Annotated in this window: 101 protein-coding genes and 2 tRNA genes; 58 read left to right on the top strand and 45 right to left on the bottom strand. The window is 68.0% G+C overall.

Annotated elements, in window-relative coordinates:
- Positions 1-261: 261 nt before the first annotated feature.
- From rplR to MKK75_RS05945, 8 genes are all read right to left on the bottom strand, one after another.
- Positions 262-624 (bottom strand): 50S ribosomal protein L18, encoded by a 363-nt coding sequence (rplR, locus tag MKK75_RS05980; protein ID WP_010686176.1) that lies wholly within the window; start codon positions 622-624, stop codon positions 262-264.
- Positions 625-634: 10 nt separating this feature from the next.
- On the bottom strand, positions 635-1,168 hold the full coding sequence (rplF, locus tag MKK75_RS05975) for a 50S ribosomal protein L6 (RefSeq protein WP_244041698.1): 534 nt from the start codon (positions 1,166-1,168) through the stop codon (positions 635-637).
- Positions 1,169-1,190: 22 nt separating this feature from the next.
- Positions 1,191-1,586, bottom strand: coding sequence for a 30S ribosomal protein S8 (gene rpsH / locus MKK75_RS05970; RefSeq protein WP_244003962.1), 396 nt, complete (start codon positions 1,584-1,586; stop codon positions 1,191-1,193).
- A gap of 10 nt (positions 1,587-1,596) precedes the next feature.
- The gene (rpsN, locus tag MKK75_RS05965) at positions 1,597-1,902 is read right to left on the bottom strand and encodes a 30S ribosomal protein S14 (RefSeq protein WP_091789232.1); all 306 of its coding nucleotides are present in this window, start codon (positions 1,900-1,902) and stop codon (positions 1,597-1,599) included.
- A gap of 40 nt (positions 1,903-1,942) precedes the next feature.
- Positions 1,943-2,509, bottom strand: a complete 567-nt coding sequence (gene rplE / locus MKK75_RS05960; RefSeq protein ID WP_244041697.1) for a 50S ribosomal protein L5 — start codon at positions 2,507-2,509, stop codon at positions 1,943-1,945.
- Positions 2,502-2,816 carry a 50S ribosomal protein L24 gene (rplX, locus tag MKK75_RS05955; RefSeq protein ID WP_244041696.1) on the bottom strand — a complete coding sequence of 105 codons (315 nt, stop codon included), beginning with the start codon at positions 2,814-2,816 and terminating at the stop codon, positions 2,502-2,504. The genes rplE and rplX overlap by 8 nt, the downstream gene beginning before the upstream one ends.
- Positions 2,816-3,184, bottom strand: coding sequence for a 50S ribosomal protein L14 (gene rplN / locus MKK75_RS05950; RefSeq protein WP_007557579.1), 369 nt, complete (start codon positions 3,182-3,184; stop codon positions 2,816-2,818). The genes rplX and rplN overlap by 1 nt, the downstream gene beginning before the upstream one ends.
- A 504-nt stretch (positions 3,185-3,688) precedes the next feature.
- Positions 3,689-4,066 carry a hypothetical protein gene (locus MKK75_RS05945; RefSeq protein WP_244041695.1) on the bottom strand — a complete coding sequence of 126 codons (378 nt, stop codon included), beginning with the start codon at positions 4,064-4,066 and terminating at the stop codon, positions 3,689-3,691.
- A 781-nt stretch (positions 4,067-4,847) separates the two neighbouring features.
- On the opposite strand from MKK75_RS05945, the gene rpsL reads away from it, so the two are divergent.
- From rpsL to greA, 22 genes are all read left to right on the top strand, one after another.
- A complete protein-coding gene (gene rpsL / locus MKK75_RS05940) occupies positions 4,848-5,219 on the top strand; it encodes a 30S ribosomal protein S12 (RefSeq protein WP_007557568.1) in 372 nt (123 codons plus the stop codon).
- 134 nt (positions 5,220-5,353) lie between these two features.
- Positions 5,354-5,824 (top strand): 30S ribosomal protein S7, encoded by a 471-nt coding sequence (gene rpsG, locus MKK75_RS05935; RefSeq protein WP_012319183.1) that lies wholly within the window; start codon positions 5,354-5,356, stop codon positions 5,822-5,824.
- Between the two features lie 30 nt (positions 5,825-5,854).
- Positions 5,855-7,930 carry an elongation factor G gene (gene fusA, locus MKK75_RS05930; protein ID WP_244041694.1) on the top strand — a complete coding sequence of 692 codons (2,076 nt, stop codon included), beginning with the start codon at positions 5,855-5,857 and terminating at the stop codon, positions 7,928-7,930.
- Positions 7,931-7,987: 57 nt separating this feature from the next.
- Positions 7,988-9,178 carry an elongation factor Tu gene (tuf, locus tag MKK75_RS05925; protein ID WP_244041693.1) on the top strand — a complete coding sequence of 397 codons (1,191 nt, stop codon included), beginning with the start codon at positions 7,988-7,990 and terminating at the stop codon, positions 9,176-9,178.
- Between the two features lie 168 nt (positions 9,179-9,346).
- Positions 9,347-10,237: a hypothetical protein gene (locus MKK75_RS05920; RefSeq protein ID WP_244041692.1), complete on the top strand. Its 891-nt coding sequence runs from the start codon at positions 9,347-9,349 to the stop codon at positions 10,235-10,237.
- Positions 10,238-10,448: 211 nt separating this feature from the next.
- Positions 10,449-10,525, top strand: a tRNA-Trp gene (locus MKK75_RS05915).
- Between the two features lie 180 nt (positions 10,526-10,705).
- Positions 10,706-11,002 carry a preprotein translocase subunit SecE gene (gene secE / locus MKK75_RS05910; RefSeq protein ID WP_244041691.1) on the top strand — a complete coding sequence of 99 codons (297 nt, stop codon included), beginning with the start codon at positions 10,706-10,708 and terminating at the stop codon, positions 11,000-11,002.
- Between the two features lie 55 nt (positions 11,003-11,057).
- On the top strand, positions 11,058-11,591 hold the full coding sequence (nusG, locus tag MKK75_RS05905; RefSeq protein ID WP_244041703.1) for a transcription termination/antitermination protein NusG: 534 nt from the start codon (positions 11,058-11,060) through the stop codon (positions 11,589-11,591).
- 221 nt (positions 11,592-11,812) lie between these two features.
- A complete protein-coding gene (gene rplK / locus MKK75_RS05900) occupies positions 11,813-12,262 on the top strand; it encodes a 50S ribosomal protein L11 (protein ID WP_043385646.1) in 450 nt (149 codons plus the stop codon).
- 11 nt (positions 12,263-12,273) lie between these two features.
- Positions 12,274-12,972, top strand: coding sequence for a 50S ribosomal protein L1 (rplA, locus tag MKK75_RS05895; protein ID WP_043348287.1), 699 nt, complete (start codon positions 12,274-12,276; stop codon positions 12,970-12,972).
- 72 nt (positions 12,973-13,044) lie between these two features.
- Complete coding sequence (locus tag MKK75_RS05890) at positions 13,045-13,335, top strand: GIY-YIG nuclease family protein (RefSeq protein ID WP_244041690.1); 291 nt, start codon at positions 13,045-13,047, stop codon at positions 13,333-13,335.
- A 241-nt stretch (positions 13,336-13,576) separates the two neighbouring features.
- Positions 13,577-15,232 carry a B12-binding domain-containing radical SAM protein gene (locus MKK75_RS05885; protein WP_244041689.1) on the top strand — a complete coding sequence of 552 codons (1,656 nt, stop codon included), beginning with the start codon at positions 13,577-13,579 and terminating at the stop codon, positions 15,230-15,232.
- Between the two features lie 35 nt (positions 15,233-15,267).
- Positions 15,268-15,537 carry a type II toxin-antitoxin system ParD family antitoxin gene (locus MKK75_RS05880; RefSeq protein ID WP_244041688.1) on the top strand — a complete coding sequence of 90 codons (270 nt, stop codon included), beginning with the start codon at positions 15,268-15,270 and terminating at the stop codon, positions 15,535-15,537.
- Entirely contained in the window at positions 15,527-15,829 is a 303-nt protein-coding gene (locus tag MKK75_RS05875) for a type II toxin-antitoxin system RelE/ParE family toxin (protein WP_244041687.1), read from the top strand. Before MKK75_RS05880 ends, MKK75_RS05875 begins: the two co-directional genes overlap by 11 nt.
- A gap of 519 nt (positions 15,830-16,348) precedes the next feature.
- Entirely contained in the window at positions 16,349-16,867 is a 519-nt protein-coding gene (gene rplJ, locus MKK75_RS05870; protein WP_244041686.1) for a 50S ribosomal protein L10, read from the top strand.
- A 49-nt stretch (positions 16,868-16,916) separates the two neighbouring features.
- Entirely contained in the window at positions 16,917-17,294 is a 378-nt protein-coding gene (gene rplL / locus MKK75_RS05865; protein ID WP_244041685.1) for a 50S ribosomal protein L7/L12, read from the top strand.
- Between the two features lie 246 nt (positions 17,295-17,540).
- Positions 17,541-21,665 (top strand): DNA-directed RNA polymerase subunit beta, encoded by a 4,125-nt coding sequence (gene rpoB / locus MKK75_RS05860; RefSeq protein ID WP_244041684.1) that lies wholly within the window; start codon positions 17,541-17,543, stop codon positions 21,663-21,665.
- A gap of 170 nt (positions 21,666-21,835) precedes the next feature.
- The gene (rpoC, locus tag MKK75_RS05855) at positions 21,836-26,047 is read left to right on the top strand and encodes a DNA-directed RNA polymerase subunit beta' (protein ID WP_244041683.1); all 4,212 of its coding nucleotides are present in this window, start codon (positions 21,836-21,838) and stop codon (positions 26,045-26,047) included.
- 413 nt (positions 26,048-26,460) lie between these two features.
- Positions 26,461-27,558 carry a cell wall hydrolase gene (locus MKK75_RS05850; protein WP_244041702.1) on the top strand — a complete coding sequence of 366 codons (1,098 nt, stop codon included), beginning with the start codon at positions 26,461-26,463 and terminating at the stop codon, positions 27,556-27,558.
- A 212-nt stretch (positions 27,559-27,770) separates the two neighbouring features.
- Positions 27,771-28,364 (top strand): hypothetical protein, encoded by a 594-nt coding sequence (locus MKK75_RS05845; RefSeq protein WP_244041682.1) that lies wholly within the window; start codon positions 27,771-27,773, stop codon positions 28,362-28,364.
- 67 nt (positions 28,365-28,431) lie between these two features.
- Positions 28,432-29,418 carry an MDR family oxidoreductase gene (locus tag MKK75_RS05840; protein ID WP_244041681.1) on the top strand — a complete coding sequence of 329 codons (987 nt, stop codon included), beginning with the start codon at positions 28,432-28,434 and terminating at the stop codon, positions 29,416-29,418.
- 47 nt (positions 29,419-29,465) lie between these two features.
- Positions 29,466-29,939 (top strand): transcription elongation factor GreA, encoded by a 474-nt coding sequence (gene greA, locus MKK75_RS05835; protein ID WP_244041680.1) that lies wholly within the window; start codon positions 29,466-29,468, stop codon positions 29,937-29,939.
- 6 nt (positions 29,940-29,945) lie between these two features.
- Here greA and MKK75_RS05830 read toward each other — a convergent pair whose 3' ends face one another.
- The gene (locus tag MKK75_RS05830) at positions 29,946-30,818 is read right to left on the bottom strand and encodes a LysR family transcriptional regulator (protein WP_244041679.1); all 873 of its coding nucleotides are present in this window, start codon (positions 30,816-30,818) and stop codon (positions 29,946-29,948) included.
- A gap of 137 nt (positions 30,819-30,955) precedes the next feature.
- Here MKK75_RS05830 and wrbA point away from each other — a divergent pair, with 137 nt between their 5' ends.
- The gene (gene wrbA, locus MKK75_RS05825) at positions 30,956-31,552 is read left to right on the top strand and encodes an NAD(P)H:quinone oxidoreductase (RefSeq protein WP_244041678.1); all 597 of its coding nucleotides are present in this window, start codon (positions 30,956-30,958) and stop codon (positions 31,550-31,552) included.
- Between the two features lie 142 nt (positions 31,553-31,694).
- On the opposite strand, the gene MKK75_RS05820 is transcribed toward wrbA, so the two are convergent.
- Positions 31,695-32,693 (bottom strand): L-threonylcarbamoyladenylate synthase, encoded by a 999-nt coding sequence (locus tag MKK75_RS05820; protein ID WP_244041677.1) that lies wholly within the window; start codon positions 32,691-32,693, stop codon positions 31,695-31,697.
- Positions 32,694-32,818: 125 nt separating this feature from the next.
- Here MKK75_RS05820 and MKK75_RS05815 point away from each other — a divergent pair, with 125 nt between their 5' ends.
- The 4 genes from MKK75_RS05815 (at position 32,819) to MKK75_RS05800 (ending at position 38,103) form a co-directional block, all read left to right on the top strand.
- Complete coding sequence (locus MKK75_RS05815) at positions 32,819-34,558, top strand: acyl-CoA dehydrogenase (protein WP_244041676.1); 1,740 nt, start codon at positions 32,819-32,821, stop codon at positions 34,556-34,558.
- Positions 34,559-34,568: 10 nt separating this feature from the next.
- Positions 34,569-35,333 carry an enoyl-CoA hydratase-related protein gene (locus MKK75_RS05810; protein WP_244041675.1) on the top strand — a complete coding sequence of 255 codons (765 nt, stop codon included), beginning with the start codon at positions 34,569-34,571 and terminating at the stop codon, positions 35,331-35,333.
- Positions 35,330-36,172: an SDR family NAD(P)-dependent oxidoreductase gene (locus tag MKK75_RS05805; RefSeq protein ID WP_244041674.1), complete on the top strand. Its 843-nt coding sequence runs from the start codon at positions 35,330-35,332 to the stop codon at positions 36,170-36,172. Before MKK75_RS05810 ends, MKK75_RS05805 begins: the two co-directional genes overlap by 4 nt.
- Positions 36,173-36,414: 242 nt before the next feature.
- The gene (locus MKK75_RS05800) at positions 36,415-38,103 is read left to right on the top strand and encodes a B12-binding domain-containing radical SAM protein (protein WP_244041673.1); all 1,689 of its coding nucleotides are present in this window, start codon (positions 36,415-36,417) and stop codon (positions 38,101-38,103) included.
- A gap of 299 nt (positions 38,104-38,402) precedes the next feature.
- On the opposite strand, the gene MKK75_RS05795 is transcribed toward MKK75_RS05800, so the two are convergent.
- The 5 genes from MKK75_RS05795 to MKK75_RS05775 form a co-directional block, all read right to left on the bottom strand.
- Positions 38,403-40,088, bottom strand: coding sequence for a methyl-accepting chemotaxis protein (locus MKK75_RS05795; protein WP_244041672.1), 1,686 nt, complete (start codon positions 40,086-40,088; stop codon positions 38,403-38,405).
- Between the two features lie 97 nt (positions 40,089-40,185).
- Complete coding sequence (locus MKK75_RS05790; protein ID WP_244041671.1) at positions 40,186-41,190, bottom strand: magnesium transporter CorA family protein; 1,005 nt, start codon at positions 41,188-41,190, stop codon at positions 40,186-40,188.
- 485 nt (positions 41,191-41,675) lie between these two features.
- Positions 41,676-41,948 (bottom strand): hypothetical protein, encoded by a 273-nt coding sequence (locus tag MKK75_RS05785; protein WP_244041670.1) that lies wholly within the window; start codon positions 41,946-41,948, stop codon positions 41,676-41,678.
- Between the two features lie 54 nt (positions 41,949-42,002).
- Positions 42,003-43,238 (bottom strand): class I SAM-dependent RNA methyltransferase, encoded by a 1,236-nt coding sequence (locus MKK75_RS05780; RefSeq protein ID WP_244041669.1) that lies wholly within the window; start codon positions 43,236-43,238, stop codon positions 42,003-42,005.
- Positions 43,235-43,999 (bottom strand): TlyA family RNA methyltransferase, encoded by a 765-nt coding sequence (locus MKK75_RS05775; protein WP_244041668.1) that lies wholly within the window; start codon positions 43,997-43,999, stop codon positions 43,235-43,237. Before MKK75_RS05775 ends, MKK75_RS05780 begins: the two co-directional genes overlap by 4 nt.
- A gap of 109 nt (positions 44,000-44,108) precedes the next feature.
- Here MKK75_RS05775 and MKK75_RS05770 point away from each other — a divergent pair, with 109 nt between their 5' ends.
- Entirely contained in the window at positions 44,109-44,648 is a 540-nt protein-coding gene (locus MKK75_RS05770; RefSeq protein WP_244041667.1) for a superoxide dismutase family protein, read from the top strand.
- On the opposite strand, the gene MKK75_RS05765 is transcribed toward MKK75_RS05770, so the two are convergent.
- From MKK75_RS05765 to MKK75_RS05740, 6 genes are all read right to left on the bottom strand, one after another.
- A complete protein-coding gene (locus MKK75_RS05765; RefSeq protein WP_244041666.1) occupies positions 44,641-45,093 on the bottom strand; it encodes an acyl-CoA thioesterase in 453 nt (150 codons plus the stop codon). The two genes, MKK75_RS05770 and MKK75_RS05765, sit on opposite strands and share 8 nt — an antisense overlap.
- Positions 45,094-45,119: 26 nt before the next feature.
- Complete coding sequence (locus MKK75_RS05760; protein ID WP_244041665.1) at positions 45,120-45,257, bottom strand: hypothetical protein; 138 nt, start codon at positions 45,255-45,257, stop codon at positions 45,120-45,122.
- A gap of 146 nt (positions 45,258-45,403) precedes the next feature.
- Complete coding sequence (locus MKK75_RS05755) at positions 45,404-45,673, bottom strand: hypothetical protein (RefSeq protein WP_244041664.1); 270 nt, start codon at positions 45,671-45,673, stop codon at positions 45,404-45,406.
- Positions 45,674-45,837: 164 nt separating this feature from the next.
- Positions 45,838-46,023 carry a YegP family protein gene (locus MKK75_RS05750; RefSeq protein ID WP_243969910.1) on the bottom strand — a complete coding sequence of 62 codons (186 nt, stop codon included), beginning with the start codon at positions 46,021-46,023 and terminating at the stop codon, positions 45,838-45,840.
- A gap of 116 nt (positions 46,024-46,139) precedes the next feature.
- The gene (locus MKK75_RS05745) at positions 46,140-46,613 is read right to left on the bottom strand and encodes an SRPBCC family protein (RefSeq protein WP_244041663.1); all 474 of its coding nucleotides are present in this window, start codon (positions 46,611-46,613) and stop codon (positions 46,140-46,142) included.
- Between the two features lie 177 nt (positions 46,614-46,790).
- Positions 46,791-48,338 carry a DEAD/DEAH box helicase gene (locus tag MKK75_RS05740; RefSeq protein WP_244041662.1) on the bottom strand — a complete coding sequence of 516 codons (1,548 nt, stop codon included), beginning with the start codon at positions 48,336-48,338 and terminating at the stop codon, positions 46,791-46,793.
- 478 nt (positions 48,339-48,816) lie between these two features.
- Here MKK75_RS05740 and MKK75_RS05735 point away from each other — a divergent pair, with 478 nt between their 5' ends.
- A complete protein-coding gene (locus tag MKK75_RS05735; protein WP_244041661.1) occupies positions 48,817-49,380 on the top strand; it encodes a ComEA family DNA-binding protein in 564 nt (187 codons plus the stop codon).
- Positions 49,381-49,479: 99 nt separating this feature from the next.
- Positions 49,480-49,752, top strand: coding sequence for a hypothetical protein (locus MKK75_RS05730; protein ID WP_244041660.1), 273 nt, complete (start codon positions 49,480-49,482; stop codon positions 49,750-49,752).
- 369 nt (positions 49,753-50,121) lie between these two features.
- Here MKK75_RS05730 and MKK75_RS05725 read toward each other — a convergent pair whose 3' ends face one another.
- From MKK75_RS05725 to MKK75_RS05715, 3 genes are read right to left on the bottom strand one after another with little or no spacing between them, the layout of a single operon-like run.
- On the bottom strand, positions 50,122-51,093 hold the full coding sequence (locus MKK75_RS05725) for a metallophosphoesterase family protein (RefSeq protein WP_244041659.1): 972 nt from the start codon (positions 51,091-51,093) through the stop codon (positions 50,122-50,124).
- A gap of 4 nt (positions 51,094-51,097) precedes the next feature.
- On the bottom strand, positions 51,098-51,889 hold the full coding sequence (locus tag MKK75_RS05720; RefSeq protein WP_244041658.1) for a hypothetical protein: 792 nt from the start codon (positions 51,887-51,889) through the stop codon (positions 51,098-51,100).
- A complete protein-coding gene (locus MKK75_RS05715; protein WP_244041657.1) occupies positions 51,886-52,578 on the bottom strand; it encodes a hypothetical protein in 693 nt (230 codons plus the stop codon). The genes MKK75_RS05720 and MKK75_RS05715 overlap by 4 nt, the downstream gene beginning before the upstream one ends.
- Before the next feature lie 380 nt (positions 52,579-52,958).
- On the opposite strand from MKK75_RS05715, the gene MKK75_RS05710 reads away from it, so the two are divergent.
- The 7 genes from MKK75_RS05710 to MKK75_RS05680 all read left to right on the top strand — a co-directional run bounded on the left by MKK75_RS05710 (position 52,959) and on the right by MKK75_RS05680 (position 58,880).
- Entirely contained in the window at positions 52,959-53,795 is an 837-nt protein-coding gene (locus tag MKK75_RS05710; RefSeq protein WP_244041656.1) for a hypothetical protein, read from the top strand.
- A gap of 61 nt (positions 53,796-53,856) precedes the next feature.
- Positions 53,857-54,843 (top strand): site-specific integrase, encoded by a 987-nt coding sequence (locus MKK75_RS05705; RefSeq protein ID WP_244041655.1) that lies wholly within the window; start codon positions 53,857-53,859, stop codon positions 54,841-54,843.
- A 272-nt stretch (positions 54,844-55,115) separates the two neighbouring features.
- Positions 55,116-55,571, top strand: coding sequence for a hypothetical protein (locus MKK75_RS05700; RefSeq protein ID WP_244041654.1), 456 nt, complete (start codon positions 55,116-55,118; stop codon positions 55,569-55,571).
- 77 nt (positions 55,572-55,648) lie between these two features.
- On the top strand, positions 55,649-56,266 hold the full coding sequence (locus MKK75_RS05695) for a hypothetical protein (RefSeq protein ID WP_244041653.1): 618 nt from the start codon (positions 55,649-55,651) through the stop codon (positions 56,264-56,266).
- Between the two features lie 114 nt (positions 56,267-56,380).
- Positions 56,381-56,770, top strand: a complete 390-nt coding sequence (locus MKK75_RS05690) for a terminase small subunit (RefSeq protein WP_244041652.1) — start codon at positions 56,381-56,383, stop codon at positions 56,768-56,770.
- A gap of 852 nt (positions 56,771-57,622) precedes the next feature.
- Positions 57,623-57,928 (top strand): helix-turn-helix transcriptional regulator, encoded by a 306-nt coding sequence (locus tag MKK75_RS05685; protein WP_244041651.1) that lies wholly within the window; start codon positions 57,623-57,625, stop codon positions 57,926-57,928.
- 139 nt (positions 57,929-58,067) lie between these two features.
- Positions 58,068-58,880 carry a reverse transcriptase family protein gene (locus MKK75_RS05680; protein ID WP_244041650.1) on the top strand — a complete coding sequence of 271 codons (813 nt, stop codon included), beginning with the start codon at positions 58,068-58,070 and terminating at the stop codon, positions 58,878-58,880.
- A gap of 66 nt (positions 58,881-58,946) precedes the next feature.
- Here MKK75_RS05680 and MKK75_RS05675 read toward each other — a convergent pair whose 3' ends face one another.
- The 6 genes from MKK75_RS05675 to MKK75_RS05650 form a co-directional block, all read right to left on the bottom strand.
- Positions 58,947-59,312, bottom strand: coding sequence for a hypothetical protein (locus MKK75_RS05675; protein WP_244041649.1), 366 nt, complete (start codon positions 59,310-59,312; stop codon positions 58,947-58,949).
- A gap of 32 nt (positions 59,313-59,344) precedes the next feature.
- Complete coding sequence (locus MKK75_RS05670; protein WP_244041648.1) at positions 59,345-59,923, bottom strand: hypothetical protein; 579 nt, start codon at positions 59,921-59,923, stop codon at positions 59,345-59,347.
- Positions 59,920-61,047, bottom strand: a complete 1,128-nt coding sequence (locus tag MKK75_RS05665; RefSeq protein ID WP_244041647.1) for a helix-turn-helix domain-containing protein — start codon at positions 61,045-61,047, stop codon at positions 59,920-59,922. Before MKK75_RS05665 ends, MKK75_RS05670 begins: the two co-directional genes overlap by 4 nt.
- Positions 61,044-61,286 (bottom strand): hypothetical protein, encoded by a 243-nt coding sequence (locus tag MKK75_RS05660; protein ID WP_244041646.1) that lies wholly within the window; start codon positions 61,284-61,286, stop codon positions 61,044-61,046. The genes MKK75_RS05665 and MKK75_RS05660 overlap by 4 nt, the downstream gene beginning before the upstream one ends.
- Before the next feature lie 273 nt (positions 61,287-61,559).
- Entirely contained in the window at positions 61,560-62,246 is a 687-nt protein-coding gene (locus MKK75_RS05655; RefSeq protein WP_244041645.1) for an MT-A70 family methyltransferase, read from the bottom strand.
- A gap of 242 nt (positions 62,247-62,488) precedes the next feature.
- A complete protein-coding gene (locus tag MKK75_RS05650) occupies positions 62,489-62,953 on the bottom strand; it encodes a hypothetical protein (RefSeq protein WP_244041644.1) in 465 nt (154 codons plus the stop codon).
- 53 nt (positions 62,954-63,006) lie between these two features.
- Here MKK75_RS05650 and MKK75_RS05645 point away from each other — a divergent pair, with 53 nt between their 5' ends.
- Positions 63,007-63,225, top strand: a complete 219-nt coding sequence (locus MKK75_RS05645) for a hypothetical protein (RefSeq protein WP_244041643.1) — start codon at positions 63,007-63,009, stop codon at positions 63,223-63,225.
- Positions 63,226-63,233: 8 nt separating this feature from the next.
- Here MKK75_RS05645 and MKK75_RS36315 read toward each other — a convergent pair whose 3' ends face one another.
- Positions 63,234-63,485 carry a carph-isopro domain-containing protein gene (locus tag MKK75_RS36315; protein WP_409567530.1) on the bottom strand — a complete coding sequence of 84 codons (252 nt, stop codon included), beginning with the start codon at positions 63,483-63,485 and terminating at the stop codon, positions 63,234-63,236.
- Between the two features lie 81 nt (positions 63,486-63,566).
- Here MKK75_RS36315 and MKK75_RS05640 point away from each other — a divergent pair, with 81 nt between their 5' ends.
- The 4 genes from MKK75_RS05640 (at position 63,567) to MKK75_RS05625 (ending at position 66,370) form a co-directional block, all read left to right on the top strand.
- The gene (locus MKK75_RS05640) at positions 63,567-64,268 is read left to right on the top strand and encodes a helix-turn-helix domain-containing protein (protein ID WP_244041642.1); all 702 of its coding nucleotides are present in this window, start codon (positions 63,567-63,569) and stop codon (positions 64,266-64,268) included.
- Positions 64,269-64,341: 73 nt separating this feature from the next.
- Entirely contained in the window at positions 64,342-65,079 is a 738-nt protein-coding gene (locus MKK75_RS05635; protein WP_244041641.1) for a hypothetical protein, read from the top strand.
- A gap of 3 nt (positions 65,080-65,082) precedes the next feature.
- The gene (locus tag MKK75_RS05630) at positions 65,083-65,364 is read left to right on the top strand and encodes a hypothetical protein (protein WP_244041640.1); all 282 of its coding nucleotides are present in this window, start codon (positions 65,083-65,085) and stop codon (positions 65,362-65,364) included.
- Complete coding sequence (locus MKK75_RS05625; protein WP_244041639.1) at positions 65,336-66,370, top strand: tyrosine-type recombinase/integrase; 1,035 nt, start codon at positions 65,336-65,338, stop codon at positions 66,368-66,370. The genes MKK75_RS05630 and MKK75_RS05625 overlap by 29 nt, the downstream gene beginning before the upstream one ends.
- A gap of 377 nt (positions 66,371-66,747) precedes the next feature.
- On the opposite strand, the gene MKK75_RS05620 is transcribed toward MKK75_RS05625, so the two are convergent.
- Positions 66,748-66,832, bottom strand: a tRNA-Leu gene (locus tag MKK75_RS05620).
- 324 nt (positions 66,833-67,156) lie between these two features.
- Positions 67,157-67,462: a FliM/FliN family flagellar motor switch protein gene (locus tag MKK75_RS05615; protein ID WP_244041701.1), complete on the bottom strand. Its 306-nt coding sequence runs from the start codon at positions 67,460-67,462 to the stop codon at positions 67,157-67,159.
- Positions 67,463-67,551: 89 nt separating this feature from the next.
- On the opposite strand from MKK75_RS05615, the gene lipB reads away from it, so the two are divergent.
- On the top strand, positions 67,552-68,283 hold the full coding sequence (gene lipB / locus MKK75_RS05610) for a lipoyl(octanoyl) transferase LipB (RefSeq protein WP_244041638.1): 732 nt from the start codon (positions 67,552-67,554) through the stop codon (positions 68,281-68,283).
- Between the two features lie 178 nt (positions 68,284-68,461).
- Here lipB and MKK75_RS05605 read toward each other — a convergent pair whose 3' ends face one another.
- Entirely contained in the window at positions 68,462-70,609 is a 2,148-nt protein-coding gene (locus MKK75_RS05605; RefSeq protein ID WP_244041637.1) for a carbohydrate porin, read from the bottom strand.
- A 365-nt stretch (positions 70,610-70,974) separates the two neighbouring features.
- Here MKK75_RS05605 and MKK75_RS05600 point away from each other — a divergent pair, with 365 nt between their 5' ends.
- The 4 genes from MKK75_RS05600 to MKK75_RS05585 are packed head-to-tail and all read left to right on the top strand — an operon-like array spanning position 70,975 to position 74,200.
- Positions 70,975-71,538, top strand: coding sequence for an iron transporter (locus MKK75_RS05600; protein WP_244041636.1), 564 nt, complete (start codon positions 70,975-70,977; stop codon positions 71,536-71,538).
- 16 nt (positions 71,539-71,554) lie between these two features.
- Entirely contained in the window at positions 71,555-71,896 is a 342-nt protein-coding gene (locus MKK75_RS05595; protein ID WP_244041635.1) for a cupredoxin domain-containing protein, read from the top strand.
- Positions 71,893-73,326 (top strand): 4Fe-4S binding protein, encoded by a 1,434-nt coding sequence (locus MKK75_RS05590; protein WP_244041634.1) that lies wholly within the window; start codon positions 71,893-71,895, stop codon positions 73,324-73,326. The genes MKK75_RS05595 and MKK75_RS05590 overlap by 4 nt, the downstream gene beginning before the upstream one ends.
- A gap of 49 nt (positions 73,327-73,375) precedes the next feature.
- Entirely contained in the window at positions 73,376-74,200 is an 825-nt protein-coding gene (locus tag MKK75_RS05585; protein ID WP_244041633.1) for an FTR1 family protein, read from the top strand.
- A 130-nt stretch (positions 74,201-74,330) separates the two neighbouring features.
- On the opposite strand, the gene sseA is transcribed toward MKK75_RS05585, so the two are convergent.
- Positions 74,331-75,179, bottom strand: coding sequence for a 3-mercaptopyruvate sulfurtransferase (sseA, locus tag MKK75_RS05580; RefSeq protein ID WP_244041632.1), 849 nt, complete (start codon positions 75,177-75,179; stop codon positions 74,331-74,333).
- A gap of 381 nt (positions 75,180-75,560) precedes the next feature.
- On the opposite strand from sseA, the gene MKK75_RS05575 reads away from it, so the two are divergent.
- Positions 75,561-75,794 carry a GcrA family cell cycle regulator gene (locus MKK75_RS05575; RefSeq protein ID WP_244041631.1) on the top strand — a complete coding sequence of 78 codons (234 nt, stop codon included), beginning with the start codon at positions 75,561-75,563 and terminating at the stop codon, positions 75,792-75,794.
- 21 nt (positions 75,795-75,815) lie between these two features.
- On the opposite strand, the gene MKK75_RS05570 is transcribed toward MKK75_RS05575, so the two are convergent.
- The 7 genes from MKK75_RS05570 to cpaB all read right to left on the bottom strand — a co-directional run bounded on the left by MKK75_RS05570 (position 75,816) and on the right by cpaB (position 83,998).
- On the bottom strand, positions 75,816-76,793 hold the full coding sequence (locus tag MKK75_RS05570) for a type II secretion system F family protein (RefSeq protein WP_244041630.1): 978 nt from the start codon (positions 76,791-76,793) through the stop codon (positions 75,816-75,818).
- A 260-nt stretch (positions 76,794-77,053) separates the two neighbouring features.
- Entirely contained in the window at positions 77,054-78,058 is a 1,005-nt protein-coding gene (locus MKK75_RS05565; RefSeq protein ID WP_244041629.1) for a type II secretion system F family protein, read from the bottom strand.
- 4 nt (positions 78,059-78,062) lie between these two features.
- Positions 78,063-79,502, bottom strand: a complete 1,440-nt coding sequence (locus MKK75_RS05560; RefSeq protein ID WP_244041628.1) for a CpaF family protein — start codon at positions 79,500-79,502, stop codon at positions 78,063-78,065.
- Positions 79,503-79,532: 30 nt separating this feature from the next.
- On the bottom strand, positions 79,533-80,810 hold the full coding sequence (locus MKK75_RS05555; protein ID WP_244041627.1) for a CpaE family protein: 1,278 nt from the start codon (positions 80,808-80,810) through the stop codon (positions 79,533-79,535).
- Between the two features lie 67 nt (positions 80,811-80,877).
- Positions 80,878-81,636, bottom strand: a complete 759-nt coding sequence (locus tag MKK75_RS05550) for a CpaD family pilus assembly protein (protein ID WP_244041626.1) — start codon at positions 81,634-81,636, stop codon at positions 80,878-80,880.
- A gap of 20 nt (positions 81,637-81,656) precedes the next feature.
- The gene (locus tag MKK75_RS05545; protein WP_244041700.1) at positions 81,657-83,201 is read right to left on the bottom strand and encodes a type II and III secretion system protein family protein; all 1,545 of its coding nucleotides are present in this window, start codon (positions 83,199-83,201) and stop codon (positions 81,657-81,659) included.
- A gap of 5 nt (positions 83,202-83,206) precedes the next feature.
- On the bottom strand, positions 83,207-83,998 hold the full coding sequence (cpaB, locus tag MKK75_RS05540; RefSeq protein ID WP_244041625.1) for a Flp pilus assembly protein CpaB: 792 nt from the start codon (positions 83,996-83,998) through the stop codon (positions 83,207-83,209).
- A 321-nt stretch (positions 83,999-84,319) separates the two neighbouring features.
- Here cpaB and MKK75_RS05535 point away from each other — a divergent pair, with 321 nt between their 5' ends.
- The gene (locus tag MKK75_RS05535; protein ID WP_244041699.1) at positions 84,320-85,504 is read left to right on the top strand and encodes an ABC transporter substrate-binding protein; all 1,185 of its coding nucleotides are present in this window, start codon (positions 84,320-84,322) and stop codon (positions 85,502-85,504) included.
- 291 nt (positions 85,505-85,795) lie between these two features.
- On the opposite strand, the gene MKK75_RS05530 is transcribed toward MKK75_RS05535, so the two are convergent.
- The 3 genes from MKK75_RS05530 to MKK75_RS05520 form a co-directional block, all read right to left on the bottom strand.
- Positions 85,796-86,059 (bottom strand): type II toxin-antitoxin system RelB/DinJ family antitoxin, encoded by a 264-nt coding sequence (locus MKK75_RS05530; protein WP_244041624.1) that lies wholly within the window; start codon positions 86,057-86,059, stop codon positions 85,796-85,798.
- A gap of 82 nt (positions 86,060-86,141) precedes the next feature.
- On the bottom strand, positions 86,142-87,305 hold the full coding sequence (locus MKK75_RS05525; protein WP_244041623.1) for an iron-containing alcohol dehydrogenase: 1,164 nt from the start codon (positions 87,303-87,305) through the stop codon (positions 86,142-86,144).
- A gap of 51 nt (positions 87,306-87,356) precedes the next feature.
- Positions 87,357-88,301: a LysR family transcriptional regulator gene (locus MKK75_RS05520; RefSeq protein WP_244041622.1), complete on the bottom strand. Its 945-nt coding sequence runs from the start codon at positions 88,299-88,301 to the stop codon at positions 87,357-87,359.
- 111 nt (positions 88,302-88,412) lie between these two features.
- On the opposite strand from MKK75_RS05520, the gene MKK75_RS05515 reads away from it, so the two are divergent.
- From MKK75_RS05515 to MKK75_RS05475, 9 genes are all read left to right on the top strand, one after another.
- Positions 88,413-89,909, top strand: a complete 1,497-nt coding sequence (locus MKK75_RS05515) for a CoA-acylating methylmalonate-semialdehyde dehydrogenase (RefSeq protein WP_244041621.1) — start codon at positions 88,413-88,415, stop codon at positions 89,907-89,909.
- 196 nt (positions 89,910-90,105) lie between these two features.
- On the top strand, positions 90,106-91,251 hold the full coding sequence (locus tag MKK75_RS05510) for an isobutyryl-CoA dehydrogenase (protein ID WP_244041620.1): 1,146 nt from the start codon (positions 90,106-90,108) through the stop codon (positions 91,249-91,251).
- Positions 91,248-92,309: an enoyl-CoA hydratase/isomerase family protein gene (locus tag MKK75_RS05505; protein WP_244041619.1), complete on the top strand. Its 1,062-nt coding sequence runs from the start codon at positions 91,248-91,250 to the stop codon at positions 92,307-92,309. Before MKK75_RS05510 ends, MKK75_RS05505 begins: the two co-directional genes overlap by 4 nt.
- A 291-nt stretch (positions 92,310-92,600) precedes the next feature.
- The gene (gene mmsB / locus MKK75_RS05500) at positions 92,601-93,494 is read left to right on the top strand and encodes a 3-hydroxyisobutyrate dehydrogenase (RefSeq protein WP_244041618.1); all 894 of its coding nucleotides are present in this window, start codon (positions 92,601-92,603) and stop codon (positions 93,492-93,494) included.
- Complete coding sequence (locus MKK75_RS05495; RefSeq protein ID WP_244041617.1) at positions 93,491-94,270, top strand: enoyl-CoA hydratase; 780 nt, start codon at positions 93,491-93,493, stop codon at positions 94,268-94,270. The genes mmsB and MKK75_RS05495 overlap by 4 nt, the downstream gene beginning before the upstream one ends.
- Before the next feature lie 14 nt (positions 94,271-94,284).
- Positions 94,285-94,719: a hypothetical protein gene (locus tag MKK75_RS05490; protein WP_244041616.1), complete on the top strand. Its 435-nt coding sequence runs from the start codon at positions 94,285-94,287 to the stop codon at positions 94,717-94,719.
- 43 nt (positions 94,720-94,762) lie between these two features.
- Positions 94,763-96,496: an AMP-binding protein gene (locus MKK75_RS05485; RefSeq protein WP_244041615.1), complete on the top strand. Its 1,734-nt coding sequence runs from the start codon at positions 94,763-94,765 to the stop codon at positions 96,494-96,496.
- A 69-nt stretch (positions 96,497-96,565) separates the two neighbouring features.
- Positions 96,566-96,802, top strand: coding sequence for a hypothetical protein (locus MKK75_RS05480; RefSeq protein ID WP_244041614.1), 237 nt, complete (start codon positions 96,566-96,568; stop codon positions 96,800-96,802).
- 187 nt (positions 96,803-96,989) lie between these two features.
- A partial coding sequence (locus MKK75_RS05475) for a transglutaminase-like cysteine peptidase (RefSeq protein ID WP_244041613.1) occupies positions 96,990-97,258 on the top strand: 269 nt, incomplete at its 3' end.

The following is a 97,258-nucleotide window of genomic DNA, read 5'->3' as shown; positions in this document are numbered from 1 at the left end:
TTATCGGCACCCGCCGGACAAGGCGGGTGCCGCGGCCCCCACCTCACAGTTCACGCGCCATGTTTTTGCAACCTATCTGCCTGGCGCAGCTACGACGACCCGCTCGCTCGATCCCATCCCACCAGTCTCGGGCAAGCCCGGTCTGAGTGGGGAGGAGTTAGGGGTGGGGGTGGTGCAGGAGGCACCGTCGCGCTTGATCATGAACCACCCCCACCTCCGGTTCCTCCCCGCAAGGGTGAGGAGAGAGGCCCGTTGGAGGCCTTAGAACTCCAGGCCACCCTCGCGGGCGGCCTCGGCCACGGCCGCGACACGGCCGTGGTAGATGTAGCCGGAGCGGTCGAAGATCACCTTCGTGACGCCCGCGGCCTTGGCGCGCTCGGCCACCAGCTTGCCCACCGCCTTGGCGGCGGCGACGTCGGCGCCGGTCTTGAGTTCGCCCTTGAGTGCCTTGTCGATTGACGAGGCGGCGGCCAGCGTCTTGCCGGCGACGTCGTCGATGACCTGCACGTAGATCTGCTTCGATGAGCGGAACACCGAGAGCCGCGGACGGCCGTTGGCGGCCGCCCGCAGCGCGCGGCGGACGCGCGCCTTGCGGCGATCGAGGGCTTCGAGCTTGCGAGACATGATGCCCTCCTTACTTCTTCTTGCCTTCCTTGCGGAAGATGAACTCGCCCGCGTACTTCACGCCCTTGCCCTTGTAGGGCTCGGGTCCGCGGTATTCGCGGATCTCGGCGGCGACCTGACCGACCTGCTGGCGGTTGATCCCGGAGATCGTGATCTCGGTGGGCTTCGGGGTTGCGATCGTGATCCCGGCCGGGATCGCGTATTCGATGTCGTGGCTGTAGCCGAGCGACAGCTTGAGGGCCTTGCCGGCCATCGCGGCGCGATAGCCGACGCCGGTGATCTCGAGCTTCTTCTCGAAACCCTTCGACACGCCCTCGGCGATGTTGGCGATCTGCGCCCGCGACGTGCCCCACAGGGAGCGCGCCGGCTTGGACTGGTTGATCGGCTCCACCGCAACGGCGCCGTCCTTCATCGCCACGCTGACGAGCGCGGGGACCACGAAGGACAATTCGCCCTTCGAGCCCTTCATCTTGACCGTCTGGCCGGTGACGGTGGCGGTGACGCCGGCCGGCACGGGAACGGGCTTCTTGCCTACGCGAGACATGGGATAACCTCCTCCGTCCCGATCAGAACACGGTGCAGAGCACTTCACCGCCGACGTTGCGCTCGCGCGCCTCGTGGTCGGCCATGACGCCCTGCGGGGTGGAGACAATGGTGACGCCGAGGCCGTCGGCCACGTGCGGCAGCTCGCCGACCGACGAGTAGACCCGGCGGCCCGGCTTCGACACGCGCTTGATCTCGCGGATCACCGGGCGCCCGTCGTAGTACTTGAGCTCGATGGCGAACTCGGTGCGGCCGTTGCCGAGGTCGGTCGCCGCGTAGTCGCGGATGTAGCCCTCGGACTTCAGCACGTTCAGGACGCTGGCGCGCAGGCGCGAGCCCGGCGTCTGCACCACGTTGCGACGGCGCAGCTGACCGTTGCGGATGCGGGTGAGCATGTCGCCCACGGGATCGTTGACCATGGGGACCTCCTTACCAGCTCGACTTGACCAGGCCGGGGATCAGTCCCCGGTTGCCAAGCTCGCGCAACGCCACGCGCGAGATGCCCATCTTGCGGTAGTAGGCGCGCGGACGGCCAGTCATGCCGCAGCGGTTGCGGATGCGGGTGGCCGACGAGTTGCGCGGCAGTTCCGCGAGCTTGAGGCGCGCCTCGAAGCGCTCCTCCATCTCGAGACCATCGTTGTTGGCGATCTCCAAGAGCGCCTTCCGCTTGGCCGCGAAGCGCTTCACCAGCGCCTTGCGGGCCTCATTCTTCTCGACTGAGCTTTTCTTCGACATGTGGTCTATCTCCGGTGTCCGCGTCTGAAGCCCGAGGGCTTCACTGCCGGAACGGGAACTGGAAGGCGGCGAGCAGGGCCTTGGCCTCGGCATCGGTCTTGGCGGTGGTCGCCACGACGATGTCCATGCCCCAGGTCTGCTCAGCCTTGTCGTAGGAGATCTCCGGGAACACGAGGTGCTCCTTGAGACCGAGCGCGTAGTTGCCGCGCCCGTCGAACGAGCGCGGGTTCAGGCCGCGGAAGTCACGGACGCGCGGCAGCGCGATGGTGATCAACCGGTCCATGAACTCGTACATGCGCTGCTTGCGCAGGGTCACCTTGCAGCCAATCGGCATGCCCTCACGGACCTTGAAGGTCGCGATGGCCTTGCGGGCCTTGGTGATGACCGGCTTCTGGCCGGCGATCAGGGCGAGGTCGCCCGCCGCCACGGACGCCTTCTTCGAATCCGCGGTGGACTCGCCGACGCCCATGTTGATCACGATCTTCGTGATCTGCGGCACTTCCATCGGATTCTTGTAGCCGAACTCTTCGATCAGCTTCTGACGCACCACCTCGTCGTAGTGCTTGCGCATACGCGGGGTGTAGGCATTCTTGTCGGCCTCAGCCATCGATCTGATCCCCCGTGGTCTTGGCGAACCGGACCTTGCGCCCGTCTTCGAGGATGCGGAAACCCACGCGGGTCGGCTTGCCATTGGCATCCGCGACCGCGATGTTCGAGAGCTGGATGGCGGCCTCCTTGGAGATGATGCCGCCCTCCTGGTTCTGGGTCTGCTTCTGGTGCTTCTTGACCAGGTTGACGCCGCGCACGAAAGCCCGGCCTTCCTTCGGCAGGACCTGGATCACCTCGCCCGAGCGACCCGAGTCGCGGCCGGTGAGCACGACGACCGTGTCGCCCTTCTTGATCTTGGCAGCCATCACAGCACCTCCGGAGCCAGGGAGATGATCTTCATGTGGTTGCGGGCGCGGAGCTCGCGCGGCACCGGTCCGAAGATGCGGGTGCCGATCGGCTCCTTCTGATTGTTGATCAGGACCGCGGCGTTCTTGTCGAACCGGATCACCGACCCGTCGACGCGCTTCACGGCCTTCGCGGTGCGGACGACCACCGCCTTCATGACGTCGCCCTTCTTGACGCGACCGCGCGGGATCGCTTCCTTGACGGAGACGACGATCACGTCGCCCACGCCGGCATACTTGCGCTTCGACCCGCCGAGAACCTTGATGCACATAACGCGGCGTGCACCCGAGTTGTCGGCGACGTCCAGATTCGTCTGCATCTGGATCACGTGCGTGACTCCTTGTTTCAGGCGGGTTTCCGCACGCGGGCGGTATTGCCCGGCGGACGACGCCTGATGGGGATCTGAGGTCCCCGGCTCATGTGTTCGACCGCGCTGGCGATGTCGAAACGACACCGGCGCGGTCACCGCGTTCACAGGGTGCGAGCACCCATCGAAATTCTCGCGAAGGCCGGGCGGATACTACGGGTGGGCCGGGAAGGCAAGCCGAGCGGCCGGGATTTTAAGCGCCGGGCGGGGCATGCGGCGCCTCGGGGAGCCGCTGCGTGGCGAGTCCTGCGCTGGGTCCGAGTCGTGTTCCGATGACGCTGCATGCGCCCGGGGAAACGGATTTGCGTTTTATCCTTGAACGCGGCCCTCTTCCGGACAGGTGAAACGCGAGCAGACCCCGGTCCGGGACCTCGCACAAGAATCGGCCGCGCAGCGGCGCGTCAAAACGAGAAGAACCGGCGCGCCGCTCGGCGCACCGGTCCAGATTTTACACGAACGGCGCGATCAGGCGGGCTGGCCGGCCGATTCGAATAAGAACCCGTCGAGGCTCGGGATCGTCACCGACGCCCCGCAGGCGGGCTTCGACAGGCGCCAGGGCCGCTCGCCCTTGGCCCGGATCGCCTCCGAGGGGCGCAGGCGGCGCATCGTGCCGTCGTCCCGCACCTCCTCGATCGCCAGGAAGCCGTAGACCTGCAGCCGCGAGGCCGTGAGCTTGGTCGCGCGATCTTCGGCGGCCAGCACCATGCTGCCGGTGGCGTAGACAGCATCCAGCAGGGAGCGCTGCTCGCTGCGGCGGCGATCGCGCGCCTCCCGCTCGCCCGGAGCCTGGGCGGGGACGGGCCGCCGAAACGGAATGACGTTGCTGACCGCGACGCAACCCATACGCAACATCCTTGACGCGAACTTGGGGCGATCCCGCCGCCCGTTGATCACGACACTTCGATGGTTTGCTTTAAACTTCCGTAGACCGTGATCGGGCGTCCCTGCCCCGATCCGGCACGCCGGGCGCTCGCGGCCGCACAGCGGGCCGGTTCGGCGACGCATGGGATCTGGTGCACACGCGAGGGCGCCAGACGATCGATCGAAAGGTTCGCCGGGACGCCGAAGGCAATCGACGGGACGACTCGCCGTTCTTCGGGAGCGGCATGAATGAATGCCGGGCGGACAACGGAAGACCCCATGGAACGTCTTCCGGGTCGGTTTCGTGGCCGGTGCGATGATACGCGGAACCGTGTCGGCATCCCACCGCGGAACGCCTGGCCGGGTATTGGCGCGGGAGGCGATCGCAACGGATCGTCCGGCTCGCGGGGCGGTTCGTCGCGCGCCTTGACCGAACTTTAACCTCCGGTGCGGTGCAGATTTCTGCCGCATGCGCATTGACCTCTGAGGCAACCGCGTCTAGAAGCGCGCCACTTCGGATGGCCATCGGCTGCCGACGGCCCCCTCGGACCTGATCCGGACGCCGCCGCAAACGCCCCGCGCGCTCCGAGGAATCAAATCGCCTGACGCTGTAAGTCAGATCCGTAGGTACGAGCGCGTTCGTTTCGGGCGTGCTCCTCTGCCCACACCGCGCCGAGGGGCTCTGACCAGCCCTCCGGCGCATATTCGTATTGCGGATCGCTCTTCGCGATCCGGATTAGGTGACCGAGGAAGAGGGCACAGGATGCCGACGATCAATCAGCTGATCGCCCAGCCGAGGAAGATCCAGCGGAGCCGCAACAAGGTTCCGGCGCTCGATGCTTGCCCGCAGAAGCGTGGCGTCTGCACCCGCGTCTACACGACGACCCCGAAGAAGCCGAACTCGGCGCTTCGTAAGGTCGCCAAGGTTCGTCTGACCAACGGCTTCGAGGTGATCGGTTACATCCCGGGCGAGGGTCACAACCTTCAGGAGCACTCCGTGGTGATGATCCGCGGCGGCCGCGTGAAGGACCTTCCGGGTGTGCGCTACCACATCCTGCGCGGTGTGCTCGACACGCAGGGCGTGAAGAACCGCAAGCAGCGCCGGTCGAAGTACGGTGCCAAGCGTCCGAAGTAAGACCCGCGACCGGAACTTATCCGGTCGCATCGATCCGTTTCCACGGCCTCGTAAGGATGTCGCCGGCTTCATTAAGAGAGCCAAGGCGGCCTGCGCGAGGCGCTTAAGATCTTTTTGTTCGAAAGTCCCAAAAGATGTCCCGTCGCCACTCTGCCGAGAAGCGTGAGATCATCCCGGACCCGAAGTATGGGGACGTGGTGCTGACGAAGTTCATGAACTCCATCATGTACGAGGGCAAGAAGTCGACCGCCGAGCGCATCGTCTACGGCGCCTTCGACATCGTCGAGAACCGCGCCCGGGCCAACCCGATCGAGGTGTTCCGCGCCGCGCTCGACAACGTCGCCCCGATGATCGAGGTCCGCTCCCGCCGCGTCGGCGGCGCGACCTATCAGGTCCCGGTCGAGGTCCGCACCGAGCGCCGCCAGGCGCTGGCGATCCGCTGGCTGATCCAGGCAGCCCGCTCGCGCAACGATCGCACCATGGTCGAGCGCCTCTCCGCCGAGCTGCTCGACGCCGCCAACAACCGCGGCAACGCCGTGAAGAAGCGGGAAGACACGCACCGGATGGCGGAAGCCAACCGCGCCTTCTCGCACTACCGCTGGTAAGCGGTTCCGCCGTCTCTCAGGAGCAATCCGATGCCCCGCACGCACGCGATCGAGGACTACCGCAACTTCGGCATCATGGCCCACATCGATGCCGGAAAGACCACGACCACGGAGCGGATCCTCTACTACACCGGAAAGTCCCACAAGATCGGCGAAGTCCATGAGGGCGCCGCCACGATGGACTGGATGGAGCAGGAGCAGGAGCGCGGCATCACGATCACGTCCGCCGCGACGACGTGCTTCTGGCGCGAGAAGCGCCTGAACATCATCGACACCCCCGGCCACGTGGACTTCACCATCGAGGTGGAGCGCTCGCTGCGCGTGCTCGACGGTGCCGTGTGCGTGCTCGACGGCAACCAGGGCGTCGAGCCGCAGACCGAGACCGTGTGGCGTCAGGCCGACAAGTACGACGTGCCGCGCGTCGTGTTCGTCAACAAGATGGACAAGATCGGCGCCGACTTCTTCAAGTGCGTCGCCGACATCATCGACCGCGTCGCCGGCAAGCCGGTCTGCCTCCAGCTGCCGATCGGGGCCGAGTCCAACTTCCAGGGCGTGATCGACCTCATCAAGATGAAGGCGATCGTCTGGTCGGGTGAGGCGCTCGGCGCCAACTTCGACGAGGTCGAGATCCCGGCCGACCTGAAGGACCAGGCGGTCGAATACCGGACCAAGCTGGTCGAGGCCTGCGTCGAGCTCGATGACGAGGCCATGGGCGCCTACCTCGACGGCACCGAGCCGGACGAGGCGACCATGCGCAAGCTCGTGCGCAAGGCCGTCCAGCTGCGCGCCTTCCATCCGGTGCTGTGCGGCTCGGCGTTCAAGAACAAGGGCGTGCAGCCGCTCCTCGACGCCGTCGTGGACTACCTGCCCTCCCCGGCCGACCGCGGCGAGATCAAGGGCATCGACTTCAAGACCGAGGAAGAGACCGTCCGTCACCCGACGGATACGGACCCCTTCTCCATGCTCGCCTTCAAGATCATGGACGATCCCCACGTCGGCACGATCACCTTCTGCCGCGTGTATTCGGGCAAGGTCGATTCGGGCGCCAACGTGCTGAATTCCTCGCGCGACAAGAAGGAGCGCGTCGGCCGCATGCTGCTGATGCACGCCAACAACCGCGAGGACATCAAGGAGGCCTTCGCGGGTGACATCGTCGCCCTGGCCGGCCTCAAGGATACCCGCACGGGCGACACCCTCTGCGACCCGCAGAAGGCCGTGATCCTCGAGAAGATGGAATTCCCGGAGCCGGTGATCGAGATCGCCGTCGAGCCGAAGTCGAAGGCCGATCAGGAGAAGCTCGGCATCGCGCTGGCGAAGCTCGCCGCCGAGGACCCGTCCTTCCGCGTCTCCACCGACCAGGAATCGGGCCAGACCATCCTGAAGGGGATGGGCGAGCTCCACCTCGACATCAAGGTCGATATCCTGCGCCGCACCTACAAGGTCGACGCGAATATCGGCCAGCCGCAGGTGGCCTACCGCGAGAAGCTGACCCGCCGTCAGGAGATCGACTACACGCACAAGAAGCAGACCGGCGGTACCGGCCAGTTTGCCCGCGTCAAGTTCGTGGTCGAGCCGAACGAGCCGGGTGCCGGCTTCGCCTTCGAGTCGAAGATCGTCGGTGGCGCGGTGCCGAAGGAGTATATCCCGGGCGTCGAGAAGGGCCTGAACTCGGTCCTCGGCGCCGGCGTACTCGCCGGCTTCCCGGTGGTGGACGTGAAGGTCGAGCTGATCGACGGCGCCTACCACGACGTCGACTCCTCGGCGCTCGCCTTCGAGATCGCCTCCCGCGCCGCGTTCCGCGAGGCGCTGCAGAAGGGCGGCTCGGTCCTGCTCGAGCCGGTGATGAAGGTCGAGGTCGTGTCGCCGGAAGAGTATACCGGCTCGGTGATCGGCGACCTGAACAGCCGCCGCGGCCAGATCCAGGGCCAGGACATGCGCGGCAACGCCAACGTCATCAATGCGATGGTGCCGCTGGCCAACATGTTCGGCTACGTGAACCAGCTGCGCTCCTTTTCCCAGGGCCGCGCCAATTTCACGATGCAGTTCGATCACTACGAAGAGGTGCCGCGCGGCGAGGCCGACAAGGTCATCGCCAAGTACGCCTAAGGCTTACGCCTCAACATCTCTTCTTCCGCAACGCGTATTCGAATCTAGGAGGCTCTGATGGGCAAGGAAAAGTTCTCCCGCACCAAGCCGCACTGCAACATCGGGACGATTGGGCACGTGGATCATGGCAAGACGTCTCTGACGGCCGCGATCACGAAGGTGCTGGCCGAGACGGGCGGGGCGACGTTCACGGCCTACGACCAGATCGACAAGGCGCCGGAGGAGAAGGCGCGCGGGATCACGATCTCGACGGCGCACGTGGAGTACGAGACGGCCAACCGGCACTACGCGCACGTGGACTGCCCGGGCCACGCCGACTACGTGAAGAACATGATCACGGGCGCGGCGCAGATGGACGGCGCGATCCTGGTGGTGTCGGCGGCCGACGGCCCGATGCCGCAGACCCGCGAGCACATCCTGCTGGCGCGCCAGGTCGGCGTTCCGGCGCTGGTGGTGTTCCTCAACAAGGTCGACATGGTCGACGACGAGGAGCTCCTGGAGCTGGTCGAGCTGGAGGTGCGCGAGCTTCTGTCGAAGTACGACTTCCCCGGCGACGACATCCCGATCACCAAGGGCTCGGCGCTGATGGCGCTGGAGGACAAGGAGCCGAAGATCGGCAAGGAGGCGGTGCTGGCGCTGATGGCGACGGTGGACAGCTACATCCCGCAGCCGGAGCGGCCGATCGACATGCCGTTCCTGATGCCGATCGAGGACGTGTTCTCGATCTCGGGGCGCGGCACGGTGGTGACGGGCCGGGTCGAGCGCGGGATCGTGAAGGTGGGCGAGGAGGTTGAGATCGTCGGCATCCGGGCGACCACCAAGACGACGGTGACGGGCGTGGAGATGTTCCGCAAGCTGCTGGACCAGGGCCAGGCGGGCGACAACGTCGGCGTGCTGCTACGCGGCACGAAGCGCGAGGACGTGGAGCGCGGGCAGGTGGTGTGCAAGCCGGGTTCGGTGAAGCCGCACTCGAAGTTCAAGGCCGAGGCCTACATCCTGACGAAGGAGGAGGGCGGGCGGCACACGCCGTTCTTCACGAACTACCGGCCGCAGTTCTACTTCCGCACGACCGACGTGACCGGGATCTGCACGCTGCCGGAGGGCACCGAGATGGTGATGCCGGGCGACAACGTGACCATGGACGTGGCGCTGATCGTGCCGGTGGCCATGGAGGAGAAACTGCGCTTCGCCATCCGCGAGGGCGGCCGCACGGTGGGCGCCGGCGTCGTCGCCGCCATCAACGACTGAGCCTGTCGGTCCCGTCGCGTCGCTTCATGCGACGCGACGGACCATGGGCATCCCACCGTTTCCGCGGCCCTCATCGACACAGATTGATGTGACTTACGCCGGCCTTCGTCTTGACGGAGCGCCGGCGTTGCCTTGTCCTGTCTGCGCCTGGTCTTGGGGGAGACTCGGATGTCGATCGGATCCTTTTTCCGGACTTGGTGTTTCCTGGCCCTGATCTGCGTGAGCGCCGCGGTCCTGACCGGCGCGGCCTGGGGCGATGCGCTGACCGACGGGCGGTTCCGCGAGGAGGTGGCGGCGCTGATCCGGGGTATCCGGCCGGGGGTGAAGGTGCTGCTGGAGGCGGATCCGGCGCAGCTCAGCGTCGGTACGAAGACGATCGATCTGACCAACCTGTACCAGCGCGTCCATGGCCTCTCCGAAGCCGAACGCCGTCAGGAGGTGGAGGAGTTCCTCGCCGTCGCCTTCGCCAAGGCGGGCCCAGCGTCTGACACGGGCGACCTCGCGACGGTCCGGTCGCGCTTGCGCCCGCAGCTCGTGCCGGACGAGATCCTTCAGCAATACAAGATGCTCGCGCATCGTCGGTTCTCCGAGACGCTGCACGTGGTCTACGTGCTCGACGAGCCGAATCGCTATCAATACGTGACTCGCGATATGCTCGCGGGCTGGCGGGTCGATCCTGCAGAGGTGGAGACGGCGGCTATCGCAAACCTTGCGGCGACCTCACGGGACGCGCCGTTCCATTTGGTGGTCGGAGACGGGGCGCCCCTCTTCGCCATAGCCGATCCCGGCGACGACTTCGCCATCGCGCGGCTGCTCGTGCCGTCGTATCTCGACGAGATCCGGCACGCCCTCAAGACGGACAGCATCACGCTGGCCGGACCGACCCGCAACCTGCTCCTCGCTTGGCCGTCCGGCAGCTCTGCCCGGCGTGACTTGGCGGCGGAAGCCACGCGTTACCTGCGCGCCGGCCCATACGGCCGCAGCGACGAACTGTTCCGCTTCGACGGTCACCAAGTCCGGCCGCTGAACACGATGGAGCGGGCGGATCACGGCCGCTGATCTGCGGCGGGGGCGCCGTTCATCGTCGCCGCGAATGGCCGCCGGCCGATCGGCTGCAGCAACGCTGTATCGGATCCGAAGTCGCGGGGCCTTCGCGGAGTGCATCTCGATCCGGCTGGGATCGCGGGCGGCGATTTCCGGTGCTCCGACCCCGCTCAGGCCGCCGAACCTCTTGCAAGCCGGGCCGCGATGGGGCATTTGGCGGTGCGCTAGGAGTGTAGCTCAACTGGTCAGAGCGCCGGTCTCCAAAACCGGAGGTTGCGGGTTCGAGTCCCTCCACTCCTGCCAGACATCATGCCCGATCCCGCGCGGCGGCCCGGTCGACAAGCCGGCGGAGTTGCGTTAGAGCGGGCACAATCCGAGATCTGAAGCGACCGTCGGTGCGGGCCCATCCGGGTCCTCGGCGCCGTCATTCGCGTTCCCGGAGCGGTCTCCGCCCGGGGCCGGACACGCACAGACACTGGCGCCATGGCATCGAACGAAGCGACCAAGAAGGTGGATATGGTGCGCGGCGCGGCCCGTGGCCCCGCGAACCCGCCGCCGGCCCGGCCGGCGACCCCGGCCCGGGCGCCGCAGAAGCGCGCCACGCCGGGCGAGTTCTTCGCGCAGGTCCGCGACGAGGCCCGTAAGGTCACGTGGCCGAGCCGCAAGGAGACCACGATCACCACCATCATGGTGTTCGTGATGGTGGTGGCCGCGAGCCTGTTCTTCACGGTGGTGGATCAGGCCCTGCGGTTCGTGGTCGGCCTGATCCTGGGCCTCTGAGGCCGCATCACCGGACGAGGGAGACCTCGCGGACTAGTCGGAGTTGAACACAACCGTGTCGAAGCGCTGGTACATCGTCCACGCCTACTCGAACTTCGAGAACAAGGTCGCCCAGTCCATCAAGGACCAGGCGGCCCAGCGCGGGCTGACCGAGCTGTTCGACGAGGTGATGGTCCCGATCGAGAAGGTCGTGGAGGTGCGCCGCGGCCGGAAGGTCGATGCCGAGCGCAAGTTCTTCCCCGGCTACGTTCTGGTGAAGTGCGACCTGACCGACGAGGTCTACCACCTCATCAAGAACACCCCGAAGGTCACGGGCTTCCTGGGCGCCGACAAGTCGAAGCCGGTGCCGATCCCCGACTCCGAGGCCGAGCGGATCAAGGGCCAGGTCGCCGAGGGCGTCGACCGGCCGAAGCCCTCCGTCTCCTTCGAGATCGGCGAGACCGTCCGGGTCGCCGACGGCCCGTTCGCCAGCTTCAACGGCACCGTCGAGGAGATCGACGAGGCCCGCTCCCGCCTCAAGGTGGCCGTGTCGATCTTCGGCCGCGCCACCCCGGTGGAGCTCGAATACGCCCAGGTCGAGAAGGCCTGAGCGTCGAGCGAATAGGGAGTAGCGAATAGCGAGTAGGGCGGTCGAGCCCTGCGGGCCACCGGTGCCCCTATTCGCTATCCGCTACTCCCTATTCGCCAAACCCCCGCGGGAGATCCGCCCGGCCTCGCCTCCGGGATCGCCGGATCGCACCGCGACCTGCAACCGTCCGACCCGCCGCGCTTCAGGCCGCGTGGGGGCGGATTCTCATTGGGAGCAGTCCCATGGCGAAGAAGATCACGGGCTACGTGAAGCTTCAGGTCCCGGCCGGCGCGGCGAACCCGTCGCCGCCGATCGGCCCCGCGCTCGGTCAGCGCGGCCTCAATATCATGGAATTCTGCAAGGCCTTCAACGCGAAGACCGCGCAGATGGAGAAGGGCACCCCGATCCCGGTGATCATCACCGCGTATCAGGACCGCTCCTTCACCTTCGAGATGAAGCAGCCCCCGGTCACCTTCTTCCTGAAGAAGGCCGTCGGCCTGAAGATCGGCAAGAAGCCGGCCTCCGGCTCCAAGACCCCGGGCAAGGGCCCGACCGTCGGCAAGATCTCCGAGGCGCAGCTGCGCGAGATCGCCGAGAAGAAGATGCCCGACCTCAACTGCGACTCGATCGAGTCGGCCGTTGCCATGATCCGCGGCTCCGCCCGGGCCATGGGCCTTGAAGTCACGGCCTGAGGGAGGACGGCATGGCTAAGGAAGGCAAGCGCATCCGCGCCGCCCGCGAGGGCATCGAGGTCACCAAGCTCTATCCCCTCGACGAGGCGATCAAGCTGGTGAAGGAGCGGGCGACCGCGAAGTTCGACGAGACCGTCGAGGTCTCCATGAACCTCGGCGTCGATCCCCGCCACGCCGACCAGATGGTCCGCGGCGTCTGCAACCTGCCGAACGGCTCCGGCCGGACGGTCCGCGTGGCGGTCTTCGCCCGCGGCGCCAAGGCGGACGACGCCAAGGCGGCCGGTGCCGACATCGTCGGCGCCGAGGATCTCCTGGAGATCGTGCAGAGCGGCAAGATCGAGTTCGACCGCTGCATCGCGACCCCCGACATGATGCCGCTGGTCGGCCGTCTCGGTAAGGTGCTGGGCCCGCGCGGCCTGATGCCGAACCCGAAGGTCGGCACCGTCACCATGGACGTGAAGGGCGCCGTCGCCGGCGCCAAGGGCGGCTCGGTGGAGTTCCGCGTCGAGAAGGCCGGCATCGTCCATGCCGGCGTCGGCAAGGTCTCGTTCGACGCCGACAAGCTCGTCGAGAACATCAAGGCCTTCGCGGACGCCGTCGCCAAGGCGAAGCCCGCGGGCGCCAAGGGCACCTACGTCCAGCGCATCGCCGTCACCTCGACGATGGGCCCGGGTGTGAAGGTCGAGCCGAACACGGTTCTGACTGCCTGAGGCAAGGTAGAGCATCTACGCTGCGGAGCGCCCGGTCGGAAACGGCCGGGCGTTGTCCGTTGAGGGGCGCGGATGGAGCGGCTGTCCCACGTGTACATTCTGGCGAGCCGGCGGAACGGCACGCTGTACACCGGTTCGAGCACGGATTTGGCGCGGCGTGTTTGGGAACACCGTACCGGCGCCATGCCGGGGTTCACCCGGGATTACGGCGTGACCATGCTGGTCTGGTACGAAGCCTATCCGTGGATCATCGATGCGCGGGTGTGGGACTATGCGATCAAGCGCTGGCGGCGGGCTTGGAAGCTCGCGCTGATCGAGGAATTCAATCCCGCGTGGCGCGACCTGTATGACGATCTGGTCTGATGAGCCGCTTCGCGGCGAGTCTTGTGCTAGATCCCGGATCAGGTTCCGCTGTCGCTGCACCTGTCCGGGAAAGGGTGGTGCAGGATGAAACACCCACCCTTTCCCGGGCGCATGGAGCGCCAGCGGAATGCGACCCGGGACCCAGCACACGAGTCGCCGCGACAGAGGCGCCACTTTCCTCACGCCATTCTTAACGGTGAAGGGGGGCGCCAACGCGCATGGCTGTGCTAGATAGGCCGCCATGCGATGCACCCTGACGGTCTCCTCCAAGCGACGCATCCTGTGCGTCTTCCCCGCCTACACGCCGTCCTTCGGGACATTCTCCCACGCCTATCCGTTGATGGGCGGGGTGAAGGCGTTCATGCCGCCGCAGGGGCTGCTGCTGATCGCGGCCTACATGCCGGAGGCCTGGGAATGCCGGTTCATCGATGAGAATATCCGCCGCGCGGGCCCGGCCGACTTCGCCTGGGCCGACGCGGTGTTCGTCTCGGGGATGCACATCCAGGAGGCGCAGATCCACGACATCCGCGACCGTGCTTGCGCGGCTGGCAGGGTGACGGTGCTCGGCGGCCCCTCGGTCTCGGGCGCCCCGGAGAAGTACGGCGACTTCGACTACCTCCATATCGGCGAGATCGGCGACGCCACCGACCAGCTCATCGCGCGCCTCGACGCCGACCTGACCCCGCCGCCCGCCCAGGTGGTGCTGGAGACGAAGGACCGGCTCGCGCTCTCGGACTTCCCGGCCCCCGCCTACGAGGCGGCGCCGCTCAAGCGCTACCTGATCGGCTCGCTGCAATTCTCCTCGGGCTGCCCGTATCGCTGCGAGTTCTGCGACATCCCGCAGCTCTACGGCCGCCAGCCGCGCCTGAAGAGCCCCGAGCAGATGTGCGCCGAGCTCGACGCCATCATCAGCCAGCCCGGCCATCCGGCGGTGGTCTACTTCGTGGACGACAACTTCATTGCCAACCGCAAGGCGACCCGCGAGATGCTGCCGCACCTCGTGGAATGGCAGAAGAAGAACAACTACCCGCTGCAGTTCGCCTGCGAGGCGACGCTGAACATGGCCAAGCAGCCCGAGATCCTCGAGCTGATGCGGCAGGCGAACTTCATGACCGTGTTCGTCGGCATCGAGACCCCGGAGGCGGAGGCGCTTAAGGGCATCGACAAGACCCACAACGCCGCCGTGCCGATGTACGAGGCGATCGAGACCCTGAATTCCTACGGGCTGGAAGTCACCTCGGGCATCATCCTGGGGCTGGATTCCGACACCGACAAATCCGAGCAGAACCTGATCGACTTCATCGACCGCTCGGCGATCCCGGTCCTGACCATCAACCTGCTCCAGGCCCTGCCCAAGACTCCGCTCTGGGACCGGCTCACGCGCGAGGGCCGGCTCATCCACGATGCCAGCCTCGAATCGAACGTCCTGTTCAAGCGCCCGCACGATACCGTCGTGAGCAGCTGGCGGCGGGCTATCGCGCATGCCTACACGCCCGAAAACATCTTCGAGCGGTTCAAGCACCAGTGCGCGGTGACCTACCCGAACCGCATCACCACGCCGACGGCGGGCAAGCTGACCTTCACCAACCTGCGCCGGGGCCTGATCCTGGGCTTCAATATCATTACCCGGGTCGGGATTTTTTCCGACTATCGCAAGCCGTTCTGGAGTGCTGCGGGCTATGCCCTGAAGCGCGGGCAGATCGAGGCGGTGTTCAACATGGGCTTCGTGGCCCACCACCTGATCCGCTTCACCCGCGAGGCCCTGCGCGGCGAGCACAACGCGTCCTTCTACGCCGCCAAGGCCGCGGAGGCGAAGGAAGCCGAGAAGGCCGCCCGCGACCGGAGCTGGTGGGAGGCGGCGCGGCGCAAGCTGGTGCCGGAGCGCGAGGCAGCATAGCCTGGCAGTCTCGCTATCGGATGCGGAAGTTCGGTATGGCCGTGATCGACCTGACCCCCGACCTCGACCACTTCGTGCGAAGCCAAATCGAGGCCGGCCGCTTTCGGGATCCATCCGAGGTGATCGCCGCCGGATTGCGCCTCTTGGAGGAGGACCTCGCGACTCGGGCTGAGCATCGCGACCAGCTTCTGTCTTCGATCGTGGCTGCCTTCGATGATCCTCAACCCGGATTCAGCGTCGCTGTCGCATTCGATCGGCTGGAAGAGCGGCACGCACGTCGGGTGAGCAACGGCGGTGAGCCTTGAGGTCATTCTCCAGCCGGAGGCCCTGGCGGATCTCGAATCCATTTACGACTATATCGCCGCCGATAGCCCGGAACGGGCGATCGCCTTCATCCGTCGGATTCGGGGCCGTTGCGAGTCGCTCTCCCGACTTCCCAAGGCGGGGCGTGCCCGGGACGATCTCAGGCCCGGCTTGAGGCTCGTCGCCTTCGAGCGCTGCGTCGTCATCGCGTATGCCCTGCGCGAGACGCGTATCGATGTCCTGCGTATCCTCTATCGTGGACGCGACGTCGATGCGCTGCTCAGTCAGGCCTGAGTACCGTGGCGTGCGAGGGAGGCTCGGCGACCGCCTACAACCCCTTGCCTGCGGCGGAAAAGTCGCGCTTCGGCCCTTGGCAGGCGGCTTGCTAGGCTCTATACACCGCGCCTCACGCATTTCACCCTCACGGAAGGAGACGGCCGATCGGCCGGTTTCCGCTCGAAATGTCGCCCGGGCAACCGGGTGGCACTGGCCGGCAGGATCCAGAGGGCAACGAGCCCCGCGGAGCCTCGTCCGGCCATGTCCTGTCCGAGACTGCAGGTGCCGGTTCGCCGGCTTAATCTCCCAGCCTGCACAGACGGGGAAGACCGAATTCACTACGCCTCGCCTCGGCGCACGCCGCGGAGAGGATGTCGGTTTGAACCCACTCGCCCGAAGCGGCCCGGAAGGGTGCGCGCGGGGACAGGGCCGCGAAGCGTCGTTCGGACGTTCTCGGTCTTACGGCCGAGATCACGTCCGGGCGGCATGTGCAACCGGCGGACCCGAATTCGGGTTCCGCCAACCGGAGAGAGCCCAGTGGACCGGACAGCAAAAGCTGATCTCGTCTCGACGCTCAACGGCGTGTTCAATCAGAGCGCCGTCGTCGTCGTGGCCCACTACAAGGGCCTCACGGTCGCCGACATGCAGAAGCTGCGCACGCAGATGAAGCAGGCCGGCGCCACCGTGAAGGTCGCCAAGAACAGCCTCGCCGGCATCGCACTCGATGGCACGGACGTCGCCTCCATCAAGCCGCTCCTGAAGGGCCCGACCCTGCTCGCCTATTCCGGCGATCCGGTCGCAGCCGCCAAGGTCGCGGTCGATTTCGCCAAGGTGAACGAGAAGCTCGTGATCCTCGGCGGCGCGATGGGGAAGACCGCCCTGAACCCGGACGGCGTGAAGGCCCTCGCCTCGCTCCCGTCCCTCGACGAACTGCGCGCCAAGATCGTGGGCCTCGTGCAGGCGCCCGCGACCAAGATCGCTCAGGTCGTCAACGCGCCGGCGGCCAAGCTCGCCCGTGTGTTCGGAGCCTATGCCAAGAAGGACGAGGCCGCCTGAGGCCCTTCAAAAATCACCCGTTCGAACCGATATCTGAGAGGAATTGAAAATGGCTGATCTTGCCAAGCTCGTCGACGACCTGTCCTCGCTGACCGTTCTCGAGGCCGCCGACCTGGCCAAGATGCTCGAAGAGAAGTGGGGCGTCTCCGCCGCTGCTGCCGTCGCCGTGGCCGCCGGCCCGGCCGCCGGTGGCGCCGCCGCCGCCGTCGAGGAGCAGACCGAGTTCACGGTCATGCTCGCCGCCGCCGGCGACAAGAAGATCGAGGTCATCAAGGAGGTCCGCGCGATCACCGGGCTGGGCCTCAAGGAAGCCAAGGACCTCGTCGAGGGCGCGCCGAAGCCCGTCAAGGAGGCCGTGTCCAAGGACGAGGCCGAGAAGCTCAAGGCCCAGCTGGAGAAGGCTGGCGCCAAGGTCGAGCTCAAGTAAGCCGACGATGGGCCGGTCCCGGCCCATCACCCCACGGAGGCTCCCGGTGAGCCTGTCGTGACCGGAGCCCGCGGGTGCAACGCCCGCGGGCTTTAGGCCGCTTCGGCGGACGGTCCCGCGAGGGATTGGAAACGAGATTTACGTTCGGTGGCGCGGCCCGGCGGGGCGCGCGTCACGGCCCGGCGCGGGAGGTCCTTCCAGGGACGCTTCCCCGGGCGCGAGGCACGCGGGTAGGAGCGAGGTCACATGGCCAACACGCTGGTCGGTCGCAAGCGCATTCGGAAGTTCTTCGGCAAGATCAAGGAAGTTGCCGAGATGCCGAACCTCATCGAGGTTCAGAAGGCGTCCTACGACCAGTTCCTGATGGTCGACGAGCCCGAGGGCGGGCGCGGCGACGAGGGGCTGCAGAGCGTGTTCAAGTCGGTGTTCCCGATCTCCGACTTCGCCGCCACCGCCCTGCTCGAATTCGTGCGCTACACGTTCGAGGCCCCGAAGTACGATGTGGACGAGTGCCGCCAGCGCGGCATCACCTTCGCGGCCCCGCTGAAGGTCACGCTGCGCCTGATCGTGTTCGATGTCGATCCCGACACCCAGGCGAAGTCGGTCAAGGACATCAAGGAGCAGGACGTCTACATGGGCGACATGCCCCTGATGACGGAGAACGGCACCTTCATCGTCAACGGCACCGAGCGCGTCATCGTCTCGCAGATGCACCGCTCGCCGGGCGTGTTCTTCGACCACGACAAGGGCAAGACCCATTCCTCGGGCAAGCTCCTGTTCGCCGCCCGCATCATCCCGTACCGGGGCTCCTGGCTCGACGTCGAGTTCGACGCCAAGGACATCGTGCACGTCCGCATCGACCGGAAGCGCAAGCTGCCGGCGACGTCGCTGCTCTATGCCCTGGGCCTCGACGGCGAGGAGATCCTGTCGACCTTCTACAACCGCGTGGTCTACGACCGCGACGGCGCCGACTGGCGCGTGCCGTTCGATGCGGAGCGCATGAAGGGCATGAAGGCGACCGTCGACCTAATCGACGCCGATTCCGGCGAGGTCGTGCTGGAGGCCGGCAAGAAGCTCAACGCCCGCAACGCCCGCCAGATCACCGACAAGGGCACCAAGTTCCTCAAGGCGACCGACGAGGATCTCGTCGGGCAGTACATCGCCGAGGATCTGGTCAACGGCCAGACCGGCGAGATCTGGGCCGAGGCCGGCGAGGAGATTTCCGACAAGCTCCTGAAGAGCCTGGAAGATGCCGGCATCACCGAGCTGCCGGTGCTCGACATCGATCACGTCAATGTCGGCCCCTACATCCGCAACACGCTGGCGGTCGACAAGAACTCGGCCCGCGAGGGCGCGCTGTTCGATATCTACCGGGTGATGCGCCCGGGCGAGCCACCGACCCTCGACACCGCCGAGGCGATGTTCCACTCGCTGTTCTTCGATTCCGAGCGCTACGACCTCTCGGCGGTCGGCCGCGTGAAGATGAACATGCGCCTCGACCTCGACGCCGCCGACACGGTCCGCACCCTCCGCAAGGAGGACATGCTGGCTGTGGTGAAGGCGCTGGTCGAGCTGCGCGACGGCAAGGGCGAGGTCGACGACATCGACCACCTCGGCAACCGCCGCGTCCGGTCGGTGGGCGAGCTGATGGAGAACCAGTACCGCCTGGGCCTCCTGCGCATGGAGCGCGCCATCCGCGAGCGCATGAGCCAGGTCGATATCGACACGGTGATGCCGCAGGACCTGATCAACGCGAAGCCCGCGGCCGCGGCCGTGCGCGAGTTCTTCGGCTCGTCGCAGCTGTCGCAGTTCATGGACCAGACCAACCCGCTCTCCGAAGTGACGCACAAGCGCCGCCTCTCGGCCCTCGGCCCGGGCGGTCTGACCCGCGAGCGCGCCGGCTTCGAGGTGCGCGACGTGCACCCGACCCATTACGGCCGCATCTGCCCGATCGAGACGCCGGAAGGCCCGAATATCGGCCTGATCAACTCGCTCGCCACCTTCGCGCGGGTGAACAAGTACGGCTTCATCGAGACCCCGTTCCGCCGCGTCCGCGACGGCGTGGTCACCGACGAGGTCGCCTACCTCTCCGCCATGGAGGAGGCGAAGTACTACGTCGCCCAGGCGAACGCCCAGATGGACGAGGCCCGCAAGCTCACGGAGGACCTCGTGGTCTGCCGTCGGGCCGGCGAGGTCATCGTCGTCGGGCCTGAGCGCGTCGATCTCATGGACGTGTCGCCGAAGCAGCTCGTCTCGGTCGCCGCGGCGCTGATCCCGTTCCTCGAGAACGACGACGCCAACCGCGCGCTCATGGGCTCGAACATGCAGCGCCAGGCGGTGCCGCTCGTCCGCGCCGACGCCCCGTTCGTGGGCACCGGCATGGAGGCGGTGGTCGCGCGCGATTCCGGCGCCGCCATCGCGGCCCGCCGGGCCGGCATCATCGATCAGGTGGACGCCACCCGTATCGTCATCCGCGCCACCGAGGAGGCGGATGCGAACAAGCCCGGCGTCGACATCTACCGCCTCCAAAAATTCCAGCGCTCCAACCAGTCGACCTGCATCACGCAGAAGCCGCTGGTCCGCGTCGGCGAGTTCGTGAAGAAGGGCGAGATCATCGCCGACGGTCCCTCGACCGAGTTCGGCGAGCTGGCGCTCGGCCGGAACGTGCTCGTCGCGTTCATGCCGTGGAACGGCTACAACTTCGAGGACTCGATCCTGCTCTCCGAGCGGATCGTGAAGGATGACGTGTTCACCTCGATCCACATCGAGGAGTTCGAGGTGATGGCCCGCGACACCAAGCTCGGGCCGGAGGAGATCACCCGCGACATCCCGAACGTCTCCGAGGAGGCGCTCAAGAACCTCGACGAGGCCGGCATCGTCTACATCGGTGCCGAGGTGAATGCCGGCGACATCCTCGTGGGCAAGATCACCCCGAAGGGCGAGAGCCCGATGACGCCGGAGGAGAAGCTGCTCCGCGCCATCTTCGGCGAGAAGGCCTCGGACGTGCGTGACACCTCCCTGCGGGTGCCGCCGGGCGTCACCGGGACCATCGTGGAAGTCCGCGTGTTCAACCGCCACGGCGTCGACAAGGACGAGCGCGCCCAGGCGATCGAGCGCGAGGAGATCGAGCGGCTCGCCAAGGACCGCGACGACGAGCAGGCGATCCTTGACCGCAACACCTACGCCCGTCTGGCGGACGTGCTGATCGGTCAGGCGCCGGTGGCCGGCCCGAAGGGCTTCAAGAAGGACACCACGCTCACCCGCGAGCTGATCAACGACTACCCGCGCTCGCAATGGTGGCAGTTCGCCGTCATCGAGGACCGTCTCATGACCGAGATGGAGGCGATGCAGAAGCAGTACGACGAGTCGAAGAAGCGCCTGGAGCAGCGCTTCCTCGACAAGGTCGAGAAGCTGCAGCGCGGCGACGAATTGCCCCCCGGCGTCATGAAGATGGTCAAAGTCTTCGTGGCGGTGAAGCGCAAGATCCAGCCGGGCGACAAGATGGCCGGCCGTCACGGCAACAAGGGCGTCGTGTCACGGATCGTGCCGATCGAGGACATGCCGTTCCTGGAGGACGGGACGCATGCCGACATCGTGCTCAACCCGCTCGGCGTGCCCTCGCGCATGAATGTCGGCCAGATCCTGGAGACGCACCTGGGCTGGGCGGCTGCGGGCCTGGGTCGCAAGGTGTCGAAGGCGGTGGATGCCTATCTGAAGTCGCAGGACATCGCGCCGCTGCGGGAGGAGATGACGGCGATCTACTCCCCCGGTGAGCTCGACGGCCTGACGGACGAGGAGCTGGCCGAGGCCGGCAACAACGTCCGCCGCGGCGTGCCGATGGCCACTCCGGTGTTCAACGGCGCCAAGGAGGCCGACATCGAGCAGATGCTGGAGATGGCCGGGCTCGACCGCTCGGCGCAGTCGACGCTCTATGACGGGCGCACCGGCGAGCCCTTCGACCGCAAGGTGACGATGGGCTACATCTACATGCTGAAGCTCCACCACCTCGTGGACGACAAGATCCACGCGCGGTCGATTGGCCCGTACTCGCTCGTCACCCAGCAGCCGCTGGGCGGCAAGGCGCAGTTCGGCGGCCAGCGCTTCGGCGAGATGGAGGTCTGGGCGCTGGAGGCCTACGGCGCGGCCTACACGCTGCAGGAGATGCTCACGGTGAAGTCGGACGACGTGGCCGGCCGCACCAAGGTCTACGAGGCGATCGTCCGCGGCGACGACACGTTCGAGGCCGGCATCCCCGAGTCGTTCAACGTGCTCGTCAAGGAGATGCGCTCGCTCGGCCTCAACGTCGAGCTCACCTCCTCCAAGAAGGCGGCCAACGACCAGCTCGAACCGCCGGCGGACGCGGCCGAGTAAGAGAGCCGCGAACAACCTCCCGTGGCGGCCGAGCGCCGCCACGGTCGAGCACGGAGGGGCGGGGCCTCCGACGATGACGGCCAGCGGCGCCCGAGCAGGGCGCGGCGTCGGATGCATTCGGTACGCGGCGGCCCTGGCGCAGGGCTGTCGGCGTCAACAGGGAGCGGATCATGAACCAAGAGGTCATGAACCTTTTCAACCAGCAGGCCACGCCGGTCAGCTTCGATCAGATCAAGATCTCGATCTCGTCGCCGGAGAAGATCCTCTCCTGGTCGTACGGTGAGATCAAGAAGCCCGAGACCATCAACTATCGGACCTTCAAGCCGGAGCGCGACGGCCTGTTCTGCGCGCGCATCTTCGGGCCGATCAAGGATTACGAGTGCTTGTGCGGCAAGTACAAGCGCATGAAGTACAAGGGCGTCATCTGCGAGAAGTGCGGCGTCGAGGTCACATTGGCGCGCGTCCGGCGCGACCGCATGGGCCATATCGAGCTGGCCGCCCCGGTCGCGCATATCTGGTTCCTGAAGTCGCTGCCGAGCCGCATCGGCCTGCTGCTCGACATGGCGCTCAAGGACCTCGAGCGGATCCTGTACTTCGAGTCGTACTGCGTCATCGAGCCGGGCCTCACCCCCCTGAAGGAGCGTCAGCTCCTGACGGAGGAGGAGTACCTGCGCGCGCAGGAGGAGTACGGCGAGGACAGCTTCACCGCCATGATCGGCGCCGAGGCCATCCGGCGCATCCTGCAGGAGCTCGACCTCGACAAGATCGCCAACGATCTGCGCGAGGAGATCGCGGTCACCACCTCGGAGCTGAAGCCCAAGAAGCTCCTGAAGCGCCTCAAGATCATCGAGGCGTTCCAGCAGTCGGGCAACAAGCCCGAGTGGATGATCCTGACGGTCGTGCCGGTGATCCCGCCGGACCTGCGCCCGCTGGTCCCGCTGGATGGCGGCCGCTTCGCGACCTCCGACCTGAACGACCTGTACCGCCGCGTCATCAACCGCAACAACCGCCTGAAGCGGCTGATCGAGTTGCGCGCGCCCGACATCATCATCCGCAACGAGAAGCGGATGCTGCAGGAGGCGGTCGACGCCCTGTTCGACAACGGCCGCCGCGGCCGCGTCATCACGGGTGCCAACAAGCGCCCGCTGAAGTCGCTCGCCGACATGCTGAAGGGCAAGCAGGGCCGGTTCCGCCAGAACCTGCTCGGCAAGCGCGTCGACTACTCGGGCCGCTCGGTCATCGTGGTCGGTCCGGAGCTGAAGCTGCACCAGTGCGGCCTGCCCAAGAAGATGGCTTTGGAGCTGTTCAAGCCGTTCATCTACGCGCGCCTCGACGCCAAGGGTTTTTCCGCGACCGTCAAGCAGGCCAAGAAATTGGTCGAGAAGGAGAAGCCGGAGGTCTGGGATATCCTCGATGAGGTGATCCGCGAGCACCCGGTGATGCTGAACCGCGCGCCGACGCTGCACCGGTTGGGCATCCAGGCCTTCGAGCCGAAGCTGATCGAGGGCAAGGCGATCCAGCTCCACCCGCTGGTCTGCGCCGCGTTCAACGCCGACTTCGACGGCGATCAGATGGCCGTGCACGTCCCGCTGTCGCTGGAAGCGCAGCTGGAAGCGCGCGTCCTGATGATGTCGACCAACAACATCCTGCACCCGGCCAACGGTCAGCCGATCATCGTGCCGTCGCAGGATATCGTCCTCGGCCTCTACTACCTGTCGATCGTGGCCGAGGGCGCGCCGGGTGCGTTCAACGCGGGCGACACCAAGAACCCGATGCAGGGCGTCTACGGCAACATGGGCGAGCTGGAGCATGCTCTCGCCGCCAAGGCCGTGTCTCTGCACTCCAAGATCAAGTGGCGCTGGACCGGCATCGGCCCGGACAATGAGCCCCTGACCAAGACCTACGAGACCACCCCGGGCCGGGTGATCCTGTCCGGCGCCCTGCCGAAGCACGCCAAGGTGCCCTTCGACGTCGTCAACAAGCTGATGACCAAGAAGGAGATCTCGGCGATGATCGACACCGTCTACCGCCACTGCGGTCAGAAGGAGTCGGTGATCTTCTGCGACCGGATCATGGCGCTCGGCTTCAACCACGCGTTCAAGGCCGGCATCTCGTTCGGCAAGGACGACATGGTCGTGCCGGAGAACAAGTGGTCGATCGTCGACACCACCCGCGCGCTCGTGAAGGATTACGAGCAGCAGTACAACGACGGCCTGATCACCCAGGGCGAGAAGTACAACAAGGTGGTCGATGCCTGGGCCAAGTGCTCGGACAAGCTGGCCGCCGAGATGATGGGCCGGATCTCGGCCGTCCAGAAGGACGAGCACGGGGCCGACAAGCAGGTCAACTCGATCTACATGATGAGCCACTCGGGTGCCCGTGGCTCGCCTGCCCAGATGAAGCAGCTCGCGGCGATGCGCGGCCTCATGGCCAAGCCGTCGGGCGAGATCATCGAGACCCCGATCATCTCGAACTTCAAGGAAGGCCTGGACGTTCTGGAGTACTTCAACTCCACGCACGGTGCCCGTAAGGGCCTCGCCGACACCGCCCTGAAGACCGCCAACTCCGGCTACCTGACCCGCCGCCTCGTCGACGTGGCCCAGGACGCGGTGATCCGCGAGGTCGATTGCGGCACGACCAACGGCATCAAGATGCGCGCCATCGTGGATGCCGGCCAGGTCGTGGCAACGCTCGCCACCCGCATCCTCGGCCGCGCCACGGCGGAGGATCTCGTGGCCGCGGACGGCACGGTGATCGTCAAGACCGGCGAGACCATCGAGGAGCGTCACCTGCCGGCGATCAACGCCGCCGGCATCCAGGAGGTGAAGATCCGCTCGGTGCTGGTCTGCGCCACCAAGAGCGGCGTCTGCGCCACCTGCTACGGGCGCGACCTCGCCCGCGGCACGCCCGTCAATATGGGTGAGGCCGTCGGCGTTATCGCGGCGCAGTCGATCGGCGAGCCGGGCACGCAGCTCACGATGCGCACCTTCCACATCGGCGGTGCGGCCCAGATCGCCGACTCGTCCTTCATCGAGTCGAGCTTCGAGGGCACGATCAAGATCCGCAACCGCGCCGTCGCCAAGAACACGGACGGGGATCTGATCGCCACCGGGCGCAACGTGGCGGTGGTCATCGTCGGGTCGGACGGGGTCGAGCGGGCGGTCCACCGCCTGCAATACGGCGCCAAGCTCCGGGTTGACGAGGGTGACAAGATCAAGCGCGGGCAGCGGATCGCCGAGTGGGATCCCTACACCCGTCCGATCCTCACCGAGGTCGACGGCATCGTGGCCTACGAGGATCTGGTCGACGGCCAGTCCATGACCGAGACCACCGACGAGTCGACCGGCATCGCCAAGCGCGTCGTCGTCGACTGGCGCGGCTCGGCCCGGACCTCGGACCTGAAGCCCGCGATGGTCGTGGTCGACAAGGACGGCAAGGCGCTCAAGCTGCCCCGCGGCTCGGATGCCCGCTACTTCCTGCCGGTCGACGCCATCATCGGCTACGATCCCGGCGCGAAGGTGAAGGCCGGCGACATCCTGGCCCGCGTCTCGACCGACTCGGCCAAGACCCGCGACATCACCGGCGGTCTGCCGCGGGTGGCGGAGCTGTTCGAGGCCCGGCGCCCGAAGGATGCGGCGATCATCGCCGAGAAGTCGGGCACCATCGCGTTCGGCCGCGACTACAAGAACAAGCGTCGGCTCACGCTGACGCCGCATGACGGCTCGGAGGCGGTCGAGTACCTGATCCCGAAGGGCAAGCACATCCACCTGCAGGACGGGGACGTGGTCGAGCTCGGCGATTATATCGTCGACGGAAACCCGGCGCCGCACGACATCCTGGCGATCAAGGGCGTGGAGGAACTCGCGGCCTACCTCGTCAACGAGATCCAGGAGGTCTACCGGCTGCAGGGCGTGTCGATCAACGACAAGCACATCGAGGTGATCGTCCGTCAGATGCTGCAGAAGGTCGAGGTGACCGACGGCGGCGACTCGGACATCCTCTCGGGCGACCAGATCGACCGGACCGAGCTGACCGACTTCAACGAGAAGCTGCTCGCCGAGGGCAAGAAGCCGATCCAGGGCGTCCCGGTCCTGCTCGGCATCACCAAGGCGTCGCTGCAGACGAAGTCGTTCATCTCAGCGGCCTCGTTCCAGGAGACCACCCGCGTCCTCACCGAGGCGGCGGTCAACGGCAAGGTCGATACCCTGGAAGGCCTCAAGGAGAACGTCATCGTCGGCTCGCTCATCCCGGCGGGCACCGGCTCGATGGTGGCGGACATCCGCACCATCGCCCGCCGCCGCGACGCGATGATCCTGCAGCAGAAGCAGACCGAGAGCGGCGCGATGCCGGTCGAGGAGCTTCCGCCCGCCGCTGCCGAGTGAGGCAACCGGCATTCGTGAGATGACAGAGGGCGGCCTTCGGGCCGCCCTTTTCTTTGGGTGCGAGCCTTCCTCAACGGCGCCGTCTTCGTGAGCCAAGCGAAGCAATCCAGGGCGGCGCCACGCTTGCCGACGTCCGGCTGTCCTGGGTCACCCTGCTCTGCTCGCGATGACGGGGCGGGACGCGTCGACCGCAGCGTTCAAACGGAAACCGTATCGAGACAGGCGCAACCGATCGGCCTTAACGGCCGCTCAACCATACCGGGCGATAAATCTGAGGCGGCCCCGGAAACACCCTGGAAACGGGGATGCTGGGGCCGGTTCGGGTGCGTGAGTACGGGTCGGGCGTCGTGGGCACGAGACGAGGACGACGGGAATCGAGCCTGCGCTGGCTCTCGGCGGCGCTGACGCCCTGGATGGTCGGCCTCGGCCTCTTGGTGTCGTTCACCGCCGATGCCGGCACGGAGAACGCCCTCGGATCGAGCCGCCTCGGCCTGATCGACGCTGATACGGTTCCGCCCCTGCCGCCCGGCACCCTGCTGATCGGCTCCGCTCTGCGCCGCCTGGGCGACGAGCCGCCCCGGGCGGTATTCAAGACCGGCGCGCACGTCTTCCCCGTCGTGCAGCGCGCGGACAAGGGTAACCCGGCCCGCCCGCCCGCCGAGAGCTTCGCCCGCCGCGCCGTGAACCTCCGCGAGACCGGCGCCGCTCTGGTGTTCGGCGATGTCACCGGCAGCGTCACGGGCGTGCTCACGCAGGGCTCCGCCGTCTGGGACCCCCAATCCGAGCCTGAGGCCGCCTTCCAGCCCGTCCCCGATCTCGGTCTGACCACGGGCGCCGGCAGCGCCGCCTCCACGGGCGAGGGCACCGCCGATCTTACCGAGGACGGCGACCCCGCGCGCTTCGACGGCTCGACGCCGCCGGTACCCCGCGCCGTGGCTCTGTCGTCGACCACGCCGGCCCCGGCCGACGCGATCCCCATCGAGGTCGCGGCCGCAAGCCTTGCGCTGCCCGATTTCGCGATCCGCACCGAGCGTCCCGACAGCGCCCAGCCGGTCCCGGAGGATGCCCGCCGGCGCTACGCCGACCTGATCGATCCGGACTCCCTCGATAAGGAGCAGCGCTGCCTGTCCGAGGCGGTCTACTTCGAGGCCCGCAGCGAGCCTGAGGCCGGTCAGGCCGCCGTCGCCCAGGTCGTGCTGAACCGCGTGAAGAGCGGCCTGTATCCAAGCAGCGTCTGCGGCGTCGTCTACCAGAACCGGCACCACTACATGGGCTGCCAGTTCTCCTTCGCCTGCGAGGGCAAGTCGCTGCGCATCACCGATGCCGGCGCCTGGGAAACCGCCACCCGGATCGCCCGTTCGGTGATCGAGGGTCGGACCTACCTCGCCGAGGTCGGCGCCGCCACCCATTACCATGCCGACTACGTGCGGCCGGGCTGGGCCCGACGCCTGCGCAAGATGGACGTGATCGGCCGGCACATCTTCTACCAGCTCAAGGCCGGTCAGACCTGATCGTGTCTCGACCGGATTTTGTAAGAAATCCTGATGCGGAACCGTGCAATTCTACCTAGGTAGGCGACGCTTAAGCAGTCGAAACCAAGGGTTAATTTTACCTTCGTTTTCGATAAAGCTTGCGCGCAGGGCAACGAGTCTGGCCTCTGGTACGTCGAGACGGGTGCCGCCTTCGCGGTCCCATCCGCCGTATTGCGTACCAGAGGATTTCCATGACCGCGCCGGTCGCCAGCACCCTCGTTCTCGCCGCCCTCGGCGGCCTGCTCCTCGCCGCACCCGCCCAGGCCGGCGGCTGCTACGGCAGCGCCTGCTACCGCCACGTGGTCATGCCGCCGGTCTACGACACGGTGCAGGAGACCGTGCTGGTGCGCCCGTCGCGCACCGTCTACCGCACCGTGCCGCCGGTCTACGACACCGTGACGGAGAACGTGATGGTCTCGCCGGGCGGCCGGTTCTGGCAGACGAGCCGCGGCCCCGGCGGCGAGCTGATCGGCTGCTGGGTGACCACGCCGCCGCGCTTCGCCGTGCGCACCCGGACCGTGGTGGTCCGCCCCGCGCAGTCGATCCCCGAGACGATCCCGCCGGAATACGCCAGCGTGAGCCGCCGCGTCCGCGTGGCGCCCGCCCGGGCCGGCTGGGTTCCGGTCGGCGGCGGATATGGGGGCGGGTACGGCTACGCTCCCGCTTCCTATGGCGGCCCGCTGATCGGCTCGATTCCGGACGCCGTCGGCATGACCGGCGCCAGCTCGTCGGATCTCGGCGTCGCCCTCGGCTTCACCTACGGCAGCCAGTACGAAGGGTACTGACGCGCGCCCCGCGACCTTGATTCCGGGCGTCCCGGCGACACCTCTTCGCCGAACACGGGAGGGGACGATGGGGACGTTCAAGGCCTGGGTGGTCGAGAAGGGCGAGGCCGGCCAGAGCCTCGCATTCCGGGATTTCGACGAGGCCGACCTGATGGACGGCGACGTCACCGTCCGGGTGACGCACTCGACCCTCAACTACAAGGACGGCCTCGCGCTCACCGGCACATCCCCGGTGGTGCGCCGCTTCCCGATGATCCCAGGCATCGACTTCTCCGGGATCGTCGAGCGCTCGGATCATCCCGCGTACAAGCCGGGCGATGCCGTGGTGCTCACCGGCTGGGGCGTCGGCGAGACGCATCTCGGCGCCTACGCGCAGCGCGCCCGGGTGAAGGGCGACTGGCTGGTGCCGTTGCCCGACGGGCTCACCCCCGAACAGGCCATGGCGGTCGGCACCGCGGGCTACACCGCGATGCTGTGCTGCATGGCGCTCGACGCCCACGGGGTGAAGCCCGACCATGGCCCGGTGATCGTCACGGGCGCCTCGGGCGGCGTCGGCTCGGTGGCGGTGGCGCTGCTCGCGCGGGCCGGCTGGCACGTCATCGCCTCGACCGGGCGGGACGGCGAGAGCGCGTATCTGAAAAACCTCGGCGCCGCCGAGATCCTCGACCGGGCGGAACTGTCGAAGCCCGGCAAGCCGCTCGGCAAGGAGCGCTGGGCCGCCGGCGTCGATGCGGTCGGCTCGACCACACTCGCCAACGTGCTGGCACAGACCCGGGCCGACGGTGCCGTCGCGGCCTGCGGACTGGCGCAGGGCATGGATCTGCCGACCTCGGTCGCGCCGTTCATCCTGCGCGGCGTCGCGCTTCTGGGCATCAACAGCGTCACCACCCCGCAGCCGAAGCGTCGCGAGGCCTGGGCCCGGCTCGCCCGCGACCTCGATCTCGGCAAGCTCGCCGCGATGACCAGCAAGGTCCCCTTGGAGGAGGTAGGACGGCTCGGCGAGGAGATCCTCGCTGGAAGGGTCCGGGGGCGGATCGTGGTGGCGGTGGCGTAGCCGCGGGTTGCCGGAACCTGCGCCGCAGGCAGCGTGTTATCTCGCTCATGAGCGTCGCATTCGTCAAAGAGCCCGAGGGCGGGGAAGCGTTCGAGAACCTCCCCGACCGGCCGATCTCGCCCCATACCAACTTCGTCACCCCGGAGGGCCTGGCCCAGATCGAGGCCGAGGTTGCACGGCTGGAGAAGGAGGTCGCCTCGCTGGATCCGACCGACAAGGCGGAGGATTCCCGGATCGGGCGCGACCTGCGCTACTGGGCGGCGCGCAAGAACACGGCCCAACTCTTCGAGGCGAAGGGTGGCGACACCGTGCAGTTCGGCTCGACCGTTACGGTCCTGCGCGTCGACGAGTCCGGCAAGGAGACCCGCCAGACCTTCCACATCGTCGGCGAGGACGAGGCCGATCCGCACAAGGGATCGATCTCCTACGTGGCGCCGCTCGCTCGGGCGATCACCGGTAAGACGGTGGGCGACGTGGTCGAGGTGAACGGCCACGAGGTCGAGGTGGTGGAGATCCGCTGAGGCGGATCAGCTTCCTTCGAAGCGCGGCCGCAGGGGCAGGATCGCCTCGGCGATGTGCTCCATGAAGACCCGAACCCGGGCCGCGTGACGCAGGTCCGGATGCGTCAGCACCCAGAGATCGGCCCCGAGTTCCGGATGCGGCCCCGACAGGCGGCGCAGGGCGGGGTTGGCGTCGGCCGAGAAGCAGGGCAGGGGGCCGATCCCGATCCCTGCCGCGATCGCATCTTCGAGCCCCGTGACCGTGTTGATCCACAACCTGACGCGATCCACCGCCGTCTGCTCCGCCACGAACCGGGTGAATGAGCCGCCCGCGACGCTGGAATCGGGGCTGACCCAGGCTTCGCGGGCGAGATCGCCAAAATCCCGGTCGACCCGGCCGTAGAGGCCCCAGGCGACCGTGGCGAGGCGGCGTCCGACCAGGGTCTCGCTCGGGTCGCGGCTGGCCCGGATCGCCACGTCGGCGTCCCGGCGCGACAGGTTGAGCGCCGCCTCGGCCAGGATCAGCGCGATCCGGATTTCGGGATAGCGCACGGCGAAATCTGCCAGGATCGGCATCAGCAGGTCCGCCGCGAAGCTCGCTGGCGTCGTCACGCGCAGCTCTCCCGACGGGATATCGCCCCGCCCCGCCGCCGTGCGCTCGAACCGGGTGACCTCGGCCTCGATCCGGTTCGCCGCCTCGACCATGGCTTGGCCGCAGGCGGTCGGCACGTAGCCGGTCCGCAAGCGTTCGAATAGCCGCGCTTCGAGCTTCGTCTCGAGGGCGGTGAGCCTGCGGAACGCGGTCGAGTGATTGATCCCGAGCTGCGCCGCGGCCGCCGTCAGGCCGCCCCGCTCGGCGACCGCCTTCACGAAGCGGAACGTGTCCCAATCCAGCAACATGCCTGCCCCTTGCATAGGTGCAAGGTGTGTTTTGCGCCGCGGGGCATTTTTGCAAGACCCGAAACGCGCGATGGAGGTGACATCGCGCCGTCCGACGATTCGGGCGGCCGTCCGAAACGCGAACCGGAGATCCCGACATGGCCAAGGTTCTGGTGCTGTACTACTCGACCTACGGACACGTGGAGCAGATGGCCTACGCCGTCGCCGAGGGCGCCAGCGAGGCCGGGGCCGACGTGGTGGTGAAGCGCGTGCCGGAGCTGGTGCCCGAGGAGGTCGCCCGGCAGAACCACTTCAAGCTCGATCAGGCCGCACCCATCGCTACCGTCGATGAACTCGCCAATTACGACGCGATCATCTTCGGCACGCCGACCCGCTACGGCAACATGGCCGCGCAGATGAAGCAGTTCATCGACCAGACCGGCGGCCTGTGGATGAAGGGCGCGCTGGTCGGGAAGGTCGGATCGGTGTTCACCTCGACGGCCTCGCAGCACGGTGGCCAAGAGACGACGCTGACGAGTTTCCACACCGTCCTGTTCCACCACGGCATGGTGGTGGTCGGGCTGCCCTATAGCTTCCAGGGGCAGGGTGGCGTCGAGGCCGTGAAGGGCGGCACCCCGTACGGCGCCAGCACGATCGCGGACGGCAACGGTTCGCGCCAGCCGAGCGCGGTGGAGCTGGAGGGCGCCCGCTTCCAGGGCCGTCACGTCGCTGGGATCGCGGCCAAGCTGGCCTGAGGGTTTCGGCCAAGAAAAAAGGCTCGGATTGCTCCGAGCCTGAAAGGAAAAAGGCCATTGGGGGCTGAGAAGGCCTTCGTGACCAATAAACGGATGGCGGCGGGGTCTGTTCCGCCGCCGCCGAAAAAATTACGATCCCCCCTCACCGCGGGGCGGCGGCCCGGGCCAGCCGGTCGCGGATCGCCTCGCCGAGGCCTTCGGACGGGATCGGCGCCACCGCGATGGTGTCGGCCCCCGACGCGTCGAGCTCCCTCAAGGCGCCGAACAGGCGGGCGGCGGCCTCGCCGGCATCGCCCGCCGGGCTGAGGTTGAGCGCGGCACGGGCCTGTTCGAGTCCTTCGGGGCAGCCCGAGCCGAACAGCAGCACGGCCTCCCCCGGTTCGATGCGCACCGCGTCGAGGCGGACCCGCGCCCGGGGCGCGTAGTGCGAGGCGAGCATGCCGGGTCCTGCGGGCCGGTCGCTATCGGCCGCCTCCGGGGCGGCCGGATCGTGCCCGAGGACGGCGCGGAGCGCCGCCCGTGTGATCCCGCCCGGCCGCAATAGACGCGGCGGGCCGCCGAGGCAGGCCACCACGGTCGATTCGACGCCCACCGGCGTGTCGCCGCCGTCGAGAACGGCGGCGATCCGGCCCGCGAGATCGTCGAGGACGTGGCCAGCCCGCGTCGGGCTCACGCGGCCCGAGCGGTTGGCCGAGGGCGCGGCCACCGGCCGGCCGACCGCCACCAGCAGGGCCTGGGCGAGCGGATGCGCGGGCACCCGAAGGGCGACGCTCGGCAGACCGGCTCGGGCGAGGTCGCAGACGCGGGACTTCGGGCGGGCCGGCACGACCAGCGTCAGCGGCCCCGGCCAGAACGCCTCGGCGAGGCGCAGCGCCCACTCATCGAACGCGCCGTCGGCCAGGGCCGCGTCCGCGTCGGCCACGTGCGCGATGAGCGGGTTGAAGCGCGGCCGGTCCTTGGCGGCGAAGATCCGCGCCACGGCGGCGGGATCGGTCGCGTCCGCCCCGAGGCCGTAGACCGTCTCCGTCGGGAAGGCGACAAGCTCGCCCGCCCGCAGGAGCGCGGCGGCCTCGGCGAGGCCGTTTGCGTCGGGGGGCAGCCGGGGCGTCGCGGCCGGGACCGTTGACCCGGGATCGTTCATGCGGGAAGCCGTCTCAGAGACAAGGGCCGAGCGTGCGCCTACGCTCGGGCCGCCGTAGACCCGGGATGCGGGCGTGGTCAAACCCGGACCCGATCGAACGGGCGGGCCGCCGAGTGAGGATCGTCATGAGTTACCGCGCCCCGGTCCCCGAGATGCTGTTCACCCTCCGGCACGTGGCCGGGCTCGGCGCGTTCGATCCCGAGGATGCGGAGGCGATCCTCACCGAGGCCGGGCGAATCGCTGCCGGAGTGATCGCGCCGCTCAACCGGGTCGGCGACCGGCACGGCACCCCGTTCGCGGACGGGCAGGTCACCACGCCCCCGGGCTGGCGGGAGGCCTACCGCACCTTCACGGAGGGCGGCTGGAACGGGCTCTCGGCCGAGGCCGATCATGGCGGCCAGGGCCTGCCGAAGCTGATCGAGGCCGCCTGCACCGAGATGTGGAACGGCGCCAACCTCGCCTTCGGCCTGTGCCCGCTCCTGACCCAGGGCGGCATCGAGGCGCTGGCGGCCCACGGCTCCGAGGACCTCAAGGCGCGCTACCTCGAAAAACTGGTCTCGGGCGAATGGCCCGCCACCATGAACCTGACCGAGCCGCAGGCCGGCTCCGACCTCGCCCTGCTGCGGACCCGGGCGGTGCCGGCCGGCGACGGCACCTACGGGATCACAGGATCCAAGATCTACATCACCTATGGCGAGCACGACCTCGCCGAGAACATCGTCCACCTCGTCCTGGCCCGGCTACCCGATGCGCCGGCCGGCACGCGGGGCATCTCGCTGTTCCTGGTGCCGAAGGTGCTGCCGGACGGCAGCCGCAACGATCTGCGCTGCTCCGGCATCGAGCACAAGCTCGGCATCCACGCCTCGCCGACCTGTTCCATGGCGTTCGGCGACCAGGGCGGCGCCACAGGCTGGCTGATCGGTCAGGAGAACAAGGGGCTGGCCTGCATGTTCACGATGATGAATGCGGCCCGGCTCAATGTCGGCCTCCAGGGCGTCGGAATCGCCGAGGCCGCGACCCAGCGGGCGCTCGCCTACGCGCGGGAGCGCCGCCAGGGCCGGGCGCTCGGCGCCGCCGAGGCGACGAGCCCGATCGTCGCGCACCCGGACGTGCAGCGCATGCTGCTGACCATGAGGGCCTACACGGCCGCCGCCCGCGCGATCTGCTACCTCACCGCCGCCGCCCTCGACGCCGCGCAGGGGCCGGAGGGGCGGGACGCCCTCGACCGCGCCTCCCTGCTGACCCCGGTGGCCAAGGCCTTTTGCACCGATCTCGCCAACGAGGTGACCTCGCTCGGCGTGCAGGTCCATGGCGGCATGGGCTTCGTGGAGGAGACCGGGGCTGCGCAGCTCATGCGCGACGCCCGGATCCTCGGCATCTACGAGGGGACCAACGGCATCCAGGCCATCGACCTCACCGCCCGCAAGCTGCCGCTGAACGGCGGCGCCACCGTGCGCTCGCAGATCGCCTGGATGCGCCGGGCGGCCGAGGGCCTGCTCAAGGCGGGCGACCCGGCCTTCGGCCACATGGCGGCGCGGCTGCGGGACGGGATCGGCAGTCTCGACCGGGCGACGAGCCATCAGTTCGCGGCGCTGGCCTCCAACCGGCCGGAGGCGGCGCTCGCGGGTGCGACCCCGTATCTGCGCCTGTTCGGTCTGGTGCTCGGCGGCGCCGGCCTCGCCCGGAGCGCGCTCGCCGCGAGCGCGGCCCTGAAGGGCGGCGAGACCGACCCGGCCCATGCCGCGCGGATCGCGCTCGCCCGGTTCTATGCCGAGAATCTCCTGGTGGCCGCTTCCGGGCTGGAGCAGAGCGTGATCGCGGGTGGCGCCTTTACGGATGACGCTGCGCTGGCGCTGGCGGTTTGAGGAGGGGATCATGGCCGATACCGTCGCGATCGACGATCTTCAGGGCGGCGTCCGCCTGATCACCCTGAACCGCCCCGAGAAGAAGAACGCCCTCACCGGGTCGATGTACGACGCGATGCGCGAGGCACTGGCCGAGGCCGATACGTCCGAAAAAATCGGCGCCGTCGTGTTCGCCGGGCAGCCCGGCATGTTCAGCGCCGGCAACGACCTCGCCGACTTCATGGGTCATGCCGGCGACGGGTTCAGCAACTCGCCGGCGCTGGCCTTCATTCGCCAGCTGGCCCGCACACGGACCCCGATGGTGGCGGCGGTCGACGGGATCGCGGTGGGGATCGGCGCGACGCTCTGCCTGCATTGCGACCTCGTCTATGCCAGCCCGGCGGCGCGGCTGCGCATGCCGTTCGTGGAACTCGGCCTCGTGCCGGAGGCCGCGTCGAGCTACCTGCTACCCCTGCGGGTCGGGCGGGTCCGGGCGACCGAATTGCTGTTGCTGTCCCGGCCCTTGGAGGCCGACGAGGCGCAGGCGCTCGGCCTCGTCAACGCGGTCCTGCCGGCCGACATGCTGGTGGAGCAGGCGGTCGCGCAAGCCGCGCGCCTCGCCGCCCTGCCGCGCGGGGCGCTGGCGGCCTCGCGGGCGCTGATCCGGGGCGATCAGGCCCAGGTCGAGGCGGCTCTGGAGGCCGAGGCCAGGGCGTTCGACGTGCAGCTGCGCTCGCCGGAATCCCAGGAGCGGCTTTCCGCCTTCCTCAACCGCGCCAAGCCCGCCTCGGCGTGAGCGCGCCCGATCTGTCCCAGAAGATCTGCCTGGTCGCGGGCGCGTCGCGGGGCGTCGGGCGGGGGCTCGCCCGGGCGCTCGGCGAAGCCGGCGCCACCGTGATCGTCACCGCGCGCTCCAGCGAGACCGGCGCGCGCACCGAGATGCGCCCGGAATCGATCGAGGACACTGCCCGCCTGGTCGACGCGGCTGGGGGGCGGGGCCACCACTACCTCTGCGACCACCGCTCCGAGCGCGCCACCGACGCGATGATGCACTGGGTGCTCCGCCGCTTCGGGCGGATCGACGTCGCCGCCTGCAGCGTCTGGGGCGGCAACGAGGGCTACGACGGCGAGCGCTACCCGGACGGCGCCGGCTGGGGCACGCCGTTCTGGCGCCGCTCCGCCGAGCCCTATCTCGGCTTCCTCGAAGCCGGTCCTGTGCCGGCTTTGCTCCTCGCCCGCGCGGTCGCCCCCGCCATGGTGGCGGCGCGCTCAGGGCTGATCGCGCTAGTCTCCTTCGGGACGGAGGATTACCTCGGCGACATCTTCTATGATTCCGCCAAGGCCGCCACCAACCGGCTGGCGCTCGCCTTCGCCCGGGACCTGGCGCCGCACGGCGTCACGGCGGTCGGCCTCTCGCCGGGCTTCGTCGCCACCGAGCGGGCACGCGACCTCGGGCAGGACGGCCTCGCCACCGAGGGCCCGCTCTACGCCGGCCGGGCACTGGCCGCCCTGGCCGCCGATCCCGATGTCGCGGCCCGAACGGGCACGGTGCTGCATGCAGCCGACCTCGCGCGGATCTACGGTTTCACCGACGCTGACGGCACGCAGCCGGAGCGCTTCCGGGTCGGACCCTGATCAACCGCGGTGTGGCGGCTGTCGCCGAAATGGCGCAACCCCCGGATAAGGGACCGGAATTCCCCGCCGCGGTGCGACGAGGGGTTGATTCGCGGCGCCCGGACGGGCGTCCTGTCGGCCGCTGCGATCCGGATTGTTGCGGCAGCGAAAAACGGCCTCATTTCGCCCGCAAGTGAAGGTCGCTCCTGCGCCCGCTCCGACCCTTTCGGAGCGGACCGCCCGTAAGAACGAGGGAAACTGGCATGTCGGAAGCGAACACGGCCCCGCGCGTGCTCATGGTTTTCCCGAAGTTCTACGAGAACTCCATGTGGAACTTCAAAGAGGCCATGGAGATCCAGGGCGCCCGCGCCCCGGCGCCGCCCCTCGGCCTGATCACGCTCGCCGCGATGCTGCCGCCGGCCTGGCAGGTGACGCTGGTCAACCGCAACTGCGAGGAGCTGACGGACGCGCAGATCCGCGCGGCCGACCTCGTGATGACCGGCGGCATGCTGCCCCAGGAGCCGGACTGTCTCGTCGTGATCGACAAGTGCGTGGCTTTGGGTATTCCGGTCTGCGTCGGCGGCCCGGCCCCCACCTCGACGCCGGAAGTCTATGACAAGGCGGACTTCCTGGTGCTGGGCGAGGCCGAGGGCATCCTCGACACCTTCGTGGCGGCCTGGGAGGCGGGCGAACGCCGCGGTCGCTTCACGGCGGAAAAATTCAAGGCCGACGTCACCAAGAGCCCGATTCCGCGGTTCGACCTGCTGACCTTCAGCCACTACCTCTATATCGGCGTCCAGTTCTCCCGCGGCTGCCCGTTCACCTGCGAGTTCTGCGACATCATCGAGCTGTACGGCCGGTCGCCGCGGACCAAGACCGCGCCGCAGATGCTGGCCGAGCTCGACCGGCTCTACGGCCTGGGCTACCGCGGCCATGTCGACTTCGTCGACGACAACCTGATCGGCAACAAGAAGGCGATCAAGCTGTTCCTGCCGCACCTGATCCAATGGCAGGCGGATCACGGCTACCCGTTCAAGTTCTCGACCGAGGCCTCGCTGAACCTCGCGGACGACGAGGAACTGCTCGGGATGATGCGGGACGCGAACTTCTTCGCCCTGTTCACCGGGATCGAGACGCCCGACGAGGCGACCCTGATCCAGACTCAGAAGAAGCAGAACACCAAGCGCTCGATCGCCGACAGCGTCCACAAGCTCTACGAGAACGGGATGTTCGTCACCGCCGGCTTCATCGTCGGCTTCGACACCGAGCAGGACAGCATCTCCAAGGCGATGTCGCTGTGCATCAGCCAGACCGGCATCCCGATCGCGATGGTCGGCCTGCTGTTCGCGCTGCCGAACACCCAGCTCTCGCGCCGCCTGCGCAAGGAGGGCCGGCTCTACGAGAACTACGCGCACACCACCGCCGACCAGGGCGACCAGTGCACGCAGGGGCTCAACTTCGTGACCCTGCGCCCGCAGCGCGACGTGCTGGCCGATTATCGCGACGTCCTGCAGGAGGTCTACGACCCGGTGAACTTCTTCGACCGGGTGCGCGTCGTGGCCCGGCGGGTGAAGCGGCCGAAATTCGCGGCGCAAAAACTCAACTGGCGCCACATCGCCCACGATCTTTGGTCGCTCGCCCGGGTGTGCTGGCGGATGACCGTGCGGCGGCCGGAACTCGCCAAGCACTTCTGGAGCGTGTTCCTCGAGACCGCCCGCAACAACCCGGCGGCCCTGGAGGCGGTGGTCACCAACATGGTGATCTACCTGCACGTCTACCCGTTCTCGCGCTACGTCATCCGCGAGATCAACGGCCGGATCACCGAGCTCGATGCCGGCCGCTGGGTGCAGCCGCCGGTCCTCGCCCCGGAGGCCGAGACCGCCGGCAAGGCTGCGCCGGTGGGCAAGGTCGTGGCGAAGGCCGAAGTGAAGCACCTGGCCGCGGTGGCGTGACGGGCCTCGGCCCGCTTGATCCCGGGCGCGTTCGCGTCCGGGGAGGCCCCGCGGCTTTCTCTCATCCGGTGCGGGCTCCGATGTTCACGTATCTCCGGCCGAGGCGTGCTCTCCTCCCGGACGGTTTGTTGGGACTGGCACCGCGCTCCGGTACGCGCCCTCCCTGCCCCTCTACGGGGGAGAAGCGATGAGCGGCTCCGCTCCGCCCCCGTAGAGGGGGAGGGCGGGCGCGGATCCGCACGGCCGGCCTGATCGGCTCCGGGTTCGTGCTGATGACGCTGTCGAGCCCGGGCTGAGCGTCAGGCGGCCCGCACGGTTGCCAGGAACGTGTCGATCTCCCGGCGCAGCGCGGCGGATTGCTCCGAGAGGCCCGCCGCCGAGGCGAGCATCCGCGTGGCGGCCGTGCCGGTCTCGTCGGCGGCCTGCGCCACCGCGTCGATCGTGCCGGTGACCGCGCCGGTCCCCACGGCGGCTTCCGCAACGTTGCGGGCGATCTCCCGGGTCGCCGCACCCTGCTCCTCGACGGCCGCCGCGATCGAGGTCGCCACGCCGTCGATCTCGCGGATCCGCGCCACGATGCCGTCGATCGCGTTGACGGTCTGACCCGTCGCCCCCTGGATGCGGCCGACCTGGCCGGCGATCTCTCCCGTGGCCTTGGCGGTCTGCTCGGCGAGCTGCTTCACCTCGGCGGCGACCACGGCGAAGCCCTTGCCGGCCGCCCCTGCGCGGGCCGCCTCGATGGTCGCGTTGAGCGCGAGCAGGTTGGTCTGGCCGGCGATGTCGGTGATGAGCCGCACCACGTCCCCGATCCGGCCCGCCGCCGCGCTCAACTCCTGCACGTGGCGGGCGGTCTCGCCGGCCTGGACCACCGCGCCCCGGGCGAGATCAGCCGAGCCGTCCACCTGGCGGCTGATCTCCTGGACCGACGCGCCGAGTTCCTCCGCGGCCGCCGCCACGGTGCCGACATGCTGCGCCGCCTCCTGCGCGGCCCCCGCCACCGTCGCCGAACGCTCGGCCGTATGGGTGGCCGTGCTCGACATCGCTTCGGCGTCCACGCGCAACCCGCTTGCGGCGTCTGAGACGCGCGCCAGCACGCCGCCGACCGCGGCCTCGAAGGAGTCGGCCATCGCGTGGACCGCGCGGCGGCGCTGGGTCTCGGCATCCTGTCGGGCGAGGGCGGTGTCCCGCTCCAGCGCGCGGCTGCGGATGAGGTTGTCCTTGAACACCTGCACGGCGGCCGCCATCGCGCCGATCTCGTCGCGGCGCCCGGTATGGGGAACCGCCACGGTCCCGTCGCCCTCGGCCAGCCGCCCCATGGCGCCGGTCATGCGTGCGATCGGCCGGGCGATCCCGAAGACCGCGAACAGCAGAGCGGCCGCAGCGACCACGAGGCCGACCACGGTCGCGGCGAGCGCGATGAGCTTGGCGCGGGTCGCTTCCCGCGCGGTCTCGGCGACGCTGGCCTCCGTCTGCGCTCGGGCCGAGGCGATCGTCTCGGTGAGGCTCGCCACGGCCGCATCGTTCTGAGCCCCGGTCGTCGGATTCAGCACGAGCGCGAGGGCGCCGGCCTTGTCGTCCGCGATCATCAGCTCGACAACCTGGAGCTGGATGTTCTGGTAAGCGTTCCAGGCCGTGGTGAAGCGCTCGTAGATCGCTTGGTCCGCGGGCTTCGTCAGGCGGCTCTGGAAGGCCTGGCGCAGGTCGGAGAGGGTCCCGAGCGTGTCGGTGAGCGCGGTCTGGTTCCTGTCCAGGGCGGCGACATCGGGGGAGGCTACCGCGAGCCTGTAGAGGTTCAGACGCGCGTCCCGGACGGCCTTTCCGATCGATTCGGCGAGGTTCTGGGTGGGCAGCGCCCGCTCCGAGACCGTGATGGCGTTCGCCTCGATCTCCGACAGGGCCACCACGCTGGCAATGCCCTGCCCGACGGCGGCGAGCGCGAGCAGGCCGATCGCGCCGGAGAGCACGGTCTTGAGGGAGAACTGCATGGTCGCTTCCGTCCTCGCGTGCAAACCGCGGTTTCAGGCTGGGGCGTTCTCCCACAGGCTTCTTAATTATTCGTCGGCACTACACCAGCACATGTGCCTACAGCCACTTCTTCCAGCGGAAGAAAAAATATGGGAATACCGCGGCAATCACCATCATGACCAAAGCCATGGGGTAGCCGTACGGTAGATCTAGCTCAGGGATCGACTTGAAATTCATGCCGTAGATCGAGGCGATCAGGGTCGGCGGCATGAAGACGACGGCCATGACCGAGAACAGCTTGATGATGTTGTTCTGCTCGAGGTTGACGAGGCCGAGGGTCGCGTCGAGCAGGAATTGAATTTTGTTATTGAGGAAGGTCGCGTGCTCCTCCAGGGATTGAAGATCCCGCAGGGTCGAGCGGACATCCTCGCGCAGATCGCGCGGCGCCTTGTTGGTCCGGTAGGTCGCCGAGAGCGAGAGCAGGATTCGCTCCATCGAGACCAGGCTCTCGCGCTGTTTCGAGATGAGGTCGCCGTGCCGCCCCAGGGCGCGCAACGTGTCCTGAAGGGCTGTGTTGCGGGCCGAGGGGTCCTCCTGCGCCTCGAAGATCTTGCCCGAGAGGCGGTCGATCCGCTCGCCCTGGAGCTGGAGCACGTCGGCCGCCCGGTCGATCACCGCCTCGATCAGGCCCGCCAGGATCGACTCGCCGGAGGGCGTGGAGGCGCCGCCGTTGCCCATCGAGCGGCCGGCGCGCTGCGTGTACATCCGGAAGGCCTGCGGCTCCTCGTGGCGCACGGTCACGAGGCGGTTGCCCCGCAGGATGAAGGTGATGCCGGTGAGTCCCGGATCCTCGGAGTCGCTGACCTTCGAGAGCACCCGGCCGGTCATGTAGCGGGCGCCCTCCTCGACGTAGAGCAGCTCGGAGGGCTCGATGTCCTTCATCTCCTCGCGGGTCGGCACCTCGATGCCCGCGAAAGCCTCGACCTTCATCTCCTCCTCGCGGCTCGGGCGGATGAGATCGAGCCAGACGGTATCCTCGGGGATCGGGTCCTGCAGATCGATGACGCGGCGTTCAAGCAGCGTGGATCCGGAGCCGAGGGCAGGCTGGTGGATGAAGATCACGAACAGGTCTCGGGTGCAGGACGGTCACGGGACAGCGCTGGGATTGATCCGCATCCGGCACGGCGACTCCCGGCGCAAGCTGCGCCGCGGGTGTGGCGGTGTTTTCTGACGCTTCCGTGACATTGCGGCCCGGTTCCGAGCCGGCGCTTGCCGCGATGAGCCTAAAGCCGTGCCCCACGTGTTCCAAACGGTACATGACACGCATCAGGATGCTTCGGGTTGGTTGTCCAACCCACGACCTCATCCTGAGGTGCCGGAGCGTAGCGGAGGCCTCGAAGGAGCCCTCCAGCCAGCCGCGCGATCCCTGGAGCCCTCCTTTGAGGTCCGCTGGCGCGGGCACCTCAGGATGAGGGGCGGGTGGGATCCTTCGATGATCTTGCCACGCAGTGCGATTATGTGACCTGCGCGTTGCGATCGTGCGCGGCCCCGAGGCTTCGAGCTGACGCTTCTTCGCCAAACCGGTGCCCGATGCGGCATAGACACCTCTAATTGCAGCCGTCGCAGATGCTGTCGTCGATCTTGTCGGTGAGCGCCCGTTCGCGCCGCTGCTGCCGGCGGGACGGGACCTCGCCGGGGCCCATGGAGGTGCCGGGCGGCTTGGTGACGCCGTAACGGTTGGTGTTCGGCGCCGTGATCGTCGAAGCGGGGCCTCCGCCGGTGCCGGTCTGGTCGGGCGCGACGGTCTGGGCCGCCAGCGAGCCGGGCAGGGCGAGGCTCAGGGCGGCGAGCGCCAGCAGACGCAGGGATCCTCGGGGCATGGAAAATCTCCAATCGCCGGGGAGAACGTGAGACTCCGCCGCAGGTTGCGTGCCTCACCGACGCCGCGCGGCGCGCCGGAACACGCCGACCATCTCGACATGCCCCGCGTGGCGGAACTGGTCGACCGGCGTGACCGACTCCAGCCTGTAGCCGCCGGCCACGAGGGTGGCGGCGTCGCGGGCGAAGGTGCCGGCGTCGCAGGCAATGCCGATGACCAGTGGCACCTTCGCGGCGGCGAGCTGGCGGGCCTGGGCCTCCGCGCCGGCCCGGGGCGGATCGAGCACCACCGCGTCGAAGGCGTCGAGCTCGAGGGGCAGCAGCGGGCGGCGGAACAGGTCGCGGCGCTCGGTGGTGATGCTCCGCAGGCCCGTCGCCGCCCGGGCGGCCCGGTCGAGGCCGGCGAGCGCGGCGGCATCGGATTCTACAGCGTGGATCGCGGCGCGCCCGGCCATCGCGAGGCTGAGCGGCCCGCAGCCCGCGAACAGGTCGGCAACGCGGCGCAGGCGGGGGCCGAGGGCCGCGAGGGTCAGCTCCGTCAGGGCGGCCTGTCCCGCGGCGGTGGCCTGGAGGAAGCCGCCGGGCGGCGGGTAGAGGCGCGTGCCGTCGCCGGTCACCGAGACCGGCTCGGCTTCCATCAGGCGCTCGCCGTGGAGCGACAGCCGGGCGAGCCCGAGTTCGCCCGCGATCCGCACCAGGGCGGCGCCGACGCCCGCGCTCACCGGCCCGTGGCCGCGCAGGTCGATATCGAGACCCTGGTCGGTGGCGGTGACCGCAACGTCGAGGGGTTTGCGGCCGTGGCCCAGGGGGGCGGCGAGGCGGCACGCAACCTCGGGCGCCGGGTGCAGCGCCGGCACGGTGATCGGGCAGTGGTCGATCGGCACCAGCGCGTGGCTGCGCGCCGCCATCAGGCCGGCCTCGGCCCGGCCCTCGACGGCCCGGACATGGAGCGTGAGCCGCCGCCGCCCCGCGCCGTGGGCGTCGATGGTGGGGTCGGGCGTCACGTCGAGCCCGGCCTGCGACAGTGCCTGGGCGACGAGGCCCCGCTTCCAGGCGAGCTCGGCCGGCCGGGCGAGGTGCTGCGTCCGGCAGCCGCCGCAGCGCATGACGTAGGGGCAGAACGGTTCGACGCGGTCGGCGGAGGCCAGCTCGAGGCCCAGCAGCTCGGCGCGGCGTCCCTCGCGCCGGATCGCCACGTGCTCGCCCGGCAGCGCGTAGGGCACGAGGGTCCCATCCTCCGCGATGCCGTCGCCGCGGGCGCCGAGCTCCCGGATCGTGACCGTCTCGCTCAAGAAAACCTCGCGCCGATCAGGAATTCGGCATTGCCGTCGCCGCCGGTCACGGGGGAGGCGATCAGGCCGAGGATTGCGGCGCCGAGCCCCTCCAGCGCGCTGCGCACCGCCGCGCAGACCTCGGCATGGACGGCGGGATCGCGCACGAGGCCGCCCCGGCCGATCCGCTCGCGTCCGGCCTCGAATTGCGGCTTGATCAGCGCGACGAGGCCCGAGCCCGGTGCCAGGAGCGCCGGGAGCGCCGGCAGCACGAGGCGCAGGCCGATGAAGCTGACATCGACGCTCGCGAAATCCGGGCGCGGCATCAGCGCGGCCGGATCGAGGCTGCGGATGTCGGTGCCCTCCCGGTTCGTGACACGGGGATCGGCCGCGATCCGCGGATGAAGCTGCCCCCGGCCGACATCGACCGCGTGGACATGGCGTGCCCCCCGGGCGAGCAGCACGTCGGTGAAGCCGCCGGTTGACGCACCGATATCGAGGGCGACGCGGCCCGTCGGGTCCAGGTCGAACGCGTCCAGGGCCGCGGCGAGCTTGAGGCCGCCGCGCGAGGCGTAGGGGTGTTCCGGGGCGGCCTCGATCCGCGTCCCCGGCTCGATCGTCTCGGAGGCGCGCGTCAGCGGCCTGCCGTCGACCCGCACCTTCCCCGCCCGGATCGCGGCCTGCGCCCGGGCCCGGCTCTCGAAATGGCCGTGCTCCACGAGGAACAGGTCGGCGCGCCGCGGGGTCGGGGCGCGGTCCGGTATGGTCCGGTCTGAGGTCATCAGGGCTTCGTGCGGTCGCGGCAGATCTGCGGCATAGGTTCTCGCGCGCGGCCCTGTCGACGGCCGCCGCGCTCCCTAACTAGACCGGGCCTGACAGGAGAGCCACCGCATGATTCGTACCCTTCCGCTGCTCGCTCTGCTCGCGACCGCCGCCGCGGGCGGTGCCCACGCCCAGGAGCCGCCGAAGGAGGCCGCCAAGGCCACCGAGACCTTCTCGGCGCCGATCAAGAACGCCAAGGGCGACACGATCGGCTCGCTGGCGATCCGCGACGGCGCCAACGCCCTGGTGCTGCGCGTCGCGCTTCAGGCCGGCGCCCTGCCGCCCGGCTGGCACGGCATGCATTTCCACGCCGTTGGCGACTGCTACGATCCGAAGTTCATGAACTCCAAGGCCCACGTGAACCACGATCAGAGCAAGCACGGCCTGCTCAACCCGGACGGGCCCGACGAGGGCGACCTGCCGAACCTCTACGTGGCGCAGGACGGCTCGGCCAATGCGGAGGTCTGGAGCGAGACGCCGCTCAACGGCGAGGGCGGCCTGAAGGACGGGGACGGCTCGGCGCTGATCATCCACGCCAACGAGGACGACCACACCAGCCAGCCGATCGGCGGCGCCGGCGACCGGGTCGCCTGCGCGGTGATCAAGTAGCCGCCCGGGGCGCGGCGATGTCCGGCGGGATCGGCCGGGGCCGGCCCGCCTCGTCGATCGCCACGAAGGTGAGGGTGGCCTGCGTCACCCGCTCGCGGACCTGGGTGCAGAAGCGCCGCGCCCAGGCCTCGACCTCGATCTTCATCGAGGTCCGGCCGACATGCGAGACCCGGGTGTAGACGCACAGCACGTCGCCGACCCGGACCGGCCGGATGAACGTCATGGCATCGAGCGCCACGGTGACGACCCGGCCCTGCGCCCGGTCGACGCCCGCGATGCCGCCGGCCTGATCCATCTGCGACAGCACCCAGCCGCCGAAGATGTCGCCGTTGGCGTTGGTGTCCGCCGGCATCGCGATGGTGCGGACCGTCAGGTCGCCCTTCGGCACATCGAGCTCCGGAGGCGGCGCCGCGCCCGCGGCCGATGCGATTGCGACGTGCTCCATGCCGTCCACCCGTCCGTCGCGCGCCGTCAGGACAGAAGGCCGGCGAGCTTGAGCCCCGCCGCCAGCAGGATGGCGGCCGCGCTCAGAATGCATTCGAGCGGGATGGAATGCCAGAATTCCGGCGTCGCGGCCGCCCGCTCGGCGCTTTGCGCAAGATCGTTCATTAGGCGTCCTCCCGGGCCGGCCGATCTGTCGCCGACGGTCCCGTCGCCTGCATCATATCGCATGGCCTTCCCACGCGCATCTCGAATCGGGTCACTAAAAACCCGGCGGCTCGGGGAGCCGCCGGGTCGGTCAGGTCAGGATCGGCTCAGTAGTAGAACCGGCGCCGGAAGTAGGGACGGCGATAGTAGGGCCGCGGGCCGTAGAACCGGCGCCGGTAGAAGTAGGGACGGCGGTAATAGGGCCGCGGACCGTAGAAGCGACGACGGTAATAGTACTGGGCCTTCTCGGTCACCGCCGGGGCGGCATTGGCCGGCAGGGCGAGCCCCGGGCCGATCGGCGCGGCGGACGCGCCCTCCGGTGCCGCAGCCGCGAAGCCCAGCACCAGCAGGGCCGCGAGCAGGAATTTCCTCAGCACGGTCTCGACTCCCTTTGCGTGATTGCGTCTCGGACGACGAACCGCACGGGAAGCGAGAACCTCCGCCCGGTCCGAAACGCTGCAACGCATGGGCGAGGCGAAGCGTTGCAGCGTAACCGCTGCGGAGTTCGGACAGGGTTGATCCCGGGTTGAGACCCGAACCGTCAGGCGATCTTCGTGGTCATGTCCTCGATGCGCGCCTCGGCGCATTGGCGCACCAGGGCGATGCCGTGCTCGCAATCCTCGCGGCGGACGTAGCCCTCGCCCGAATCGGCGATCACCTCGCCGTTGCGCGCCCGCAGGCGCCAGCGCCACTCGCCCTTGGCGTCCCGGTAGAGTTCGAACCGCATGATGCCGATCCCCTGACAATCCGCTGGATGAGATGGGTTGCCGGCCCCGGAAGGGAAGACGCCTGTCGCGGTGCGGAAAAGCGGCGACGCTCTCCCGCACCGGGCGGGGAGCCGGGTTACTTCGCCTTGTCGGCGATGCCCTTGAGGCCAGCGTCGTAGACCCCCGCAATCGCCTCCTTGGCCTTGTCGTCGGGAGCGCCCTTGGCCTTGAACGTGCCCGTCCACGTCACCTTGGAGCCGCTGCCGGCCTTCGCGACCATGATGGTCGAGTGGTAGTCGGTGACGGGCAGCGGTCCCTGCAGGATCGTGTAGGTGTAGTCCATCTTCTTGTCGCTGCGGGATTCCTCCTCCTCGACGATCGTCCCGCCGCCCTTCAGGCTGAGCGTGCGGACATCCTTGCCGCCCTTCTTGGACAGGGCGCACTTCTCGATCACCGGATGCCAATCGCCGATCCCGCAGAACCCGCCGATGGTCTTCCACACCGTCTCCGGCGAAGCCGCGACATCGACGGATTTCGTTACTTCGAGGGCCAGAGCCGGCGAGAGCGACGCGGCGACGAGCGCGGCGGCCGGGACCAGAATCCTGAGCATAAGGCGTTTTCTCCGATGATTGGTTTGCTGGCCCTACGGCCGGCTGGATCAACTAGCGCGCGATCGAGCTGCTACGAGACGCACCTTTGGGGCCTCGCGAAGGTGTGAGCGCACGAAAAAACCGCCCGGGACGGTGGGGTCCCGGGCGGCTGTTTCATGTCCGGCGATGTCGCGGGTTCAGGAGCGGGGCGCCCGCTCCAGCCAGCCGATGTTGCGGCCCTCGCTACCGCCGCCGCCGTTGCGCGGGCGGGACTCGGCCCGCTGGGGCCGGCCGTCGCGGTTCGGGCGGCCCTGGCTGGGACGCTGCTCGCCCTGCGGCCGGGCCGGCCGGTCCGCACGGGCCTCGCGTGCCTGCGGGGCGGGACCGCGGTTGTCGTTGCGCCCGTCCGTCCGGCCATCCTGCGGCCGGCCCTGCCGGGGCGCGCCCTGGCCGCCGAAGCCGCGGCCGCCCTCGGGCCGGCCCTGCTGGGGACGGCCCTGCTGCTGCCGGGGCCGCTGGCCCGGACGGCCGCCGCCGGGGCGCTGCTGCTGCCGCTCGGGCCGGCGCTCCTCCTCGCGGGCGATCTCGGCCGCCTCCTGGCGCGAGGGCGGGGTGAAGCCCTCGGGGAAGCCCGTCACCGGCACCTTCTGGCGGGTGATGCGCTCGATGTCGCGCAGGTAGGCCCTCTCCTCGTCGTTGCAGAACGAGATGGCGAGCCCGTCCGCGCCGGCCCGGGCGGTGCGGCCGATCCGGTGGACGTAGCTCTCGGGCACGTTCGGGAGGTCGAAATTGATCACGTGGCTCACGGCCTCGACGTCGATGCCGCGGGCCGCGATGTCGGTGGCGACCAGCACCCGGCAGGCGCCGTCCTTGAAGGCGGCGAGCGCCCGCTCGCGCTGGGGCTGGCTCTTGTTGCCGTGGATCGCCGCCGCCGCGATCCCGACCTTGTCGAGGCCGCGCACGACGCGGTCCGCCCCGTGCTTCGTGCGGGTGAAGACGAGCACGCGCTCGATTCCCGGATCGCGCAGGATGTGGCCGAGCAGCGCCTGCTTGGCGCCGGTGTGGACGAAGATCACCTGCTGCTCGACCCGCTCGGCCGTGGTGGCGACCGGCGTCACAGCGACCTGCACCGGATCCTTCAGGTACTGGCTCGCGAGGCCGGCGATGTTCTTCGGCATGGTGGCCGAGAAGAACAGGCTCTGGCGCTTCTCGGGCAGCATCTTCACGATGCGCTTGAGGGCGTGGATGAAGCCGAGGTCGAGCATCTGGTCGGCCTCGTCGAGGACGAGGATCTCGACGCCCTCCAGCGTCAGCGACCGGCGCTCGATCAGGTCGATCAACCGGCCGGGGGTGGCGACCAGGATGTCGACGCCCGGGGCCAGCGCCCGCTCCTGACGGCTGATGGTGACGCCGCCGAACACCACCGTGGTGGTGTAGGACAGGTGGCGGCCGTAATCGCAGAACGATTCTGCGATCTGGTTGGCGAGCTCGCGGGTCGGCGAGAGCACCAGCACGCGGCAGCCGCGGCGCGGGGCGCGGCGGTCCGAGAGCGAGAGGCGGTGCAGGATCGGCAGCGCGAAGGCCGCCGTCTTGCCCGTGCCCGTCTGTGCGATGCCGCAGAGGTCGCGACCCTCCATGGCCGGCGGGATCGCCTGGGCCTGGATCGGGGTCGGCGTGACGTAGCCAGCCTCGCCGAGCGCCCGCAATACGGGCTGGGCAAGGCCGAAATCGGTGAATTGGGTCAAAGATGTATCCGATGCAGCAGGGCCGGCCGGGCGCCTCGCATCTTGTGCGAGCAGCGTCGTGTTCGGGCCGGTCCGTTGGCAGGGGGCAGCCCGCGTGATGGGGCGGCCCGGGTGCATGCACGTTATGAAGAGGGGGGCCGGATCACGCTGGGAGGCGCCCGATCCGTCACGCAGCCCCCTCAAGCGGGCCATGACGGCCGCTGACGCTGCATCGCCGATATGCGGGTGTGCGGCTGCGAAGTCAATGGAGCAAGGTCGGTCTCCGCGCATGGCACCGCCCCCGCCGGCGCAGATCGTCCTTCGCCGGTCGCAACCCGGTATAGAGGTGAGGCCTGGGTCCGAGGACCAGCGATCGCCCGCTGTTGAGACAATCCAGCGAGGCTCGAACGAACCTTGAATTGCCCCGTGTGATCCCTGAGGAAGCGCAGGCGGTGTCGCGGCTCCAAACAGGGTTCGGGCCAGCCGAAGAGGGGGGAGAATGATCCGTTCGGTTCTGTCGGTGAGCGCCGGTCTGGCGGTGATCGCGGTGATCTTCGCTGCCCTCTGGATCGGCTATGGCCCTCGTCCTCAAGGCGGCCCGGACAAGCGCGCCGCCGCGGCCGTTCCGCTGTCGCAACAGCCGCGAACCCCCGTGGATGCCAGGGGGCAATCCATTCGGACCATCGCGCCGGGATCGTCCTCCGGGCCGGGGATGGTGGCGACGGCGCCATCCCCGCCCGCCGCCGCTCCGGCCGGGCCGCCGGTGGCCCCCGGTTCATCGGCCGATCCCGGTTCTCCCGCGCGGCAACCCGACAATCCGTCGGCAACGGCTTTGCGAACGGAGACGGTGCCCAACGCGGCTCAGGATCCCGCCGCGTTGCCCGCTGGGAGCGTCGATCTCAACACGGCTTCGGTCGAGCAATTGAACGCGCTGGGGGCCGGCATGATCGGTCGGCGGATCATCGAGTTTCGCCCCTATACGGCACCTGACGACCTCGTGACGCGTCGGGTCCTGAAGCGCGGGGATTACGACACCATCAAAAACGCGATCACCGTCCGCTAGCCGGATGGGTGATCCAACGCAGTGAACGGGCTGCCGGCGTGGACGTTGATGCGCAGGTCACGCGCGAGACGTGATCGTGGAACGCTCGAGGAGATTGCCATGCGCAAGACCGCAGTGATCGCGGCTGTGGCCCTGTTGTCGATGGGGAGCGGGGCCTGGGCCGCCGAGAATACCGGTGCCGCCGGCACGCCCGGCACGACGCCCCGTATGAAGGGCTCGCCCAATGCTGCGGGCTTCGGCAAAGCCGAGACCACCGGGACTGCCGGCACGACGACCCCGGACAACACAGCCAGCCAGGACGGCAAGATGAAGGGGCCGCCTAACGCGTCGGGATTCCAGCACGGCACATCCGGCGCGCCCTCGGGCCGCTGAGCCTGGGCGAGTATCGGCCGCGCGTCTTGCAGGGCTGTGTCAGGTTGCTGCGTGGGGGCCGGTCGCCCGCGTCACGTCACTGTGCACCAATCTCTTCTCGTTGTTCGGGAAAAGATTGGTGCGGCCAAGAGGACTCGAACCTCCACCCCTCGCGGGACTAGCACCTCAAGCTCAGCCTTGGTGCTGTTCCGTAACACGAATTCCAGCAAACCGCTGAGAAGCCCCCAATTGAAATGGTTCAGGATTTTCCCGCGGCTGCAAACCGCCAGAACCGCCATGCCGGAGAGGGTACGAGTAGGCCCCCACAATAATAGGCCTTTGAAGACATTAAACTTCATTCCTCACAAGCGCATTCGATAAATCAGCCTCTCAGGGTCGATAGACAAAATCTTTATCCTCCTGGCTAAATTCGAAACTAGAAAATTCAACGATATCCGCTTCGCCGTTGTTGACCTCAAACCTCAACGAATTGATCCAATTGCCGTTTGATGAGTGGAGCATACAGGCAGTTCCGCCAACGATCAGGATGATGTCGGCGGCATCAACATAATACTGGCGATGAGTGTGACCACATATTAGATATTTGATTCCACAGTTTCTGGCCGCATCTAATAGGAAGTGGCTATCCACGAGTTCCAAAAGGCGGCCAACAGGTTCATTTGGGAAGGATGGCGGGAAATGACTTACCCAGATTATGCCTCTACGAGGATATTTCACCCTCGAAGCCAACGTCACTCTTGAGAGTTCTCTCACTACATCCTCGATGCAGCGGCCTTGGCCCGGAAAGAATGCAGGCGGATCAGCGTGCTGAGCTGACGGCAGCGTAAAATCAGCGCATATAACGTTTATAGTAGTTCCATCTAACCCACACACCGCATTTACTTGAACTGATTGTGGTCCCTTAGTCCATTTATCTCCGAATACGCTATCAAACATCGTGCCGCCAGGAACGCATTTCGAGTCTTCAAATCTATCGTGATTGCCTGGCAGTAGGACCACTGGTCTGTTTCCAACGCTCAACGTTGGCCGGCCAGTCGATGTTTGATAGGTTGTGCCATTTGCCGATGGCGAGAGAACGTAATCACGAGCTGTTTGTAGATCCGATTGGGTCCCCCGTGTGGCGAGATCTCCCGTCAGCAATATGCAATCGTGATCACCTAGTCGTCGCTGGATAAAATCCGCGGCAATTTCAGCAATCTCAGGCGAGTGCCGCCCGTTAAAGAAATCCTGAACTATGCCGACGCCTGCTTGGTAACGCTCCGAAAGGGCGGCGCCAATGAAACTATATACTCCCGGCGTCGCCGAGAAATGAAGATCAGTTATGTGCACAAAGCTAAGCAATTTTCTACAACTCTTCGATAACAACTGTTGCGCCTGAATTGACGGGCTCAGGGCGAGTTTCCATCTCTATGATTAGGACGATCTCACCCTCATGACTCCGAGCGATCCGTCCCCAGCTACCTGACATCTTTTCTAAAATTGAGTGGTTTTGCATTTGTGCAAAGATCTGATCACTGAGATGACCCATATATCTTGGCGGGAACGGAATTCTACTCTGAATCAAAACATCTATCTCCGGCAAAAACTCGCCAAACGATGTTAGATTTATTGATTGAGTCTTTTCCTGAGCAAGACGGCGGGCGAGCGCCGCAAAAATAAGACCGAGTTGATCGAAAACTAATCTAGTTAGCTCTTTATCCGTCAGGATCACCTGAGGCTCTGAAAATAAGAACTTGTCTGAATGGGGCAGTTTTCGATCCGAGTATATCAAAATCGCAGATCTAAGTAGCGCCATTGTCTCAGGAGAAAGAGCGAATTCCGAAGCCTCTCTGATTTTTGGCTCTAGCAGCGGAAAAACTGGCCATCCTTCGAACCCGCTGTGTGCAGCTGGCACCACAGAGATCCAACCTCCAGCGATCAAATCAGATAGATCAGTTCCGTGAATGGCAGGATTTTGAACTAGACCTACCCTTGGTCTAGCAATTGGCCGGCGCCTGACAGGGATATTTATCGTATTCTTGAATTCTTTTATTACATCCGAGTTCTCATCAGACGGATCAGGTAATTGAATTGATCGAGGATCGGTCCGCCGTTCCTTGAGAGGTTGTTTGCCATATAAATCATAGAGATCTGTCATGGGCGGCGCTTCGTCATCAGTTTTTTCAGATCATCGTTATTCACAATATTTGAAAGCTTTCTTTCAGCCCGTTCGATTTCGTCTTTCAATTTTTTTAGACTTCTTGGATCCATTTGGAAAACAAAATTCTTCTGAGCTGGATCGACCGCATCGGTCCTGATCAGGCATTGTATGACCGGGATAAGTTCGTCAATTGCGGTCATATCTTCTGATAGATTGGGCCGTAAATCAATAAACGTTGAAAATGTTGTCGCGGCAGGCAAGAAGCCCCATCTCAATCTCTCGTGCTTGTTGAATACATCGACGCTATCTCTTTTTTGCAGAAGATTTGACAGCCTATTTACTATAATTTTGCGCTGATCTTGAGAAGGAATGTCTTCAGCTTCGAGTTCATCTTGGTCTATTACTGAGTCCACGAAGCCCTCTAATGTCTCTTCAACATTAACTTCATTATTTGTTTCCTTGTGTAATTGCTGGTAAAAATAATTTAGTGCAGTCATTATAAATTTGACGCTATCTTCATCTGTTCCCAATAAAGGTGCGACGGTTTGAATGCGCTCTTTCTCGGAGTCAAAAGCGTTGGGTCCGTCGGTCTCTGCTTTCAGCTTAAGAAAGGCTACGTCATCGAGACTTGCTATCTCGACGAGAACTGCTGTAAGGGTTGGTGGCTGAAGGGGTTTTTTCTTCATCGAGCTGCCTGCAAAATTAAATTTGTGGTTTGCTCCTAAGCTGAAGCTTGACTGTTTCGAAAGGCTTAAACCTGTGGATAAGCTCGGCTCTTAGTACGTGGGAGCTTGCATACCATGTTGGCAATGATCGCAAACCCCTGCCGCTCGAGGATGGGGCGTTGGTCACAGAGGTCCATTGCCGCGTGGTGACATCGGATCGCGTAGTTCTGCCGTCGAACCCCAAGCCAGAACTGTAGCGCTGTCAGCGGCTTCAGCCTCTGAAACCTTGACAATTCGCGGGCTGTAATGCAGAATTAATGCAGGGTCGCGACGTGCGGCCGAAAGAGATGAGCCCGGCGGAGCGATCCGCGCGGGCTTTTTTATTGCCCGGAGGGTTCGGTATGCGGAGGGCAGGGCGCAAGCGCAACGCGGCCCCGGTGACGCTCGCGACCGTGCGTGCGCTGGCGGCCGAGCCAACCGTGACGTCGGGCCGGGACGCGGACGCTGCGCCGGCCCGACAGGCGAAGGTCGGGTTCACGGCTGTGCGCGAGGCCGGCGGCCGGGTGCGGATCATCGGATCTGGCGCTGCCGCCATCGTCCAGGGCGAGGGCATCGTGCGGCTGGCGCCGGCGCCCCTCGACGGGCTAGCGGCCCGCAACCGCCTGGACGAGGCTGACCCGGATCGGAACCGTCTGCTGCACGCGGCCGGCGAGCGGCTCCGTCATCACCACTACCGCGCCGGCCTGTCGGGTTTCGTCGGTGCGGCCAACGATGGCGGCTCGAATGGGCGCTCCGATCTGACGGAGCGCGGCACCATCACCGAGACGATGGAGGCCTCTCGGCGGGCGTTCTACCGGGCTGAGGCCACGGTGCATCCGGCGGATTGGACGGTCGTTCATGGTGTGGTGATCGCCGAACGGACGCTCGACGCCATCGGCCAGGATCTCGGCTACGGCAACCGCGTCGCCGCATCGGTCGCGCTCGATCGCCTCCGCCGCGGGCTCCTGTCGCTCGCCGAGCTGTGGGGCTTCCTGGTGCCGGAACACCGGGACGAGGCGATGCCGGCCGACGCCGCGAACGTGAATGCCGCCCGGTCGGATGGCGCGGCGGTGAAGGTCGGAACGGCTCCGAAGCCTGCCGCCGGCCGCGGTTGCGCACGAGGTCGGATGCCCGATCGCATCCGTGCCGCGATGTCTCAATCCGGAACCCAAATCCGTAGCGGGAAAAACCATCCATAACCGTTGTTGTCGATGGTATTCGGGCCCCTGATCTAAAGCCTCTATAAGCAGAGAGATCGCAATGAACTTGCCGGTGCCGGTTGCGCCGGCAGAGCGCGCGAGCGCTGAACTTGTCGTCTACTCCCCGAGCTTCCAAGAGGCTCTGGCCGGAGCCAAAGCTTTCGCCGTCTCGGCCCGTTCGGAGCGGACCGCCGAAGCCTATCGCGGCGCTTTCACAGCGTTCCGGGCCTGGTGCGCGGTCAACGGCGTCTCAACCGAGCTGCCGGCCAGCGTCGAGGCGACTGTCGCCTACTTGAGCCACATGGCCTCGACCGGCCGTAAGCCGGCGACGATCCGGCTGCATGTCGCCGCGATCGCCGCTGCCCACAAGGCCAAAGGGTTCGAGCCGCCGACGAACAACGAGGTAGCCAAGGCGACGGTGAAGGGTATCCGCCGCACCCTCGGCACCAAACCAAACCGGAAGGCACCTGTCACGGCGGATGCGATGAAGCGGATGCTGCGAAAGGTCCCGGCCGACTTGATGGGTAGGCGCGACCGCGCGTTGCTCCTCATCGGCTTCGCGGCGGCGCTGCGCCGCTCCGAGCTGGTGGCGCTCCAGGTCTCGGATCTCGAATGGGCCGATGAGGGCGTCATCGTCACCATCCCGCGGTCCAAGACCGACCAGGAGGGCGCCGGCCACACGGTCGCGATCCCGTCCGGATCGAAGCTGAAACCCGTCGAGGCCCTGGAGGCATGGCTCAAGGCCGCCGGCATCGCCGAGGGCCCGGTGTTCCGGTCGATCGCCAAGGGCGGCCGCATCAGCCCCCACGGCCTCACGCCGCAATCCGTGGCCGCGGTGGTGAAGTCTCGAGCGGAGGCGGCCGGTCTCGATCCGGCGATCTTCTCCGGCCACAGCTTGCGAGCCGGCTTCGTGACCTCGGCGCTGGCCGCTGGCGCCGATGTGCTGAAGGTCATGGACGTGACCCGGCATCGGAGCGTCGACACCCTCAAGGTCTACGACCGGCGCTCGCGAGCCTTCCGCGACCATGCCGGGGCGAAGTTCCTCTGAGGAGGCAGAGATCCGCGCCAGGCCGTCGAGAGACGGCCGCGCGGTAGGGCCGCCGCCGGCCGGACATCTTCGCAGGCCGTCAGGGGCCGGCGGCGGCCCACACAGGATCCGGCCTCACCGGCCGGACACAGACGGCGCGAGGCATCTCATGACGGAGCCCGCGGCCCCTTCGAACAGCGACAAGCACGGCTCCCCGCCTCGCGCCCAATGGGCAATCAGGGGTCAAGCCGCGCGCGGGCCGCACCCACACCCAACCGACCGAGGATGATCCCATGGCCCAACGCCCTGCCGCTACCAGCGTCTTCGCCCATCTCGCGCGCTCCCAGCGCGCGGCCAAGAAGGCCGAGGACAACGCTCCGGACACCGACGAGCCGGAGGACGACGAGGACGAAGGCGACGACGAGGACGACGACGCCGAGAAGGCTAAGCGGGCCAAGAAGGCCCGGAAGGCCGCCGACGACGAGGACCGGAAGGACGAGGCCGAACCCGACGCCCGCGCCACGCGCCGCCGCGAGCGGGCCCGTATCCGCGCCATCGTGAACTCGGAGGCTGGCAAGGCCAACCCGGCCGCTGCGCTCCACCTCGCCCTGTCGACCTCGATGCCGCGCGGCGAGGCGATCGAAGCGCTGGGCGGCGGCGGCTCGACGTCGGCCCCGTCGAGCCGCGCGATCACCGCGACCGCCGCGGCGATCATCGCCGCGGGCAAGAAGCGCCGCGGCGAGGGCTGACGCTTCCCCCGGCCGGCCCGCACGGGCCGGCCGCCACCCCAAACCCTGAGGATGAGATGGCGAACCTGGACACGCGCATGAGCGCGCTCGAAGCGCAGATCGCGCGCCTCACCGATCGGCTCGCGGCCCTCGAAACCCCGCCCGCCGCGGCCGTACCGACGCCCGCCGCGCCGCGCCCGGCCGCGCCCGAGGGCATGACGGTGCACACCGCGATCGCCGGATCGGGCTACGTGATGCCGACAGAGGCGCAACTGCGGGCCCTGCACGACATGGTGGTCACCACCTATCCGGTGTTGAAGGACACCGCCGGCCGCCTGGACGGTCCGGACGAGCCGTTCCGCCGGTTCGCCGCCGCCTTCCGCGCGCTCGGCGCGATCGGCCGCGCGCCCGCGCTCAACCGCGACCGGGCCGCGAACTGGTGGGTCGACCACGCGCAGGAGCGCCTGGCCGGGCTCGGCGCTGTGTCCGATCTGAACCTAGCGAGCTTCACGGCCGCGGTGGTGGCGCATGGCGACATCCCGTTCCGCGCGCTCGATCGCTTCCCGTACGAGCTGGAGTTCGGCCTCGTGGCCCACGGCGGCGGCCGACCGGCGGGCGACGCGTGGCGCCGACTGCTGGCCGGCGACCGGCTGCCCGCGCCGGCCGAGGGCCTGATGAGGCACGACGACCTCCGGGCGCACGCGCGCTTCGCGTAGGCTCGGCGGGAGGGATGCGCCTCGCGGGTCCCTCCTGGGGGTGGGCGAAGGTGCGGGGACGTTCGACCTCAGGTCCTCTCCGTTTCTGAAATTTCGAAAACGGGTTTTATGTTTATGTCCGACCTCGGAAACAGCGGCCGTCAACTCGAGCGGTCGGAAATCGCAAGCCTCTACAATGTAACGGTTTCTACCGTCGACGGATGGGTCGCCAGAGGGTGCCCGCAGATCGATGGCGGAAGTAAAATTGGGCCCGCCCAGTTCGATGTCGCGGCCGTCTTCCGCTGGCGCATCGGACGGGCGGTCGCCGACGCGCTCATGGCCCTCGACGGCGACGCTGCCGGGATGACCCGGGAGGAGGCGGAGGGCCGCAAGGCCCTCGCGGAAGCCCGATTGGCCGAGCTCGACCGCCACGAGCGCGCGGGTCGCATCATGGCGCGTGCCGATCTTCCGAAGCTCCGGCGCATTCTAGATCCGTTCAACGCCATCATGCTGCCCGTAGGCTGAACTCGGCGCGCCGCGCCCGCGCAGTCCCTGGGAGCGCATAGGCGCCCCGCACAGCCCCTCCGACCTATCCGGCGGCTCTAACCTGACACCTGCCAATAGGGCTGTCCTCGCCTTTGCGTAAGCGGCGCGGTAGCCTCGCATCACGCGGAGCAGGCGTAGGAGGGCCAGCGACCGGCCCGATAGCGGTAAATCCGGCTCCCCGCTCCGCCTGGACCCGATGGCGTCCGTGCACGGGGGACAAGCCGGGTGTGGTCGACGTGAACGCCCCGTGGCTCCGGCCGCGGGGCGTTTCATCGTTTCTGAGACGAGGCAAAAGCGGCAATCCGGCGATAAAAGTTCGCCGACAGCGAAGAAAGTTGTTGCGCGGGGAAACGGCTGCGGTATGTTCGCCTCGTCGTACTGATATGGGGATCACCATCACTCACTGGAGCTTCCTCGGGAGCTTCGCGGGAGGCGCGAGCCTCCTAAATTCCGGCCGGTAGACGCAACCCGCTACGGGACGCGCCTGCGGCGCGGGCGTGCCCCCGAAGGTGGGGGCACGCCCGTACAAGTAGGGTTCACTGCTTCCGCCCCCGTTCTTCTCCGCGCGATGGCGCCGCAACAATTCGGTTGCGGTGGATGGAGAAGGAGAGCCCCGATGTCCGCATCGGATCAGCACGATCGGAAGCAGCAGCGAGTTAAGACGAAGGGTCGGGTGAGCTGGGCGAAGTGCCTGGTAACGCCGCGGACCGCGAAGGTCCTCTTGGAGGTCGCCCCGAAGATCGCTCAGGCGTTCTACTGGGTCATCCGCCTTGTCGAGCTTTTTCGTTCCTAATTCGCTGCCCTACTTTGTATTTGAAGCAGGAGGAACAAATGCTGAACGAGGCGCTTCGATTGATACGCGTGTATCACGATCTGCGCCAGGTTGATGTGGCGGATCAATTGGGTATCTCTAAATCTTACATTTCTGAGATAGAGAAGGGATCTAAGAGGCCTTCTTTAGATCTCATTGAAAAATACGCGAACCAATTTCAAATACCTGTTTCTTCCATCATGTTTTTTTCTGAAAACATCAACAACACGAAAGCCTACGAAAAGGCTAGAGGTGCTGTTGCCGCTAAAATCATCAAGCTGATGCAGTTTCTCGAGGAACGAGGAGGGTCACGCCATGCCGACTAGTCCGGATAGGCACCCACTCGATCAGTCCCCCTTCTACAAGCTTTGCTCGAAGCGGAAGCTCGCGGATCTTCTGCGCATAAGCCAAGCCGAGCTGAGGCAGATGTGTCGTACGGCTGATGAGGTCTACCGCGAATTTTCCGTGCCGAAGAAGGACGGGGCCTTGCGGCGCGTCGAGGATCCGGCGCGGCAGCTCAAGCTCGTGCAGGCGCGGATAGCTCGGCGACTGAGCAGGATCAGGCCGCCGGACTATCTCTTCTGTCCGGTTAAAGGGCGCTGCTACGTGAGCAACGCGGCACGGCACCGGGGGAACCGGGTCGTTCATTGCCTGGACGTGCGGAAGTACTTTCCCAGCACGCCGTCGCGACGCGTGTTCTGGTTCTTCCATAAGGTGATGCGATGCGAGCGCGACGTCGCGGCCGCGCTGGCGAAGCTCGCGACCTACCAGGGCCACTTGCCGACAGGCAGTCCGCTCAGTCCCATCTTGGCGTACTTCGCCCACTACGACGTTTGGGAGGCCGTAGCCGCGATCTGCCGCGAGCACGGTTACACCCTGACGGTCTACATCGACGACGTGACTATTTCGGCACCGAAGATCTCGCCGACCGTGATGTGGTCGGTGAAGAAGGCGATCCACGCCTCAGGCCTTCGCTACCACAAGGAGAAGGTCTTCCACGACCGGCCGGCCGAGATCACCGGCGTCATCGTCGACGGCGAGCAGCTGGCGGCGCCGAACCGCCAGCTGAAGAAGATCGCGACTTTGCGGACGGCGATCCGGACCGAGGACCGGCGCGGCCTCCGAGGTGCGGACACGAAGCAGCTCCGTCTTAAGCTCAGCGGCCTGCAGGGACAGATCGGGCAGATATCTTCTCAGATGCGGCGTCGGCCACCGTCGGTGGTCAAGGCCTCAACATTGCAACCGGGACACCCAACTGCACGCTCGGCCAACCAATGAAGCGTCTCGGGGCTCCGGGCCTCGAGGCGTTTCGTCGTTTTAGGGCCTCGCAAGGGCGTGAAACCTTCATGGGCTTTCCGGCCGGTGCCGACGATCCCACTCGGCCGCGAGCCGCGTGAGCGAGCGCTCCACCAACCGTTCAAAGGTCGCCCGGTGGACACCCACCTCCCGGCAGAAGTCCGCCACCGTGCCGCCGGCCGGCGGGTTCGGTAGATTGCGGGCGAGCGCCCGGCGGCGCGCCTCGCACCTGGCCCACGTCAACAGCCATAGCCGCTCCCGGGACCGTGAGCCGAACACGTCGGCGGCGAGGGCCGGCCAGTCGAAGGCGGACGGCGACTTCTCCGGATCGATGAACCCGACCTTGCTCCGGCTGGCCGCATAGACCGACGCTCCTGGCAGCTCCAGGAATAGGCCCACGAGCCAGCGGCGCACGTCGTCGGCCGTGGTGGCAGGCGGCGCATCCTTCAGTCGAACAAGAGGCCGATCTGCACACACCCCTCGACGGGGTACGGTGCGGCCAGAAGGGCTTCGCATCGCTCTAACAGGTCGAGTTGTTGATCGAGATCGTCCGACCCGCTCAGCTCCGCAGCGCGGATAAGTTCGTCCGCCTGGAAGATTTGGCCGTACCGCTGCCGGCACCGCCAGGCGACCATCAGCAGCAGTCGGACGGCTGCCGGCTGGATCCGAGCGTCCGGCCGAAGTCGGGACAGCGTTCGCAGGGCTTGATCGAGCGCCTGATCCTGCGTCACGGGCGGGTTGGATCCGGGCAGAAGCTCGATTGTGTAGGGTCCATTCGGCTCCTCTCGGCTCCACCGCAAAAGGCCTCGGCGCGCCAAACCATCGAGTGCCCGCACCTCTTCGTCCGGACTGCCGATGTGGAAAGGCAGATCGTGGATCGAGGCTACAAAGCGACCCGTCGACGTTCGCTCCCCACAGCAGCCAGCTAGGCCGCAAAAGGCGTCCTCCTCACCCTTCTCGGTTGGCCCGAAGCGATGGTTCTGTGACCAGCACAGCAGCTCGAAATCGATTCCGTGCCAGCTCACCCGGGCAGCTCCATGCCAATCTCTGTCCCGCAGGTTGCCGGTGGTGGCCAGCGGGCCGGCATATTCCAGCCAACTCCCTTGTCGAGCGATAACCAGGTCGCTTGGGTTCCGAATCTGGCGAAGTGCTCTTCCCACGCCCGCCCTTCCGCCGAGTCCCTCTCCACGAACACGCTGCCACCTCGGGGCCATTGCCCGCTCTCGGCCATGCGGCGGGCCTCGTCGTTGCGGGTCGCCCTCACGTCCTCCGGCACTGCCTGACCGTGCCCATTCATGCGCTCCAGCAAGAGGCCGATGGCACCGTTGGCGTAGCGCTTGGGCCCTTTCCGGGACGCTTTCTCGGCCGCTTCCCGAAGGGCTCGGTCCAAGATTCCGTCGAAAGCGAGCGGCCAGTCGGCCTTCCAAGCGATCGACCGGTGTGCGTTGGCGTGCGACCAGGCGTGCATGCTGCGAGCTGTCTGCCGGACGAAGGCAGCGTCGAACCCGAGCGCCTCGGCCGCCGCGTAGTGGCTCCCGTCAGGCTCGAAATCATTTGGACAAAGGGCAGCTGGGGGAGGGAGAGCCCCCTCGGGGGCGCGCTCGCGTATGCGGGCGTGGGGGGCTGGCGCTACGCTGGGAATCTCTCTCTTGGGGGATTCCCCTTTGACGGATTCCTTCTGGGGGATTCCTCTAGGGGTGACAGCAGTGTCACCCTCGGGGGTGACAGGCGTGTCACCCATGGGGGTGACAGAACCGGGCTCGACGGGTGACTGTGCGTCACCCTGGGGTGACCCTCTGTCACCCCTCTTTTCGGAGGTTCGGGACGCCGCCTGGTCCGGTCCAGATCCAGCGGCGCCGTCGTCGGACTCGCTCACCCAGGGAAGGCGGAAGACGTATAGGTTCTCCCGCTGTCGACCCGTCGCGCTGTCCTGCCGATGGACCTTCAGGACCTCCATTTTCTGGAGCAGGCGGATCTTGCGCTGGACGGTGCGGACCGACTGCGAGCACTTGCGCGCCAGCGTCTCAAGCTTCGGCCAGGCATGCCCGGTCTCAGCGTTGGCGTAGTCCGCGAGAACGAAGGCCACGAGCTTGGCGACCCCATCGGGGATGTCCAGGCGCATGACGTGGCTGATGACTTCGACGCTCATCGGCCGGCGTCCTTGATCAGGGCGTGCCGCTTGAGCTCAGTCAGCCGGGCGTCGAGAGCGCCGACGTTCTCGCCGTAGCGGTCCAGCAACTCCTGGCGCCGGATGCCGCCGCGGGCCGCGGCGATCACGACGTAGATCCCGAGGGCCGCCGGCGAGAGCCGCGGCAGGTCCAGGATCTCGGCATCGATGACGACAGGCCGCAGCGCGGCGCGCCTGCGATTGACCATGCGTATGACCATGGTGCCCTCACGAGACATAGCTTCGCCGTTCCGTGCACGAGGGGTCGCGCGGCGGTCGGGCCGGTTGATCGGAGGCGGAGGCTCAGGCAATGTCTCAGCGTTCGCCCCGACGCGGATGCGCGGGGCTGGCGAGTTGCGACGACGGGTGTGGCGCGGCGGTGCGCTGTTCAGCCGTCAGGCGCGGCAGAGCACGAGCTCAAGATCCGGCCCGGCGCGGGGGGCCGCGCGGGATCGGTCTGGCGTGGCGGCGCAGGTGCGCGGCGATCGGCGCCCTCATGCGGCAGCCTCGCTGGCCGGCGCGGGCCCGTACAGGTTTACGAACCCTTCCCGGGCTTGGCGCTGGAAGGCCTCGCCGTACGGGCCAGGGCTCGCCTCACGCACGAGGCTGTAGAAGGCGTCCGGCTTCTCGCTGTGGGATCCTGCCGGGCCTTCGAAGATGGTCGCGAGATCCTGGCGCGCCAGCATCAGGCCGCCGCGCGTACCGAACAGGATGTGTTCGCCGATGGGCCTGAAATATCGGCCCATCGAGATCCGCGGTTTCCGCCAAGTGAGAAGCTGCTTGTAGGAGAAGCCCCACCTCTCCAGCAGCTCGGCCGCGGTCGGCACCCACGGACCTGGCGCATGGCAGTAGATGTGGGCCTGATCGCCGATCCAGCTCGGGACCGGTACGGCCGCGATCTCCTCCACCGTCATGGTGGCGTAGGGCGGTCTCTGGTTCTCCGATACCGATTCGTCCTGCCAGGGCGGGTCGAGGATGACGGTGGCGAACAGCCCCTGGGTCGGCGCGAGGCGCCGGACCCGATCGATGTCCGCGACCCGCTTCATGCGGTTATGCGCGTCGTGGAAGTTCTCCGACCGCTCCAGGTAGGCCACCACCTCGCCGAACAGCTCGGGGTCGCGCTCGGCCGCCTCGTACACGGCGATGCACTTCTCGACGGTCCGGCCGGTGACACCGCTCATGTTCGCGATCACGTCGCGCAAGCGGCCGGTCTCGGGCCTCGGACCTGCGGGCAATTGCCCGGTTTTCCCGACCCGTCCTTTGCGTGCCGCTGCCTCGGCCCGCTTCGCCGGTGCGAGGCTTTTCCAGAGGTCGCGGATCTGGCGAGGCGACAGCTTCGAGGGCGTCGGCATGCAGGCGAGGATCAGTGCCCGAATCGGAGTGGTAGTCGGAACTGAATCGGGGGCGAGGAACGCCCCGGGCGTCACGTGAGGGAGCGTCCTACGGCCGGCACGGTCAGCCCGCGTCCGGCGCGATCCAGGGGGCGATGCGAAGCGCCAGCCGCTGCGCCCACCGCATCAGCGCACGGGCCAACAAGGTCCGCGGCCGGAAGGCGAAGGGCGGCCTCACAGGCGGCGAGCCGGGCGCGGAGGGTGACGAGCTCATGTTGGGCGTCCTCGACTGCGCGGGCCTGCCGCGCCGCCGCGCGAAGCCGATCCATCTCCTCGGCCCGGATCGTCCGCGCCTCCCCGTTCCAGATCCCGCGCACGCGCCGATCGCCGAGGCCGGTCGCCTCCGCCACGCGGGACAGGACGGCCTTCACGTTGTCGCCGAGCCGCACCGGGCCGGCGATCAGCGACACGAGCTCGCGGGCCTCTGCCTTCGCGCCGATCATGCCGCGACCGCCCTTGGGTGAGATTCCCAAGCTCTTGGGTGACTCTCCCGACATCGGGGCCCGCTCCTGTGGTCGAATGCCTTCGACCACGGCGGGAGACGGGAACGATGGAGCTCGGTTACCTGCGGAGGTTGGACATGAGGACCGCCGGCCGCATCAACTTTGGCGAGTGTGCACGGCCGGCGGTCCAATTCGATGCTGAGCGCAGCGCGCTTGAGCTGGCAGCCAACGCCCTGGACGACTTGGCGCGGGAGCCAAGCCTTAGCCGTGACGTACGGCAGGTGATTGCGGCGGCAGCCCTCACGCTGATGAAGGCGGGATACTAAAGAGCCGTTCACCGGGCATGCTCCGCTATAGCGGTCGCATGCTTAGATCTCGGCTTTCGCGTAGGAGATATGCGCTCAAGCAGATCGTAGCTGATGCTCTTAATCTTCCTCTTGCGGGCTTCAGCTTCGATTTTACGCCAATATGCATGAGGAATTGCCCCTCGGGACTTCCATGCGCTCACGGTCCCCACAGGCACATCAAGGGCTGCGGCAAGCTGCGCATTCCCGAACGCATCAACAATTTGACGGGCGGACTCCATGCAGAGAAGCTCTGCACATTGCATGAGGCACGTCAACCAATTCCGTGCGACTTGCAGAGTGAAATTATGCAGATTGCACGGATGCTCAAGCTTGCCACGAAAAGCGAGCGCCTCCGCTGGGCGCGCATAAATGCTGGGTTTCCGTCGGCCGCTCAGGCTGCGCGACGACTAGGGGTTCCCTATGGGACGTACGCAGGTCACGAAAATGGCCTTCGTGGGGTGAAAGAGAGTGAGCTTGAACGGTACGCAAAAGCGTTCGGTGTTACGGTCATTTGGCTGATATACGGGGACGAGCAAGAAGACCTCGAAAACCAACTCGTCCCGTACTTCGGACTAGCCGGATTTCACCCCGAAGGCCGATTGGACGGTGTTGTCGAAGCGATGAATACCAATTGGCTAACTTATCCAAGAATTTCTGATAGACCCTTAGCGTACATTGTCGTTGCCGGCAATCTAGCGCGAGGGATAGCCGATAGAGAATGGCATATTACTATTGAACGAAATTTTACGCCTCCCGACGAAGACCACATCGGGTGCCTTTGCGTATGCAAAATCAAGGGTGGCAATTATTTTTTAAGAACGTTGCAACGCGGTAGGAAAAATGGTCGCTTCGACTTGGAGGGGCCGACATTCGAAACGCGCAGGGATGAGCAAGTCGAAAAAGTGTCTTTTGTTTCCACTATACTAACCACAGCAGCTGTGCGAGAGCTGAATAAGCTTAATAAAGACAGAGTAACGACGCTCATGCAGGGGATCGAGTTTGACGTAGAGCCCGGCAGCTAGATCAATGCATTTTGCATTGACAGACTAACGCAAAAAGCAGAGGTTCGGCGCCGTCATCAGGATGGAGAGCGCCATGCTGCAGGTGATGCCAGCGCCTGGGTTCCAAGCTGTACCGAGGTCAGGACTACTTCAGCCCGACACCCAACTCCTCGCCCTCGCCTCCGAGCTCGAAGTCGCCGCCCGTCCCTACCTCGCCTACGATCGCGACGCGGAGGTCACCAGCGCCGATCCGGACTACAAGGAGGCTTTGGCAACAGGGCAGCGCCTCTTTCAGGACGTGAAGGCGGTCGCGGACCAGATCTTCGCGCAGGAGCCGCAATCGATCACAGGCGTCCTGGTCCTCGCCCACGCCGCGGCTCTGGTCGCCGAAGAGTGCTGGGACGATACCACCGAGATAGTAGGTCCGGACGGCCGGTATCTCCGCTTCGTCTGCAACGGCCTGTTCCGCCTCGCTGGCGTCGATTGGCGAGGCAGGGCGCTTCCCGGCCGCGAGCCGCCGCCCGCGCCCGCCTTTTCCCACGACTCCGCCTTGATCCCGCTGGCCGAGGCGGCGATCGCCGAAGAGCGCACGGCCACAGCCCTTTCAGAGGCGACCCATCACGACAACCCACCCGGCACCTTCGCCCGGTCCATGCAGCTCCTCGAGCTCGTGACGGGGATGGACGCGCGGACACCGGCCGGCCTCGCTGCCAAGGCCCGGGTTCTGCTCACCCACATGCCGGAAGTCGATGAAGCCAGCTACGACTGGCGGTGCGAGGCGCTGTCGCTGTCGATCGCCCGCGACGCCGCGCGCCTCGGCGCGGCCGAGTAGACCATGCCCCGCTCGCGTGCGTCGGTGCCGCTGCCGCTGAACATCCCCAAGCGCGGCCTGACGGCCGAGCAGGCGGCCGAGTACTGCGGCTGCGAATCCGTGGATGCCTTTCAAACGTGGGTGAAGCGCCGCATCGTGCCCGGCCCGATCCCGGGCACCCATCGGTGGGACCGCAAGGCAATCGACGCCGCCCTTGATCACCTGTCGGGACTCACGAAGGATGCCGCCTCCTCATTCGAAGACTGGGCGCGGCGAAATGCGCGTGGAGCTCAAGGGCATCAATAAGGTCCGGCGCAAGCTCGCGGACGGCTCCTACAGCACGCACTTCTACCACCGCCGCACGAACACGAAGCTGCCCGGGGAGCCCGGCTCGCCGGCGTTCGTGGCCGCTTGGCACGAGGCCGAGAAGAAGCCGACGCGCCCGCCGGAGAGCGACACGGTGGCCGGCCTGATCCGGCAGTACTGCAGCTCGCACCAATGGCGGAAGCTTGCCGACTCAACGAAGGAGATCGGCCGGCTGAACCTACGCGCCGTCGAGGATCGCTGGGGCGACACGCCGATCGTCCACGTCCAGAACCGCAAGAGCCGGCCGATCTTCCTCGGCTGGCACGACGAGATGGCGGAGACGCACCCGCGGGCGGCCGACAACAAGATGGCCGCGCTCCAGCGCGTATTCTCATGGGCGCTGGGGCGCGGCCTGATCGAGCTCAACCCGATCGATACGTTCGAGCGCGCGTACCGCTCGGACCGGGCCGAGCTGATCTGGCTTCCGAACCACGTTGCGGCGTTCGCTGGCGCGGCCTCGGCCGAGCTGCAACTCGCGCTCGACCTGGCGCTGCACACCGGCCAGCGCCGCGGCGACCTGCTACGTCTGCCGTGGTCGGCCTACGACGGCGAGGCGATCTCGCTGCGCCAGGGCAAGACGGGGAGGGCGGTCTGGATCCCGTGCACGGACGCGCTGAAGCGATCGCTCGACGCGGCGCCGCGCCGGGCGACCACGGTGCTGACCCGGCCGAGCGGCGTGTCTTGGACGGATGACGCGTTCAAGAACGCCTGGGCACTCGCCTACCGAAAGGCGGCGATCGGCGATGACCTGCACTTCCACGATCTGCGCGGGACGGCCGTGACCATGCTGTCCGAGGCCGGCTGCACGCCGCAGGAGATCGCAGCGATCACCGGCCATACCGTGGCGTCGGTGAACCGCATCATTGAGGTGTACCTGGCGCGGACGAAGGACCTAGCGCGGGGCGCGATCGTGAAGCTCAACGCCCACCGGCGGAACACGGCTTGATTGGTGTGGGGTGGGGAGTCGAACCCCAACGCTCATCTGGTCAGGAATTTACCTTAGCGGCTTCGCTGCGTCGTCACTGATGCGGCTTGGTAGGCCAAGGCCCCACACGAGCGCCCTCACCGTGCACCTCTAACTTCACGTGCAGTTTTTCCATGGAGAACTCCAACGTTTTCACGGTGGGGCCCTGGCCGATGAAGACGCACGCAATGACGACCGTAGCTATGCCTACGAGGTAACTTCCTATCCAGCTCGATACGCAGCTCGTGACCGGCCGCGGAACTCAAAAAGAACAGCTGCTGCAAACCGACCTGCAAACCGTGGTTGCGGTGCCAAGTCCGCAAACCGCCGCCAGATCTAAATCACCAGTAAAAAGAAGCTGGTGCGGCCAAGAGGACTCGAACCTCCACCCCTCGCGGGACTAGCACCTCAAGCTAGCGCGTCTACCAATTCCGCCATGGCCGCATCGGACGCGACGATCCGTGTCCGCTCGCTCGACAGTGGCGGCCTGCGGGATTTCCCGGAGGCCGCTTCGGTGTCGGCGGCGCAGCGGATAACAGATCACTCCGCCGTCGACAAGCGCCTCACTCACCGCGTCGGCGCAAGCGCGGCGCGGAGGCCAGCCTGCCCTGCGTCGACGCCGCATCAGCCATCGGTGGGGCGGCCCATGGGGAGGATGGGCTGCACCTGTCGCCGGACGATCATCGCCGGCGGGCAAGCGCCCTCGCGCTGGCCATCCGGACGGTCCTCGGCACCGAGTGCAGCAGTAGGATGTGCTGCTGCAGCCGCTCACGCGGAGTCGTAGCCAGTCTCCAGAAGCGAGGCCGCGCCGTCGCCGATGCTGGCGCCGGGCTCCACGATCGAGGCCGCCTTGCGGATCAGCTCCACGATCTCCACGGAAATCCGGTCGCCCGTCACCACGATCTGCCCGCGGGCGATCGGATGGTGGTTGGCCAGGATCTCGACCATGTCGCTGTCGCTGGCCTCCAGCTCGATCACGGCGCCGCGGCCCATGCGCAGCAGCATGTGCAGCGGCATGCGCGTGCGGCCCAGCACCACCGTCAGATCGACCTTCAGCGTCTCGAAGACCGCCACAGCCTGCCATCCCGTCTCGCGGCCGTGCTCTTGCAAGCGCCGGCCGCGGATGTTGAAGGCTTCGACCATCGACGCAGGATGGTGAACCCTTGGTAAACGCGCTGCGCCTCACGGTCAGTCCACATGCCTTCCCGAAGCGGACCGGCTCCGATCCGGTCGCGGGGCCGGTGGCCTGGCGGGTGAGCGACGCGCCCGTCGGGTACGAGGCCGCCATCGCCTGGATGGAGGCGCGGGTCGAGGCGATCGCCCGCGGCGCGGCGCCCGAATGCGTCTGGCTGCTGGAGCACCCGCCGCTCTACACGGCCGGGACCTCGGCCCGGCCCGAGGATCTCGTGACGCCCGACCGGTTCCCGGTCCACGCCACGGGGCGGGGCGGGCAATACACCTATCACGGGCCCGGCCAGCGGGTCGCCTACGTGATGCTCGACCTCGACCGCCGCAGCCGCGACCTGCGCGCCTACGTGGCGAGCCTGGAGGCGTGGCTGATCGCGACGCTCGCGGCCTTCAACGTCCGCGCCGAGCGCCGGGAGGACCGGGTCGGCGTCTGGGTGCGCCGCCCCGAGAAGGGACCGGAGGTCGAGGACAAGATCGCGGCGATCGGCATCCGGGTGCGCCGCTGGGTGAGTTTTCACGGCATCAGCCTGAACGTCGAGCCGGATCTCTCGCATTTCGACGGGATCGTGCCCTGCGGGGTGCGTCAGCACGGCGTGACGAGCCTGGTCGATCTCGGCCTGCCGGTGAGCCTGGCCGAGGTGGACATGCAGTTGCGGGCGGCGTTCGAGGATATCTTCGGGGTTACGGCGATGGACGTTGTCGACTGACACGGCTGCCGGATGAAACCTTCGGTTCAGGTGCCCTATCCGTCATCACGCGCGAAGCGAAGTGACCGCGGGCAGCGCGACGCTTGCCGGCGTTGCGCGGAATGGATTGCTTCGCTCCGCTCGCAAGGACGGCTGCGCTTCCGCGTCCTTCAGCCGGATGCCGTATCACCCGCTGCGATCAGAAATCCGCGTGCAGCCGCGACGCGAAGAAATGCGCCGGCCCACGGTCGCGGTTGTAGCCGGGGTTGTCGATGAACTGATAATCGAACGTCAGGGTCACGAACTTGGTCAGGTTCAGGGCGTAGTAGGTCTCCAGCGCCCGCTCGGTGCCGTAGTTGAGCTGCCCGTCGCCGATCAGCAGCCCGTAGAAGCCCGCCGCGAAGGCCGCCCGGTGCGACGGCGAGAGCCCGTTCATCGCGGCGCCGATCCCGATCGTGTCGTCCGGCCGGTCCCAGGCCTTGCCCTTCAGCGACAGGCCGCCGGAAAAGCTCTGGTCGATGTCGGTGAAGGAGATGTTCTCCGTGCGGCCGTCGTTCAGGCTGGCGCGGGCGAACAGGCCGAGTTCGGGCGTCAGCGCCTGCTCCAGGTTGATGTAGCCGCCGGTCTTGCGGCGGGGGCGCCGGGTCGCGGTGGCGGCATCGCTGGCGTTGTCGAAGAAACCGAGCTGCGTGAGCGTGACGCTCTCCCGGTTGTCGGCCGAGACGCCGACATTCGAGAACAGCCCGAACCGCAGCTTGCCCGGCTGGTCCAGCCACGGCAGGACGTAGCGCTGCTCGAACTCGGCGTTGAGCCCGGCACGGCGGAACACCCGCGGGTCGAGCACGTCGCTCGACGGTTCCTTGGGCACCTGCGTGTAGGCGGCGCGGATCGCGAGTTCGGGCCGGTTGAACTCGGCATAGACCCCCTGCGTGAAGCCGGGGAGGTTGGCCGGGAAATCCCAGGCCGAGGAGCCCCAGAGCGACCAGTTGAAGAAGTCCACCCGCGGATCGTGCGCGTAGATGTTGCCGTCGAAGAAGTCGCCCAGCGCGAACTTGCCGGCGATCAGCGTGATCCGCTCGGCATCGTAGCGGGTGGCGACCTGGTTCGGCCCGTCCGGCACCTCCACGGTCTCGCCGCCGAGGTTGATCGTCTGCTTCACGTAGTAGCGGTTCGAGCGCAGCTTCGGGAACGGGGCGCCGGCCTTCTGCGCCTCGCCGTTGACGAAGCCCGCCACGCCCAGCGTCCGCGACAGGCCGAATCCCTGGCTGAACTCGGGGTTGTAATAGACCTCCGTCGTGTCGGTGAGCTTGAGCCCGAGGAAGATCGTGGCGGTGGTGGTCTGCCGAGCCTGGTGCGGAATCAGGCTCTGCGCCCCCGCGTAGGGCGAGCGGAAACCCGGCACCCCCTGCGCGATCAGGGTCGTCTGCCCGTGCAGCGAGAAGCGGCCGGTATCGCCGTTGTCGGGATCGTGCGGGGCGGTCTCGTCGGGGTCGGGCGGCACCGTCAGCCCGTCCGGGAACCACATCAACCGCAGGAACATCTGGTTCGACGTGAAGCTCGCCCGGGTCGAGACCGGGCCGCCCGCATCGCCGGGCAGGACGCCCAGCGGAAAGCGCCGGCTGCCGCCGAGATCGATGTAGCGATAGTCGATCCCGAGGGCGAGATGGTCGGTGACGGCGTATTGCACGCCCGCGCCCAGGGTGAAGCCGAGATAGCCGAGTTCCCGCTGGGCCGTGGTCTGGCCGCCCGTGTCGAGGTCCGGATAGGTCGCCAGGAAGCGCGCGTTCGCACCGGCGAGGCCGAAGGCGCCGTAGATCAGGTAGCGGTCGAAGCTGTAGCCGAGCCGCGCGCGCAAGGTGCCGTAGAGCTCGGTCTTGGCGCGCACGATGTTGAAGGCCGGGTCGACGTCCGCGTAGCCGAAGCCCGCGATGGTCGAGGGGACCGGCCGCTTCAGGTTCGCCGCATCGAGACTGGCCTCGACGCCGTAGACCCAGGGGCCCGCCTGCCAGGTCCAGCCACCGAACAGCCCGCCCACCGCCGTGGTGGCGTTCCGCCCCTGGTCGCTGCGGCCGGTCGCGTCGCCGCTCTTGAACGCCGGGACCGGCCGTCCGCCGATCGTCGTCGGGCCGAACGTGTAGGCCCCGTAGGAGCCGCCCGCGCTGCCTTCGAGGCCGACATAGCCGCCCGACCAGTCGGTATAGGCCGACGCTTCCGCCACCGGACGCGGTGCCGCGAGATCGGCCGCGCCCGCGGGGGCGATGACCAGCATGAGCGCCGTCGCCTGGGTCAGGACCGCGAGTCGGGATCGGATTTGCGTTTGCGCCCGGGGCGCGGAACGGGTTCTCATGCGACTCGCAGCAACAACAGGGCGTTTGCTCAAATCAGGCGCGCCGTCGCCTAAGCCAGGGCGCGCGGGGGCTGCGAACACGGTGTCGCAGGGGTGGCGGCGCGGTTTCCGTTCGTCGGCCACGTTCTCGGCCCTCAGCATGGCAGTTGCATGACGATCCCGAGTTCTGCAAATTGGTCAAGAACCGGGCGGTCACAGACGCGCGAAAAGTCTTTGCCGGGCAGGTTATGATCGCACGAATGCGGGATCGAGACTAAGAAATACGAAGACATCACCTTAGAACGTTTTCAGATTAGAATTGTTATTATTTGATGGTGGTGCGATTCCTGTTTGAACTTCTGCCGCGGGAGTCTATGTGCTGAGGCATGCGCGCCTCCACCGCCCCATCGCTCTTCCGCGGCCTCGCCGCAGCCGCCGCCCTCGTGATCGCGGGATCCGCCGCGGCCAAGGAGGTGCCGATCGGCCCGCACGTGACGCGCAACGGGCTGGAGGTCGCGGCCGTGTACCTGCAGCCGATCGAGATGGAGCCCGCCGGCATGATGCGCGCCGCCGCGCAGTCGGACATCCATCTCGAAACGGATATCCGCGCCGCCAAGGACAACCGCAACGGCTTCGCAGAGGGCGACTGGGTCCCAGCCCTCGACGTGCATTTCGAGGCGGTGAAGCTCGACGGTGACAAGCCGACCGACCAGAAGGCCGCCGGGATGCTGATGCCGATGGTCGCCAATGACGGGCCGCATTACGGCGACAACGTCAAGCTGTTCGGCCCCGGCCGCTATCGCCTGACGGTCACCGTCGCCCCCCCCGGCAAGGACAGTCATTTCGGCCGCCACGTCGACAAGGAGACGGGTGTCGGCCCGTGGTTCGAGCCGTTCGACGTGGTGCAGGACTTCACCTTCGCCGGGGTCGGCAAGAAAGGCGCCTACTGAGAGCTCGGAGCTGTTCGTGACCCGCCCGCCGCGTCTTGCCCGCTTCGTCGCCCTGCTGCTCGCCGCCTGTGCGGCCGAGCCCGCGCGCGCGGACGACATGCCGGTGATCAAGGTGGAGATGCGCGACGGCGTGATCCTCCCGGCGGTGATCGAGGTGCCAGCCAACACCCGGTTCAAGCTGGAGATCTCGAATACCGGCCAGTCGCCCGTCGAATTCGAGAGCACGGAGCTGAAGCGCGAGAAGGCCCTCTCCGCGGGGTCGACCTCGGCGATCGTGTTTCGCACCCTGGATGCCGGCACCTATCAGGTGTTCGACGACTTCCACCCCGACGCCAAGGCGACCCTGGTGGCCAAATGAGCGCGTCGACGACAGCGCCTACGGCCCTGCCCGCCGCCTCCGGCCCCGCGCGCCGCGCCTGGATCGACGCGCGTCTCGCCGCGTTCGGCGATGCGATGCGCCACTACGGCTGGGTGATCCGGTCCGTTCAGTGGCTGATCATCGCCGTCTACGCGGTGCTGGTGATCGTGCCCGCGGTGCTGCCGCTGCCCGACAACGCCGCCCACATCTGGACCAACCTGACGCTTGCCGCGCAGTTCGCCTTCTGGGGGATCTGGTGGCCGTTCGTGCTGCTCAGCATGGTGCTGGTCGGCCGGGCGTGGTGCGGCGTGCTCTGCCCGGAGGGCGCGCTGAGCGAGTTCGCCAGCCGCTGGAGCCGCGGCTATGCCGTGCCGCGCTGGATCACGTGGCAGGGCTGGCCGTTCCTGGCGTTTGCCGGCACCACGGTCTACGGCCAGATGACCAGCGTGTACGGCTATCCGAAGCCGGTCCTGGCGGTGCTCGGCGGCTCGACCGCGGCGGCGATCGTCGTGGGGCTGCTCTACGGGCGCAACAAGCGGGTCTGGTGCCGCTATCTCTGCCCGGTCAACGGCGTGTTCGCGGTGCTGTCGAAGCTCGCGCCGATCAGCTTCCAAGTCGACCGCGCCGCCTGGGCGGCCTCGCCCAAGCCCGCCCGGGGCAGCGAGGCGTTCAACTGCGCGCCGCTCGTGCCGGTCAGGACGATGCGCGGCGCCGGGTCCTGTCACATGTGCGGGCGGTGCAGCAACCATCGCGGGGCGGTGCGTCTCGCCCTGCGCTCGCCCAACCACGAGATCGTGCACGTGGCCGGCACCGAGCCGGACCTCGACCAGACCGTGCTGATCCTGTTCGGCATGCTGGCCCTGGCGGTCGGCGCGTTCCAGTGGTCGGCGAGCCCCTGGTACGTCGCGGCCAAGCAATGGGCCGCCACTTGGCTCATCGAGCGCGGGGTGACCTGGCCGCTGGAGATGTCCGCGCCCTGGTTCGTGCTGACGAACTATCCGGACCGCAGCGACGTCATGACCCTGCTCGATGGCGGGCTGCTCCTGGCCTATATCGGCGCGGCGACGGTGATCCTCGGCCTCGCCCTGTCGGGGATCGTGGCGCTGGCGACCGTGTCCCTCGGGGGCTGGTCGCTCCGGCGCTTCCATCATCTGACGCAGACGCTGATCCCGGTGGCGGGCTGCGGCGTCTTCCTGGGTCTCTCGGCGCTCACCGTCACGTTCCTGCGCGGCGATGGCATCGTGATCCCCTACGTGCCGGAGATGCGCGCGGGTCTGCTCGCCGGGGCGAGCCTGTGGAGCGTCTGGCTCGCGTGGCGGGTGGCCGGCCTCGGCGCCGGCGGGATCCGGCGCGCGGCGGCCACGACCTGCATCGCCGGTGCGGCGGCCCTGTCGGTGGTCAACTGGGTGCTCATGTTCTGGATCTGGTAGCGCGGTCCGCGCGCCGTCACGCAACACCTCGAAAGTTCTGGAGACCGCCATGATCGGCGCCTTCGTCATCGCCTTCCGCGAAGTCATCGAGGCGGGCCTCATCATCTCGATCGTGCTGGCGGCGACCCGCGGCATCCCCGGCCGCATGCGCTGGGTGCTCCTGGGCATCGCGGGCGGGCTCGCGGGCGCCGGTCTGGTCGCCCTGTTCGCGGAGAAGATCTCCGATGCCTTCGAGGGCAGCGGGCAGGACATCTTGAACGCCGCGGTGCTGATCGTCGCGGTGCTGCTGCTGGTCTGGCACAACACCTGGATGAGCAAGCACGGCAAGGAACTGGCGGGCGAGCTGCGCGCAGCCGGCGCGGCGGTCCGCTCGGGCGAGCGCGAGGCCGCCGCCCTGTCGATCGTGATCGGCGCCGCGATCCTGCGCGAGGGCGCCGAGCTGGTGCTGTTCCTCTACGGCCTCGTGGCCTCGGGCACCTCGGGGGCGGATATCCAGTTCGGTGCCGTGGCCGGCATCGGGGCGGGCGCGCTGCTCTCGGCGGTGACCTATTTCGGGCTGGCGTCGATCCCGAGCCGCTACGTGTTCTCGGTGACGAGCGTGCTGATCATCTTCCTGGCCGCGGGCCTCGCCGCGCAGGCCGCGCAGTTTCTGGCCAATGCCGGCGTCGTCGACATCCTCGGCCACACCCTCTGGAACAGCTCGGGCGTGATCGCCGAGAACTCCTGGCCGGGCCGCATCCTGCACGCTCTCGTCGGTTACACCGATCGGCCGACGGCCCTGCAGGGATTGGTCTACGTGGCCACCATCGCCATCATGGTCGGCCTGATGCAGTGGAGCGCCGCTGACAAGCGCCGCATGGTGCGGGCGGCGTAAGTCCCGGTTTCGAAAAGCCGAGACCTGTCGCGGGTTCAGGGCGGAGCCCGGCATCGGATCCGTTCGTCGGGGTTCACCCCGACACCCCACCAAAGGGCTGAGCCCCTTGGAAACCCGAACCGGGGTCGCGCTAGGGGGCGCCCGTCGCGACCGGGCGGGCCGGGTCCGCGCCCCATTCGGACCAGGAGCCGTCGTAGAGGCCGCGGGCGGGGCGACCCATCGTCTCCAGGGCCAGCGCGATGATGGCCGCCGTCACCCCGGAGCCGCAGGTGGTCACGATCGGCCGGTCCGGATCGACGCCGTTCTCCGCGAAGACCGCGGCCAGCTCGTCCGGGCTCTTCATCCGGCCGTCGCGCTGCAGCGCTGCGTAGTGCAGGTTGCAGGCGCCCGGCATATGGCCGGGCCGGACGCCGGGGCGCGGCTCCGGCTCCTCGCCGCGGAAACGCGTGGCCGAGCGGGCATCGACCACCTGAGCCGAGCCGCTCGCCAGGGCGCGGGCAACGTCGTCCGCATCCGCCACCGCGCCGTGGTCGAGGCGGGCGGTGAAGTGCCGGCGCTCGCGCGGATGCGGCTCGCCCTCCTCGATGGGGTAACCTGCGGCGATCCAGGCCGGCAGCCCGCCGTCGAGCACCAGCGCATCGCGCACCCCGAAGGCCTTGAGCATCCACCAGACCCGCGGCGCCGAGAACAGACCCATGCCGTCGTAGACCACGATCTGCTGCCCGTCGCCGACACCGAGCGCCCGCATCCGCGCGGCGAACACCTCCGGGCTGGGCAGCATGTGCGGCAGGTTCGACTCCGTGTCGCTCATGGCGTCGAGGTCGAAGCGCCGGGCACCGGGGATGTGGGCCGTGCGGAACTCGGATTCGGGGTCCCGGCCGGCGGCCGGCAGATACCAGGAGGCGTCGAGGATCACGAGGTCGGGGGCGGTGAGGCGGTCGTGCAGCCAATCGGGTGACACGAGGGGCGCGTGGTCCATGGGCGGCGGGTCCGGCTCTGGTCGCGGGAGCCCGCACCAAACCACAGGTCGATCCGGCTTGCACGTCCGGAGGATCGCCGATTCGGAGGGTCCAGGTCGTTTCGTCAGCCCGGCGAATGCCAATCGAACGGGCGCCCCCTGCGGCGAGCTACGCATCCTGCACCGTGCTCCGATGCAGAGGGCGCAGGTTGGTCTTGTTTTAAATTGCTGTAACCCCAGTTACGACAACACGATGACGCCGATCGCGCCGGCCAATAGAGGCCGGCATCGCGCGAGCCGCCCCGGGTGTCCGCGGGGTCGGTGCCGGAGAGGCGTCTCACCCGACCGTCTGCCGGGGCCTCAGGCCCCACCGAGCAGGATGATATTGAGCCGATCGACACCATGAATCAACTCGTTCGCATGTCCCAGATCGGCGAGGCCGAGACCGTCAAGGAGCCGTCGGCCGACCTGCGCGTGCCCTTCGCGCAGTCCGGGGCCTTCGTGTGCAAGTACATCATCGGCGAACCGAACGACCGGGCGATCTGTTGCGGCGCTCCGGTGGCCGACGGCAAGAGCTGGTGCGCCTATCACCGCCGGATCGTGTTCGAGCCGACCCGTCCGGGCCGCATCCGCTGAGCCGAGCGGTTCGCCCGTCCGTCACTGCGTCCGCATGATCTGAATGACGGCCGGGGTGATGATGACGACGAACAGCACCGGCAGGAAGAACAGGATCATCGGCACCGTGAGCTTGGGCGGCAGACCGGCGGCCTTCTTCTCGGCCTCGGTCATGCGGTGGTCGCGGCTCTCCTGCGCGAGCACGCGAAGCGCCTGCCCGACCGGCGTGCCGTAGCGCTCGGCTTGGATCAGGGCGGTCGCCACGGCCTTCACCGGGTCGAGCCCCGTGCGCAGCACGAGATTTTCGTAAGCCTGACGCCGGTCCGGCAGGAACGACATCTCGGCCGTCATCAGGGCGAGTTCCTCGGCCAGAACCACCGAGGAGGTGGCGATCTCGGTGCTCACCTTTCGGAAGGCGTGCTCGATCGCCATGCCGGACTCGACGCAGATCAGGGTCAGGTCGAGGGCGTCCGGCCAAGCCTTGCGGATCTCGGCCTGACGCTTCTTGGCCGCGTTGACGAGGAACAGCTCCGGCGCCTTGATGCCGGCATAGGCGGCGCCGATCACCAGCCCGAACCGCATCAGGTACGAGGCGTCGAGCGCCTCCAGCACGAACAGGTAGAACAGCGCGCCGATCACCGAGGCGACCGGCACGACGAGGCGGAAGAACAGGAACGCGGTCTCCGCCCCCTGGCCGCGATAGCCGGCCTGCATCAGCTTGCGCTTGGCCGAGCCGGTGGCGAGCCAGCGCTGGAGCTGATAGCGCTCGACGATCGACTTCATGTAGGCCTTGGGCTCGACGCGCAGCGTGCCCCGGGTCGCGGCCTGGTTGCCCTTGGCGCGCTCGCGCCGCCGGATCTGCTCGCGCTCGTCGCCCACGAGCTTCATCCGCTTCTCGAGCTTGTCGGTCTCGAAGAACGGCTGCGCCACCGCGAAGGCGGTCGCGGCCGCCGCGACGGCGGTCAGCAGCGTCCCCATGAACCGGGGATCGAACAGTCTCGCGGCGATGTCGTCGATCATGGGACCGGATCCGGTAATGGGTCGGCCTTACGGCCTGCGTGGCGAGGAATATCCTGCGACTCGGTGCATCCCAATCCTTGCCCTCATCCTGAGGTGCCGGAGCGCAGCGGAGGCCTCGAAGGAGCCATCCAGCCAGCCGGGCGATCCCTGGAGCCCTCCTTCGAGGCCCGCTGACGCGGGCACCTCAGGATGAGGGTGGGGATGGGAGATCCACCGATCGTGAACGTTCTCCGAGGGACAGGGTGGCGTCAAACAGGCTGTCAGAAGTCGAAGGCGATCATCTTCTTGATGGTGAAGACGCCGATCGACATCCAGATCGCGGCGCCGACGAGCGCGATCTTGCCGATATCGGTCGTCCAGAGCAGCGAGATGTAGTCGGGGCTCGTCAGGGTGGTGATCCCCGCGACCCCGAAGGGCAGGCATGCGATGATCGAGGCCGAGGCCTTGGCCTCCATGCTCATCGCCTGGATCTTGCCGCGCATCTTGGCCCGGTCGCGCAACACCGTGGAGAGGTTGTTCAGCGCCTCCGACAGGTTGCCGCCCGACTGCTGCTGGATGTTGATCACGATCACGAAGAAGTTGACCTCGGGCGTCGGCACCCGGTCGAACAGGCGCGTCACCGCCTCGCCGAGCGACAGGCCGAGCGCCTGGGTCTCCACCACGGTCCTGAACTCGCTGCGGACCGGTTCCTCGGCCTCGCGGGAGACCATGCGGAAGCAATCCCCGACCGGGATGCCGGTGCGGATGCCCCGCACCACCACGTCGACGGCGTTGGGCAGTTCCTTGTTGAATTTGGCGATCCGCTTGAGCCGCATGCGGCGCAGCAGCCAGGCCGGCAGGCCGAAGCCCCCCGCGAAGGCGGCGCCGAGCCCCGCGATCGGGCTTTCGGTGATCGTGAAGAGCAGCAGCCCGGCGACCACGGCGCTGACGGCCGAGGCCATGTAGAAGGTCCGCTTCGTCCAATCGAGGCCCGCGCGGGCGAGCTTCAGCTCCACGGTCGCCTTGGAGGCGCCCTTGGCCTTCGCCTCGATCTCGCTCAGCGTCTTGGCGACCTGCTCGCGGCGGTTGACCTGCACGCCGCGCAGGGCCGCCCCGGTCGGCGAGACGCCGATCGCCTTCAGGCGTTTGTTCGCCCGGCGCTCGCCGTCGAGCAGGGGCAGGACCGCCACGTAGGCGATGGCCGCCACCGCGATGCCGATCAGGCCCGCGACGACCGGCAGGTTCGAAGCGCCGATGGCGGCGAGGTTCGGCGAGAGGCCCGGCATGCGCTCAGCTCCGGTCGACGACTTCGGCAGCGTCGAGCGCCTCGCCGAGCCTTCGCTCCAGGCCGTAGTAGCGGGCGCGCTCCCAGAATTTCGGCCGGCCGATGCCCGTCGAGCGGTGCCGCCCGACCAGCTTGCCGTTCGCGTCCTCCCCGACGATGTCGTAGAGGAAGATATCCTGGGTGGTGATGACGTCGCCCTCCATGCCGAGCACCTCGGTGATGTGGGTGATCCGCCGCGAGCCGTCGCGCAGGCGCATGGCTTGGATCACCACGTCGATCGAGCCGCAGATCATCTCGCGCAGCGTCCGGGACGGCAGGGTGAAGCCGCCCATCGAGATCATCGATTCGATACGCGACAGGCACTCGCGCGGGCTGTTGGCGTGGAGCGTGCCCATCGAGCCGTCGTGGCCGGTGTTCATCGCCTGGAGCAGGTCGAAGGCCTCCGGCCCGCGCACCTCGCCGACGATGATCCGCTCGGGCCGCATGCGCAGGCAGTTCTTCACGAGGTCGCGCATGGTGACCTGCCCCTGGCCCTCCATGTTGGGCGGGCGCGTCTCCAGGCGGACCACGTGGGGCTGCTGGAGCTGGAGTTCCGCCGCGTCCTCGCAGGTGATCACCCGCTCGTCGAGTTCGATGAAGGCGGTGAGGCAGTTGAGCAGCGTGGTCTTGCCCGAGCCCGTGCCGCCCGAGATCACCACGTTGCAGCGCGACTGGCCGATGATCTTCAGCACCTCCGCGCCCTCGGGCGAGATCGCCCCGAAGCGGACGAGCTGCTCCAGGGTGAGCTTGTCCTTCTTGAACTTACGGATGGTGAGCGCCGGGCCGTCGATGGCGAGCGGCGGCGCGATCACGTTGACGCGGGACCCGTCCGGCAGGCGCGCGTCGCAGATCGGCGAGGCGTCGTCGACGCGCCGGCCGACTTGGCTGACGATCCGCTGACAGATGTTCATCAACTGCTGATTGTCGCGGAACCGGACGCTTGTGAGCTGGATCTTGCCGTTGACCTCGATGAAGGTCCGGTTGGCGCCGTTGACCATGATGTCGGCGATGTCGTCGCGGGCGAGAAGGGGCTCCAGCGGGCCGTAGCCCAGTACGTCGTTACAGATGTCGTCGAGCAACTCCTCTTGCTCGGCGATCGACAGGACGATGTTCTTGAGCCCGATGATCTCCGTGACGATATCGCGGATCTCCTCGCGCGCCGTCTCGGCGTCGAGGCGGGAAAGCTGGGTGAGATCGATCGCCTCGATCAGGGCGCCGAAGATCAGGCTCTTGGTGCGATAATAGTCCTCGGACCGCACGGTCTCGACCACCACGGGGGTGGTCGGCTCCGGCCGCCGGGGCGCGGGTGCGGCGTCGCGCGGGGACAGGGCCGGCGGCGGGGCAGCCTGGGTCTTCTGGAGCGGCGCGGGGGCGGCCGCGCCGCCGATCTGGCGTCTACCGAACATGGGCCGGCTCCGGGGCGCGGTCGGGCCACATCACGAGGCCTTTCCGCCGGCGAGCTTAATGCCGCCGAGCTTCGTGCCGGCGAACTTCGCGAGCAGCGGCTCCAGCAGGCTCCCGCGACCGCTGCGCCGGGTCTCCGGGCGTCCGAGGGTCAGGGCGGCGAGGTCGTTGAACAGCTCCGCCACCTTCGAGCCGGCCTGGATCTCGGCGACCATCTGGCCGTTGTTGGCGGCGGTGCCGAACAGAGCGGGCTCGAACGGGATCGTCAGCGCGACCGGAGCCTCCAGGGTCTTGGCGAATTCGGGCGTGCCGATCTCGGGGCGCTTCGGCACGCCGACGCCGTTGAGCAGGATCCGCGGCGGCGCGTCGTTCGGGCGCCCGTGCTTGAGCGCGCCGAGGATGTTCTTGGCGTTGCGCAGGCTGGCGAGGTCGGGCCCTGCGACGATCAGGATCTCGTCGGCCGCCGTGAGGACGCGCTTCGACCACGCGTTCCACTGGTGCGGCACGTCGAGCACGACGCAGGGCACGCTCGCCCGCAGGTACTCGATCAGGGCGTCGAAGGCCGGCTCCGACAGGTCGATCGTGCGGTCGAGGCTCGCGGGCGCCGAGAGCAGGCTCAGGGTGTCGCTGCACTTCGACAGCAGCCGCTCGACCAGGGCCGAATCCAGCCGCTCGGGGGCGAACACCGCCTCGGCGATGCCCTGGGGCGGGTCCTGGTTGAAGTTCAGCGAAGCGGTGCCGAAGGCGATGTCGAGATCGGCGATCACCGTCTGGACGCCCTGGCTGCGGGCCACCGACCACGCGAAATTGTGCGCCACCGTCGAGGCGCCGATGCCGCCCTTCACGCCGTAGACCGCCACCGTCCGACCCACCGGCTTCACGCCCGGGGCCGTGAACAGGTCGGAGATCGCCGCGATCAGGGTCAGTGGATCGACCGGCGCCATCAGATAGTCGGACACCCCGCGCTGGATCAACTGGCGATAGAGGATCACGTCGTTGAGGTGTCCGATCACGAGGACGCGGGTGCCCTCGTCGCAGACCTCGGCCAGGGCGTCGAGGCACTCGACCGGCTTCGAGCGCGGGCCCTGCGTCTCGATCAGGACGACGTTGGGCGTCGGCGCGTGGCGGTAGGCCTCGATGGCGGCGGCGCCGCCACCCATCCGGACCTTGACCTGCGCCTTCTGCATGCGCCGGTCGAGGGCCGCCCCCTCGATCATCGCGGCGGTCTCGCTGGTCTCGCAGAACGCCTGGATGGTGATCCGGGGCACCGGGGCAATCGTGCGCTCGGCTGTCTCGGACAGGTCGGCCATGACGGCACTTTCAGGTTCGCGTTCGGGGTGCGGCGTCGGGTTAGATGAGGCTGACCGGGCGGCCAGCCTATTGGGCGACCTGCGATTTCACGTCGGTCTGCCCATCTTGCCGCCATGTGGTTGATGGATCCTTGCCTTCGCGCAACTGGCCAATGTCCCGGACCCGCTTGACCGTGTCGATGCGGCCCTCGGGCCGTCCGCGCACGAGGTCGACGGGGTCCGCGACCTGGGCGGCCACGGTCGATTGCGTGGCGCAGCCGAGGTTCCACATCGGACGATTGCTGTAATCGAGCGCGAAGTTGCTGGTCCCGGTGTCCTGGGGCCAGAGCCCGCAGGCATCGGACACCTTCGCCTGCATGCGCTGGAAGCTCAGCCGGATCGGCGCGGCGAGGCTCGGGGCCGCCACGGCGTAGGCGCTGACCGCGATCTCGCGGGGGCCGACGCGATCCTGCCCGGCCAGCCGGGTGAGGGCAGCCGCGGTGCGCTCGGCGGCCGCAGCCTGGGCCGGCGGCCCGCCGCGGGGGACCTCCATCAAGAGGATTCCACGCCCGTAGCGGCGGTATTCCAGCAGGAAGGCGTCGATATCGGCGCTCTGGCGGGGATCGAGATGGCCGACGCCCGTCGGGAACACGTCGAGGCTGCGGGTGCCGTCGGTCAGGACGATCGGGTGCCGGGCGCGGTAATCCGAGACCTCGATCGACCCGGTGGTGGCGGTCGGATGGCTGTTGCAGCCGGCCGCCAGCGCCCCGAGCGCGCAGGCGGCGACCAGGGGGGCGAGGCGGCTTTGGCGGGCCGTCGGCCGGGCAGGCGGGTGGCGTCCGATCATGGATCCGATCCTGGAAGGCGCTACTCGACGATGAAGCCGACGCGGCCGCGATAGCTCTGTCCGAGCGGGGCCGCGCCGGTGGGGGCGACCTTGCCGTACAGGCGGTTGATCTGGCCGAGCAGCACCGCCTGGCCGTCGGTGGCGTCGACGAAGTTGTCGTCGGGCCGGCTGACCTGCTTCGGCTCCATCGCCCGGGCGATGTAGGGGGTGACCATGATCATCAGCTCGGTCTCCATGCGCTGGTAGTCCCGGGAGCGGAACAGGGCGCCGAGGATCGGCAGGTTGATCAGGCCGGGCAGGCCGGAGATCGCCTGCTTGTTCACCTGCTGGATCAGGCCGGCGGTCATCATCACGCCGCCGGACGGCAATTCGACCGTGGTCTCCGAGCGGCGGACCCGCGTGCCCGGGATGGCGGTGGTGACGCCGTCGTTGGTGTAGTTGAAGCTGGTCTGGGGATCGATCTCGGTCACGTCGGTGGCGACGCGGATCGAGATGCGGTTGTCGGCCAGCACCACCGGCGTGAAGCTCAGGGCGACACCGTAGGGCTTGAAGGTGATGCCGGGGGCCGAGCACAGGCCGCCGACGCAGCTCGACGCCGCCGAGGGCACCGGGAACTCGCCGCCGGCCAGGAACTTGGCGGCCTCGCCGGAGATCGCCGTCAGCGTCGGCTCCGCGAGCACCCGGGAGACCCCCGCCTGCTCGAAGGCCTTCAGGGTCGCCTGGAGCGAGAAGCCCCCGGCCTTCACCGAGGCCTGGATCTGGTTGCCGGTGGGCGTCGTCCCGCCGGTGATCGGGAAGGGCAGCTGGTTGTTCAGCGAAGGGATGTTGGATGCGTTGCCGAGCGGATTCAGGGCCGACCAGTTGCCGTTCAGGTTGATGCCGAACTGCTTCAGGACGTTGCGCGACACCTCCACCACGGTGACGCGCAGCATCACCTGATCCTTGTTGCGGATGGAGAGGTTGTTGATCACCGTGCCCCGGGCGCCGGCCGCGACGCCGCCGCTCGGCGCGCCCGATGCCGCACCCGAGGTCCCCAGCCCGACGAAGGCGTTGGCGATGTCGATCGCCTGCTGGGCATCCGCCGAGGAATTGACCGAGCCCGACAGCAGGACCGAGGCCCCGGAGGAGCGCACGTCGAACCGCCCGCCCGGGATGCTCTGGTTGAGCAGTTCGCGGAGGGTGCCGAGGTTGAGGTCGCGGGCCACCGTCACGTCGAGGGCGGCGATCTGGCGGCCCTCGGCATCCATGATGAAGATCGAGGTCGCGCCGTCGGCCATGCCGATCACGAAGACCTTCCGGGTGGAGCGGACCACGGCGTTGGCGACCGCCGGGTTGGCCACGAACACCTCCTTGGCGTCCCGCGGCAGGTCCACGATCACCGAGCGTCCGGCGGTCAGCTCGACGCGGCGGGTCGAGGCCGCCTCCGCGGCGCCGACCGTCAGGACCGGCGCCGGGCCGTGGATCGGCCGCTCCTGCGCGGCGGCCGGGTTGGCCAGGGTGGCGAGGAGGGCGAGCAGGCCGGCCGAGCGACAGGCTTGGCGGGCGAGGGGCAGCGGAGCGATCATGGCGGTCACGGCGTCTGCTGCCGCGCGACGCCGAAGCGCACGACGGTCAATTCGGAATCGGGCGTCTCCGCCGGGGGCGGCTCAGTGGGCTGCCCGGCATCGGCGAGGCTGCGCAGCGACAGCGACAGCACGCCGTCCCGTCCGGCGAGGGTCAGGACCTCGGCTTGGGCGGGGGTGACCGCCAGCGTCGCGGTCTCTCCGGTCACGACGTTGGTGCCGTTCTTCTCCTGGATCAACTGGCCGATCGCCAGGACGCGGATGTCGGTCAGGATCGTCTCCGAGAGCTGCACGTCGCGGTTGTCGGTCCGTCTGGTCTTGTGGAAGGTGCGGATCACATCGACGCGGTCGTTGGGCAGGATGAAGCCGCCGGCGGAGTTGGTGCCGCGGCTGTCGGTGGTGATCGCGACCGCGCGCTGACCCGCCGGCAGGATCGCCGCCATGAAGCCGCTCTCGGGACGCACGAGCTTCTGTGCGCGGATCGGCTCGCCGGCGAGGAAGCCCGAGCGCGCGGAGGCGCCGACGGTGTCCTCCAGCCCCTTGGGGTTGGCCTTGCGGGTCACGAATCCGGAATTGACGGCATTGTCCGGCCAGGGCTGCCAGCGCAGATCCGCCGGGCGCAGCACTTGGCCCATGGGCATGTCGGCGGCGGCCACCAGCACGTCGGTCGTCGGCATCGGCGGCGCCTCGACCTTCATCGGCGTCGGAGGCGGGGTCGGATCGCCGCCGCTCATCAGGAAGGCCGCCCCGCTGCCCGCCGCGAGGGCGATGCCGAGGACGGCGAGACGGGCTGGTTTCATCGCATGGCCACGCGCCGGAGACGGCCGAATTGCCGCCCATGTCCGGAATTTGCGCGGGGATTCGTGTAATTATGGTTAAGGTTTAATAACCCCGGTACCTAGACGGTCCGGAAACGGACATCGGGTCGAACATCCGTCACAACCGGCGCGATCCTTCAGCAACCGGTGCAGCGTGGCCGTGGCCGGCCACCCCCGCGTGATCTATCTTGCATTTTGAATCGCCCCGGAAGCGGGCGCCCGGACGAATCGGGGGGAGACATGATCAGGATATTCGGCGGTGCGGTGCTGGCGGCGGCGCTGGCGGGGACGACGCTCGGGGCGATGACCGGCGGGGCCGCCGCCCAGGGCGGCGCGGGCGCGTTCTCGGGCAACGCGGTGCGGATCGGCATCCTCAACGACCAGTCCGGCCTCTACGCCGAGTATGGCGGTCAGGGCTCGGTCGAGGCGGCCCGCATGGCGGTGGAGGACATGGGCGGCAAGATCGGCAGCACGCCGATCGAGGTCCTGACGGCCGATCACCAGAACAAGCCCGACATCGCCTCGGCGATCGCCCGGCAGTGGTACGACCGCGACGGCGTCGACGCGATCATGGAGCTGACCACCTCCTCGGTCGCACTGGCGGTCCAGGGCCTGTCCAAGGAGAAGAAGAAGATCACCATCACCACGGGGGCGGCGACCAGCGACCTCACCGGCAAGGCCTGCACGCCCTACGGCTACCATTGGGCCTTCGATACGCGGGCGCTGGCGGTGGGCACCGGCGGCGCGCTGACCCGGGCGGGCGGCAACACGTGGTTCTTCCTCACGGCCGACTACGCCTTCGGCTCGGCCCTGGAGGCCGACACCAGCAAGGTGGTGATCGCCAACGGCGGCAAGGTGGTGGGCAGCGTCCGGCACCCGCTCTCGAACCAGGATTTCTCCTCGTTCCTGCTTCAGGCGCAGGGCTCGAAGGCCAAGGTGATCGGGCTTGCCAATGCCGGGCTCGACACCTCGAACGCGATCAAGCAGGCGGCCGAGTACGGCATCGTCGAGGGCGGCCAGAAGCTCGCCGCGCTGCTGTTCACCCTCTCGGAGGTGCACGGGCTCGGCCTGAAGGTGGCCCAGGGCCTGACGCTCACCGAGGGCTGGTACTGGGACGCCAACGACGAGACCCGCGCCTTCGGCCAGCGCTACATGAAGCGCACCGGCCGGATGCCCAACATGATCCAGGCCGGCACCTACTCGGCGGTCCTGTCCTACTTGAAGGCCGTGAAGGCGGCCGGCACCGACGAGACCGACGCGGTCAACGCCAAGCTCAAGGCGCTGCCGGTGGACGACGTTTTCGCCCATGGCGGGGTCGTGCAGTCGGACGGCCTCATGGTGCACGACATGTACCTGTTCGAGGTCAAGAAGCCGGCCGAATCGAAGGGCGAGTGGGACCTTTACAAGTTGATCTCGACCATCCCCGGCAAGGAGGCCTTCGCGTCGCCCACCGAGAGCGGCTGCCCGCTGACGGCGGCGGCGAAGTAGGGCTGCAGGCTATCCGAAGACTTCGCTGTGCGCGCCGTACCAAGTGTCGAGGCTACGCTCGGATCAGGCGGTGGCGCATAGCGGCACAGAGAGGCCAGTTCGACAGCGTCGATCCAATTCTCATCCTCATCCTGAGGTGCCGGAGCGCAGCGCAGGCCTCGAAGGAGCCCTCCAGAACACACTGCGACCCCTGGAGTCCTCCTTCGAGGCCCGCTGACGCGGTCACCTCAGGATGAGGCTGAGGGTTGGGTATCCATTCGCTTGAAGCCCCGCCTGAACTGGGTCGACCGTTCAATCGTCCGCATGCAAGTCGGCCATCAGGGCATCGACGTCGGCGAAGCGTTTGCCCTGCCCGGCATCGAGTTCCGCGATGGCCTCGCGCGTCGTCGCGTTCGGCACCTTCACGGTGAACGGAAGGCGCTGCTCATCCGCGATCTGTACCATCAGAAGCCTGATCGCGTCCGAGATCGAGAGGCCCATCGATTCGAGGGCCTTGGCCGCACGGTCCTTCGTGGCAGCGTCGATGCGGGCCCGAACAACCGTATCGGTCGCCATGGCTTTCAGCTCCTGTTGTAGCCTCGATGTAGCTACGCACCGCGCGGATTGCCAGCCTCCGCAGCCCTGGCTTCCCCCGGGTTCACCCCGCCCAAACCCGCCGATAGAGCGCCACGATCTCCTCGGCGCTGGGCTCGACCGGGTTGTTGGCGGGCGATCCGGAGGCCAGCGCCTGGGCCGCCATGGTGGGGAGAAGCGCCTCCCAGCGGGCCGGGTCGATCCCGTATTCCTTGGGGCCGGGCACGTCGAGGTCGTCGTTGAGCGCCTCGAGTTCGGCCACCAGAGCGGCGGTGGCGGATCGGTCGTCGGTCTCCGGCTTGGCGACTCCGATCGCCCGGGCGCAGGCGGCGTAGCGGTCGATGGCGGCGGGCGCCGAGAACGCCGTGACCGCCGGCAGCAGCATCGCGTTCGAGAGCCCGTGCGCCACGTGGAAATGCGCGCCGATCGGCCGGCTCATCCCGTGCACCAGCGCCACCGAGGCGTTCGAGAAGGCGATCCCGGCCTGGGTCGCGCCGAGCATCATCGCCTCGCGGGCCGCCCGGTCGCCGGGATCGGTCCAGACCCGGCGCAGGTTCGGGGCGATCAGCCGCATCGCCTGGAGCGCCAGCCCATCCGCGAACAGGTTGGACTTTCGCGAGACGTAGGCCTCGATGGCGTGGGTCAGCGCGTCGATGCCGGTATCGGCGGTGAGCCGCTTGGGCTTGGTCAGCGTCAGCTCGTAATCGACCAGGGCCGCCACCGGCAGGTAGGCGAGCCCGATGCACAGCATCTTCTCGTCGGAGGCTTCGTCGGTGACGATGGTGAAGCGCGTCGCCTCGGAGCCGGTGCCCGCGGTGGTGGGGATCGCCACGACCGGCAGACCGGGCTCGTCCTGCTGGCGCGGCGCCTTGTAGTCGCGCATGTGGCCGCCATGGCGGGCGAGCACCGCCACCGCCTTCGCCGTATCCATCGGGCTGCCGCCGCCGAAGCCGACCACGCAGTCGAAATCCCCGGCCTGAAGCGCGGCGAGCGCCGCCTCCACGGAGGCCACGGTCGGGTCGGGCACCGTGTCGGCGAACACGGTCGCGCGCGTGCCCGCGCTCGACAGCCGTTCGAGCAGCTTCTCCACCCGGCCGCTGCCGGCGAGGTAGGGGTCGGTCACCACGAAGGGGCGCGACAGGCCGAGCTGGGCCAGCACCTCCGGCAGGAGCCGCGAGGCGCCGGCGCCGACGCGCATCAGCCGGGGCAGGGCGATCGAGGCGACCATGGTTTATCCTCCCGCCCGGTGCCTGTGCTGATCGTCCGGGCTCACGCGATCTTACGGTGCCGCCCCATTCTGGGAAACCGCCGGCGCCGACAGCGCCGGCCCGGCGAACAGCGCTCCGGCCGCCTCCACCTCGGCGGCGATGAAGCTCGCCACGGCGCGGATATGGGTCGCCTTCCGGTGGTCCTCGTGGATGTGCATGTGGAACGCGCGCGTCAGCGAGACCCGTCCGGGCAGCACCGGCACCAGCCCGGGATGGGCCGCCGCGATGAAGGCCGGCAGGACGCACAGGCCCGCCCCGGCGCGCGTGGCGTGGACCTGCGCCAGGAGATTGGTCGAGCGCAGACGGGCGCTGAGCGGAGGCCCCAGGGCCCCCAGGTAGTTCAGCTCGCGCGAGAACAGCATGTCCTCGATGTAGCCGACGAAGGGATGGGCGGAGAGATCCGCGACGTCGACGATCGGCGCTGCCGCGGCGCAGTAGGATTCGGCGGCGTAGACGAACAGCCGGTAATCGGTCAGCCGGCGGGCCACCACCCGGGCCTGCTGCGGGGCGGACAGGCCGATCACGATGTCGGCCTCGCGCTTGGACAGGCTGAAGATCCGGGCGGTGGCCATGATCTCCACCTCCAGCCCCGGATGCCGCGCCGTCAGGCGGTGCATGCGCGGGGCGAGGAACACGCTGCCGAACCCGTCCGGCGCGCCGATCCGCACCGTGCCGGAGACCGTCTGGGCGGTCCCCGTGGCGGCGCTCGCCGAGAGGAACGCGCTCTCCATGGCCTCGGCGACGCCGAGCAGGTTCGCCCCGTCCTCGGTGAGCGCGTAGCCCAGGTTGCTGCGGTGGAACAACCGGGCGGCGAGGACCTCCTCCAGGGCGCGGATCCGTCGGCCGATCGTGGTGTGCTCGGTTCCGAGCCGCGCGGCCGCGGCGGTCAGGGTTCCGGTCCGTGCTACCGCCAGGAAGTAGCGGAGATCATCCCAGTTGGGCCCAGCCCGGACCATGGCCGCATTCCCGCTGTGCATCGATGCACAGCGGCTGTAAGCGCATCCGGCTTTATCGCTCAAGCGATCCTGTTAGATTGGATCAAAATCACATCTCACAGGGAGGCGCGCATGCGCACGATCGGGCATTACATCGGCGGCCGGAACGTCGGCGGCGAGAGCGGGCGGTTCGCCGACGTGTTCCACCCCTCGACCGGCGAGGTCCAGGCCAAGGTGGCGCTCGCCAGCAAGGCCGAGATGCGCGCCGCCATCGAGAACGCCGCGGCGGCCCAGCCGGCTTGGGCGGCCACCAACCCGCAGAAGCGCGCCCGGGTGATGATGCGCTTCCTCGAACTGATCCGCGCCGAGAACGATTCGCTCGCCGAGCTGCTGGCCTCCGAGCACGGCAAGACCGTGCCGGACGCCAAGGGCGACATCCAGCGCGGCGTCGAGGTGGTGGAGTTCGCCTGCGGCATCCCGCACCTGCTCAAGGGCGAGTACACGGAAGGCGCCGGCCCCGGCATCGACGTCTACTCCCTGCGCCAGCCGCTCGGCGTCGTCGCCGGCATCACGCCGTTTAACTTCCCGGCGATGATCCCCCTGTGGAAATGCGCCCCGGCCATCGCCTGCGGCAACGCCTTCATCCTGAAGCCGTCCGAGCGCGATCCGAGCGTGCCGATCCGCATCGCCGAGATCTTCTTGGAGGCCGGCCTGCCGCCCGGGATCCTGAATGTCGTGAACGGCGACAAGGAAGCCGTGGATGCCATCCTCGACGACGAGGACATCAAGGCGGTGGGCTTTGTCGGCTCCTCGCACATCGCCGAGTACATCTACGTGCGCTCGGCCCAGACGGGGAAGCGCGCCCAGTGCTTCGGTGGCGCCAAGAACCACATGATCATCATGCCGGACGCCGATATGGGCCAGGCCGTCGACGCGCTGATCGGCGCCGGCTACGGCTCGGCCGGCGAGCGCTGCATGGCGATCTCGGTGGCGGTGCCGGTGGGCGAGAAGACCGCCGACCGGCTGATGGAGCGGCTGATCCCGCGGGTCGAGTCGCTCAAGATCGGCCCGTCGCATGACGGCTCGGCCGATTATGGCCCCCTGGTCACCGCCGAGGCCGTGCAGAAGGTCGCGAGCTACATCGACAAGGGCGTGGCCGAGGGGGCGCAGCTCGCCGTCGATGGGCGCGGGTTCAAGCTCCAGGGCTACGAGAACGGCTTCTACATGGGCGGCTCGCTGTTCGACCGCGTGACGCCCGACATGACCATCTACAAGGAAGAGATCTTCGGCCCCGTGCTCTCGGTGGTGCGGGCCAAGGATTACGAGGAGGCTTTGGCGCTGCCTTCGACCCACCAGTACGGCAACGGCGTCGCGATCTTCACCCAGGACGGCGACGCGGCTCGGGACTTCACCGCCCGGGTGAACGTCGGCATGGTCGGCGTCAACGTGCCGATCCCGGTCCCGATCGCCTACCACACCTTCGGCGGCTGGAAGCGCTCGGGCTTCGGCGACCTGAACCAGCACGGGCCGGACTCGATCCGATTTTACACCAAGACCAAGACCGTGACCCAGCGCTGGCCGAGCGGCATCAAGAGCGGGGCGGAGTTTTCCATCCCGACGATGCGCTGAACCAAAACCCTCCCCCTCTGCGGGGGAGGGGGCCCTGCGCATGCAGGGCGGGAGAGGGGCAGCGCGACGCTGGGGGGTTCGGCGCCAGTCTAGACCTTTCCGGGAGCGTCGCTCCCCTCTCCCGACCCCCTTCGGGGGCCACCCTCCCCCGCAATGGGGGGAGGGAGCACCCGTCTGAACTGTCGGAGTATCGCCCATGCGTTTCGGGCTCGACGAGGACCGCACCGCGATCCGCGAGATGGCCCTCGGCTTCGCGGCCGAGCACATCGCGCCGCACGCCCTCGACTGGGACCGGGACAAGACCTTCCCGGTCGCGACCCTGCGGGCGGCGGCCGCCCTCGGCATGGCGGGCATCTACGTCCGCGAGGATGTCGGTGGGTCGGGGCTTTCGCGTCTTGACGCGACCCTGATCTTCGAGGCGCTGAGCACCGGCTGCCCGACCGTGGCGGCGTTCCTGTCGATCCACAACATGTGCGCCTGGATGATCGACGCCTATGGCGACGAGGCGCAACGCCAACGCTGGCTCCCGTCGCTCATGGGGATGGAGCGGATCGCCAGCTACTGCCTGACCGAGCCGGGCTCGGGCTCCGACGCCGCGGCGCTCCGCACCCGCGCCGTGCGCGAGGGCGACCACTACGTGCTCAGCGGCGAGAAGCAGTTCATCTCGGGCGCCGGCGCCAGCGACCTCTATGTCTGCATGGTCCGCACCGGCGAGGCCGGCCCGGCGGGGATCTCGGCGATCGTGGTCGAGAAGGGCACGCCCGGCCTGTCCTTCGGGGCCGACGAGCGCAAGATGGGCTGGAACGCCCAGCCGACCCGCGCGGTGCGCTTCGACGGCTGCCGGGTGCCGGTGGCGAATCGCCTCGGCGCCGAGGGTCAGGGCTTCCGGATCGCCATGAGCGGCCTCGACGGCGGCCGGCTCAACATCGCCGCCTGCTCGCTCGGCGGCGCGCAGGCGGCCCTCGACAAGGCCCTCGCCTACATGGGCGACCGCCGCGCCTTCGGGGCTAAGCTCACCGACTTCCAGGCGCTGCAGTTCCGCCTGGCCGACATGGCGACCAGCCTGGAGGTGTCCCGCACCTTCCTGCGCCACGCCGCCTCGGCGCTCGACGCCAAGGACCCGGGAGCGACGCAGCTCTGCGCCATGGCCAAGCGACACGTCACCGATGCGGCCTTCGCAGTGGCGAACGACGCGCTGCAACTGCACGGCGGCTACGGCTACCTCGCCGAGTACGGCGTCGAGAAGATCGTCCGGGATCTGCGCGTCCACCAGATCCTGGAGGGCACCAACGAGATCATGCGGATGATCATCGCCCGCGCGCTGACCGGGGGCCGCCGATGAGCGACGTGATCGTCGAGCGGGTGGGCGCCCTCGGGCGCCTGCGGCTCAACCGGCCGAAGGCCCTGAATGCCCTGACCCACGGGATGGTCGGCGCGATCGACCGGGCGCTCGACCGGTTTTCCGCCGATCCCGGCATCGCCGTCGTGCTGCTGACCGGCGAGGGCGAGCGCGGCCTCTGCGCCGGCGGCGACCTGCGCACCCTGTACGAGAGCACCGACACGGTCGCGGCCGAAAATTTCTGGCGGGACGAATATCGCCTCGACGTGCGCATCGCCCAGTTCGAAAAGCCGTTCGTGGCGGTGATGGACGGCATCACCATGGGCGGCGGCGTCGGCCTCGCCGGGCACGCCGCCCACCGGATCGTCACCGAGCGCTCCCGGGTCGCCATGCCGGAAACCGGCATCGGCTACTTTCCGGATGTCGGCGGCACGTGGCTGCTGCCCCGCGCCCCGGGCGAAATCGGGACCTATCTCGGCCTCACCGGCGAGCCGGTCGGCGCCCCCGATGCGATCTTTTGCGGGTTTGCCGACGCGCTGGTGCCCTCCGCGGCGCTGCCCGACCTGATCGACGCCCTTGCGGCGCTCCCGCCGGATGCCGGCGAGGCGGGCGTGCGGGCTGTGATTGCGCGGCTGGCGCAGGATCCAGGCTCCGCGCCCCTGGCCGCGCATCGGGACGTGATCGACCGCTGCTTCGCCTTCGACATGGTCGACGAGATCCTGGCGGCCCTCGACGCCGACGGCTCGAATTTCGCGGTGGCCACGCGAAAAACCCTGCTGACCAAGGCGCCGACGAGCCTCGTCCTGACGCTCTGCCTGCTGCGCCTCGGCCGCGCTTCCCCCAACCTGGAGGCCTGCCTGGAGCGCGAGTTCCATGGCTCGCTGGCGGTCCTGGCGGAGGGCGATCTGCGCGAGGGCATCCGCGCCGCGGTGATCGACAAGGACAAGAGCCCGCGCTGGAACCCCGCGACCCTCGACGCGGTCGATCCGGGGCGGATCGCCCGCTGGCTGGAGAAGCGGGCGGAGCCGGTCTTTCCGGAGTCGCGCACGGGGGCGGTGTGACGGGGGCGGTGTGATGGAGCGGCGCCTGATCCCATCCGCGCTTTCCCTCTCCCCTCTGCGGGGGAGGGTGGCCCCCGGAGGGGGGTCGGAGAGGCAGCGCGACGGTGCAGGATGAAGCGTAGCCCTCCATGAAGCTCATGCGTCTTCCTGAAACCGGGTTCCCCTCTCCCGACCCCTGCTGACGCTGGGGCCACCCGCCCCCGCAGAGGGGGGAGGGCGCGTGGGGATCCGGTCTGCCCTCAAGATGAGGGCGCGGGTGGGACAGGCGATCAACAACGCAGGGAGGATTGGATGGCACAGACCATCGGGTTCATCGGTCTCGGCAACATGGGCGGGCCGATGGCGGCCAACCTCGTGAAGGCGGGCCATACGGTGCGCGGGTTCGATCTGGCGCCGGCCTCGCTGGAGGCCGCTCGCGGCGCCGGCGTCGCGGTGGCGGGCTCGGCGCTGGAATCGGTCGCGGGCGCGGATACCGTCATCACCATGCTGCCCGCGGGCCGGCACGTGGTCGAGGTCTGGACGCAGCTCGCCGAGGCCCTGCCGGCCGGCACGCTGCTGATCGATTCCTCCACCATCGACGTCGAGAGCGCCCGCAAGGCTCACGCCCTCGCGGAGGCGCGCGGCTGCCTATCGGTGGATGCGCCGGTCTCGGGCGGGACCGGCGGCGCGAAGGCCGGGACGCTGACCTTCATGGCCGGCGGCGCCGCGGCGGCCTTCGCCAGGGCCGAGCCGCTGCTCAAGGCCATGGGCAAGAACGTGTTCCATTGCGGCGATGCCGGGGCCGGGCAGGCGGCCAAGATCTGCAACAACATGATCCTCGGCATCTCGATGATCGGCGTTTGCGAGGCCTTCGCGCTGGGGGAAAAACTCGGCCTGTCGCATCAGGCGCTCTACGACGTGGCCTCGGTCTCCTCGGGCCAGTGCTGGTCGCTCACCACCTACTGCCCGGTGCCGGGTCCGGTGCCGACCTCGCCGGCCAATACCGGCTACAGGCCGGGCTTCGCCGCCGCGCTGATGCTCAAGGACCTCCGGCTCGCCCAGGCCGCGGCCCTCGCCTCCGGCGCCGCGACGCCGCTCGGCGCCGAGGCCGCGCAGATCTACGGCCTGTTCGAGGGCGCCGGCCACGGGGGCGAGGACTTTTCCGCGATCATCCGTATGCTGCGCGGGCAGGGAGGCGAGTCGTGAGCGAGTCGTACGAGACGATCCTGACCGAGACGCGCGGCCGCGTCCGGCTGATCACGCTCAACCGGCCGAAGGCGCTCAACGCCATCAACCTCCAGCTCACCCGGGAGGTGATCCGGGCGGCGACCGACGCGGATGCCGATCCGGCGATCGGCTGCCTCGTGCTCACCGGCTCGGCCAAGGCCTTCGCGGCGGGCGCCGACATCAAGGAGATGCAGCACGCCACCTATGCCGAGATGTATGCGGGCGACCGGTTCGGCGACTGGGAGCGGTTCGTGGCCGTGCGCAAGCCGATCATCGCCGCGGTGGCGGGCTACGCGCTCGGCGGCGGCTGCGAGCTCGCCATGATGTGCGACATCATCCTGGCGGCCGACACGGCGCAGTTCGGCCAGCCGGAGATCAAGCTCGGGGTGATGCCGGGGATCGGCGGCAGCCAGCGGCTGACCCGGTTCGTCGGCAAGGCCAAGGCCATGGAGATGTGCCTCACCGGCCGGATGATGGACGCCGCCGAGGCCGAGCGGTCCGGCCTCGTCTCCCGGGTGATCGCCGCCGACCAACTCCTCGACGAGGCCATGAAGGCGGCCGAGACGATCGCGTCGATGTCGCTGCCGATCGCCATGATGACCAAGGAGGCGGTCAACCGCTCCTACGAGACGACGCTCGCCGAGGGCATCCGCTTCGAGCGGCGGGTGTTCCATGCGATGTTCGCCACCAGGGACCAGAAGGAGGGCATGGCCGCCTTCGTGGAGAAGCGGCCGCCCCGGTTCGAGAACACCTGAACGGGGAGCCGGCGATGGATGTCCTGGACCATGACGAAACCCGGTTCGAGATGGACTTCCCGCGCGCGATCGTCGCCCAGAAGGCGCGGGGCCGCGAGGAGACCATCAACGAGCACCTCGTGAAGCTGCTGGCCTTCGACGTGGCGTCGGAGACGCGGGCGGTCTGGCGGAAGGAACTGGCGCGCCACTTCCGCTTCCCGGCAGCCTTGCGGGTCAAGCCGGGCGCGAGCCCGATCCCGGCCCGGGACTGGTGGACATGGCTTTATGCCGATCCGTTCGAACACAACGAAGCCGGCTACACGGCTGGCCTGATCGCGCTGGACGCCGACGATTTCACCCGCAACGGGAGCAGCGTCGGGGCGATCGCCGGGCAGATCCGTGACTTCCACGCCGCCCTGGTCCAGCGCCTCGGGCGCGGCGAGGCCTGTGCGGGTCTGATCCCGGCCTGAAGAAGCCGGGCAGGACAGGCAACCAAGACGAGGGGGGACGATCATGCCGAGCTTCCGCGAGGCCCGCGATCTGCTGCTGGCCCAGCGCACCGATTACGCCGCCGCCGTCGCGGCCTTCACGTGGCCCGAGCCGGTGCCGTTCAACTGGGCACTCGACTGGTTCGACGCCGTGCTGGCCGGCCCCGAGAGCCGCGACCGCGCGGCGCTCCGGATCGTCGAGGCCGGCAGCGGCGCCGAGCAGAGTTTTTCATTCGGTGACCTCGCCCGGCGCTCCAATCAGGTGGCCAACCACCTGCGGCAGCTCGGCTTGAGGCGCGGTGACCACCTGCTCCTGCTGCTCGGCAACGTCCCGGCCCTGTGGGAGACCATGCTGGCGGCGATGAAGCTCGGCGCCGTGGTCATCCCGGCGACCACTTTGCTCACCGGCGACGAACTCGCCGACCGCCTCGCCCGCGGGCGCCCCCGGGCGATCGTGGCCGGGCCGGAGCAGATCGCGCGCTTCGCCGGTCTCGACACGGGTGGCGCAATCCGCCTCGTCACCGGCGCCGCGCAGGAGGGCTGGGGCGCCTACGACGACGCCTCCGGCGCCTCCGAGAGCGTCACGCCGGACGGGGCGACCGGGGCCGACGACCCGCTGCTCCTCTACTTCACCTCCGGCACCACGGCGAAGCCGAAGCTCGTGCGCCACAGCCACCGTTCCTACCCGGTCGGGGCGCTCTCGACCATGTACTGGCTCGGGCTCCAGCCCGGCGACATCCACTGCAACGTCTCCTCGCCGGGCTGGGCCAAGCACGCGTGGTCGTCGTTCTTCGCGCCCTGGAACGCCGGCGCGACCATCCTGGTGATCAATCAGGCGCCGTTCAACGCCGCCGCCCTTCTGTCTCAGCTGGAGCGCACCGGCGCCACAACGCTCTGCGCGCCGCCCACCGTCTGGCGCATGATCATCCAGGAGGATCTGACGGGGCGGAACCTCGCGCTGCGTGAGGTCTGCGCGGCCGGGGAGCCCTTGAACCCCGAGGTGATCGAGCGCGTGAGGACTGCCTGGGGCCTGACGATCCGCGACGGCTACGGCCAGACCGAGACCACGGCGCTCATGGCCAACACGCCGGGCCAGCCGGTGATGCCCGGTGCCCTCGGCCGGCCGTTGCCGGGCTACCGGGTGCGCGTGCTCGACGGCGACGGCCAGCCGGCCGCCGAGGGCGAGGTCTGCCTGGAACTCGGCGTGCATCGCCCCGCCGGCCTGATGCAGGGCTACGACGACGGCCAGGGCCACCTCTCGGGCGCCGACGGCGACCTCTACCGCACCGGCGATGTGGCCTTCGTGGACGGGGAGGGCTGCTTCACCTTCGTGGGCCGGGCCGACGACGTGTTCAAATCCTCCGGCTACCGGATCAGCCCGTTCGAACTGGAGAGCGTGCTCATCGAGCACCCGGCGGTGGCGGAAGCCGCAGTGGTGCCGATCCCGGACCCGATGCGCCACACGATCCCGAAGGCCTACGTGTCGCTGGTGGCGGGCGCCTCCGCGGGACCCGAGACGGCCCTCGACATCTTCCGCTTCACCAACGCGCGGCTCGCGACCTTCAAGCGCCTGCGCGGGCTCGAATTCGTCACCGAGCTGCCCAAGACGATCTCGGGCAAGATCCGCCGGGTTCAGCTGCGCCGCCTGGAACATGCGGGCATCACCGAGGATCCGCATCGCGGCCGGGCCTACACGCAGGCAGATTTTCCGGAGTTGAAGGGCGAGGCGGAGCGCAGGCTCGACCAGACAGCGGGGTGAGGCCGCCCTTGCCGTCGCATGGCGCAGCGCTCAGACCATGAGGATCGGATTGCTTGAGGATCCGGGCCGATGGCCGAGACCTTTACGCCGGACTCGCTCGATCTCGCTGAGCCGATCACACGGGTTCTCCGTGTGATGGACGAGCCACACAAATTCGTCGCCGAGCAACAGACGTTGATGGCCGAGGCAGCAAAGCTGGAGCGGGATCGGGCACTCGCCCCTTGGCGGGTCGCCCTGGCCGGCATGACCGCTGGTGCTGCCTTCTTCGGAGCCGGCTTCGCCTATGTGAAGCTCCTGGGGCCTTGAACGAAGCCTCAAGGTTTCCGCTTCCCAAAACCGAACCCGCGGATTTGCCAAGCTTCCCAAGCCACCCGTCGACGCTGTCGCGCATGACCCGAGGCCCGGCGGCGAATCGATAAAATTGCGCGCATCGCCTTCAGCGCCGCGGAGGCTCTGCGGCGCAATCCTGGCTTCGGCAACGGGGACGGGTTCGATGGGCGCGGGGGTTCTCAGGACGGTTCGGGGGGCGCTGGCGGGAGCCGCGGTGCTGCTCGGTCTCGCCGCCGCGGCCGAGGCCCAGACGCTCGCCAGCCTGCCCACGGAGACGGGCACCACGGTCCTGGGCGAGGCGAAGCCGATCGCGGCGTGGGTGACGTTCTGCCAGAGCTACGCGGCCGAGTGCGGGGTCGACCGCACGGAGCCCGCGCGCATCAGCCTGACGCCGGCCATCTGGGCGACGATCGTGTCGGTCAACCGCCGGGT

This window comes from Methylobacterium sp. J-030 (assembly GCF_022829545.1).
In the GTDB taxonomy this organism is placed as follows: domain Bacteria; phylum Pseudomonadota; class Alphaproteobacteria; order Rhizobiales; family Beijerinckiaceae; genus Methylobacterium.
Note: the sequence above shows the minus strand (reverse complement) of the source record. Positions and strands in the feature narration are given on the sequence as shown.

Excerpts from the sequence above, each read along its gene's own strand:
- MKK75_RS05535 (WP_244041699.1), top strand. The coding sequence starts at position 84,320 with ATGACCGGCGGGGCCGCCGCCCAGGGCGGCGCGGGCGCGTTCTCGGGC.
- MKK75_RS05785 (WP_244041670.1), bottom strand. The coding sequence starts at position 41,948 with ATGCCCCGAGGATCCCTGCGTCTGCTGGCGCTCGCCGCCCTGAGCCTC.
- MKK75_RS05525 (WP_244041623.1), bottom strand. The coding sequence starts at position 87,305 with ATGGTCGCCTCGATCGCCCTGCCCCGGCTGATGCGCGTCGGCGCCGGC.
- MKK75_RS05700 (WP_244041654.1), top strand. The coding sequence starts at position 55,116 with ATGGCCCAACGCCCTGCCGCTACCAGCGTCTTCGCCCATCTCGCGCGC.
- MKK75_RS05885 (WP_244041689.1), top strand. The coding sequence starts at position 13,577 with ATGCGATGCACCCTGACGGTCTCCTCCAAGCGACGCATCCTGTGCGTC.
- MKK75_RS05800 (WP_244041673.1), top strand. The coding sequence starts at position 36,415 with ATGTCGGAAGCGAACACGGCCCCGCGCGTGCTCATGGTTTTCCCGAAG.
- MKK75_RS05845 (WP_244041682.1), top strand. The coding sequence starts at position 27,771 with ATGACCGCGCCGGTCGCCAGCACCCTCGTTCTCGCCGCCCTCGGCGGC.
- MKK75_RS05715 (WP_244041657.1), bottom strand. The coding sequence starts at position 52,578 with ATGAAGAAAAAACCCCTTCAGCCACCAACCCTTACAGCAGTTCTCGTC.
- MKK75_RS05625 (WP_244041639.1), top strand. The coding sequence starts at position 65,336 with ATGCGCGTGGAGCTCAAGGGCATCAATAAGGTCCGGCGCAAGCTCGCG.
- rplL (WP_244041685.1), top strand. The coding sequence starts at position 16,917 with ATGGCTGATCTTGCCAAGCTCGTCGACGACCTGTCCTCGCTGACCGTT.
- MKK75_RS05560 (WP_244041628.1), bottom strand. The coding sequence starts at position 79,502 with ATGTTCGGTAGACGCCAGATCGGCGGCGCGGCCGCCCCCGCGCCGCTC.
- MKK75_RS05635 (WP_244041641.1), top strand. The coding sequence starts at position 64,342 with ATGCTGCAGGTGATGCCAGCGCCTGGGTTCCAAGCTGTACCGAGGTCA.
- MKK75_RS05665 (WP_244041647.1), bottom strand. The coding sequence starts at position 61,047 with ATGAGCGTCGAAGTCATCAGCCACGTCATGCGCCTGGACATCCCCGAT.
- MKK75_RS05820 (WP_244041677.1), bottom strand. The coding sequence starts at position 32,693 with ATGAACGATCCCGGGTCAACGGTCCCGGCCGCGACGCCCCGGCTGCCC.
- MKK75_RS05630 (WP_244041640.1), top strand. The coding sequence starts at position 65,083 with ATGCCCCGCTCGCGTGCGTCGGTGCCGCTGCCGCTGAACATCCCCAAG.
- MKK75_RS05650 (WP_244041644.1), bottom strand. The coding sequence starts at position 62,953 with ATGTCGGGAGAGTCACCCAAGAGCTTGGGAATCTCACCCAAGGGCGGT.
- rpsL (WP_007557568.1), top strand. The coding sequence starts at position 4,848 with ATGCCGACGATCAATCAGCTGATCGCCCAGCCGAGGAAGATCCAGCGG.
- MKK75_RS05810 (WP_244041675.1), top strand. The coding sequence starts at position 34,569 with ATGGCCGATACCGTCGCGATCGACGATCTTCAGGGCGGCGTCCGCCTG.
- MKK75_RS05510 (WP_244041620.1), top strand. The coding sequence starts at position 90,106 with ATGCGTTTCGGGCTCGACGAGGACCGCACCGCGATCCGCGAGATGGCC.
- MKK75_RS05850 (WP_244041702.1), top strand. The coding sequence starts at position 26,461 with ATGGTCGGCCTCGGCCTCTTGGTGTCGTTCACCGCCGATGCCGGCACG.
- tuf (WP_244041693.1), top strand. The coding sequence starts at position 7,988 with ATGGGCAAGGAAAAGTTCTCCCGCACCAAGCCGCACTGCAACATCGGG.
- rplA (WP_043348287.1), top strand. The coding sequence starts at position 12,274 with ATGGCTAAGGAAGGCAAGCGCATCCGCGCCGCCCGCGAGGGCATCGAG.
- MKK75_RS05685 (WP_244041651.1), top strand. The coding sequence starts at position 57,623 with ATGCTGAACGAGGCGCTTCGATTGATACGCGTGTATCACGATCTGCGC.
- MKK75_RS05730 (WP_244041660.1), top strand. The coding sequence starts at position 49,480 with ATGCGCAAGACCGCAGTGATCGCGGCTGTGGCCCTGTTGTCGATGGGG.
- MKK75_RS05565 (WP_244041629.1), bottom strand. The coding sequence starts at position 78,058 with ATGCCGGGCCTCTCGCCGAACCTCGCCGCCATCGGCGCTTCGAACCTG.
- MKK75_RS05775 (WP_244041668.1), bottom strand. The coding sequence starts at position 43,999 with ATGACCTCAGACCGGACCATACCGGACCGCGCCCCGACCCCGCGGCGC.
- MKK75_RS05695 (WP_244041653.1), top strand. The coding sequence starts at position 55,649 with ATGAGCGCGCTCGAAGCGCAGATCGCGCGCCTCACCGATCGGCTCGCG.
- wrbA (WP_244041678.1), top strand. The coding sequence starts at position 30,956 with ATGGCCAAGGTTCTGGTGCTGTACTACTCGACCTACGGACACGTGGAG.
- MKK75_RS05830 (WP_244041679.1), bottom strand. The coding sequence starts at position 30,818 with ATGTTGCTGGATTGGGACACGTTCCGCTTCGTGAAGGCGGTCGCCGAG.
- MKK75_RS05480 (WP_244041614.1), top strand. The coding sequence starts at position 96,566 with ATGGCCGAGACCTTTACGCCGGACTCGCTCGATCTCGCTGAGCCGATC.
- MKK75_RS05945 (WP_244041695.1), bottom strand. The coding sequence starts at position 4,066 with ATGGGTTGCGTCGCGGTCAGCAACGTCATTCCGTTTCGGCGGCCCGTC.
- rplR (WP_010686176.1), bottom strand. The coding sequence starts at position 624 with ATGTCTCGCAAGCTCGAAGCCCTCGATCGCCGCAAGGCGCGCGTCCGC.
- rpoB (WP_244041684.1), top strand. The coding sequence starts at position 17,541 with ATGGCCAACACGCTGGTCGGTCGCAAGCGCATTCGGAAGTTCTTCGGC.
- MKK75_RS05515 (WP_244041621.1), top strand. The coding sequence starts at position 88,413 with ATGCGCACGATCGGGCATTACATCGGCGGCCGGAACGTCGGCGGCGAG.
- MKK75_RS05735 (WP_244041661.1), top strand. The coding sequence starts at position 48,817 with ATGATCCGTTCGGTTCTGTCGGTGAGCGCCGGTCTGGCGGTGATCGCG.
- MKK75_RS05760 (WP_244041665.1), bottom strand. The coding sequence starts at position 45,257 with ATGAACGATCTTGCGCAAAGCGCCGAGCGGGCGGCCGCGACGCCGGAA.
- MKK75_RS05590 (WP_244041634.1), top strand. The coding sequence starts at position 71,893 with ATGAGCGCGTCGACGACAGCGCCTACGGCCCTGCCCGCCGCCTCCGGC.
- greA (WP_244041680.1), top strand. The coding sequence starts at position 29,466 with ATGAGCGTCGCATTCGTCAAAGAGCCCGAGGGCGGGGAAGCGTTCGAG.
- rplF (WP_244041698.1), bottom strand. The coding sequence starts at position 1,168 with ATGTCTCGCGTAGGCAAGAAGCCCGTTCCCGTGCCGGCCGGCGTCACC.
- rpsN (WP_091789232.1), bottom strand. The coding sequence starts at position 1,902 with ATGTCGAAGAAAAGCTCAGTCGAGAAGAATGAGGCCCGCAAGGCGCTG.
- secE (WP_244041691.1), top strand. The coding sequence starts at position 10,706 with ATGGCATCGAACGAAGCGACCAAGAAGGTGGATATGGTGCGCGGCGCG.
- MKK75_RS05545 (WP_244041700.1), bottom strand. The coding sequence starts at position 83,201 with ATGATCGCTCCGCTGCCCCTCGCCCGCCAAGCCTGTCGCTCGGCCGGC.
- mmsB (WP_244041618.1), top strand. The coding sequence starts at position 92,601 with ATGGCACAGACCATCGGGTTCATCGGTCTCGGCAACATGGGCGGGCCG.
- MKK75_RS05640 (WP_244041642.1), top strand. The coding sequence starts at position 63,567 with ATGCTCAAGCTTGCCACGAAAAGCGAGCGCCTCCGCTGGGCGCGCATA.
- MKK75_RS05840 (WP_244041681.1), top strand. The coding sequence starts at position 28,432 with ATGGGGACGTTCAAGGCCTGGGTGGTCGAGAAGGGCGAGGCCGGCCAG.
- MKK75_RS05750 (WP_243969910.1), bottom strand. The coding sequence starts at position 46,023 with ATGCGGTTCGAACTCTACCGGGACGCCAAGGGCGAGTGGCGCTGGCGC.
- MKK75_RS05815 (WP_244041676.1), top strand. The coding sequence starts at position 32,819 with ATGAGTTACCGCGCCCCGGTCCCCGAGATGCTGTTCACCCTCCGGCAC.
- MKK75_RS05720 (WP_244041658.1), bottom strand. The coding sequence starts at position 51,889 with ATGACAGATCTCTATGATTTATATGGCAAACAACCTCTCAAGGAACGG.
- rplE (WP_244041697.1), bottom strand. The coding sequence starts at position 2,509 with ATGGCTGAGGCCGACAAGAATGCCTACACCCCGCGTATGCGCAAGCAC.
- MKK75_RS36315 (WP_409567530.1), bottom strand. The coding sequence starts at position 63,485 with ATGGAGTCCGCCCGTCAAATTGTTGATGCGTTCGGGAATGCGCAGCTT.
- MKK75_RS05880 (WP_244041688.1), top strand. The coding sequence starts at position 15,268 with ATGGCCGTGATCGACCTGACCCCCGACCTCGACCACTTCGTGCGAAGC.
- cpaB (WP_244041625.1), bottom strand. The coding sequence starts at position 83,998 with ATGAAACCAGCCCGTCTCGCCGTCCTCGGCATCGCCCTCGCGGCGGGC.
- sseA (WP_244041632.1), bottom strand. The coding sequence starts at position 75,179 with ATGGACCACGCGCCCCTCGTGTCACCCGATTGGCTGCACGACCGCCTC.
- MKK75_RS05660 (WP_244041646.1), bottom strand. The coding sequence starts at position 61,286 with ATGGTCATACGCATGGTCAATCGCAGGCGCGCCGCGCTGCGGCCTGTC.
- rplK (WP_043385646.1), top strand. The coding sequence starts at position 11,813 with ATGGCGAAGAAGATCACGGGCTACGTGAAGCTTCAGGTCCCGGCCGGC.
- MKK75_RS05570 (WP_244041630.1), bottom strand. The coding sequence starts at position 76,793 with ATGATCGACGACATCGCCGCGAGACTGTTCGATCCCCGGTTCATGGGG.
- MKK75_RS05575 (WP_244041631.1), top strand. The coding sequence starts at position 75,561 with ATGAATCAACTCGTTCGCATGTCCCAGATCGGCGAGGCCGAGACCGTC.
- MKK75_RS05655 (WP_244041645.1), bottom strand. The coding sequence starts at position 62,246 with ATGAGCGGTGTCACCGGCCGGACCGTCGAGAAGTGCATCGCCGTGTAC.
- MKK75_RS05520 (WP_244041622.1), bottom strand. The coding sequence starts at position 88,301 with ATGGTCCGGGCTGGGCCCAACTGGGATGATCTCCGCTACTTCCTGGCG.
- MKK75_RS05765 (WP_244041666.1), bottom strand. The coding sequence starts at position 45,093 with ATGGAGCACGTCGCAATCGCATCGGCCGCGGGCGCGGCGCCGCCTCCG.
- MKK75_RS05555 (WP_244041627.1), bottom strand. The coding sequence starts at position 80,810 with ATGGCCGACCTGTCCGAGACAGCCGAGCGCACGATTGCCCCGGTGCCC.
- MKK75_RS05745 (WP_244041663.1), bottom strand. The coding sequence starts at position 46,613 with ATGCTCAGGATTCTGGTCCCGGCCGCCGCGCTCGTCGCCGCGTCGCTC.
- MKK75_RS05585 (WP_244041633.1), top strand. The coding sequence starts at position 73,376 with ATGATCGGCGCCTTCGTCATCGCCTTCCGCGAAGTCATCGAGGCGGGC.
- MKK75_RS05795 (WP_244041672.1), bottom strand. The coding sequence starts at position 40,088 with ATGCAGTTCTCCCTCAAGACCGTGCTCTCCGGCGCGATCGGCCTGCTC.
- MKK75_RS05920 (WP_244041692.1), top strand. The coding sequence starts at position 9,347 with ATGTCGATCGGATCCTTTTTCCGGACTTGGTGTTTCCTGGCCCTGATC.
- MKK75_RS05600 (WP_244041636.1), top strand. The coding sequence starts at position 70,975 with ATGCGCGCCTCCACCGCCCCATCGCTCTTCCGCGGCCTCGCCGCAGCC.
- MKK75_RS05690 (WP_244041652.1), top strand. The coding sequence starts at position 56,381 with ATGTCCGACCTCGGAAACAGCGGCCGTCAACTCGAGCGGTCGGAAATC.
- MKK75_RS05890 (WP_244041690.1), top strand. The coding sequence starts at position 13,045 with ATGGAGCGGCTGTCCCACGTGTACATTCTGGCGAGCCGGCGGAACGGC.
- MKK75_RS05710 (WP_244041656.1), top strand. The coding sequence starts at position 52,959 with ATGCGGAGGGCAGGGCGCAAGCGCAACGCGGCCCCGGTGACGCTCGCG.
- MKK75_RS05770 (WP_244041667.1), top strand. The coding sequence starts at position 44,109 with ATGATTCGTACCCTTCCGCTGCTCGCTCTGCTCGCGACCGCCGCCGCG.
- rpsG (WP_012319183.1), top strand. The coding sequence starts at position 5,354 with ATGTCCCGTCGCCACTCTGCCGAGAAGCGTGAGATCATCCCGGACCCG.
- rpoC (WP_244041683.1), top strand. The coding sequence starts at position 21,836 with ATGAACCAAGAGGTCATGAACCTTTTCAACCAGCAGGCCACGCCGGTC.
- rplX (WP_244041696.1), bottom strand. The coding sequence starts at position 2,816 with ATGGCTGCCAAGATCAAGAAGGGCGACACGGTCGTCGTGCTCACCGGC.
- MKK75_RS05485 (WP_244041615.1), top strand. The coding sequence starts at position 94,763 with ATGCCGAGCTTCCGCGAGGCCCGCGATCTGCTGCTGGCCCAGCGCACC.
- fusA (WP_244041694.1), top strand. The coding sequence starts at position 5,855 with ATGCCCCGCACGCACGCGATCGAGGACTACCGCAACTTCGGCATCATG.
- MKK75_RS05530 (WP_244041624.1), bottom strand. The coding sequence starts at position 86,059 with ATGGCGACCGATACGGTTGTTCGGGCCCGCATCGACGCTGCCACGAAG.
- MKK75_RS05645 (WP_244041643.1), top strand. The coding sequence starts at position 63,007 with ATGGAGCTCGGTTACCTGCGGAGGTTGGACATGAGGACCGCCGGCCGC.
- MKK75_RS05705 (WP_244041655.1), top strand. The coding sequence starts at position 53,857 with ATGAACTTGCCGGTGCCGGTTGCGCCGGCAGAGCGCGCGAGCGCTGAA.
- rpsH (WP_244003962.1), bottom strand. The coding sequence starts at position 1,586 with ATGGTCAACGATCCCGTGGGCGACATGCTCACCCGCATCCGCAACGGT.
- MKK75_RS05605 (WP_244041637.1), bottom strand. The coding sequence starts at position 70,609 with ATGAGAACCCGTTCCGCGCCCCGGGCGCAAACGCAAATCCGATCCCGA.
- MKK75_RS05505 (WP_244041619.1), top strand. The coding sequence starts at position 91,248 with ATGAGCGACGTGATCGTCGAGCGGGTGGGCGCCCTCGGGCGCCTGCGG.
- MKK75_RS05550 (WP_244041626.1), bottom strand. The coding sequence starts at position 81,636 with ATGATCGGACGCCACCCGCCTGCCCGGCCGACGGCCCGCCAAAGCCGC.
- MKK75_RS05490 (WP_244041616.1), top strand. The coding sequence starts at position 94,285 with ATGGATGTCCTGGACCATGACGAAACCCGGTTCGAGATGGACTTCCCG.